81 protein-coding genes, 1 tRNA gene and 4 pseudogenes are annotated in these 115,343 nt (G+C 44.2%); 33 read left to right on the plus strand and 53 right to left on the minus strand.

What is annotated here, in order from left to right; translation table 11 throughout:
• Positions 1–140 (plus strand): annotated as a pseudogene (locus JFC07_RS02655) (IS982 family transposase); the annotation flags it as partial.
• 24 nt (positions 141–164) lie between these two features.
• Here JFC07_RS02655 and JFC07_RS02660 read toward each other — a convergent pair.
• Positions 165–2,990, minus strand: coding sequence for a heavy metal translocating P-type ATPase (locus JFC07_RS02660; RefSeq protein ID WP_068404463.1), 2,826 nt, complete (start codon positions 2,988–2,990; stop codon positions 165–167).
• Positions 2,991–3,433: 443 nt separating this feature from the next.
• Between JFC07_RS02660 and mrcB the strand changes: the two genes are divergently transcribed.
• The 6 genes from mrcB to purH all read left to right on the plus strand — a co-directional run bounded on the left by mrcB (position 3,434) and on the right by purH (position 11,765).
• Positions 3,434–5,941: a penicillin-binding protein 1B gene (mrcB, locus tag JFC07_RS02665; protein WP_102076836.1), complete on the plus strand. Its 2,508-nt coding sequence runs from the start codon at positions 3,434–3,436 to the stop codon at positions 5,939–5,941.
• A gap of 30 nt (positions 5,942–5,971) precedes the next feature.
• Positions 5,972–6,796, plus strand: coding sequence for a tetratricopeptide repeat protein (locus JFC07_RS02670; RefSeq protein ID WP_102076835.1), 825 nt, complete (start codon positions 5,972–5,974; stop codon positions 6,794–6,796).
• A gap of 164 nt (positions 6,797–6,960) precedes the next feature.
• Complete coding sequence (gene prmA / locus JFC07_RS02675) at positions 6,961–7,887, plus strand: 50S ribosomal protein L11 methyltransferase (protein WP_193030475.1); 927 nt, start codon at positions 6,961–6,963, stop codon at positions 7,885–7,887.
• A 193-nt stretch (positions 7,888–8,080) separates the two neighbouring features.
• Positions 8,081–9,394, plus strand: a complete 1,314-nt coding sequence (locus JFC07_RS02680) for a zinc-ribbon and DUF3426 domain-containing protein (protein WP_193030473.1) — start codon at positions 8,081–8,083, stop codon at positions 9,392–9,394.
• Positions 9,395–9,715: 321 nt separating this feature from the next.
• Entirely contained in the window at positions 9,716–9,985 is a 270-nt protein-coding gene (fis, locus tag JFC07_RS02685) for a DNA-binding transcriptional regulator Fis (protein WP_068404623.1), read from the plus strand.
• Between the two features lie 199 nt (positions 9,986–10,184).
• Positions 10,185–11,765: a bifunctional phosphoribosylaminoimidazolecarboxamide formyltransferase/IMP cyclohydrolase gene (gene purH, locus JFC07_RS02690; protein ID WP_068404472.1), complete on the plus strand. Its 1,581-nt coding sequence runs from the start codon at positions 10,185–10,187 to the stop codon at positions 11,763–11,765.
• Between the two features lie 154 nt (positions 11,766–11,919).
• Here the strand turns inward: purH and JFC07_RS02695 are convergent, their stop codons facing one another.
• Positions 11,920–13,794: a SurA N-terminal domain-containing protein gene (locus JFC07_RS02695; protein ID WP_068404473.1), complete on the minus strand. Its 1,875-nt coding sequence runs from the start codon at positions 13,792–13,794 to the stop codon at positions 11,920–11,922.
• A 463-nt stretch (positions 13,795–14,257) separates the two neighbouring features.
• Positions 14,258–14,569 carry a non-specific DNA-binding protein Hbs gene (locus tag JFC07_RS02700; RefSeq protein ID WP_223808465.1) on the minus strand — a complete coding sequence of 104 codons (312 nt, stop codon included), beginning with the start codon at positions 14,567–14,569 and terminating at the stop codon, positions 14,258–14,260.
• A gap of 600 nt (positions 14,570–15,169) precedes the next feature.
• Between JFC07_RS02700 and JFC07_RS02705 the strand changes: the two genes are divergently transcribed.
• The 8 genes from JFC07_RS02705 (at position 15,170) to fdx (ending at position 22,582) form a co-directional block, all read left to right on the plus strand.
• Positions 15,170–15,817, plus strand: a complete 648-nt coding sequence (locus JFC07_RS02705; protein WP_191689652.1) for a hypothetical protein — start codon at positions 15,170–15,172, stop codon at positions 15,815–15,817.
• Positions 15,818–16,314: 497 nt separating this feature from the next.
• On the plus strand, positions 16,315–16,842 hold the full coding sequence (locus JFC07_RS02710; protein WP_198328082.1) for an Rrf2 family transcriptional regulator: 528 nt from the start codon (positions 16,315–16,317) through the stop codon (positions 16,840–16,842).
• Positions 16,839–18,065: an IscS subfamily cysteine desulfurase gene (locus JFC07_RS02715; protein WP_191689656.1), complete on the plus strand. Its 1,227-nt coding sequence runs from the start codon at positions 16,839–16,841 to the stop codon at positions 18,063–18,065. The genes JFC07_RS02710 and JFC07_RS02715 overlap by 4 nt, the downstream gene beginning before the upstream one ends.
• Before the next feature lie 229 nt (positions 18,066–18,294).
• Positions 18,295–18,708, plus strand: coding sequence for a Fe-S cluster assembly scaffold IscU (gene iscU, locus JFC07_RS02720; RefSeq protein WP_068404483.1), 414 nt, complete (start codon positions 18,295–18,297; stop codon positions 18,706–18,708).
• Positions 18,709–18,934: 226 nt separating this feature from the next.
• Positions 18,935–19,255 (plus strand): iron-sulfur cluster assembly protein IscA, encoded by a 321-nt coding sequence (iscA, locus tag JFC07_RS02725; protein WP_068404485.1) that lies wholly within the window; start codon positions 18,935–18,937, stop codon positions 19,253–19,255.
• A gap of 187 nt (positions 19,256–19,442) precedes the next feature.
• The gene (hscB, locus tag JFC07_RS02730) at positions 19,443–20,033 is read left to right on the plus strand and encodes a Fe-S protein assembly co-chaperone HscB (RefSeq protein WP_191689657.1); all 591 of its coding nucleotides are present in this window, start codon (positions 19,443–19,445) and stop codon (positions 20,031–20,033) included.
• A 223-nt stretch (positions 20,034–20,256) separates the two neighbouring features.
• A complete protein-coding gene (gene hscA / locus JFC07_RS02735) occupies positions 20,257–22,134 on the plus strand; it encodes a Fe-S protein assembly chaperone HscA (RefSeq protein ID WP_198328083.1) in 1,878 nt (625 codons plus the stop codon).
• 109 nt (positions 22,135–22,243) lie between these two features.
• The gene (fdx, locus tag JFC07_RS02740) at positions 22,244–22,582 is read left to right on the plus strand and encodes an ISC system 2Fe-2S type ferredoxin (RefSeq protein ID WP_068404490.1); all 339 of its coding nucleotides are present in this window, start codon (positions 22,244–22,246) and stop codon (positions 22,580–22,582) included.
• Between the two features lie 101 nt (positions 22,583–22,683).
• Here the strand turns inward: fdx and JFC07_RS02745 are convergent, their stop codons facing one another.
• From JFC07_RS02745 to JFC07_RS02770, 6 genes are all read right to left on the minus strand, one after another.
• Positions 22,684–24,114, minus strand: a complete 1,431-nt coding sequence (locus JFC07_RS02745; protein ID WP_191689661.1) for an adenylate/guanylate cyclase domain-containing protein — start codon at positions 24,112–24,114, stop codon at positions 22,684–22,686.
• Positions 24,115–24,581: 467 nt separating this feature from the next.
• Entirely contained in the window at positions 24,582–26,825 is a 2,244-nt protein-coding gene (locus JFC07_RS02750) for a neutral/alkaline ceramidase (RefSeq protein ID WP_227678243.1), read from the minus strand.
• A gap of 364 nt (positions 26,826–27,189) precedes the next feature.
• Entirely contained in the window at positions 27,190–27,621 is a 432-nt protein-coding gene (locus JFC07_RS02755; RefSeq protein ID WP_191689663.1) for an HIT domain-containing protein, read from the minus strand.
• A 250-nt stretch (positions 27,622–27,871) separates the two neighbouring features.
• On the minus strand, positions 27,872–31,591 hold the full coding sequence (gene mfd, locus JFC07_RS02760; protein WP_191689665.1) for a transcription-repair coupling factor: 3,720 nt from the start codon (positions 31,589–31,591) through the stop codon (positions 27,872–27,874).
• A gap of 238 nt (positions 31,592–31,829) precedes the next feature.
• Positions 31,830–32,372 carry a ribonuclease E activity regulator RraA gene (rraA, locus tag JFC07_RS02765; RefSeq protein WP_082894266.1) on the minus strand — a complete coding sequence of 181 codons (543 nt, stop codon included), beginning with the start codon at positions 32,370–32,372 and terminating at the stop codon, positions 31,830–31,832.
• 75 nt (positions 32,373–32,447) lie between these two features.
• On the minus strand, positions 32,448–33,149 hold the full coding sequence (locus tag JFC07_RS02770; RefSeq protein WP_068404498.1) for an NAD-dependent epimerase/dehydratase family protein: 702 nt from the start codon (positions 33,147–33,149) through the stop codon (positions 32,448–32,450).
• 524 nt (positions 33,150–33,673) lie between these two features.
• Here JFC07_RS02770 and rpsT point away from each other — a divergent pair.
• On the plus strand, positions 33,674–33,940 hold the full coding sequence (gene rpsT, locus JFC07_RS02775) for a 30S ribosomal protein S20 (protein ID WP_010200097.1): 267 nt from the start codon (positions 33,674–33,676) through the stop codon (positions 33,938–33,940).
• A gap of 160 nt (positions 33,941–34,100) precedes the next feature.
• Here the strand turns inward: rpsT and JFC07_RS02780 are convergent, their stop codons facing one another.
• The 20 genes and pseudogenes from JFC07_RS02780 to JFC07_RS02870 form a co-directional block, all read right to left on the minus strand.
• The gene (locus JFC07_RS02780) at positions 34,101–34,943 is read right to left on the minus strand and encodes a histidine phosphatase family protein (protein WP_068404500.1); all 843 of its coding nucleotides are present in this window, start codon (positions 34,941–34,943) and stop codon (positions 34,101–34,103) included.
• 106 nt (positions 34,944–35,049) lie between these two features.
• Positions 35,050–35,847 carry a metallophosphoesterase gene (locus tag JFC07_RS02785; protein ID WP_068404502.1) on the minus strand — a complete coding sequence of 266 codons (798 nt, stop codon included), beginning with the start codon at positions 35,845–35,847 and terminating at the stop codon, positions 35,050–35,052.
• Between the two features lie 164 nt (positions 35,848–36,011).
• A complete protein-coding gene (gene pyrF / locus JFC07_RS02790; RefSeq protein WP_068404504.1) occupies positions 36,012–36,710 on the minus strand; it encodes an orotidine-5'-phosphate decarboxylase in 699 nt (232 codons plus the stop codon).
• Positions 36,711–36,796: 86 nt separating this feature from the next.
• Positions 36,797–37,207: a lipopolysaccharide assembly protein LapA domain-containing protein gene (locus tag JFC07_RS02795; protein ID WP_068404506.1), complete on the minus strand. Its 411-nt coding sequence runs from the start codon at positions 37,205–37,207 to the stop codon at positions 36,797–36,799.
• Positions 37,208–37,280: 73 nt separating this feature from the next.
• Positions 37,281–37,586, minus strand: coding sequence for an integration host factor subunit beta (locus JFC07_RS02800; RefSeq protein ID WP_068404507.1), 306 nt, complete (start codon positions 37,584–37,586; stop codon positions 37,281–37,283).
• Positions 37,587–37,839: 253 nt separating this feature from the next.
• On the minus strand, positions 37,840–39,528 hold the full coding sequence (gene rpsA, locus JFC07_RS02805; protein WP_068404509.1) for a 30S ribosomal protein S1: 1,689 nt from the start codon (positions 39,526–39,528) through the stop codon (positions 37,840–37,842).
• 235 nt (positions 39,529–39,763) lie between these two features.
• Positions 39,764–40,519 (minus strand): (d)CMP kinase, encoded by a 756-nt coding sequence (gene cmk / locus JFC07_RS02810; RefSeq protein ID WP_191689669.1) that lies wholly within the window; start codon positions 40,517–40,519, stop codon positions 39,764–39,766.
• Between the two features lie 179 nt (positions 40,520–40,698).
• Positions 40,699–41,250 carry a tRNA adenosine(34) deaminase TadA gene (tadA, locus tag JFC07_RS02815; protein WP_082894267.1) on the minus strand — a complete coding sequence of 184 codons (552 nt, stop codon included), beginning with the start codon at positions 41,248–41,250 and terminating at the stop codon, positions 40,699–40,701.
• Entirely contained in the window at positions 41,251–41,988 is a 738-nt protein-coding gene (locus tag JFC07_RS02820; RefSeq protein ID WP_068404512.1) for a uracil-DNA glycosylase, read from the minus strand.
• Positions 41,989–42,123: 135 nt separating this feature from the next.
• Positions 42,124–44,175, minus strand: a pseudogene (locus tag JFC07_RS02825) (AAA family ATPase); the annotation flags it as partial.
• A 396-nt stretch (positions 44,176–44,571) separates the two neighbouring features.
• Positions 44,572–44,697: pseudogene (locus tag JFC07_RS13360) on the minus strand (Clp protease N-terminal domain-containing protein); the annotation flags it as partial.
• A 676-nt stretch (positions 44,698–45,373) separates the two neighbouring features.
• Entirely contained in the window at positions 45,374–45,781 is a 408-nt protein-coding gene (locus JFC07_RS02830) for an ATP-dependent Clp protease adaptor ClpS (RefSeq protein WP_068404516.1), read from the minus strand.
• A 157-nt stretch (positions 45,782–45,938) separates the two neighbouring features.
• Positions 45,939–46,838, minus strand: a complete 900-nt coding sequence (locus JFC07_RS02835; protein WP_068404518.1) for a hypothetical protein — start codon at positions 46,836–46,838, stop codon at positions 45,939–45,941.
• A 103-nt stretch (positions 46,839–46,941) separates the two neighbouring features.
• Positions 46,942–48,009 carry an N-acetyl-gamma-glutamyl-phosphate reductase gene (gene argC, locus JFC07_RS02840; RefSeq protein ID WP_102077197.1) on the minus strand — a complete coding sequence of 356 codons (1,068 nt, stop codon included), beginning with the start codon at positions 48,007–48,009 and terminating at the stop codon, positions 46,942–46,944.
• A 150-nt stretch (positions 48,010–48,159) separates the two neighbouring features.
• Positions 48,160–49,296, minus strand: a complete 1,137-nt coding sequence (gene hemE, locus JFC07_RS02845) for a uroporphyrinogen decarboxylase (RefSeq protein WP_068404521.1) — start codon at positions 49,294–49,296, stop codon at positions 48,160–48,162.
• A 209-nt stretch (positions 49,297–49,505) separates the two neighbouring features.
• Positions 49,506–50,678, minus strand: a complete 1,173-nt coding sequence (gene proB / locus JFC07_RS02850) for a glutamate 5-kinase (RefSeq protein ID WP_068404522.1) — start codon at positions 50,676–50,678, stop codon at positions 49,506–49,508.
• 109 nt (positions 50,679–50,787) lie between these two features.
• A complete protein-coding gene (cgtA, locus tag JFC07_RS02855; RefSeq protein WP_068404524.1) occupies positions 50,788–51,990 on the minus strand; it encodes an Obg family GTPase CgtA in 1,203 nt (400 codons plus the stop codon).
• A 321-nt stretch (positions 51,991–52,311) separates the two neighbouring features.
• Positions 52,312–53,757, minus strand: coding sequence for a glyceraldehyde-3-phosphate dehydrogenase (locus JFC07_RS02860; RefSeq protein ID WP_191689675.1), 1,446 nt, complete (start codon positions 53,755–53,757; stop codon positions 52,312–52,314).
• 378 nt (positions 53,758–54,135) lie between these two features.
• Complete coding sequence (locus JFC07_RS02865) at positions 54,136–55,419, minus strand: lipocalin family protein (protein WP_191689677.1); 1,284 nt, start codon at positions 55,417–55,419, stop codon at positions 54,136–54,138.
• A gap of 561 nt (positions 55,420–55,980) precedes the next feature.
• Complete coding sequence (locus tag JFC07_RS02870) at positions 55,981–57,120, minus strand: NUDIX domain-containing protein (protein WP_198328084.1); 1,140 nt, start codon at positions 57,118–57,120, stop codon at positions 55,981–55,983.
• 206 nt (positions 57,121–57,326) lie between these two features.
• On the opposite strand from JFC07_RS02870, the gene hemP reads away from it, so the two are divergent.
• Entirely contained in the window at positions 57,327–57,485 is a 159-nt protein-coding gene (gene hemP / locus JFC07_RS02875; RefSeq protein WP_227672156.1) for a hemin uptake protein HemP, read from the plus strand.
• A gap of 122 nt (positions 57,486–57,607) precedes the next feature.
• Here the strand turns inward: hemP and JFC07_RS02880 are convergent, their stop codons facing one another.
• Entirely contained in the window at positions 57,608–62,629 is a 5,022-nt protein-coding gene (locus JFC07_RS02880; RefSeq protein WP_191689682.1) for a translocation/assembly module TamB domain-containing protein, read from the minus strand.
• Between the two features lie 120 nt (positions 62,630–62,749).
• Entirely contained in the window at positions 62,750–66,316 is a 3,567-nt protein-coding gene (locus tag JFC07_RS02885; RefSeq protein ID WP_198328085.1) for an autotransporter assembly complex protein TamA, read from the minus strand.
• Between the two features lie 324 nt (positions 66,317–66,640).
• Between JFC07_RS02885 and JFC07_RS02890 the strand changes: the two genes are divergently transcribed.
• The 7 genes from JFC07_RS02890 to JFC07_RS02920 all read left to right on the plus strand — a co-directional run bounded on the left by JFC07_RS02890 (position 66,641) and on the right by JFC07_RS02920 (position 76,526).
• Positions 66,641–67,981 (plus strand): MFS transporter, encoded by a 1,341-nt coding sequence (locus JFC07_RS02890; RefSeq protein ID WP_198328086.1) that lies wholly within the window; start codon positions 66,641–66,643, stop codon positions 67,979–67,981.
• A gap of 171 nt (positions 67,982–68,152) precedes the next feature.
• Positions 68,153–68,797, plus strand: coding sequence for a 2-polyprenyl-3-methyl-6-methoxy-1,4-benzoquinone monooxygenase (coq7, locus tag JFC07_RS02895; RefSeq protein WP_191689688.1), 645 nt, complete (start codon positions 68,153–68,155; stop codon positions 68,795–68,797).
• A 246-nt stretch (positions 68,798–69,043) separates the two neighbouring features.
• Positions 69,044–70,294, plus strand: coding sequence for a tetratricopeptide repeat protein (locus JFC07_RS02900; RefSeq protein ID WP_191689690.1), 1,251 nt, complete (start codon positions 69,044–69,046; stop codon positions 70,292–70,294).
• Positions 70,295–70,631: 337 nt separating this feature from the next.
• A complete protein-coding gene (locus JFC07_RS02905; protein WP_198328087.1) occupies positions 70,632–73,214 on the plus strand; it encodes an esterase/lipase family protein in 2,583 nt (860 codons plus the stop codon).
• Between the two features lie 513 nt (positions 73,215–73,727).
• On the plus strand, positions 73,728–75,233 hold the full coding sequence (locus tag JFC07_RS02910) for a cytochrome ubiquinol oxidase subunit I (protein ID WP_102077205.1): 1,506 nt from the start codon (positions 73,728–73,730) through the stop codon (positions 75,231–75,233).
• The gene (gene cydB, locus JFC07_RS02915; RefSeq protein ID WP_102077206.1) at positions 75,233–76,249 is read left to right on the plus strand and encodes a cytochrome d ubiquinol oxidase subunit II; all 1,017 of its coding nucleotides are present in this window, start codon (positions 75,233–75,235) and stop codon (positions 76,247–76,249) included. Before JFC07_RS02910 ends, cydB begins: the two co-directional genes overlap by 1 nt.
• Positions 76,250–76,409: 160 nt before the next feature.
• Complete coding sequence (locus JFC07_RS02920; RefSeq protein WP_102077207.1) at positions 76,410–76,526, plus strand: DUF2474 domain-containing protein; 117 nt, start codon at positions 76,410–76,412, stop codon at positions 76,524–76,526.
• Between the two features lie 98 nt (positions 76,527–76,624).
• On the opposite strand, the gene murU is transcribed toward JFC07_RS02920, so the two are convergent.
• Together murU and JFC07_RS02930 are read right to left on the minus strand one after the other, a co-directional pair.
• Positions 76,625–77,353: an N-acetylmuramate alpha-1-phosphate uridylyltransferase MurU gene (gene murU, locus JFC07_RS02925; RefSeq protein WP_198328088.1), complete on the minus strand. Its 729-nt coding sequence runs from the start codon at positions 77,351–77,353 to the stop codon at positions 76,625–76,627.
• A 108-nt stretch (positions 77,354–77,461) separates the two neighbouring features.
• Positions 77,462–78,547, minus strand: coding sequence for an aminoglycoside phosphotransferase family protein (locus JFC07_RS02930; RefSeq protein WP_225211535.1), 1,086 nt, complete (start codon positions 78,545–78,547; stop codon positions 77,462–77,464).
• 363 nt (positions 78,548–78,910) lie between these two features.
• On the opposite strand from JFC07_RS02930, the gene JFC07_RS02935 reads away from it, so the two are divergent.
• A complete protein-coding gene (locus JFC07_RS02935) occupies positions 78,911–81,976 on the plus strand; it encodes an LPS-assembly protein LptD (protein WP_068404550.1) in 3,066 nt (1,021 codons plus the stop codon).
• A 187-nt stretch (positions 81,977–82,163) separates the two neighbouring features.
• Positions 82,164–83,573, plus strand: coding sequence for a peptidylprolyl isomerase (locus JFC07_RS02940; protein WP_068404552.1), 1,410 nt, complete (start codon positions 82,164–82,166; stop codon positions 83,571–83,573).
• 637 nt (positions 83,574–84,210) lie between these two features.
• Here JFC07_RS02940 and JFC07_RS02945 read toward each other — a convergent pair.
• The gene (locus JFC07_RS02945; RefSeq protein ID WP_198328089.1) at positions 84,211–85,344 is read right to left on the minus strand and encodes an endonuclease/exonuclease/phosphatase family protein; all 1,134 of its coding nucleotides are present in this window, start codon (positions 85,342–85,344) and stop codon (positions 84,211–84,213) included.
• A 453-nt stretch (positions 85,345–85,797) separates the two neighbouring features.
• Between JFC07_RS02945 and asd the strand changes: the two genes are divergently transcribed.
• Complete coding sequence (gene asd, locus JFC07_RS02950; RefSeq protein WP_068404555.1) at positions 85,798–86,931, plus strand: aspartate-semialdehyde dehydrogenase; 1,134 nt, start codon at positions 85,798–85,800, stop codon at positions 86,929–86,931.
• Between the two features lie 82 nt (positions 86,932–87,013).
• Here the strand turns inward: asd and JFC07_RS02955 are convergent.
• Positions 87,014–87,658: pseudogene (locus JFC07_RS02955) on the minus strand (SOUL family heme-binding protein).
• Between the two features lie 284 nt (positions 87,659–87,942).
• Here JFC07_RS02955 and tgt point away from each other — a divergent pair.
• Entirely contained in the window at positions 87,943–89,094 is a 1,152-nt protein-coding gene (gene tgt, locus JFC07_RS02960) for a tRNA guanosine(34) transglycosylase Tgt (protein WP_068404557.1), read from the plus strand.
• A 150-nt stretch (positions 89,095–89,244) separates the two neighbouring features.
• Here tgt and JFC07_RS02965 read toward each other — a convergent pair whose 3' ends face one another.
• The 12 genes from JFC07_RS02965 to rimO all read right to left on the minus strand — a co-directional run bounded on the left by JFC07_RS02965 (position 89,245) and on the right by rimO (position 104,423).
• The gene (locus tag JFC07_RS02965) at positions 89,245–90,597 is read right to left on the minus strand and encodes a sodium-dependent transporter (protein WP_068404559.1); all 1,353 of its coding nucleotides are present in this window, start codon (positions 90,595–90,597) and stop codon (positions 89,245–89,247) included.
• 307 nt (positions 90,598–90,904) lie between these two features.
• The gene (gene lpxA / locus JFC07_RS02970; RefSeq protein WP_068404561.1) at positions 90,905–91,684 is read right to left on the minus strand and encodes an acyl-ACP--UDP-N-acetylglucosamine O-acyltransferase; all 780 of its coding nucleotides are present in this window, start codon (positions 91,682–91,684) and stop codon (positions 90,905–90,907) included.
• Positions 91,685–91,941: 257 nt separating this feature from the next.
• Positions 91,942–92,451 carry a 3-hydroxyacyl-ACP dehydratase FabZ gene (gene fabZ / locus JFC07_RS02975; protein ID WP_068404562.1) on the minus strand — a complete coding sequence of 170 codons (510 nt, stop codon included), beginning with the start codon at positions 92,449–92,451 and terminating at the stop codon, positions 91,942–91,944.
• 114 nt (positions 92,452–92,565) lie between these two features.
• On the minus strand, positions 92,566–93,582 hold the full coding sequence (gene lpxD, locus JFC07_RS02980; RefSeq protein WP_068404563.1) for a UDP-3-O-(3-hydroxymyristoyl)glucosamine N-acyltransferase: 1,017 nt from the start codon (positions 93,580–93,582) through the stop codon (positions 92,566–92,568).
• 160 nt (positions 93,583–93,742) lie between these two features.
• The gene (gene bamA, locus JFC07_RS02985) at positions 93,743–96,169 is read right to left on the minus strand and encodes an outer membrane protein assembly factor BamA (RefSeq protein ID WP_068404565.1); all 2,427 of its coding nucleotides are present in this window, start codon (positions 96,167–96,169) and stop codon (positions 93,743–93,745) included.
• Between the two features lie 264 nt (positions 96,170–96,433).
• Positions 96,434–97,810: an RIP metalloprotease RseP gene (rseP, locus tag JFC07_RS02990; RefSeq protein WP_068404567.1), complete on the minus strand. Its 1,377-nt coding sequence runs from the start codon at positions 97,808–97,810 to the stop codon at positions 96,434–96,436.
• Between the two features lie 59 nt (positions 97,811–97,869).
• The gene (gene ispC / locus JFC07_RS02995; RefSeq protein ID WP_198328090.1) at positions 97,870–99,078 is read right to left on the minus strand and encodes a 1-deoxy-D-xylulose-5-phosphate reductoisomerase; all 1,209 of its coding nucleotides are present in this window, start codon (positions 99,076–99,078) and stop codon (positions 97,870–97,872) included.
• Between the two features lie 156 nt (positions 99,079–99,234).
• The gene (locus JFC07_RS03000) at positions 99,235–100,044 is read right to left on the minus strand and encodes a phosphatidate cytidylyltransferase (RefSeq protein ID WP_068404570.1); all 810 of its coding nucleotides are present in this window, start codon (positions 100,042–100,044) and stop codon (positions 99,235–99,237) included.
• Between the two features lie 184 nt (positions 100,045–100,228).
• Positions 100,229–100,987 carry a polyprenyl diphosphate synthase gene (gene uppS, locus JFC07_RS03005; RefSeq protein ID WP_068404572.1) on the minus strand — a complete coding sequence of 253 codons (759 nt, stop codon included), beginning with the start codon at positions 100,985–100,987 and terminating at the stop codon, positions 100,229–100,231.
• Positions 100,988–101,250: 263 nt separating this feature from the next.
• On the minus strand, positions 101,251–101,805 hold the full coding sequence (gene frr, locus JFC07_RS03010) for a ribosome recycling factor (protein ID WP_068404574.1): 555 nt from the start codon (positions 101,803–101,805) through the stop codon (positions 101,251–101,253).
• Between the two features lie 150 nt (positions 101,806–101,955).
• Positions 101,956–102,681, minus strand: a complete 726-nt coding sequence (pyrH, locus tag JFC07_RS03015; protein ID WP_198328091.1) for a UMP kinase — start codon at positions 102,679–102,681, stop codon at positions 101,956–101,958.
• A 206-nt stretch (positions 102,682–102,887) separates the two neighbouring features.
• On the minus strand, positions 102,888–104,423 hold the full coding sequence (gene rimO / locus JFC07_RS03020; protein WP_227678637.1) for a 30S ribosomal protein S12 methylthiotransferase RimO: 1,536 nt from the start codon (positions 104,421–104,423) through the stop codon (positions 102,888–102,890).
• Between rimO and JFC07_RS13335 the strand changes: the two genes are divergently transcribed.
• The 4 genes from JFC07_RS13335 to JFC07_RS03035 all read left to right on the plus strand — a co-directional run bounded on the left by JFC07_RS13335 (position 104,404) and on the right by JFC07_RS03035 (position 108,055).
• Complete coding sequence (locus tag JFC07_RS13335; protein ID WP_227678635.1) at positions 104,404–104,607, plus strand: hypothetical protein; 204 nt, start codon at positions 104,404–104,406, stop codon at positions 104,605–104,607. The two genes, rimO and JFC07_RS13335, sit on opposite strands and share 20 nt — an antisense overlap.
• A 38-nt stretch (positions 104,608–104,645) precedes the next feature.
• Positions 104,646–105,998, plus strand: coding sequence for a two-component system sensor histidine kinase NtrB (locus tag JFC07_RS03025; RefSeq protein WP_191689711.1), 1,353 nt, complete (start codon positions 104,646–104,648; stop codon positions 105,996–105,998).
• 104 nt (positions 105,999–106,102) lie between these two features.
• Positions 106,103–107,749: a sigma 54-interacting transcriptional regulator gene (locus tag JFC07_RS03030; RefSeq protein WP_068404582.1), complete on the plus strand. Its 1,647-nt coding sequence runs from the start codon at positions 106,103–106,105 to the stop codon at positions 107,747–107,749.
• A gap of 221 nt (positions 107,750–107,970) precedes the next feature.
• Positions 107,971–108,055: transfer RNA gene (locus JFC07_RS03035), tRNA-Leu, on the plus strand.
• Positions 108,056–108,137: 82 nt separating this feature from the next.
• Here the strand turns inward: JFC07_RS03035 and JFC07_RS03040 are convergent.
• Positions 108,138–109,160 carry a serine/threonine-protein kinase gene (locus tag JFC07_RS03040; protein ID WP_068404586.1) on the minus strand — a complete coding sequence of 341 codons (1,023 nt, stop codon included), beginning with the start codon at positions 109,158–109,160 and terminating at the stop codon, positions 108,138–108,140.
• A gap of 96 nt (positions 109,161–109,256) precedes the next feature.
• Between JFC07_RS03040 and JFC07_RS03045 the strand changes: the two genes are divergently transcribed.
• Entirely contained in the window at positions 109,257–110,222 is a 966-nt protein-coding gene (locus JFC07_RS03045; RefSeq protein ID WP_082894271.1) for an ATP-binding protein, read from the plus strand.
• 13 nt (positions 110,223–110,235) lie between these two features.
• On the opposite strand, the gene JFC07_RS03050 is transcribed toward JFC07_RS03045, so the two are convergent.
• The 5 genes from JFC07_RS03050 to rarD (JFC07_RS03070) all read right to left on the minus strand — a co-directional run bounded on the left by JFC07_RS03050 (position 110,236) and on the right by rarD (JFC07_RS03070) (position 115,221).
• A complete protein-coding gene (locus tag JFC07_RS03050; RefSeq protein ID WP_068404589.1) occupies positions 110,236–111,357 on the minus strand; it encodes an MBL fold metallo-hydrolase in 1,122 nt (373 codons plus the stop codon).
• A gap of 68 nt (positions 111,358–111,425) precedes the next feature.
• A complete protein-coding gene (locus JFC07_RS03055; RefSeq protein ID WP_068404591.1) occupies positions 111,426–111,689 on the minus strand; it encodes a hypothetical protein in 264 nt (87 codons plus the stop codon).
• A gap of 92 nt (positions 111,690–111,781) precedes the next feature.
• Positions 111,782–112,450, minus strand: coding sequence for a glutathione S-transferase (locus JFC07_RS03060; protein WP_198328092.1), 669 nt, complete (start codon positions 112,448–112,450; stop codon positions 111,782–111,784).
• A 255-nt stretch (positions 112,451–112,705) separates the two neighbouring features.
• The gene (gene rarD / locus JFC07_RS03065) at positions 112,706–113,776 is read right to left on the minus strand and encodes an EamA family transporter RarD (RefSeq protein ID WP_198328093.1); all 1,071 of its coding nucleotides are present in this window, start codon (positions 113,774–113,776) and stop codon (positions 112,706–112,708) included.
• A gap of 374 nt (positions 113,777–114,150) precedes the next feature.
• On the minus strand, positions 114,151–115,221 hold the full coding sequence (rarD, locus tag JFC07_RS03070) for an EamA family transporter RarD (RefSeq protein WP_198328094.1): 1,071 nt from the start codon (positions 115,219–115,221) through the stop codon (positions 114,151–114,153).
• Positions 115,222–115,343 lie beyond the last annotated feature (122 nt).

Here is a 115,343-nt window from a genome sequence, read left to right on the forward strand (position 1 = left end):
TACAAAGGGTAAGAGCAAGAGATTTATGGCATTTGTCTCATCGATTGATTCGTAAAATCCTGTCACACAATCTGTGCTTTGTACTCAACAAAAAACTTGGTAATCCGCCTCTTCAGTTTGAATTGCTTATTTCAAGTTGAGAGTGGGGTTTAAGCTGCTTTACATTAAGCACGCTTTAGACGCAGCGCGTTTAATACCACAAATAATGAGCTTAACGACATACCAATCGCCGCAAGCCAAGGCGGCACATAGCCTAAAGCTGCGGGTATCAAGACGCTACTATTATAAATTAGCGCCCAACGTAAGTTTTGCTTAATAATACGTTTGGTCTTATCAGCGATACGCTTCGCCGCCGTGATAGCTTCGATTTGACCATTTAGAATGATACTGTCACTCGAGACTTGCGCCAAATCTGCTGCGCCCGCAATCGAGGTTGAGACATCTGCCGCTGCTAAAACAGGCGCATCATTAATACCGTCACCAACCATGAGTACGACGGCGCCTTTTGCTTGCAGCGCTTGAATATGATTGACTTTATCGGTTGGCGACAGGCCGTTATAAGCGGCTTTCATGCCTAACTCTTCCGCCATTACCAGTGCTTGTGGACTTGGGTCACCGGTTAGCATGACCGGCTCAATACCTGATTTTTTGAGAGCGGCGAGCATAGACGGCGCACTATCACGTACCTTATCGTTAAAGTAAAAACCTGCCAGCGCTTGCCATGCATTTGACGGACTATTTTGACAAGACAATACCACCGCCGAGCTGGCACGATGAGTGGCTAAATCAATGGTTAACGCATTATTTTGTTGAGAATCAGTATTCGCTTTATCCATGGCAAAATCGACATGACCGATGCGATATAGGACGCCATCAATCATTGCCTCTACCCCGCCTGCAGGATAGTATTGCAACGACTGCGTCGCAGGCAGATGTAATTGATAAGCGGCGGTGAGCAAAGCGTGAGCAATCGGATGGCGGCTGCCCACTTCAAGCGCGGCGGCAATCGCTAATAGCTTGTCTTTTTCTTCATTGCTAGCAGCTGTCGTATCATTAGTTGCCAATCGCTCGATATTTAATAAATTGGGCTTACCATAAGTCAGCGTGCCTGTTTTATCAAACGCCACATGGGTAATCTCAGCAAGGGTTTGCAGCGTATGGCCTCGTGTGGTTAAAAAGCCATAACTCGCCAATCGATTGGTCGCTACCGTCAGCGCAATCGGTGTCGCTAAGGAGAGCGCACACGGACAGGTCGCCACCAATACCGCCACCGTTGCCCAAATTGCTTGGCTTGGGTCGACGATATACCAACCAATGAACACCAAAGCTGATAATACTAAAATCCGCGCTACAAACCAACGCGCCAGCTTATCCGCTTGCTGAGCGAGTTTTGGTTTCTCACTCATCGCCCGATTCATCAGCCTATCAATCAACCCTATCTGGCTGTCTTCTGGCAATGCCGTCACTAACATCTCAAACGGCTGACTGTCGTTTTGGGCGCCGCCAACGATATAATCGCCTTGGGTTTTGATGATTAAATCGCCCTCACCAGTTAGCAGGCTTTGCGAGACGGTCGCTGTAGAGCTAAGCAAGATACCATCGCTGATAATCTCAGAGCCTGCTTCCACCATAATAATATCGCCCACTTGCAAGCTATGAGCGGTCACCATCTGCCTTTTTTCTGGCACGGCTTCTGTCTGCGCTATATTTGATGGTTTATGATTTGCTCGCTGCCAGTCTTGAGCGATACGTGACGTCAATTGCTGAATATTGGCATCCATGCTTTGCTTAAAGTTGGGCATCGTTTTTGCGCTAGTGGTTGTGCCCTTTGTCGCTAAATTATTATTTGGATTAAGCACCTGTTCAGCACTATTATCAGAAAGAGCGTCATTATCAAAGATAGTATTATTAAGCGTATTTTGCTCTATGAGCTGCAAGATACGCGCCGCCGCGTCTTTATCTTCAGCAATTTTTTGTACCAAGACGGGCTCGACCACCACCAAGTCATTGGCCATAGTGGCGGCTTTTAAGCGTGCATTATGCTCAATATAACGCCCAGCCAATAAGAAGAAAATGAACATACTGACCGAATCAAAGTACGTTTCCCCTTGCCCGGTAATGGTCGCATAAAGACTGGCAAAGAAGGTCACCACTAAGGCGATACTAACCGGCACATCCATATTGACTTGGCGGGCACGAATCGCTGACCATGCTGAGGTAAAAAACGGCACACCGGCATAAAAGAACACCGGCGTACTCACAAATAGCGACACCCAACGTAGAAAATCACGCTGAAAAATAAGCATGTCGCTATATTCGCCAAAATAAATCGCTACCGCATACATCATTGCTTGCATCGAGCCGAGCGCCGCGATACCAAGCCGTAATAGCATCTGACTGTTATGACGTGCCAGCATGGCCTCATGGGTATCTTGACGATAAGGCTTGGCTTCGTAGCCAATCTCATTGATAACGCCCAAAATACGACTAATCGGCAGCTTATCTTCGTCCCAAATCACCCGCATGCGCTGATTGGTTAAATTAACCTGACATTGGCTGATGCCATCTAACTCATCTAGCCGCGACTCAATCAGCCACGTACAGGCCGCACAGCGCAGATTATTGACCGATAGTTCTGCTACCGACATGCCGTCTTGGGCGTAGACAAATTGAGATTTTATTTCATCGTGATCATAAGCTTCAAGGCGCGTCAGCTGGGTTGGTAAACTTGCCGTACGGTTAATCTCCGAGCGGTCAAGATAGTATTGCTCAAGCCCTGCCTCGACAATACTTTGCGACGCTAACTGACAGCCCATACAGCACATCTCGCGCGACTGACCTAAAATATCGGTATGAAACGGCGGCTCTGGTACCGGATCACCGCAATGAAAACAATGACCGGCAAGCGGCAACACCAGACCCTCAGTAATCGAGTGGTCTTGATAGTGGCGGTTGTTATTTGCTGGCATAGATGAGGGAATACTAGACATAATCGCGCTATTTCCTTTCGACAAGTTTACTTGCAGCCGACCGGCTTTTAATAAACTTGCTCTGATTAACGAGAGTCAATCCCTATGTAAAAAAGCGATTGAATTATCTGCCTTTAACACAGCTACTTTACATAGATATTGGCACAACGTTATTGGCACAATGATATTGGCATAAATGAGACTAAAAAATTGGTAAAAACTATTAATAAAAGGGGTCGATAAAACTGTTGGTATCAACCTAATTATTAATATAAACATTATACTACAAGCGCGCGGCGTAAGCAGCCTAGCCCTTTATCCCAAAACATTAATACCTCCAAAACACCTACTACGAAAGTCTAACGCCTGCTTAATGAATGCAGGCGTTGATGATGATAGATTGAAAAATTTGTCAATTTGCGTCATTATGAGGCAGTTTTTTATCCCAAAATGGTGTGTCATCAGTGCAAAAGTCTAATTCTAAGCGACCACAGTCGTCTAAGCCTGCTATCAATACGCTACCCTCACAGCAGCGCGGCGTGGTGTTTAGTGGTATTTTATTAATCGTCATTATCGCAGCTATGGTGCTATTGGCGCTATATTTGGTCAAACTTGATCGCACCATTACCCACAAGTTTGAGGGCAAGCGCTGGGACATTCCTGCTAAGGTTTACTCGCAGCCCCTAGAGCTGTATCAAGGCGCCAATGTCGATACAGACACCATGAAAACTTGGCTTAAGCTGCTCAATTATCAAAGCAACAAGGCTTATGATCGCACCGGTACCTACCATAAATCTGGCAATACCTACTTTATCCATACGCGCGGCTTTACGTATAGCGCCAACGACGTCGATAAAGAGCAAGTCATCAAAATGACCATTGCTGGCAATAAGATTGAGTCGGTACAAAGCACCCAGCCTGCCAAAACTGGCATTATTCGTCTGGAGCCAGTAAACATCGGCGGTATTTATCCAGACAGTAACGAAGATCGCATGGTGGTGACGCTCGATCAAGTACCGCAGCCGCTGATTGACGCGCTTATCGCTACCGAGGATCGCGGGTTTTATGAGCACAAAGGCGTCTCGATACGCGGTATCGCGCGTGCGGTATTAAACAACTTTACCGGTGGCCCTAGACAGGGCGGCTCGACCATCACTCAGCAGCTGATTAAAAACTTTTATCTGAACTCCGATCGGACGATGAAACGTAAAGCCAATGAGGCATTGATGGCGGTGTTACTTGAGCTGCATTATAGTAAAGATGAGATTCTACAAACCTATCTAAACGAGATTTACTTGGGTCAAAACGGCAATCGCTCTATCAATGGCTTTGGCCTTGCCTCGCAATTTTATTTTGATAAACCCCTCAAAGAGCTGCGTTTAGACCAACAGGCGCTACTTGTTGGTATGGCAAAAGGCCCGAGCGTTTATAACCCGCGCCGTCATCCAAACGATTCGACAGAGCGCCGTAATACCGTACTGAATAATATGCTAGCAGTCGGTAAAATTAGCCAAGAAGAGTACGAAAAAGCGATAGAAAAACCACTCGATGTGGCGGACAAACCCGTCGAAGGCAAAAGCCAGTTCCCTGATTTTTTAGATATCGTCAAGCGTGAATTGAACAAAGTCTATTATTCTGATGATCTGAAAAACGAAGGTCTGATTATCATCAGTACCTTAGATCCTATTGCCCAATTGGCAGCGGACAAAGCGGTCGAGAGAAAACTTGGTGAGCTACGTCGTCGCGGTAGCAAGACCAAAGACTTACAAGGCGCATTGGTCAGTGCCAATCCTGAAACTGGTGAGCTGGTGGCAGTGGTCGGTAGTGGCAGTGAATTTACTGGTTTTAACCGTGCTGTCGATGCCAAGCGTCAAGTTGGCTCGTTATTAAAGCCAATTATCTATATGACGGCGCTTGAAAGCGGGCGCTATAATTTGGCAAGCTCGGTCGATGATTCACCGATTACGGTCAATTTGAGTGACGGTACTGAGTGGAATCCAAAGAACTATGACAATCGTGACCATGGTTACGTGCCGTTTACCACCGCTTTGTCGCAATCGTATAATCACAGCGCGGTACGTTTGGGTATGGAGTTTGGCGTTAATACCTTTGCCAAACAGCTACAGCGCATGGGCGTAAAAGAGAAAATCCCGCCTTATCCTTCGGCTTTATTAGGCTCGGTCAATCTTAGCCCAATGGATATGCTGGGCGTTTACCAAGTATTCGCTACCGGTGGTTTCCGCACGCCTATTCATAGTATTCGTAGTGTTATTGATGATCGCGGACATATTTTGCAGCGTACCGGTTTAAATACCCAGCGTAGTATTCCGCCTGAGACCAACTTTTTGATTAACTATGCCTTGCAAGACGTGGTCAAAAACGGCACGGCCAGACGCATACAATCGCTTGGCAGCAACTTAAACCTTGCTGGTAAAACGGGTACGACCAACGATTACCGTGATGCTTGGTTTGCCGGCTACAGTGGCAACTATGTTAGCGTGGTTTGGGTCGGTCGTGATGACAATAAACCTATCGGTCTAAGCGGTGGTAGTGGCGCTTTGCCAGTTTGGGTCGATTATATGAATCGTCTCAAGCTGACCCCTGTCGCGCTGCCAGAGCCTGAGGGAATTGAGTGGTTGTGGCTTGAGAACAACTCTGGCAAGTTGTCTAATGAACGCTGTGCTGATGCGCGCTATCTGCCAGTGATGTCAGCGTATCTACCCGAAGAAGCCAGCAGTTGTGCTATTAGCTTATATCAACAAGAGCGTGCCCGCGAGCAGATACAATGGCAAAACCAGCAAGGCTCGATTAATCAACAGCGCCGCCGTGAAGGCTTAGATATTCCTAATGGCGAAGCCGTTGATACGGATAACGAAGGTGACGACGCTAACAATGCCGGCAACGCTGAGCAAGAAGGCGGGTCGAGCAATCGTGCCGATACTTGGTATGACCGCGCCGTTGAATGGTTCTAGGGTTTTTAAGACTTAAAAAAGGGTTTTAACATGGCTTTATTGATACAGCAAACTGTCGCCGCTAAGCAGGCTATCACTGCTCCTTCTAAAGGGCAAACTAAGCTGATTAATACGATACTTGCTACTAGCGCCCTTATTAGCGCATTAAGTTTAAGTGCTTGCCAAACGGCGCCGATAGCAATAAAAACGTCTCCTGCGCAAACGTCTGCGCCTCAAAAACAGCAGCCTACAGCAAAACAGCCAGTAACGGTAACCCAAGCACCGATTGTTAAAGGCGATGATAATAAGTACTCTACCGTGCCCAATACAGTGCCTACACAACCGACTTCGACAATGCAGTCATCCGAAGCAGAACAGGTCTATACGCCAGCAACACAAAGTCCAATCATCACACAGCCTGATAGCCAAGATGCCATCATCCTTACGCCTTCTCGTGAAGATTACATCCTATCCGAACCATCAATTCCTTCGCATAATGAGCTATTGGAGCGGGCGCGGCAAAACTCACAGCAGCGCAGTCAGCAAAGCACAGCCAATAACAGCAACTTGCCAGCCTTTCGTAATCTCATGCAAACAGGTACAGAGCAATTAAAATCAGGCAATATAAATGGCGCTGAGAGCAGCTTTACGCGCGCGCAGCGCCTCGCGCCCAAATCATCAGCCGTCTATTTTTATTTGGCGCAAGTCGCTCTTAAAAAGAATCAACCACGTAAGGCTGAAGCGATGGCGCGCCGAGGTTTGACCGTTGCTCAAGACAGCACTCGCCGCCGCAACCTTTGGCAAATCATCTTGCAATCAGGACAAGCACAGGGTAACGCTCGCGTGATAAATGAGGCCAGACAGGCGCTGCGCTAATAGGACACACTCTCGTATTTACCATGACGACTGAATCTATAAGCGCTAAAATAGGCTTATAGATTTAGTCGTTAATTTTTTTATCCCGTTTTTTATTGGGTTTAATGACTGTTTTCTTTTACTCCTTTAATTCTTCACTTTTATTTTAAACTAAGGTTACCTTTATGGCATGGCAACAACTGCATTTACAATGTGAAAAAGACAATGTCGATCTCGCTGAGGCGCTGTTATTAGAAGCTGGCGCGCTATCAATCGCTTTAGATGACGCAGGCGACCAGCCTTTATTTGAACCCCTTCCCGGTGAATCACCGTTATGGGATGAGGTCATAATCACAGGCTTGTTTGACGCCAATACAGATGCTGGCAATCGTCAATTACTTGAGGAATTAAGCCATGAAATCGGCGCACAAGTACAGGCCAGCCGAACGTGGGTCAACGCTGTCGATGATAAGGATTGGGAGCGCGAATGGATGTCCAATTATAAGCCAATCGAGTGCGCCAATAACTTATGGATTGTGCCTAATTGGCTGACACCGCCGAACCCTGACGCTACCAATATTATTATGGATCCAGGTTTGGCTTTTGGTACTGGCTACCATGCCACTACTCGCCTCTGTCTTGATTGGCTGACCGAGCAAGACCTGACCGATAAAGTTGTGATCGATTATGGCTGCGGCTCTGGTATTTTAGGGATTGCGGCGCTGTTATTGGGCGCGCGTCAAGTTTATGCGGTGGATATTGACCCACAAGCGGTGCTTGCGACCAATCAAAATGCAGCACGCAATCACGTTGATGATCGCTTGCAAGCATTTTTGCCAGAAGACTTCAATAATTACTGGCAACAAAACGATATGAAACCCGTAGAAATCATGGTTGCTAATATTTTAGCCAAGCCACTCATTGGTTTAGCGCCTTATTTTGCGACCCTGATGGCACCCAAAAGCCGTATCGTGTTAGCAGGCTTGATTGAATCGCAAACCGAGCAGGTCAGCGAAGCGTATCAGCCTTACTTTTCGCTCGATCCTAAGCATGCTTTTACCGCGCAAGAAGATCAACATTGGCAGCGTTTATCTGGTACATTTACAGGCTAGCAACATTTAATTACATCTGTTACGATAGAGGAGCAGTTAAATAATGTTGTGTATTTAACGCTGCTCTATCGTTGCCTGCAAATTATGATGATTACTCTATAAAAAAAGACATAAAAAACTGGCAGCGGTTGGTAAGTGATTAAGCAGTATTAACATGCGGTATTAATACTGATACCTTTTTGGATTCGACCTTATGACTACGCCAATCAAAACCCAGTGCCCTCATTGTCATGCTATTTTTAATATTAAAAAAACACAGTTAAACCAAAAAACAGCCAATGTTTGCTGTGAACATTGTCAACACAGTTTTTTGGTCAATAACAACCTTATTGTCACGAATGATACAGAGCCGACTGCTGACACTATGGGGCATGAACCTCAATATGATGCATCCACTACCGCCAATACTTCTATTAAGCAAACGTCTACCGTTACGCCAGAAGCAAAAGCCACAACCAAGCTAAACGTCACCTCTGAACCAGAAGATGCAGATATTCTTATCCATGATGATATGGCTGAAGAAGATTTGATAGAGGATCAGTTGATTCACGATGATATGGATATTGCAGATTTTGAAGAGGAAGATTTAGAATACGGTTCGCTCGACAGTATGGACGCTTGGCTAACGCAAGCAGCAGATAGCACCCCTACCTCAACCACGAACAGTAGTGATAAGTCGACGAAAAGCTCAGCGACAAAGCTAGATAAAAGCGCTCACGCCTCTGTTAGTCCCATAGAAAAACCCTCTTTAGCAAACGCTCTTATAAAAGAGCCAGCATCAGCTGCACAAGTAGCCCTTAGCTCAGCGGCAGCTAATGACATCCATGCCAGTATCGATGATAATAGCGATGAGTCTTGGCTTGAAAAATTGCTCAAAGAACAAAATGAAAACGAAGACGGTCATAGTCCAAGAAAAGACACAGATTTATCAGCGCTGCTCGCAAGCATGGGCGTTTCTATCAAAGACGAAGACAACACGCAGGCCGCACGCCTTAAAAGGCAGCAAGCACAAGCCAAGTTTTCACCAACACCTGCTAAGCGCTCGCTTGCTTCATTACTCTGGACATTTGGTTGTTTGGTATTAGCGCTGCTACTTTTTGCGCAGTATGTCATTTTTAATTTGGATAACTTGGTTAAAAATCCTGCCCATGCTGAGCGCTTGCAAAAAGTATGTGCTATCGCCGCTTGTAGCTTACCTAGCGCCAATCTAGCGGCTTTGAGTACAAGCGATATCACTCATCGACCTAGCCGCACCGAAACTGCCAACACTATTAGTGATATCAGCATCACCTTAAACAATCAAAGCACCCAAGCACAACTCCTGCCGCATGTGAAAGTCAGTGTTTATGATAGTGATGCACTTATCGGCGAATTTATTGCAGCACCGCAAGATTATCTACTCAGTACACAGAGCCAATTGGGCGCGACAAGTCGCAAGCAGCTGTTATTTACCATCCCAGTCGCCAATACTCAAATCGACAAAGTAAACGCCGAGCCTATTTATTAACATCAGGCTTGGTAAAATGCCATTTATAAGCAATAAAATTTATTCAAAAGTTTTGCTCTTTTATCAAATTTGTCTTAAATGTTTTAAATCTGTCATCATAAATGATAATAAATAGCGTCAAGCCTAGAGTAATAATAGGGTAATACCCAATCTATTGTTCTGATAGGCTTTGACTTTGTTATAATAGCGCTTAAACGCCTTATGGTTTACGCTTACGCTTAAGGACATTATCTTATGCCACCACATGCACCGTATAATGCCACTCATTTTGACCAGGATATTGAGAGCTCTGCTGATTATAAAGACGGCTATCATCGCTCTATCCATAAGGTAGAAGCTTCCTTAGACAATAGCCTTCATGCGCACCAACCGTTACGTGTGCATGTAGAGCGCGTGGTGCGGCAGTATTTTGCGATGCTCGATGATGAGATGCCAACCGACTTATATGAGCTTATTTTAAAAGAGATAGAGCAGCCACTATTGTCAGTCGTGCTTGAGAAGTGCCGCGGCAATCAGACCAAGTGTGCGCAAATCTTAGGTCTCAATCGCGGTACGCTACGCAAAAAGCTCAAAACTTATGGCTTAATGTAATCTATGGCTGTATGCCAGTCGCTGTTATTTACGACGACCAAATACTACACTCACCGCCCTTATTAGCCCTGCTAACCGACATTCAATTGTATGGCACGTTTATAGTTTATGATCTTATCAAACCCGATATGCTCTGCACTGCTTGCCATTATTACCTTGCCAGACGTTTACGTCAGGCTTTTTTTATGGAAATTTTCTTATGAGTACAACTCCCCTTGCCCTACTATCGGTTTCCGATAAGTCAAATATCGTAGAATTCGCCCAAGGATTGCTTAAAGCTGGCTTTGGTTTATTATCGACTGGCGGTACTTACCGCTTGCTGACAGAAAATAACGTCGCTGTGACCGAAGTTTCAGACTATACCGGTTTTCCTGAAATGATGGACGGCCGCGTTAAAACGCTACATCCAAAGATTCATGGCGGTATTTTAGGACGCCGCGGTACTGATGACAGCGTCATGAATGAGCACGCTATTGAGCGCATTGATTTGGTCGTCGTCAATCTTTATCCGTTTGCAGAGACGATTGCACGTAGCGACGTCACCATGAACGATGCGATCGAAAACATCGATATTGGCGGCCCTACTATGGTTCGTTCAGCAGCAAAAAACCACGCTCACGTCGGTATTGTGACTGACCCTGCTGATTATACGCGCGTGCTTGAAGCATTAGGCAATGGAACGACTTTAACCGCTGCCCTACGTTACGATTTAGCGGTCAAAGCCTTTGAGCATACCGCACAATACGACGGAATGATTGCCAATTTCTTGGGCAGCCGCGTGAATGAAAACCAAGAGGCAGAGAATTTCTCTCGTACCTTTAACGTCCAATTAGAAAAAGTGCAAGACCTACGCTACGGCGAAAACCCGCATCAAAAAGCGGCTTTTTATGTCGAAAACCATGCCCTAAAAAGCCAGCAAGCCTCTATTGCAACCGCGCAGCAGCTACAAGGTAAAGAGCTCTCTTATAACAATATTGCTGATACCGATGCCGCACTTGAATGTGTTAAAGCCTTTAGTGCGCCCGCTTGCGTGATTGTAAAACACGCCAATCCTTGCGGAGTCGCCGTAGATAGCGATCAAGTCACGGCTTACCGCACGGCTTTTAGTACCGACCCTGAGTCATCTTTTGGTGGTATTATTGCCTTTAACCGCGAACTTACGCTTGCTGCAGCCAAAGCGATTATTGACAATCAATTTGTCGAAGTCATCATTGCCCCAAGTATCGAAGATGGCGTTTTGGAGGCGACCGCTGCTAAGAAAAACGTCCGTGTCTTAGTTTGTGGCGAGTTGCCAACGCCTGAGCAGCGCGACAGCCAGCTTGATTATAAACGCGTCAATGGTGGTTTGTTGGTGCAAGAGCAAGATTTGGGCCTTATTACCGCCAACGATTTAAAAATCGTTACCGACGTCCAGCCAACCGAAGCACAGATTGCTGATTTATTATTTAGCTGGAATGTCGCTAAATATGTCAAATCTAACGCCATCGTTTATGCCAAGAATCAACGCACTATCGGTGTTGGCGCCGGTCAAATGAGCCGCGTCAATTCAGCGCGTATCGCCGCTATCAAAGCCGAGCACGCTGGTCTTGCTACCGAAGGCGCGGTAATGGCATCAGATGCTTTCTTCCCATTCCGTGATGGTATTGATAACGCGGCCGAAGTCGGCATTGCTGCTATCATCCAACCAGGCGGCTCTATGCGTGATGACGAAACGATTGCTGCCGCCAATGAGCATGGTATTGCCATGGTCTTCACTGGTATGCGCCACTTCCGCCATTAATCAGCGGTTAAGATAATGCTATTAAGAAAACAGCGTTGAGAGTAAATAAAAATTGTAATGCATAAAAAAAGCCACTATTAATAGTGGCTTTTTCATATTTAAGGCTTAATAAAGCTCGTTAAAAAAAGGGTTTAACAAATGCCTTATAGGTCGCTTAACGTCCTTGCGCATTGGCCATATTGGCTTCATTAATCTCAACTTTATAGACCATACGTAGATAATCTAGATAATCTTGCAGCTGATCTTGACCCAAATTATCACGAATAATGGCGGCAGTTTGTGCTCTTTGGGCATCAGATAGCGGCGATTGCTGCTCTGTTTTGATGCGATCACCGACCAATAACGTCGCACCCGTTTCAGTCTCACTCGCTACCGCCACGACGCCATTGGCTGCCGCTTGCTGACTAAAGGCTAAGCCGCGCTCTTTTTCGCTCAATTGCGTAGTCTGACGGTTTATCTCGCCCAATGCTTGCAGCTTAACAGGCTGCTTTACAATATCAGCAGGCGTTTTAATAGTGGCCGCCAATTTCTTCGCTTCTTGTAATGCCAGTGCCGTTGCTTTTTGTTGACGCAATATCTGCGTGATTCTTGGCGTCGCCGCTGTTAAAGACAACGTCTTAGTTGGACGATAATTACTTGGCTGTACCCATACCGTACCATTACCAACCTCAATACCCGCAGTCACCGCTTGGTCTTGAATAGTAAACTCATCAAACGCTTGCTTAATTACCGCCGGCTGCGCCAAAGCAGATTGGTTGTTTTCTTTACGATAATCTTTGATATGTTTTAATGGCACATTTTCTTGCTGAGCGATATCTTCAATACTAAAGCCATCTGCTGCCAAGTCATTAATCGCTGTGACTTTATCGGCATACATTTCCTGGCGTTTATATTCTTTGGCTTTAGCGGTTAGCTCTGCACGCATACTCTCTAGACTTGGTATCTTGCTACCATTGTCCTCAGTCACGGTAAATATCTGATAGCCAAAGCTGGTCTTTACAGGAGCACTGACATCACCAACGCTCAAGCCTGCCAGCGCTTTTTCGACAGCTGGCGCATCATTACCAAATACCGCTGGATTAAAACGCCCGATATCGCCGCCTGTTTCACCTGATGGATCATCAGACTCGGCTTTGGCAACCTTGGCAAATGACTCACCTGTCGCAAGGCGGGCTTTAATTTTATCCGCGCGTGCTTTGGCATCTTTACCGGTTAGTAGGATTTGGCTAATTTTACGCTCATCAACCACAGCAAGATTTTGCTTATAGGCTTCATATTGCTGCTGCAAATCTTCTTGGGTGACTTCATTAACTTCAATCGCTTGCGGATTTAGCTGCAAGTAAGCCAAGTCGACCATGGCCGCACTTTTGAGTTTGTCTTTATTGGCGTCATAGTAAGCTTGTATATCACCCTTGCTCAACTTTACCTGCTCAGCATAGTCCTGCCATTTAAAACGATGCAGCCAAATATTGCGCGACTCTAGCTGCAAATCAATCAACTGACTGACCGCTTGCATCGGATAAACTGCGGTACCGACGATGCTGGCATTGAGCTGATCTAGGCTCAACTGGTTGCGAAACTCAGCAAACAGCTGGTTTTTTGTCATATTGCGCTGACGTAAAAAGTTTGCAAACTGCTCGTTAGAAAAATTGCCCTCTGCATCTTTAAAGATTTCTTCTTGGCGCAGCAAGCGATTGATGGTGTCATCAGAAACCGTCATGCCCAGCTTGCCAGCCTGCTGCTCTAGCAAGGTACGATCAATCAGCCCTTTTAGGACTTGCTCGTGCAGCACGTCTTCATTCAATAAACTGGCATCATCAACTTGGTCTAAAAGCTCAGTACGGCGGTTATTGACGGCAGTTTGATACTCGGACAGTCCCACGCTTTTGTCACCTACTTGAGCGATTTGGTTGGGATCGACACCGCCGCCAAAGTAGCTTTCGACACCCAATAGAGCGAGCGGCGATAGGCACAAAATCAATAAAATGCGACCCGGCCAGCTTTTTAAGAAATCGCGCAATTTATCCATAGTTATCTCTGCTTTATTAACCTATATTGATGAAAGACCATTGTAATACTATTAATAATATCAACGCTGTATAAGCAGGCAATGGTAAGAAGAAGAACGTGTGCATTTTATCGCTATAAAATAAGGCGGATTGACGAAGTTTATAACAAGATTTAATAAAAATTCTTGTTTATACAACACCGCTATCGCGCGCCCTATGATACGTGATTTTTGATATATACTCAAAATATTCAGGCGACTATTGCTACTTAAAGCTACAAATTTCAGCACTAAAAAAAGCACCTAATCTTTAGGTGCTTTTTTGGTCATTCGCTCATGACTTAATGAATCGTTAAGTCATGAGTTGCTATCTATTGTTTTACTGCCAACCAACGCTGTTTTTATTCGTGTATCACGTCGTCAACGAGCATTTGATTATTTTATTATAGAATAGCTAAAAAGAGTACAGCTTAAACAAAGCGGCTTAGTTTAAACGCTCTTTTAGGTTTTTACCGGCTTTAAAGCTTGGTACTTTGCTTGCTGGAATGCTAAGTTCTTCACCAGTCTTAGGGTTACGGCCAGTACGCGCTTTACGGTCTTTTACGCTAAAAGTACCAAAACCAACCAATGAGATGCTGTCGCCAGCTTCTAGCGCTTCACCAACACTTTCCATTACTGCATTCAAAGCTTCGCCAGCTTGAGTTTTATTTAGACCACTTTTTTCGGCGATGCTATCAATTAATTCTGACTTATTCATAAAATTTCCTTCAAGTTTTAGGGGGTAAAAAACGCTCACGCCAAGTATTGTATCGCTCTCAGAGTACTTAAGCAATAAAAACCACTGGCCTCACGCATAAACAGGTTTCGCTTTGTTAACGCCTTTATATCAAGGCAGCATAAGGAGCGCAAGCGATTTTACATATTTTTGTGCACTCTACTACGTATTTGACACTCAATGTTACTTAAAACTGCTGCAAATTTTCTATTAAATCGCTACTTTAGCTTATAGGATTTAACGAAATAAAGCACCTATCGTCAAAGCACCTATCTTTGTATTGGCTCTCTTATGCATTTTGCCTTGATAACCTAAATACTCAAATATGATGCAGGTGCTTAAACTCAGTTTTTATACTAACAAGCAAAATTAAAAACTAAAGCATAAACTTGGATCGAAAAATAGCTGCCAAGCCCGACTAATGCATTACCAGTCATAAATTTTGGTGTCTTTATAGATGAGCAAATTATAAGGTAGTGACTGACCAACTGACAGAAACGTGCGTTACTTTTTATGCTAAAGGCGTTACTATAAGCGCGATTGCATTGTACATTTTGGGTTGATTTTGACCTTTGTTTGTCCTTTTATCTTTAACTTACACAATAAAAACGGATTATTTACATGAAGCGTTCTACGTTGTCTCACTCTTTTCTTAATATCATATTGGTGTTTATCGAGTCGGCGCTGACCCTGCTGTTACGTTTAGACCCAGAACTCCGTAAAGCTGCTTATCCACTCGCCAAGCAAGAGACGGTCGTCGCGCTTAGGTTATACTTGCCTCATGTAGAGGTTTTCGCCACCTTTACTACCAAAGGGGTGTTATTAGATGATAGATTGCCTATCGGCCGTAGTGAGCCTGACGTCATTATCAACGCTTATAGCATTCAAGTGCTTAATGCCATCATCACCCACGATACTGAGTCGACTGAAAAGCTGCAAATGCGCGGTGAGGCGGTGCAAGTACAGCTGGTCAAGCAGTTTATTATGCAGCTTGGTTTTGGTAGCTTAATTCAAGGGCTGATTAAAAAGATTAAGGGCGGTAAAAGTAAGACCAAACCTACTGAAGCAGAAATGGCAGAAAAAAAGGAGAGTTATAAGCTGCGTATTAAAGAGCAGCAAACTCAAATCAACACGCTGACCATTAAAAACCGTGAACTTGAAACCACGGTTAAAGAACTGCAAAGTAAGCAGAAGACCTTTATTATTACCGCAATTATTTTTGCGGTTATCGCTATCGCTGCCATTATTGCTTTATTTATCATGACCTAATTTGTTATTAATTTTAGTATTGACGTTTTTTAAAGTCCTTTTTGTCATTTTTTATAGCGTTTAATAGGATGTAGACTTATTAAACGCTCTTGCTTCCTTTCTGTAGTTCACATCCTGCGCGTTCGCGTATTTATTCTCTTTTAAGCCTTAATATTACCTATCATTGTTTTTATCAATGATAGGAATAAGTCACACTCACCATTCAACCACACTTTAATCTTGACTAAATTACTCGGGATTGAGTATAATTACCCTATCGTTGCACACATCGGGTAAACCATCTGCTGTTTAATAGCGACAAGACACCACTTAGTCGATAGATGATTTTCCTAAATAGAAGCGCAAGTACGGCTAGCTACTAACTAGCCTTTAGCAATAAGTCGATTATAAATCTATTAAATCTATAAAGAACCTATTGATAACTATGCACTTTTGGAATACGACAAGACTAAGTTCGTTGTTAAATAAACTTTTATAAAAAGGATTGGAGATAACACATGCGTTTGACTACTCGAGGCAGATACGCCGTGACCGCTTTACTTGATTTGGCTTTGCAGACCAGCCAACAAGACAGCGCCGTCTCTTTATCTGACATTGCTAAGCGGCAATCGATATCTATCTCTTATCTTGAACAGTTATTTTCCAAGCTCCGTAAGCGCGGTTTGGTCACCAGTATACGCGGTGCAGCAGGGGGTTATCATTTAGCTAAGCCCCTTGATCAGATTGATGTGATGAGCATCATTTCTGCTGTCGATGAATCTGTCGATGCGATGCAGTGCGGCGGACGCGGTAATTGTCAAAGTGGTACAATGTGCCTAACGCATGATTTATGGTGCGCTTTATCAAATCATGTCGAACAATACTTGAAAAATATAACATTAGCGCAATTATTAGACATGGAACATGTGCAGTCAGTCTCAGACCGTCAGCACCTCACGTTTCCAAACGACATTGCTACAAAAGATATGTCCACAAAAGACATCAACACTATTACTCTATTGACCAGCGAGGCAAACCCAGCATGAGCCAACATAACAACCTTATATACTTAGATTATGCCGCCACGACGCCAGTTGCTAAGTCAGTCGCTGCTAAAATGAGCGAATATCTGACGGTAGACGGCATCTTTGGTAACCCAGCATCACGCTCACATGGCTATGGCTGGCAAGCAGAAGAAGCGGTAGAAACGGCTCGTCAGCAAGTCGCTGAAGTGATTCATGCGGATCCACGCGAAATCGTCTTTACCTCGGGCGCGACAGAATCAGATAACTTAGCTATTAAAGGCGCGGCACATTTTTATCAGTCGCGCGGCAAGCACATCATTACTAGTAAAATTGAGCACAAAGCGGTTTTAGATACTTGCCGTGAGCTTGAGCAAGAAGGTTTTGAGATTACTTACCTTGAGCCACAAGCTGGTACGGGCTTGATTTTGCCAGAGCAAGTACAAGAAGCCCTACGTGACGATACGATTTTAGTATCACTAATGATGGTCAATAATGAGCTTGGTACCATTACCGATGTTGCCGCGATTGGTGAGATCACTCGCAAAGCTGGCGTTGTATTCCATGTCGATGGTGCGCAGTCTGTGGGTAAAATACCTGTCAATCTTGAAGAGATGAAAATTGACTTGATGAGTTTTTCAGGTCATAAAGCCTATGGCCCTAAAGGTATCGGTGCGCTATTTGTTCGCCGTAAACCTCGTATTCGCCTAAAAGCTGAGCAGCATGGTGGTGGTCATGAGCGCGGTATGCGTTCAGGTACCTTGCCGACGCACCAAATTGTTGGGCTAGGTGCTGCATTTGCATTGGCCAATGAGCGTTATGCAGAAGACCATGCTCACGTGGCAAAGCTGCGCCAAAAGCTGTGGGACGGTCTACAAGATATCGAAGAGATTTATCTAAACGGTGATTTAGAAAACAGCGTGCCTAACATCATTAATATCAGCTTTAACTTTGTTGAAGGCGAGTCACTGATGATGTCGTTAAAAGACTTGGCGGTTTCATCAGGTTCAGCCTGTACTTCAGCGACGCTTGAGCCATCGTATGTATTGCGCGCCATCGGTCGCCCAGATGAGTTGGCCCATAGCTCAATCCGCTTTAGCTTTGGTCGTTATACCACCGAAGAAGATATCGATACCGTGGTAAAACAGATGCATGAAGCGGTAGACAAATTACGCGCGCTATCGCCACTTTGGGATATGTATCAAGAAGGCGTTGATTTAGACTCGGTAGAATGGTCTGAGCATTAATATTTATTTATAAAACTTTAATAGTAAAAAGGTTTAATGGTTATCAGGTATAAGCATTAAACCAAATAATTCATCAGACAATTATAAATACCATTTTTATAATATGTGTTTGACCCCAATTATCGATGAGTAGACAGACATTTAAACTTAATAAGTGAGTTATTTGGAAAGTTACTTATATAACTTAACATTTAAGTGGCTACTCATCATCTAACTAGGAGAAAACCCCATGGCCTATAGTGACCAAGTTATTGATCATTACGAAAACCCACGCAACGTCGGCAATCTTGACAAAAATGCCAAAAACGTTGGTACGGGTATGGTTGGCGCCCCAGCCTGTGGCGATGTGATGCGCCTACAAATCCAAGTCGATGATAACGGTATCATCGAAGATGCACGCTTTAAAACCTATGGCTGCGGTTCAGCAATTGCTTCAAGCTCGCTTGTCACCGAGTGGCTAAAAGGCAAAAGCTTAGACCAAGCTGGCGAGATCAAAAATATGGATATCGCTGAAGAATTGGCATTACCACCGGTAAAAGTGCATTGCTCAGTCCTTGCAGAAGACGCCATTAAAGCCGCCATTAGCGACTATAAAGGTAAGCATGGTACAGCTGCGGCAGTAACAGAAGAAGCAACCAGCTAAATTTATATAAAGCCTTGCGCTTATTTATATAATAGGCGCAAGTAGCGAATTTGAAAACAAACATGAGTAATACGACGTTAGAAGCTACTAACGCCCCTAAGGTGACAATAACGCTCATGTAATTGTCACCTTTTATTTATTTTTAACGCTTTATTGGCAGTGGTGTTGATAAAAACGCTTTTGCCGCAATTATTATCTCAATTATTGATAGTCAATGGGAGTTGGCATGATTGAAATGACAGAACGCGCCGCTCAGCATGTTCAAGACTTTTTGGACAATCGCGGTAAAGGTGAAGGCATCCGAGTAGGTATCCGTACAGCAGGCTGCTCAGGCTTGGCTTACGTGCTAGAGTTTGTTGACACGCCTGATGAAAACGACACCCGTTATGAAAGCCGTGGCGTCAATATTTTTATTGATCCTAAAAGCTTGGTTTATTTAGATGGCTTAGTGATGGATTATGAAAAAGAAGGTCTCAATGAAGGCTTTAAATTCACCAATCCCAATCAAAAAGGTGAATGTGGCTGCGGTGAATCGTTTACCGTCTAAAGCTCTAAACCAGAGCGCGCTAAACGATTGATATACGAGCGCTTAGCACCTAAAACCTGAGTTAGCGCTTAGATACTGAGTAAGTACTGAACTTTAAAAGAACAGTATTTAAAACAGACAGTAAACAAAACAGCGCATAAGTAAAAGCAAGTCTTCACAAGAATAAATAAAAACAAAGGCAGACGCTATGACAGACATCACGCCAGACGCACAGTTTGATAACTTCTTTGCCCTATTTGAACAACCTGTACAGTTTGCGGTCAATCAAGAGCGCCTTGATCAACAGCTGCGTCTGCTACAAAAACGCTATCATCCGGACAATCTTGTTGCTGATAGCAAAAATACAGCCGATAGCGCACAAGCTAAGCAGCAATCAGAGCAAGCCTCAGCGCTGATTAACCAAGCTTATCAAACGTTAAGTGCCCCTGACAGTCGTGCCAGCTACTTGTTGGATATCGCTGGGCAGGCGCAGAACTTAGAGCATTCGATTGCCGATCTGGACTTCTTAGAAGATGCGATGCAAATGCGTATGGATTTGGATGATGCGATTGAAGGCAAAGAGCTTGCCGCGCTGAAGCAACTACATCCGCAGATTACCGAGCGTCTAAATAAACAATCTGAGCGTTTTGATAGTGCTTATCAGAGCCAAGATTGGCAAACGGCGATTGATGCCACGCAAAAATTAAAATTTTTGGTGAAATTAGATGCCGATGTTACTACAGGGCTTGATGAAGTTGCGTCTGCTGAGCATTTGGATGACGATGATTTATACGTTTAACGTCATGCTAAGGACGATTGTTTATATTTACGAGTAACGAGCTTATATGCGGATATGGTTAAAATAACCACTCCTCTGCCGTATAATTGTAAACATTAAATGCGCTTTATCATTTTTACTATGATTTGTTAAATCCAAACACTTACTTAAATTTTAAATACTAGTCGCCCATATATTGTATTTGTACCATTTCACTTAATTCATTTTATCTTTGAGTTTTCTTATGTCTTTATTGCAAATTGCCGAACCCAATCAAAGTGCCCAACCTCATCAACATCGTTTTGGCCTAGGAATTGACCTTGGTACGACGCGCTCATTGGTCGCTGTGGTACGCTCAGGCAAGGCGCAAGTTTTGCAAGCCGATACAACGACCGATACCTTATTGCCGTCGGTGGTCTACTATCCAAGTGCTGGCAAGCCCTTAGTCGGCTATGATGCCCTTACCCATTTAGCAGATGATCCAAAAAATACCATCGTCTCGGCTAAGCGCTTTATGGGCCGTAGCCAAGCCGATATTAAATTCTCCCATCCCTATGAGTTAAGTGGCAGCAAAGATGCCATGCCAGCTTTTGTGACGGCGCAGGGTGAAGTCTCTCCTGTCGAAGTGTCAGCGCGTATTTTAGCCGCGCTAGAGCAACGTGCCGCAAGCGCTTTGCCAGATGACAGCATACAAGGTGCGGTGATTACTGTGCCCGCCTATTTTGATGAAGCGCAGCGTCAAGCTACTAAAGATGCGGCGCAAGCTGCTGGTATTAACGTTTTGCGTTTATTAAATGAGCCTACCGCGGCCGCCGTTGCCTACGGTCTTGATCAGCCTACTGATGACAATAGTGAAAACTACTACTTAATCTATGATTTGGGTGGTGGTACTTTTGATGTATCTATTTTAAAGCTCAGCGATGGCGTGTTTGAAGTCTTAGCAACGGGCGGCAATAGTGCGCTTGGCGGTGATGATATCGACCGCTTACTGACCAATTGGCTGATTAAGCAGTTAAATATTGACCCTAAAGACGTGAGCCTGCACGACAAATCCATACTCGCCCAACAAGCAAAAAGCTATAAACAAGCATTGACCGATGCTGAGCAAGTCGATATCGACATTGTTGTTAATGAGCGCTCTTTTCAAGGTGTGTTACGCCGCGACGATTTGATAACAATTGCAGAGCCTGTCAGCCGCCGCACGCTAAGTGTCTGCGAGCAAGTATTGCGTGATGCCAAATTATCTGTCGCTGACTTAGATGAAGTCATTTTGGTCGGTGGTTCTACGCGTATGCCTGCGGTGCAGCAGGTGGTGGCAGATTTCTTTGCTAAAGAACCGCTTTGCCGTCTTAATCCAGATGAAGTTGTGGCTTTAGGTGCTGCCCAAACCGCGTATCAATTGGTCAATGGTGACAGCGATAATAGCTTGTTATTACTCGATGTGACGCCTTTATCGCTCGGTCTTGAGACTATGGGCGGCTTGGTTGAAGTGCTGATTCCGCGCAACACCCCTATTCCCGTCAAAAAACGCCAAGTCTTTACCACTTACCAAGATGGTCAAACCGGCATGGTCATTCATGTGGTGCAAGGCGAGCGTGAAACAGTGGATAACTGCCGCTCACTTGGACGCTTTGAGCTATATGGTATTCCGCCGATGAAAGCGGGCTTTGCGCGTATCGAAGTGACCTTTAGTATTGATGCCAATGGTCAGCTGACCGTCAGTGCGCAAGAAACAACGACCAAGACTGAAAGTAAAATTGATATTGTGCCATCTTATGGTCTGTCTGATGAGCAAAAAGAGCAATTATTAATCGCAGGCTTTAAGTATGCGGAAGAAGACAAAAATGCGCGCTCGCTAATTGAAACCAAAGTAGAAGCGGAACGTGAATTATTGGCGCTACAGTCGGCGCTTAACGAGTTTGCGGCGTTAATCACACCTGAAGAGCAGCGGTCGTTGACCGAGAGCATGCAAGCCTTGCAAACCGCGCTTAGCACCGACGACTTAACCGTTATTGAAAGCGCGCAAGGCAAATTAAAGCCACACAGTGATGCTTTTGCCGCGTGTATTATGAATCAAAGCGTCAAAGCAAGTATGTCGGGTACCAGTGCGCAAGATTGGTAGTAGATAGCATTTATACCAATCATATGATAGGCGCTTAAGACACTCACTTAGCAACTGTACTAGATTGACCTTTTTTATTTTTAATTGATTAGCAGCGGACGAATAACTTATGCCAAAAATTACAATATTACCTCACCATGAAATCTGCCCAGAAGGCACCGAAGTCGAGCTAGAATCGGGCACAAACTTATGTAAAGCGCTACTTGAAAAAGGCATCAAGATTGAACATGCCTGCGAGATGTCAAAAGCCTGTACTACTTGTCATGTCGTGGTGCGTAAGGGCTTTAACACCTTAGATGAGATGGACGATATCGAAGCGGATTTATTAGACCGCGCGTGGGGTCTGGAGCCTGATTCACGCCTATCGTGCCAAGTGATGCTTGAAGATGATGATTTAACGATTGAGATTCCTAAATACACGTTAAACCATGCGAAAGAAAATCATTAAATAATAAAGCTGAAGCATGAAATGAAACTAAAAAATCCAGTTATGATAAATAACTGGATTTTTCTTTTTATAAATACTTTCAAGTCGCAATCAATCTGTACCTAATTATGACTGATATTTTCCTGCTTACTTGCTGTGACTATCTCAAGCAGCGCCGCCTGCTCTTCTTGTTCGATACGGGCAAGCGCTAGATTCAAGCGATTTCTGATATCTTGATAGTCATTATTTTGCATGTCTTTAAAGTTCAAATGCAAATTAAAACCAGGTAGCGTATGATCCACCCATTTTGACAACTGACCTTTATTTTCATCAGGGTCGAGTACTTGCCACGCGCTTACCTTATTATCAAAACCTTTGAGCTGAAAAGCACCGACATATTCACAGTCATAATCATGCGAAATATAATCATGGGTACTTTCGCTAATAAATATCTGGCCTTTACCCGCGACTGCCTCAAGCCTTGACGCAAGGTTGGCCTCTTTCCCAATCAGCGTATAGCTCAAACGGTTGTTATTGCCAAAATTGCCGACGTGACAGTAGCCGGTGGTAATGCCGATACGGATATATAGTCCCTCGAAACCGAGCAGCCGCCATTTTTGCCGCAAGGTGCGCATTTCACGGCGCATATCTATCGCCATTGCCACACAATCAAGCGCATCTTGGCGCGGCCCTCGACTGTTCGGCTCCCCAAAAAAGCACACCATCCCATCGCCGATAAACTTATCCAGCACCGCGCCGTGCTTATTGGCGATTAACGTCATACAATGCATATAGGTATTTAGAATGTCCGCCAAATTGTCAGCGCTCAGACTATCGGACAATTCTGTAAAGCCGACAATATCTGAAAACATCATCGTCAGTTTGGCACGTTTATTTTCGACGCTAACGGGACTGTCAGATTTAACGATTGGTTCCCAAACTTGCGGCGGTACAAAGCGCGTCAATTTATTAATGACAGAAACCATGGTATTTAGACGTCCAGCCGCTTGCCGCGCTCGCGCTTCATAATCTACATAATCACGATAAACATGGCGAAAATGGCACAGTATCACAATCATACTGGCCAATAACACCGCAGGGGTAACAAAGCTGTCGTGACAGTCCATCTCCGTGCTATTTAAAGTCACACTGACGTAATAAAAGACAATGACCGTCACTACTGATGCAGCGAGAAGTTTAAGATGGTTTTCAGGGCTACTAAGAATAATCCGCAGACCGATGAGCGCTGCTAGACTGAGCGAAATCACTGCACAAAACTGTATCGAACCTATGACCGCTGAAGATAAAATAATAACAATGTTAGACGTCCAAAAACTGGCTGGCCGGCGATAGTTATAGATTAAAATCAGCAAACTCGGCAGACAAACCACGACAGCGAGCGCCATCGACGTCGGACTAAAGTTGTAATGTATTGCGAGCAATACGACCGTTAGTATTAAAACAAAAATTTCTGGATAATCAAATCGATAGGCATTGCTATTACTACCACCCTGTACAGGAATCTTTGGGCTTGTGGTTTCAAAAAATGCCATGGTCAAGGTTCGCTTAAAGGAAAACTGTCGAAGGTTTGAATAAAAATTAAAGCGGATCTTCTATTAACATATGTTTTTGTGCAGTCTTTAGATTAATAAGTACTTAGGTTAATAAGTACTTAGGTTAATAAGCATTCAGGTTGCTAAGCCCTTAAGTTAACAAGTAAATGCGTTAATAAGTAAATCGCTTTATCAACATTTGATAATATAAGTAGATAGGAAATCTATCTATTATACGGCTTTAATGCTGACTTACCTAGGACACTGGTAAGTAAAAGCATACCACTTGTCGCTTATTAGCCATAAAAAGCAGTGTGAAGCTCATGGTCAACGAAAACAATCCTAGTTAAAAACGACTTGAGTTAATAACCATGACAAAGACAAAAAAGCCAGATAATATCTATCTGACTTTTGCGAAGTGAAAAATAAATATAAGTCCATACTCAACGACTATTTGAATAAGGCAATTATTGCACGCTAAAACTATTAGAAACGCCTGAATAAGGCTTAATCTTATGCGTCCAACCGTTCTTCCAGTCGCCTTGATGGGTCAAGCGATAAGTGCCTGCTGGGGTGTCCTTAGCTATTCGCCAATCAATGATGGCTTTACTATACGCCGCTCCTTCGCGCTGCCACGTATAAGTGGTATCAAAATCACTGTCACTTAAATAATCGACCCATTTACCATTGTCAAGACGCTGCACTTTTAAGAAGCTGTCTTCGGTACGTAGATTGTTTTTAGGATGAGCGCCGCGGAATACTGCCGTAGCAATGTCACCCTTTTGATAGCTGGCTTTGGGCTGAGTGAGGGTTTGTCCCCAAGTTTGCTTTAAAGGCTTATCATCGAAGACCACGCCTGGACGCTCGTTAAAGGATTTGCCTGAGCGATCAGGCGGTGTGGTTCTGTCATAGACTTCTATACCATCACGTAGCGCTGCCGCTAGTTGAGTATATTCTTGGATATAAGCAGCGGTTTGATATGGACCATACTCAGTAGACGCGCCTTCGTAATGCTGAGTAGCAAATTCTTCGCGCGTGGTCAAATAGCCGCTATAGTTATTCGCCAAACCATTAATAATAACGGTATCAACCCCCGAGTCTTGTAGTTGAGCAAGCACGGCGGCGCGCATCCGGCGTCCGACCATGGTCGTCGGCTCGGCAGGGATAGCAACGAGAGCAATATTACCGATACGCATCAGTTGCACCGGCTGCTGAGTATTAATCCAGCCCCAACTTCCCGTTGGCAATAAGACTTGTTTTTCCGCCTGACAATCATCTTGGCTAACGGTCGACACTATACCAAACGCGCCGCGCGTTAAACTGCCCAAAAACGATTGATCGACTTTATTGATATCGTCATTGATACGGAAATTTTCTCGGGTCATGCCCTCATACATACCAGGTATGTTCGAGGGGCCATTCTCCCCGCCAGCGGCAAACGAGTAACCACGAGCTGGCATACATAAGACTTTATTACCCGCGCCATTGGTGAATTTACCATCGACCTGATAGCCCTTTAAATCAATCCAGCGCGCGCGTACGTCCACGGGTCCAGTAACCGGCACGCCTTGATGCCAAAGCTCAACCGCTTTATCCAGCTGCATCTGCCCATCACGTCTGACGTTTTCCCACTCGTTATTACTACCTTGAAAGCCGGGTTTTGAGTTGGCATTACCACCTATGGCTAACACATCACCCTCGTCAGCATTGGCAAAAGCTGCGACAAACGGTTTGTCTGATTCTCCGCCAAAAATCTTTTCCGCGCCGCGCTGAGCAAAGCCTTTGTTATCAGCACTTAGGTGCATAAATTTATTACTAAAACTGGTTGGATGCAGCGCAAACCAGTTAATCAGACCGACTGGTGTACCATCGGCAGCATCAAGACGCAGCTGAGTCATGGTTTCATTGACATTACTATCAAAATCTTTGGCGTCGTTATTATTGTTGTAGGCAAATTCTGAGCGATTGACTGTTGCACCCTTTAGCTCGCCTTGCGCCAAAGATAGCGTCCCTGGCGTCAAGTTAGCGTGAGCACGTTTAATTGAGGTGACAATACCATTGACGATAGCATTAAAATTTTGGCTGCTATAGCCTGCTAGCGTGTCATCGGTACTGGCAATTTGATACAGCTGCTGATGTGAGTAGCCTGCGTTACCCACATGGGTATGCGTGGCGGTGAGCATGACATTGTCATCGTTATATAAGTCGCTATAATCCGCTTTTAGACGTTTAATGACCTCAAGTTTTACCGCGGTAAACATCGCGCCCATATCTGCTGATACATAGACGACACGTTTGCCCGCATTTTTATCCGCTTCGCCGATAATAAAAGCATGAGAGTACAAACGGTCGTTGATACCTTGTACTACCTGTCCCGCAGCATAACCAAACATGCCAGTTTCGGCAGCAGCACCAGTGATATCTGCCTTACCGCTACCTACCAAATACTGGCTTGTCGGCATCGCTCGCATAGACATGGCAGAAGCACTGTGATTAAACGTGACAGAGCTGTCCGCTGCGTCAGTAGCGTTTTCACTAATCGTTGGCCTCGAATCGGACAAGGCTGCAGCAGATTGCACGGATGCCGACTGTGTTGAAGCAGATTCCGTGGAATCCGTCTCACATGCCGTTAGGCTCAATACAGTGGTACAAATAGAGATGAGTAACATAGAAGGTCGTAATAACGCTGGAGAAGCAGAAGAAGTAGCCATTTGTTATCCTTAACATAGAGTAAAACCTTCAACTGAAGTATCTCAGTATAAGATTAAATATCCCGCAACCTGTGATGCGTGCTCAATCAATGATAACTATTGATAACTACCAATACACATCAATCCACGAAAACGGCTGCGAGTAGATAAGTTGGCTATATCCATTTAACCAACCCCCTCTCTAATATAACGATTAACAAACAAATGTGAAATAGTTTATAGTAACAAAACCTTCCATTACCCTTAAAAGCCACTTCACTATGATTTTACTTTAAGCATGCCTACTTAAATAAAATGACTCAAATAAAACGTCTTAACTAGAAAACACTAAAATCACATTTATCAACCATTATCTAAAGCTTAACTACATTTGCCAATCGAACGGCATTTGGTGATGACCACGCAGCGCCATCATCAGCGTTTGCTGCATTTGCGCCAACACTTCTTTGGTATAAGGGACAGCAGGAATACCCCATACTGGATTTGGCCATTGCATGTCGTTTTGATAGCGAACGATATGATGAAAATGTAGCTGTGGTACTTGATTACCGAGGGCGGCGACATTCATTTTATCTGCTTGAAAAGTCTTGGCAAGTTGGCTTGATAACCAGCTCGACTCACGCAAAAACTGCGCTTGGTCTGCCTCAGATAGCTCATACAACTCTTTGATAGCTGATACCCGCGGTACCAATATTAACCATGGAAACTGACAATCATTGATTAAACGACAGGTTGATAATGGGAAATCACCCACTAAAAAACTGTCGGCTGCAAGTTTATGATGAAGTTGGAACATAATGACGGTTCTCTTGTTATGACGCTCAAATAAATGGAATTAAAATACAGAAAAGCAGAACTGAATTTACTAAACTATAATACGCTTAAAACATTATGCTTAAAGAAACAGCAGGCTAATAAGATGACGCTATTTTATCAGTTATCCAAGCGATAAAATAGCGCCGTGACCGATTGTCTTAGCGTATGGTATTTGCTGTACTTAAACGATTTCGTAAATGTGCTTAGTTTAACGATATAAACAAGCAAAGCTAGGCAGACTCTGTCACTGTATGCTCGCTAAAATAGCGCAATAGGTCTTGAATGATGGTGACACGCTGCTGCGGTGTTGCCAGCTTATTGGCATCCTGATAGCGTATACCAGATGCGCCATTCATACGATAGCGCTGACCGTCTTTTTGAATCAGCTGAATAATTGCTAAGGCGTCGACCGGCGTATCAGGCGCAAATTCTAGTGTTAGGCTGCTGCTATTGGCATCAATCTTATTAATTTTTAATGGTTCAGCTTGTATACGCAGTCCATGAATAGCAAATAATTGCTTAGTCTGGTCGGGCAGCGTCCCAAAACGGTCAATCATTTCGGTACGGATATCGGTCAAGGCTTCTTTATCATCAGCATTACTAATACGTTTATAAAACAATAAGCGCTGATGCACATCGTGCAAATATTCTTCTGGTATTAGCGCTGAGCTGTGCAAATTGATTTCACTAGTCAGCGACAATGGCGTGCTTAAATCTGGCTCTTTACCGGCTTTAATCGCCTTCGTTGCGCGCTCAAGCATGTCCATATATAGACTAAAGCCAATCGCTTGCATGTTACCACTTTGCTGTTTACCAAGGATTTCACCCGCGCCACGAATCTCTAAATCTTCGCTTGCCAGCATAAAGCCTGCACCCAAGGTATTGGCGCGTTCAATCGCATGCAGACGGCGCTTGGCATCGCCTTTAAGCCCTTTGATAGAAGGTACGAGCAAGTAGCAATACGCTTGATGATGACTCCGGCCAACACGACCTCGCAGCTGATGCAATTGCGCCAAACCAAACTTATCGGCGCGCTCAATGATAATAGTATTGGCATTGGGTACATCAATACCGGTTTCGATAATGGTCGAGCATATCAGCACGTTGAACTTTTTATGATAAAATTGCTGCATCACTTGCTCAAGTTGGCGCTCTTGCATTTGCCCATGCGCAACCCCTACTCGTGCTTCAGGCACCAGTTCACGGACGGTCTCGGCCATACGCTCAATACTGGCGACATCATTGTGCAATAGATAAACCTGTCCGCCGCGTAGTAGCTCACGCAAGATGGCTTCTTTTAATAAGGCATCGGTCTTTTGCATGACAAAGGTTTTAATCGCCAGACGACGTGCAGGCGGGGTGGCAATAATCGACATATCACGCATCCCTGAGAGCGCCATATTAAGCGTTCTAGGGATTGGCGTCGCGGTCATCGACATACTGTCTACATCGGTCTGAATCGCCTTGATACGCTCTTTATGGCGTACGCCAAAACGGTGTTCTTCATCGACAATCATTAAGCCCAGATTAGAGAACTTCACATCAGGTTGCAGAAGTTTATGCGTACCAATGACGATATCGACCTTACCTGCTGCGAGGTCTGTTAACACCGTATCTTGATGCTTTTTACCACCAAAGCGCGACAAGGTTTCAATACGTACCGGCCAATCAGCAAAACGGTCGCGGAAATTGTCTTCATGTTGACCTGCCAGCAAGGTTGTCGGCACCAACACCGCCACTTGATAACCGGCACTCACTGCAATGAACGCCGCACGCATAGCCACTTCTGTTTTACCAAAACCAACATCACCGCAAATAAGTCGATCCATCGGCTGGTTCTGCCGCATGTCTTCCATCACCGCATGAATGGCATTGGCTTGATCAGGCGTTTCTTCAAAGGCAAATTGACTGGCAAATAGCTCATATTGCGATGGGTCGATTTTAAAATGAATACCGACTTTCGCTTCGCGCCGTGCTTGCATATTAAGCAGTTCAGCCGCCACGTCATGGATTTGCTCGAGCGCCTTTTGCTTGGCTTTATCCCATTTACCGCTACCAATTTTGTGTAGGGGCGCAAGTGCAGGGTCACCGCCACTATAACGGTTAATCATTTGTAAATTGGCAACCGGTACATAGATACTGGCGTCATCAGCGTACTTTAGGTGGATAAACTCTTGCTCGCCGTCACCAACATCGAGCGTAATCAGGCCATTGTAACGCCCAATACCATGCTCGATATGCACCACTGGACTGCCTTCGGTGATTTCGGTGACGCTTTTAACCAAGAACTCTTCTGACACCCCGCTTTGTCGGCGACGACGCGTTTGCAGCACTTGCCGGCCAAATAATTGCGTCTCACTAATCACCACTAAGCGCTCAGGCACGTAAACACCGCGTTCAATAGGCGCAATGGTCAATCCGACTTGCGGTAACTTATTACTATTATCCTTCGATTTGTCCGCTGCTAAAAACGCCTCAAAGCTATCGTAAGCTTTGACATCTATTTTGCCTTTAAACAGTTCAATCAGAATTTCACGCCGACCCGCCGTTTCTGCCACAATTAATACAGGTGTTGCTGTTTGCGCTTGCAACTCTAAAAACGCTAACAGTTCGCTAAGGGGTTCGGCTTTTTGATGATTGACTGGTAGTTGTGGCGGCTCTTGCGCACTTAGTGTCACTAGCCCTTGTTTTTTTGGCGGCAGGGTTAATGGTTCAGATGCTAAGGTTGCGTCATCGTTATCAATGCTATCAATCGCAGCGACATCAGTCATGGTCGCAAGCTCATTACGCGCACTCAATATCACTCGCGGATAATGATTAAGATGTTCGTTTAGACTATTTGATAATAAATATAACAATTCAGGCGCAACGATGGGCTTGTCAATATCGTGACGGCGCTCTTCATAACGGCGCTGAATTTGTGACCAATAATCTGCCTGTTTTTCGTTAATCAGCTCATCGGTAATAAACAAGGCATCGCTTGGCAAATAGGAAAACAAACTACTTTCTGCCATCCAATCCTTTAAATCAAAAAACAGTGGCTGATAATACTCAAGTCCGCTACTGGCAATACCTGCCATGACATCTTTATGCAGCTCAGATTTGCGGCTACTGGCATTGGGGAACATGGCGGCAAAGTTGGTGCGGAACGTCTCCCGCCCTTCATCGAGCGGAAACTCTTTAGCGGGTAGTATTTGAAATTGCTTAATGGGCTTTGAGATATCTGGCAGTTTATGCAGCAGCGATAGCGATTCTTTGCCCATGCTGCTATCGTTGCCGCTTATCATGGTTTTGAGGTCATCAACGGTCAATGTGCGCTGGGTCTGCGGATTAAAAAAGCGAATGGTCTCAATTTCATCATCGAATAAATCTAGGCGTAGCGGAAATGGCTGACCCATGGCAAAGATATCAATGATACTACCACGTACGGCAAATTCGCCCGGCTCAAAGACGTTCTCAACCGCGCGATAACCCGCCTTTGCCAATAGTTCGCGCTGAGTATTGATATCAAATCGATCACCGACACTCAAATCAAAATGCTGCCCTATCAACCAGCTTGGCGGTGCGACACGGTGCATCAATGCCTGTACCGATATTAACAATACCCCTGACGTTGGCATATCCGTTAACAGGTTAATACGCTCGCTGACGATATCTTGATGCGGAGACAGCTCATCATAGGTCAGCGTTTCCCAATCAGGGAACACATAAGCATCGACGCCGCAAAATGCCAACTCCGTCTCTATCTGGTTAAGCTGATTTTGGTCACGCGTCACCACAACCTTTAGACGGTCAGCCACATCCCATAGCGGCGTTTGTACCAGACTTGCGAGCCACAAGCTACTGACTGCTCCATGCACAGGCGCCAGCCAACGCCGCTCGGCATTCTGGATAGGAAATAACTGCTGGTTAATAGGGTCAAAGGCGTCGGTCAAAGCAGTGATAGACATAAAGGATAGGGTCAACGTTAAGAGTCAGAAAGCTATTATACGAATATTTGCGCAATTACCAAAATTTATGCCGTAACGGTTTGTCACTTAGCCTTGTTATGAAAAAACCAAAAACTAAACAATTGATAAAACGCATATTCATCTATAACGACAAGCTACTTAAATACAAAAACCTCAACGATTAAGCTGAGGTCTCGGAGTTATAACCATTAAGCTACTGTTAAAGTATAAGCTATTTTTAAATTAATGGTTTTTCGCTTGCGATAATGCCGTTATTGTCGGCATAAACAAACATACCTGAGTTTAACGTTAAATCACCAAAGCGGATTTCAATATCGGTTTGACCTTCATCGCGGCGATTTGATTTGCGCGGGATGCAACCAAGCGCCATGACACCGATATCCATTTGCGCCATATCATCTACATCACGCACGCAGCCATATACCACCACCCCTGCCCAGCCATTATCAATCGCTGATTGCGCAATCATATCGCCGAGCAACGCGCAGCGCATTGAACCGCCACCGTCAACGACCAAGACTTTGCCATTGCCGTCTTTATCTTTGCCATCGCTGTTTAATAAGGATTTTACACGGCTATTATCTTCAAAGCATTTTACCGTCACGATTTCACCGCAAAATCTGTCTTTACCGCCAAAGCTATAAAATGATTTGCCTTCAATATTGGGCAAACATACCTGCGACTCAGGATTGGCATCTAATAAATCACAAGTGACAAAGTTGTCTTTATTCATCGTGGTTGTTTCTGCTGTGTCTGACATCGTGACGCTCCTTGTTAAGTTAAATAGTTGAATTATCTATCATGAAATCTGAGTTTTTATTAATTTATGTTTAGGCTATTTTTTGACTTTGGTCATTGCTAGTAGCTGTTTATTTTCGATAATTTCCGTGTCTGTAATGGTAGGCTCACTACGATATTTATTACGCTGATACACCTCATGCGCACTCATCGCCATCGCACTGGCAACGCGCTTGGCAGAAATAGGATGCAAGGATAATGACTCGGGGACGATTGGCGAGATCAGTTTAAAGGCTTTTTGACCAAAGCTTTCAAGCGGACGGCCTTTATGCTTGCCAAGTAATAGTGATGGTCGAAAAATCACCAACTGGGTAAAACCTAGCGCCATAATAGACTGCTCTGTTTCCGCTTTGACCCGATTGTATAAAAAACGGCTGTCGATATCGGCATTCATTGAGGACAATAAAAAGAAGTTTTCCACGCCTTTCGCACGGCACAATGTGGCAAAATTGACATTATAGTCGTGGTCAACTTTTCGAAACGCTTCATCACTACCTGCTTGTTTTTTGGTGGTACCAAGGCAGCTAAAGGCATCGGTCTTACTATCTGCGCCGACACTGGCAAATATTTCAGCCAAGTTATCAAAATCATTGACCTGATAAAAGCGCATGCTGGCATTGATGTAGCGAGGCGGCCGCCGTGCAATCACAATCAACGTGTCATAAAGCTCACTAAGCTGCTTAACAAGATGCTGTCCGACCAGTCCTGTTGCGCCAATTACAATTGCTTTTCGCTGCATAGCCTATCCATTTATATCATGTTGGGGTGTTTATAATGCTAAAAATGATGTCTTATAGAAATTGTTTGCTTTGGTATCATACCTAAATTAACAACTCGCTAGCGCTATTCTACACAATTTATTGTAAGAGATTTTATCAACGGTTAGGTTTATGGGAATCATTCAGAATTTTAAGTCTAACTTTTGTTATATAATTCACTTGTTAGCGCGATAAACCCTTTAATTAAACCTTTAAGATCGGCTAATATAACTTCTTTTAGCATTAATCATCAAATATATTGTTCTAAGCGCAATAATTTGCTAAGATAACCGGCTTTACACGTCAACGCTGTTTAATTATTCCAAACAGTTCTGGCACGAGCGATGCTCTATTACTATTAGGTGCTTTAATAACAGATAAGTGCCCTCATAATAGACATCGACATCATGTTTGGCGAGAGGCTGCTCGTCACCGATGATTGTTAAACCCATTATTATTGCAATCAACATTCATATTTTTATCTGTCTTTATCAAGGAGATACGCGTGGCTAATACTGCACAAGCTCGTAAACGCGCCCGTCAAAACACCAAACGTCGTCAGAACTCTGCGTCACAACGCTCTATGGTTCGTACTTATCTAAAACGTGTTGATGCGGCTATCGCTGCTAAAGATTATGACGCGGCTACCGAAGCTTACAAAAAAGCGGTACCGGTTCTTGATCGTATGGCTGACAAAGGTATTATTCATAAGAATAAAGCTGCTCGTCGTAAGAGCCGCCTAAACAAAACTATCAAAGGCCTACAAGCTTAAGATTGATTGCGTTTAGACCGCATCGCACTTGATGGTGTGATGACCAAAACCTTGCTACTGGTTTTCATACTGGGGCAAGGTTTTTTTATGCCTATTTAAAAGGTAACCGTTACTATTTAAAAAACATTATAAGGCTAATTAAATACTCCAAAAATAAAGCCTATGTCCATTTTACTTCTGGTGGCAATAGTAATTTGCTTGGATGAAAACCAGCGGCACGGTAGCCCTGTAATAAATCGCTGATTGGACGAATATATACTTGCCCGCGCCAAACGAAATAGGCATTGGCTTGCTCAAAAGGCTTATCATCAAACCACAAAAACACCCCTTCCATCATCTTTGGCCAATCATTCCAATCAATCTCAACCACGTCTAGCATCACTGCCAAAAACGCTGATAGTAACGTATCATGACTGACGGCGAGCATTAAATGCCCATGTTGCGGCTGGTTTTGATAAAAAAGCGATAAAAGATCAAGTCCGCCTTGATAAGCATTTTTCGTGCCTTCAAGATTGCCTTGTAAGAAGCGATTGATAAAGTTTAGCACACCAATTTCTTTAAAAATCGGGTTGGCAATCTCAGGTTCGGTCACCAGACTGCCAGGTTCAACCAGTAGCGATTGATGGGCAATATCACGTCGTAGTCCCGCACCCTCTTGCATCAGCTGCGCGGTATCAATACAGCGACCAATCGGACTTGAGATACTATCAACATCGAGCGAATACGGCAAATGTTCTGCTAGCCAGCGCCCCCAAGACTTTGCCAACACGCGACCTTTTGGCGTTAGCGGCAATTGATAACTGGCAAAACCATTACCATCAGAGCGCTCGCGCAGAGAATGTCTGGTAAATAAAATCAGTCTTTTATCTACCGGCAACAAACCGACCGAAGACATCATACTGTCAGGTAAGTGAGAAGGTGCAGGTGCGTTCGGCCTGAGGTTCGTAGGCTTTTCAGCCGGTGTCGATCGTCCCGATGGGGTATTATTAGGCAATTTACTCATGATAGTAAGCGTAGCAGATTTATTGATGAGAATGAACAAAATATAAGGTCAGTTGCACTATAGCTTATTCCGCTACATATCGATATAAGCGCTTGGTTAACAGGATTTAGCCAATATCCACCACTTTGTTCCAGATGAACGCCAATTCGGTACTGCTCACCTCATTAGGATAAGCACGCGGATTGACTATCACCCGCGTTTTATTAATTTGATAATCAAAGGCTTCATGGGTATGGCCATGTACCCATAGCACAGGTGCCCAGTCCTCATGCATCCAGCTCGATAAATCACTAACAAAGGCGGCATTACTCGGCAAGTTGGCAAATTTCTCAGACACAGATAATGGGCTAATACTATGATGACTCATGACCACCGTTTTTTTACCCAATGCTTGCGCCGTTATCAGCGCTTGCTGTAGCCATTGACGATGTGCAGTATGGATTTGTATCGATACTTCAGGAGAGAACAGCTCGCCACCCGCATAAATTTGCTTATAATCGCGCATAAAACGCCTAGCCGCTGCCATCGTATCGGCATCGGCTTGATATTGATAGTCCGTCCATAACGTACAACCTAGAATCCTTACCTTACCGATGTCAATATACTGACACTGTAAAAAGCGCACGCCCTGCTCTAATTCACTATCATAATTATCCCAAGTGGCAAGCTTTTTATCGAAATGCAGCACATCTTCGCCGAAGTATTCATGATTGCCCGCGATGGTAATCAAAGGTACTTGCAAATGCGCTGCCTGCTCTTGTAGCCATGGCATACCATCATCGCTATTGGCAGTATCTCCCGCTACCAATACCACGTCTGCGTCCGTTTTAGGGATGCGCCCTAGTGGATACGACTGCCGCGCATAACTATCAATATGTAAGTCACTTAAAATCTGTAATTTCATAGGTTTTACTATTATCCAATCAAACTATTTGCAAAAGTCAGCTTTTTCCTCAGCTTACGATTAGCGTGAATTTAACCAGTGTAGCAGCTTTTCGTTAACGAGCAAAAAGTAAAAAAGACAGCGGATTAGGCTGTCTTTTTTTATTATACGGTCGATCTATAGCGCTAAAGACTGTTCAATATCAATTGTAATTTAGCCAAAGGATCAACAGCTTGGGTGATTGAGCGACCAATCACCAAGTAATCAGAACCATCTGCTAACGCTTGCTTCGGTGTACAGATACGTTTTTGATCATCAGCATTGTCGTCTGGCAAGCGAATGCCAGGAGTAATCAATTTAAAATCTTCACCACATAATGCTTTAAGTGTTTTTGCTTCTTGTGCTGAGCATACTACCCCATCAAGACCTGCTTGCTTGGTCAATTGTGCCAAACGGCTCACTTGGGCATCTAGGCCGTCGGTGATACCTGTTTGCGTCAGTGCCTGATTGTCCATAGAAGTCAGCACGGTTACGGCGATTAGCAGGGTTTCAAAATTACCGTTCAACAAGCGCTGCTTGGCTAATGACATGGCCTCAAGGCCCGCACTTGCATGCACGTTGACCATCCATACGCCAAGCTCGGCTGCTGCAAGTACCGCTTGTGCCGTGGTATTAGGAATATCGTGAAATTTCAAGTCCAAAAACACGTCAAAATCACGCTGATGTAGCGCTTTAACAATTTCAGGACCACAGCGGGTAAACAGCTCTTTGCCTACTTTTAAGCGACATAACGCTGGGTCTAATTGGTCAGCTAGTGCTAAAGAGGCATCTTTAGTCATATTATCCAGTGCAACGACGACTGGAGAATGGATGGTGTTATTCATAGTTGTGCCACGTTCTATCAGTTTATTAAATGATTATTATTAAATTATTATATAAACGTCTCAATATAAGAATGCTTAGTTAGCACTCAATGCTCACGCTTTTGCTTGGTTAAAGTAGCACCATCGTCTACATCGATAACGCTGCCGTCTTGTACATTGGTCGCTGTCGCGCCGTAAACCGCTTCTTGTACTGATGGTGCGTTTGCCTGACGGTCAATGACGATATTGGCCTGCGTCACCTGCTCTTGCAGATTGGCATTTAGCTTTTGTAGCCGTGAGATTTCCCACTTATTTTGTAGCACACGGAAGATAAGCAGCGCGAGTAGCATGCCAATCACAATGCCTAGTATCAAGCACAGAATCAGTAATAAGCCCAAATTCATCGTTGGTGCTTGGGAGAAAAGTAGATTCACCCCAACTTCGGTATTATTGGCCAATACCAAACCGAGCGAATAAGCGAAGCTTAAAAACAGTAATACCAGCAGTAAAATACGCATCAGAGATATCCTTTTATGTTGAATCGTATGAACCGTTTAACAAAGAACGCGACATTCTGACGGCTCTGCTTACCTAACCGTTTGCTACCTTGGCATTGACAGCTTCACGTAGCGCTTTGCCCGGCTTAAAGTGTGGAATGGCTTTTGCAGGTACGGGTACGCTTTCGCCTGTTTTAGGATTGCGCCCCATACGGGCACGGCGATGATGAAGACAAAAACTACCAAAGCCACGCACCTCTACTCGGCCGTCATTGGCTAAGGTATCGGTCATCAAATTTAATATTTCGCGTACTGCATCATCGACGACAGTGTCTGTCATGTTGTCACAATTCGCACTCAGATTACTAATAAATTCGGACTTGTTAATTGCTTGCTGCATTATCACATGGACCTTATTGATTAATGGATAAGATGATATGAAGTAAATGAACCGTTTAGGTCTGTTTAATTTAACTTTCACATCTCGTTACTCAATGTTGCAAATGATAGCGGATATTGGCATAAATAGGAATAAGAGTTTCCTTTTTTACCATAAAACCTTACTAACTTGCCCCATACTCAAATTTAATCACAAAAAAAAGCGACCGGAGTCGCTTTCTTTTTATAGTATAACTATATCAACAAACTACCGCTTACTGCATTTGTTCTTTGATCAAGTCACCAATGGTTTTTGGCTGTGCATCAGAACCGGCAGCAGCAGTCGTACCAGTGCTTCCCAATTCTTTAATCGCTTGACGCTCTTCAGCTTCGTCTTTGGCTTTGATTGACAAGTTGATGTTACGAGTTTTGCGATCAACACTGATGATTTTCGCTTCAACATCATCACCAACAGATAGATGCTTGGTTGCATCTTCAACGCGATCACGTTGAATCTCAGAAGCACGTAAATAAGCTTCTACTTCGTCAGCAAGTTCGATAGTTGCACCTTTCGCGTCTACTTCTTTTACTTTACCATTAACGATAGCACCGCGGTCATTGTTGACTAGGTATTCGTTGAATGGATCAGAGCTTAATTGTTTGATGCCTAAGCTGATACGGTTGGCTTCTGAATCTACAGACAATACCATTGCTTCAACGGTGTCGCCTTTGTTGTAGTTACGGATAGCTTCTTCGCCAGTTTCGTTCCAAGAGATATCAGATAGATGAACAAGACCATCGATACCACCGTCTAGACCAATAAAGATACCGAAATCAGTGATAGATTTAATCGTACCAGTGATTTTATCACCGCGCTCATGTTTCTTATCAAACTCATCCCATGGGTTAGCAAGAGTTTGTTTGATACCTAAGCTGATACGACGACGTTCTTCATCGATATCAAGGATCATCACTTCAACTTCGTCACCCACTTGCACAACTTTTGATGGGTGGATGTTTTTATTGGTGTGATCCATCTCTGATACGTGGACTAGACCTTCAATGCCTTCAGAGATTTCAGCAAAACAACCATAGTCAGTCAAGTTAGTTACGCGAGCTTTAACAACGCTACCCACTGGGTATGTGCCGCCAACGTTATCCCAAGGATCTGTACCAAGTTGTTTTAGACCTAAGCTTACGCGATTGCGCTCACGATCAAACTTCAATACTTTAACTTTTAGATCTTGACCAACTTCAACCACCTCAGATGGATGCTTGATACGGCGCCACGCCATGTCAGTGATGTGTAGTAGACCATCAATACCACCAAGATCAACGAATGCACCGTAATCAGTTAGGTTCTTAACGATACCTTCGATCTCGATACCTTCTTCAAGCTTGTTCAATAGCTCTTCACGCTCAGCTGAGTTTTCAGCTTCCATAACAGCGCGGCGACTTACCACGACGTTGTTACGTTTTTGATCAAGTTTGATAACTTTAAATTCTAGCTCTTTGCCTTCTAGATGCGTGGTATCACGAATCGGACGGACGTCTACCAATGAACCTGGTAGGAACGCGCGAACTGAACCGATATCAACGGTAAAGCCGCCTTTTACTTTGCTAGAAATAATACCTTTAACGATCTCATCGTTATCAGAGATTTTCTCAAGGAAATTCCAAGTCTCAACGCGTTTGGCTTTTTCGCGTGACAGTAAGGTTTGACCCATACCGTTATCAACCGCTTCAACCACGACGTCGACTGTGTCGCCAACTTCAACTTCAAGTTCGCCTTCTTCGCTTAAAAACTCTTCACGAGCGACGATACCTTCAGATTTAAGACCAGTATCTACTGTGATCCAATCGCTATCGATGGCTACAACAGTACCAGTAATAACCGAGCCACGCTCGATATCAAGACCTGTTTCTTCGATGCTCGCTTCAAATAGTTCAGCAAATGATTCCATTATGTCTACCTTTGTATAGCCGTATCCTGTCCAGCACAGTACGGATCAAATGTATGACTGTATAAAACGAGAATACTGGTTTTATATCTTATGCAGTCATATAAAAAAACGGTTGTTGCTAATAAGCGATTTTTTAGCGAACTCACTAGCAACGACTGTCTTACTTATATTTATACAATTTTATACTAAAACGGAAGCCATAGGAAACCTTTTAGTACTTAAAATGTTGTTTTTATTAACGATTAAAACAAACACCCTTATCTTGACAATGTTTTTTTACCAACTCATAAACCGCGTCAGCGTCTAGGTTTGAGCTATCTAAAACCAGTGCATCTTCAGCCGGTTTTGACGGTGCCGTTGCTCGGTTTTCATCACGCTCATCTCGCGCTTTAATCGTTGCCAGAATCGCGTCAAAGTCGGCCGCCTGCCCAGCTTTTAATAGCTGTACCACGCGGCGCTCTGCACGAGCGGTAGCGCTTGCGGTCAGATAGACCTTTACATCGGCATCGGGGAAAACTACCGTGCCCATGTCGCGACCATCCGCAACCAATCCTGATTGGGTTGCCATATCTTGCTGCAATTTAAGCAATGCTTGGCGCACCTTTGGATAAACTGCAACTTGTGAAGCATAACCGCCAACGGTTTCATTGCGTACTTGCTCACCAATCTTAGCGCCATTGACAATAATATCCACGCGCCCTGAATCGCTATTAGGCTCAAAAACGATCTGTAAGCTTTGGGTCAATTCTAATAACGCAGTCTCATCAATCGCTTGGTTGGCATCTGCTGTAATCAGACCTGCTTCAAACGCTTTTAAACCAACGATGCGATATAACGCCCCTGAATCAAGCAGCTGATAGCCCAAAGTTTGCGCTAAGCGCCACGTAACCGTGCCTTTACCTGCCCCACTTGGACCATCAATACAGATAACCGGATAGCGCAATGACGGCGTCTCACTATTGTCATTAGTATTAGGTATAAAAGCAGACATAACACTCACTTAATCGTCGGCAGAGCTGACATCGTGGTAAACAAAGAATTTCCCTGCGCTATCAAACGCTTGCACGGTAATAGACAGATTCGTAAGCAAATAGGGCGATAGTATAGCAAACATAACTCCCTATCACTAGCAGTGAGACTAATATCTTGTTAATCATTTGAACGGTTTTTTTATCTTTTTTTTCGTTTGGACGCTTGCCGACGTTCACGAAAAAAAGCCTTTAGCATTTGACTGCTATGCTCACGGCACAGACCTTTATACACTTGAATACGATGATTATAAAAAGACTCGGCAGCCAAGTTCATTTGACTACCAACCATACCAGCCCTCGGCTCGCTTGCTGCATAGATAAGTCTATCGACGCGAGCATGAATCAGCGCGCCAATACACATAGTACACGGCTCTAAAGTCACATATAACGTTGTCTGAAGCGGCAAGCGATAGTTGTTTAAACGCGTGCAGGCATCCCTTAACGCGATAATCTCTGCATGCGCGGTTGCGTCATGGCGTCCAATCGGCTCATTAAAACCTTGACCTATAATCTGCTGATTGTGTACCAGTATTGCTCCTACGGGCACTTCTTCACGTGCAGCGCCTTGCTTAGCAAGATTAAGCGCTTGTTGCATCCAGTTGATATCTTCGACTGCCCAAAGTTCATCTGTAGCAAGTTGGTAGTTAATTGCCTGAAATGGCTGCAAGCTTATATTCTGTATATTTTTCATTTACTGTGGCAATTGCCAGTCAATCGGTTTTTGGCCATGTTGTATTAGATAATCATTGGTCTTAGAAAACGGCTTAGAACCAAAAAACCCGCCGCGGTTGGCAGCCAACGGCGATGGATGTACAGCGGTCAGAATCAAATGTTTATCGGTATTGATATATTTGCCTTTTTTCTGCGCTTTACTGCCCCACAATATAAATACCGTATGCTCTGTTTGTTCATTGACCACGTCAATCACGGCGTCGGTAAACTGCTCCCAACCTTTATTTTGATGGCTGTTTGGCGTGCCTTCTTGTACCGTAAGCGAGCTGTTTAATAACAACACGCCTTGCTGCGCCCAATAAGTCAGATCGCCATGTTTTGAAGGAGCGATTCCGATGTCACTCGCCATCTCTTTTAGCACATTATTTAAAGACGGCGGTTTTGGTATGGCTTTTGGTACTGAAAACGATAAACCCATCGCTTGCCCTGGACCATGATAAGGGTCTTGACCCAGTATCACCACCTTCACCTGTGATAATGGCGTTAGATTTAACGCATTAAACATTAAGGGCGCTGGCGGATAAATACTATCATCTGATTGATAAGCTTCTTTTAAAAAAGCGCGCAAGTTATCCATATTATCAGAGGTCAATTCTTCTGCTAAGGCTTGTTTCCAGTCGTCCGGTAAGCGCACATTGTCCAAAATCGCTTGTTTTTGGGCCTCGGTTTTCGTAGATTTTTCATCAAACAATTCCATGATAGGTCCTTTTTTATTTTTTATAGGAGGATAAGAAATACGATTATTCAATAAATTATAGCAATAAAAAAACGGCTACCATTGTAACCGTTTTTATAACACCGTAACCGTTGTTATTATATCAATAGCAAAAACTTAGCTAGCTAGTGACTCAGAATCTGGATGCGGCTCATGGGTTTCAACGACCGTTAAGATAATACGACTGTCGGCTGAACCTTTATCCGAAGATTTACCGCTAGTTTTATCAAGCTTAACCGTATCACCGTCTTGCTCATTGGCTTCTTTTGGTTCTAAGCTTAGATGGACTACCCCACCGTTTACCAAGTCGCCAAACAAAATCATACTCGCGAGTGGCTTTTTGATCTCGTCTTGAATAAGGCGCTGCATAGGACGCGCACCCATGAGGCGATCATAGCCTTTCTCCGCCAAGTAATCACGGACTTCATCGTCAATCTCGAGCGTCACTTGCTTGTCATCGAGCTGTACTTGTAGCTCAACCAAGAACTTATCGACCACAGAGACGACGACCGACGTATCTAACGCGTTGAACTGAATAATCGCATCCAAACGGTTACGGAATTCAGGGGTAAAGACGCGTTTGAGTGCTTCGGTATTGTCGCGGCTGTGATCTTGCTGAGTAAAGCCCATCGAAGAGCGGCTGATACTTTCAGCGCCGACGTTAGTGGTCATAATGACGATCACTTGCTTAAAGATAGCCACGCGGCCGTTGTTATCAGTCAACGTACCGTGGTCCATCACTTGTAATAACAAGTTAAAGACATCAGGGTGTGCTTTTTCGATTTCATCAAGTAACAACACGCAATGTGGATGCTGATTGATTTTTTCAGTCAGCAAACCGCCTTGGTCATAACCAACATAACCGGGAGGCGCACCAATCAAACGTGACGCCGTATGCGCTTCCATGTACTCTGACATATCAAAGCGGACCAGCTCTACACCTAACAAATTAGCCAGTTGACGTGATACTTCTGTTTTACCAACCCCGGTTGGACCTGCAAACATAAATGAGCCAATTGGTTTGTCTGGTGCTTTTAGACCGGCACGCGACAGTTTAATGGCATCTGCCAAGGTTTCAATCGCTTCATCTTGACCAAATACTAAGTGTTTAAGATCACGATCTAAATGCTCAAGAATGCTCTTATCATCACTTGATACGGATTTGGGCGGAATACGCGCAAGCTTAGCAATGATGGCTTCGATATCAGCAACATCGATTTTTATCGGTGCGCGTTTGCCTTTAGATTTTTTAGACCCGCTCGCACGATCATTGGCTTTTGCCGTATCTGCTTCCTCTTGCATTTCATTGGAAGTGCTTGTTGTATCAAAGCTGTCATCGTCAGCATCACCCCCAAGACCTTCTTCATCGGCATCGATTTGCGCATCAAAGTCTTGTTCTAAATTGGCAATAAAGCTTTCTTCAGCGTCAATATCGTCTAGATCCGCGACGATACCTAAACGCTTATAAGCACCGGCTTCATCAATAACATCGATGGCTTTATCGGGTAAAAAGCGCTCGTGAATGTGTTTCGCCGATAATTGCACAGCAGTTACCAAGGCTTCGTCGGTATATTCGACGTTATGAAACTCTTCATAACGCGGTTTCAACCCACGTAAAATATCGATACTGTCATCGACACTTGGCTCTTTAACATCAATTTTTTGAAAACGACGTGACAAGGCATGGTCTTTTTCAAACACCTGACGATATTCAGTAAAGGTTGTTGAACCAATACAGCGCAGCTCACCATTGGCAAGCGCTGGTTTGATTAAGTTTGAGACGTCCATATTGCTACTCATTGACGAGCCTGCGCCAATAATCATATGAATCTCATCGATAAACAAAATCGCATTGGGTTTTTTCTTTAACGCATCAAGTAGTGATTTCATCCGTTTTTCAAAATCGCCGCGGTACTTAGTACCAGCGATTAATGAGCCAATATCTAGACTATAAATCACGCAGCCATTTAAAGGTTTTGGTGCTTTATCATTGATAATCAGCCACGCCAACCCTTCAGCAATAGAGGTTTTACCAACGCCTGGCTCACCGACCAATAGTGGGTTATTTTTACGGCGACGGCATAATACTTGAGCGGCGCGCTCAATCTCAGGACCACGACCGATTAGTGGGTCAGTTTTACCTTCAGCAGCGCGCTGGTTTAAGTTGGTTGCAAATTCAACCAAAGGATCTTTACTGGTTTTTTCTGACGCACTACGGCGCTCACCAGTCATTGAAGCACGTGGCTCAGATGGCTCGTCTTTGTCTTGACCATGTGATAAATACTGGGTCAGCTCAAGGCGGCTGATGCCCTGCTTTTTAAGCAAATAAACGGCATAAGTATCATGCTCTGAAAACATCGATACCAAAATATCAGAACCTTCAACTAAACGCCCGCCACCAATAGACTGCACGTGGAAAATAGCACGCTGCAAAATGCGGTCAAAGCTCTGGGTGGGTTGTGGTGATTGTTCAGAATCTGCGTCCACGGTTGGCGTATGCTTATTGATATAAGCTTCTAGCTCACTACGCAACGTTGAGACATTGGCATTGCAAGCAGTCAACGTATTGGCAGCATTGGTATTTTCCAATAACGCCAATAGGAGATGTTCAACAGTGAGATACTCATGCGATTTTTGGCGCGCAAGTGTCATTGCTAAACGCAAAGAAACTTCAAGATGACGACTTAACATAAGGACTTCCTACGGTTGTACCTATCTTATTATTGATAGCTTTATGAATGAGTTAGTAACTAAATCAGGGCGATAGATGGATTGTTCAAGGGCAATGTTGAGTTTATTAACAGACATTACTGAATGATGTCTTCCATGGCTTGAATACTATTTGCGTCTTACCTTTATCTCAACATGATACTTAACCATAGTCAATCTTTTAACGCTGACTAAAATGTATCGAAGTGTCCACTAGACCTTTATTGCGCAGTATTTATTGTGCAGTATTAAAGCGACAAATAGGCAAAAAACACTTCGAGCGTAAGTTTTCGAAAGTAACGGTTGAATTTAACAGAGATAAAAGGTGCTAAAACGATATGAAAAAATGTGGGGTTTAATACGATTAAGTGTACAAGGGTATACTTTAATATATGGGTGATATGAAAAAAAAATCAAGCAGAAAATGCAAAGCTAGGAAGATTAATAAAAGAGAATTAAAGGAGTGACAATAAATTTAAAAAGGCAGGAGTCAAGTAGACAAATAGATTAGAGCAAACCATTGGCTAATACATCAGGTTTGCTCTACGGCAGAGTTCTTATAATAAATAAAAAGGTAAGAAATAAAAAGGTAAGAAATAGAGAAGTGAGTAAAATCAACCGAAATTAGAGAAAACTTAAGACAAAATAGGCTAAAAAATTATTCACCCTGATGCGGCTCGATTTGAGTCAATAAAGGATAACCTTCACGGTGCGCCAAGCTATTGACTTTTTTGGCTTTGGTTTCAGCGATGTCTTTTGGATAAATGCCTGCAATACCCTTGCTGCTATTGTGAATGGTCAGCATAATTTCAACTGCTGTATCCATACTATGACGAAACTCTGATTGCAGCACATAGACGACAAACTCCATCGGCGTGTAGTTATCGTTATACATGACCACTGCATACATCGGCGGTTTTGCTACTTCTGGCTCAGCGACCAATACATCGGCTTGCGGTGAAGTTTCGCCCTCGGTATCACCATCTTGCGCTAGACGCAGCGGCGTATTTGGGAAATGCCAATCGGCAACGGTTGGCGTTGAATGTAATATCGGTTGTTTTATCATAATTAGCGTACAAATTAATAGCGATGCTGTAACAGCATAAAGAGGATTAAAAAGAGTAGCAGACCTGTCTAGCTATCACTTAGCATATGACAAGAAAGTATTAATACATTAAAAATCTAAAATTCAATAAAATAAAGTTCAATAAAATATCAAAAACTTAAGGTTCAATGGGGCTTTCATCAACTTCTGGCAAATCTAAAAGTGACAACGGCATGCTATCAACCTTATCACCAAGCTTCCAGTCGTATAATTGCTCCAATTCTTGTCCGCCTGCGCTTAAGCTTAATTTCACTTGCAAAGGTTTAAAGCCTGTTGGCATCATAAAGCGGCCGCGGATTCGCGTTATGCCATCGATAGTATAACTTGCCGGCTCAAGCGGCACTTCTACAAAGTTATTATCATTCAACAAGGTTAAAGTAGGTTTTAAGCGCTTAGCTTTGCCGTCGCTGGCAAGCATTGCCACATCAAAGCCGTACTCAAAAGCGTTTTCAGGCAAAGGTTTGATTTTCGCCCCAAGTATTTGTAAAGGCATACCGCCATTTTCACTAACAAGCTCAGCATATATCTCATTAAGTTGGGCTAATTGTTTATTTTCAACCGTCAATTCCTGTTGATTTTCACGTAGCTCTTTTAAATTTGCCAAACTTATTTCTAACTCTTGCTTAGCGGTTGCCGCTTCATTAGTGGCAATTTTGCTGCTAAGGCGTAAATCTTTCAGCTCTTGCGTGGCTTCTTTACTGGTAATCACCGCTTGCTGAGTTTCTGCCTGCATCGAATAATAGCCGCGCTGATAGCCAAGTTTATGACCAAATGCGAGTCCAACTCCAGCGGTCACCAATACCGTCACTACGAATAATGCCAATACTAAGGTAGAAGCGCCTCGTTGCTTATTACTAATAAGCGAGTTGCTAATAATAGGGCTATTTATCAGCGCATGACTCTGTTGGTAATGAGAATAAGAGAGATGCGCATCGTGCCCCATATCATAGGAAACAGAGTCTTGGCACGATACTCGTGCAGGCTGTTGGCAAAGGCGTGGTGCACTCTTCAAACGCATTTAGACGATATCTCTTAACAGTAAAGGCAGGTTATTATAGCGGAATTTATAATCAATACCTAGCACCATAAATATGAGGGATTTGTTAATAGCTAGACATCTGTTAAGGAACGATAGGGGCAAAGTCTAAGCCCATCGATTCATCGAAACCAAACATCACATTCATATTTTGTACGGCCTGCCCAGCAGCACCTTTCACCAAATTGTCTTGCACGACAATCACCGTCAGCTCAGCACGCGCATTGTCTTGGTGAATACCAATACGCAAACGATTACTGGCTCGCACGCTGCGTGTATCAGGATAAAGCCCCTTTGGCATCACATCGACAAACGGCTCTGCCGCATAGCTTGTCTCAAATACTTGCTGCCAATCGATAGCAGTGCCTGCTTCGGTAAGCTCTAAATGAATAGAGCTCAGCATGCCGCGTATCATTGGTACCAGATGCGGTAAAAAACGGATACGATGGTCAAACTGGCTCTCTAACAATTGAGCAACGCCCTGCTCAATCTCTGGTAAATGCCGATGACCTTCAACGCTATAAGCTTTGAAATTATCGGTGGTTTCCGCATAGTTAAGCGCAAGCTTCGCTTGCCGACCCGCGCCCGAAACGCCAGATTTTGCATCGATAACGATACGTGACTCAACCAGCCTTTCGGCTTGCTGATTTTGCGCATCGATAATAGGTTTTAAGCCCAAAATAGCGGTGGTTGGATAGCAGCCAGGGTTACCGACAACTAACGCATTGGCCAATTTTTCTCGATTGATTTCAGGTAAGCCATAAACGGCGGTCTTTAACAATTCAGGACAGGCATGCGCTTGCTGATACCAATGCTCAAAATCTGCTAATGACTGCAAGCGAAAATCGGCGGCCAAATCAATGACCTTTACACCCGCTGCCGTTAATGCCTCTGCTTGCTTCATTGCCACGCCATGTGGGGTCGCAAAGAATACCACATCGCATTTTTGCAAGGTCGCTAGCGTCTCATCACCTAAATCGCTAAAAACTATATCGGAGATACCGCGTAAGCTTGGGAATATCTCATCAGCGCGGGTGCCAGCTTCGCTACGTGAGGTTAGCAAATCAATAGACACTTCAGGATGGGCAGATAATAAGCGAATCAGCTCAATACCTGTATAGCCTGTGCCGCCGACAATCGCTGCTGAAATCATAAGATATTCCTTTTTCTTTTAATGCGTAAATATTTAGATAGAGATAAGCTCTACATCAAAGTTAAACCTTGTTGCTTCTAAATATAAGCGCTATTACTAGCGCTTTTAAACGTTCATTTTTTAATAATTAACGATATTAAATTTTATAACTTAAATTTTATAATCATGTACCGCATCGATAAAGACTTTGGCATTATCAGGATTGACCCACTGGGTAATACCGTGACCTAAGTTTGCCACATAGCCGGTTTTTTCGCCACTGGCGTAAGCGCTATCGAGCATCGCGTTGACTTCAGCACGGATAGTTGCAGGCGAGCCGTACAAGGTTGCGGGGTCTAAATTACCCTGAATGGCTTTGCTACTTTGTAGTTTTTTATGTTGCTTGGTCAATTGGCGCTGACTTTCTGTCAATACTTGACGGGCGCGATCAATAGGCATTGTCCAGTCTAAACCTAGCGCATCGGCCTCACTATCCGCTTGCACATCGAGCCACAATCCACCGCCTTTGGTAAATAGTACGACTGGGATTTCTGGATGACGTACCTTTAGCTCAGCGACAATACGCTTATTATAGGCATGCGAGAAATTCACAAACTGACGATGACCAAGCGCCCCGCCCCAGCTATCAAATATCTGCAAAATTTGTGCGCCAGCAACCACTTGCGCATCCAAATAATCAATCACTGACGTTGCCAATTTATCTAATAATTGATGTAAAAACTCCGGATTGCTATATAAGAAACCCTTGGTATAGCGATAATCTTTTGAGCTGCCGCCTTCAATCATATAAGTCGCTAGCGTCCAAGGGCTACCCGAAAAGCCGAATAACGGCACTTGTCCGTTTAGTGCTTTACGAATGCTCGTCACCGCGCGCATGACATAATCAAGCGAGTCATTCATATCGAGTACCGGCAATCTGTCTAAATCCGCTTGCGTACGAATCGGATGCTTAAACTTCGGACCCTCGCCCGTTTCAAAATACAGTCCTAGCCCCATGGCATCAGGAATGGTCAAAATATCACTAAATAAAATTGCGGCGTCCAAGTCATAACGGCGCAGCGGCTGCAAAGTGACTTCGGTCGCACGCGCCGTATCTTTACATAGGCTCATAAAATCACCGGCTTCGGCACGGGTGGCTTTATATTCTGGTAAATAACGGCCGGCTTGGCGCATCATCCATACGGGCGTGGTATCTATGGGCTCAAAGCGGAGTGCTCGTAGCAATCTATCGTTTTTTAAAGGCGCAAAGTTCTGCTCAAGCGCATGGTTACTGTCTGAAGCACTCATGTACAACTCTCCAAAACAGCCCTATATTCAATAAAATAAATAACAGGGCAAGATAAAATAAGTGAAAGAAAAGATTAATAAACGCTTATAACGCATAGATAGCGGCATTTAATCCTAAAAAGCTTCATAATGATTTGATATTAGCTTCTTTATATTAAATACCATTTACTATTAAGCTTTGAGAACACCTACCGATTAAAGGGGTATAACTACACGGTTAACGCTAAATTGTCGCGATGTACCATGACCACACGCTCTTCCTTGTTACCAAGGATTCTATCAAACTGCTCTGTACGCTCGCGAGCCACGCGGCAAGCGTCACGCGATGAGAAGTTCACTTGACCAACAGCGATACGCTCGCCCGTGTCTTGATTGACAATCTCTACCACATCACCTTCATCAAAATCACCGCGAACCTCGACGACGCCAACTGGCAATAAGCTCTTGTGATGTTCGACAACCGCTTTTGCAGCCCCAGCGTCTACAATGAGCGTGCCTGACATGCGCAAATGCGCCGCTAGCCACTGTTTACGAGCAATGATTTTATCGGCATCATTAGTAGTCAATAACGTACCGACCGCTTCGCCAGAAACCACACGCGTAATCACATCGTCGATAGCGCCACTGACAATAACCGTTGGACAGCCGCCCATGGCAGCTAAGCGTCCAGCACGGATTTTAGTCAGCATACCACCGCGACCAAGTTTACCGCCATCGCCAGCGATATCAAATAAGTAATCGGCCATCGCGCGCTCTTGACGAATCATTTTGGCATTCGGATTGTTACGCGGATTATCAGTAAAAACGCCTTCTTGATCGGTCAAAATAATGTATAAATCGGCATTGACCATCGCCGCCGCCATCGCGCCTAAGGTGTCATTATCGCCGAATTTAATCTCATCAATGGTAATGGTATCGTTTTCATTGATTACGGGCAGCACACGCCATTCTAATAACTGCGTCAATGCTCCCGTGGTATTTAAATAGCGACTACGATTAGACAAATCATCATGAGTTAATAATAGCTGCGAGCTTTGAATACCATGCTGAATCAATGCTGACCACCAGGTTTCAATCAAGCCCATCTGTCCGATGGACGCACAAGCTTGTAGCGCCGCCAGTTTCCTTGGGCGCTCGTCCAGATTCATCCGCACCACGCCTTCAGCAACCGCACCTGACGACACTAGCAATACTTCCACACCTTGCTTATGCAGTTTGGCAATCTGCTTTGCCCATTCGTAAATGGCAGTTCGATCAAGCCCTCGTCCATTATTGGTTAATAGCGATGAGCCAATCTTGACAATAACGCGCCGAATATCAAAGTTGCGAGCTTGCTTAACAAACCTTGCTTCTTCTGTCGTGTTCTCTATGTCAACTGCCATATAAACTCCTGTTGCTAGGGTAAATGAATTACGTGAATAATATTAGAACTGTACGCACACCTATTTAAAAAACGAAACATTAACTTTTGCCAATTTAACCTTAGATATATTAAGGAACGTATACCACTTCGACGCCATCGTCGAAATCGTCATCGTCGTCTAAATTGGTACCTTCACGCGCTGCTTTACGAGCCGCACGATAGGCTTCACGCTGCGCTTCGGTATTCAAACGAACTTCTGCTTCTAAGCGCTCAAAACGCTCTTTTTGGGCTTCAGCAAAAATCGGATCTTCGAGTTCACGCTCACGCTCGCGCTCGATCTCATTCATCAAATGGTACTTAATCGCATCAACGCCTTCACCGGTCAAGGTTGCGGTACGAAATACCATACCTGTCCAACCAAGCTCAGCCACAATATGGGTACAAAGCTCGTTTAAGTCTTCTTCGGCAACCTGATCAATTTTATTTAGCACCAAAATCTGTGGCAAATTGGCCAATTCAGGTGAAAAACGCTCAAGCTCATTTAAAATCACGCGCGCGTTTTCTACTGGGTCGCTGCCATCGATCGGTTTTACATCAACCAAGTGTAACAGACGGCGTGTACGAGCGACATGCTTTAAAAAACGAATGCCAAGTCCTGCGCCTTCTGACGCGCCTTCGATTAAACCCGGAATATCTGCCATCACAAATGAGCGGTGACGACCGATATCAACCACGCCTAAGTTTGGCACTAAGGTGGTAAAGGGATAATCGGCAACCTTAGGTTTGGCGGCAGATACCTGACGGATAAAGGTTGATTTACCCGCGTTAGGTAAACCAATCAGACCAACGTCAGCGACTACTTTTAGCTCAAACTTCAGCACCTTTAATTCGCCTTCAAAACCTGAAGTGGCTTTGCGCGGTGCTTGGTTGGTCGAGCTTTTAAAATGGGTATTACCCAGACCGCCGTCGCCGCCTTTGGCAATCAGTAGCGTTTGACCAATTTCAATCAAATCGCCTAATACTTCGTCGGTTTCGGTATCAACCACGGTCGTACCAATTGGAACTGGCAAATAAATATCGTCAGAGCCTTTACCTGAACAGTTCTTACTATGACCGTTTTCACCGCGCATGGCGTCATAACGACGGGTATAACGGTAGTCAACTAAGGTGTTGGTATTGTCATCGGCAATGACATAGACATCGCCGCCCTTACCGCCATCACCACCGTCAGGGCCACCACGTGGGACATACTTTTCTCGGCGAAAACTGGCGATTCCGTTACCACCGTCACCTGCTTTTACCGTTACGACGGCTTCATCAATAAATCGCATCTTTCGTTCCTTTATTTACCATCTCGTTTATCAACTTACAGTCAGCGACTGTATTTTAGATGGTAGCTATATGTTTGGTAGTTATGAATAACTTAAAAAAATATAAAATCTTCTTTAAAACGGCATTTACTAAAATGTCATACCACGCTTAGCATTTAGCATGACAACAACACCCGATAACCATTCGGACTATCGGGTGTTTGAATACTGCCGTTAATAATTTACACCGATTTATCTAGGATAAAACTTACTTTCGTCCCGCTATTTTGCCTTAGCATTTTATCTAAATACAAACGGCTAAGATAGCAGCTGTGCAAATTTTTACGCTGGAATTTGCGCATAGCTGATGCCAGCCATTTGCGTGGCCAAACGTAACACCTGCGTGCTATAGCCAACTTCGTTATCGTACCAAATATAAACTATAGCATGATTGTCTGTCAAAATCGTCGCTTGCGCATCGACGATACCGACATGCGTATCACCAACAAAATCAGTTGATACCGCTTCGGTAGAATCTGTATAAGCAATCTGAGTTTGCCACTGACTGCTATTAGACACTTTACGCATGAACTCATTTAACGCCTCGGCACTGGCTGGCGCCGTTTTAAGGTTTAAGTTCAAAATCGCTAAGCTGACGTTTGGCGTTGGTACACGAATCGCATTACCCGTCAATTTACCGCTAAGCTCTGGTAGGGCTTTACCGACCGCTTTTGCCGCGCCAGTACTGGTGATAACCATATTCAATACCGCGCTGCGGCCACGGCGATCAGCTTTATGATAATTATCAATTAAGTTTTGATCGTTGGTGAACGAGTGAATAGTTTCTACGTGACCGTTTTCGATACCGTATTCATCATTTAAGACTTTGAGCGTTGGGGTAATCGCGTTGGTGGTACAGCTCGCTGCACTGACGATAGTGTCATCGCCGACCGTATCGTTATTGACGCCATAAACGACGTTTTTAATATCACCACCAGCTGGTGCTGTTAATAATACTTTTTTCACACCAGTCGATTGTAAATGCTTGCCAAGACCGTCTTCATCTTTCCAAATACCAGTATTATCGATGACCAATGCATCGTTGATACCATAAGCCGTATAGTCAATCTCGCTTGGGTCTTTGGCATAAATAACTTGTACAAAGCGGCCATTGATGATCAAACCATTGTTTTCATCATCGACAACGACGCCACCAGCGAAGCTACCATGGATTGAATCGCGCTCAAGCAATGAAGCGCGCTTAGCCAGATCGCCCGCTGCTGCTGGACGCACCACAATGGCTTTTAGCTGTAAGCCTTTAGCGCTTGACGCTTGTGACAATAAAAGACGCGTTAAGATACGACCAATACGGCCAAAACCATATAGCACCACGTCCGTTGCGCCATTGCTAGCTGCATTGTCATTGTTAATAGACTCTAATACCGCTTGTAAATCACTGTCATTAGCAATCAATTGACCAACATCGATACGCGCCGCTTGGATGTCTTTATTCTCTGCAAGCGTTTTAACCATCGTTAAAGTATCCGCGACAGCGATAGGTTTAGCACCTTTATCACGTAGCGCGACTTTTTGATGCAATGCCAGTATTTGACCCACAGAGGTTGTATCTAGCGTATCACCAAACAATGTCACTTGCACATCTTGCTCATTATAAAGCTTATTTAATAAGCCCATAAGCTCGATGGCTTGTTGCTCTTGTTGGTTATAATTGCTCAAATGGTCTTGATGTAATTGGCGTAAGGTATCAGCGTTGCTCACGAGAAACATCCTTATGGTCAGTAATTAGGTAGCAGAAAAGTAGGAAGAAATATAAATAGATAGGTCATCATTGTTTAAATAACGATATTAAAACGGTCATGCTCGACTTTGGCGGTAGTGATTGGCAATAGTAACTATCACTAACTAGCGTCACAGTCTTTATCGTCACCGTCTTTAGATAAGGTAGATTTTAGCCTAAAACGCCCTATTTTGCTAGTGATAACCGAATTTGACGTACTTATCGCGTTTTTTAGCGCTTTATAAGTTACTGCATAAAACTAAAGGCAGCTTGCATTGCTGCTCTATTGTCAATTATCGATAAATCAAACAAAAATATGATAATTATAAAATACTTATATGGTTATGCCATGTATGGTTATGAAAAACTTAAGGAACCAACTTTACCGTCTGATTGGTCTGCGGGGTAAGTTTAAATTCTTTTAAATCGTAGCCCTGCTTTTGGGCAATTTGGCGATATTTTGCATAGGTCTCTTGGCTAACATTCGGCGAACGAGCCAGTAACCATAAATATTCTTTATCTGGCGTGCCAACCAATGCCGTTTTGTAATCTGCGTCACGCGCCAGTACCCAATAATCGGCGCGGCCAACAGGCACCCAGCGAATCCATGACGGCAAAAAAGTAACCTTTAATTTACTACCCGAAGCATCAGCGGGTTTAGCTAGACCTTCTGCGGTAATGGCTGAACCATCTTGCGCTTTGCATTGATTAATCACCTTAATGCCTGAACCGTCAGTTTTTTCAACATACGTCGCAGTCACATCACTGGCACAGTTGCGCTGAAAATACATCGGCAAGCGCCCTATCTCGTACCAAGTACCAGCGTATTTTTTGAGATCAACGCTATCAACTGTAGTTGGAACGCTAGCAGATTTATGGATAATTGCATTTGGCTTAATGGATAAGGTTTCTGTGCTGGTTTTATCCGTCGTTACATTAGCGGTCACAGTAGCTTTAGCCGCGGTATTGACGGGCGGCGTCGCTGCATAGGCTGAGAACGCAGCCAATGGGATAATAATTGCTAGAGCAATACCTGTATGCTTGATAAGTCCATTCATAAATATACGCTCTGGTATTGTTGGTAAACCCATATCTTCATTGCCGTCATCTGCATCGACAGCTTCAGCAGTAATAGACTTATTGGATTTAGTATTGCCATTTAAGCTTTTCGCTGAGATGTCTACAGCAGCATCAATATTGATATCGGTAGTATTGATATCAGTAGTTTTTTGCACTTTCTTATAAGCAGGCGCTTTTTTGTATCCACCGCCATCTTGAAAACTGCGGCTTTGCAAATCTTGAGTGCTTTTAAAACTTGTATTATAGTTATTTTGATCGTGATCGCTGCTATCAATCAATACAGACTTTGCGGCTTTAGGCGCGTTTTGTCCAATCTTTTTATAGACGAATTCATTATCTGTTGCTGGTGCCTTTAGGGCGACATCGTCTACTGGCATATCGTTCGCGCTATCATTGTGATAGTTAGCGTCATTGCTGGCATCACTCGATTGTGACGTATTATCTGTCTTGCGATAACCTTTTTTTAAATAGTTTTTATCAAGATAATGCTGACTTGATTTAGTCTGCTGTGATTGAGAACCAGCTGCCTGCGAATCAGGCCATGCTGACTTAGGTAACTTATTGGTTTTCATAGGAGTACCATTTATTAATAGTGTTAGTTAAAATTTTTCATTTATCAAATTTTATAGCGATTAACTCAGTATAAATAATGCTCAACAATCACTTCAAATACAAAAGACAGATGAGTGAAAATTAAATACTGGATTACTTATGTTTACTATACCTTTCAGTGGCGCTGTGATGAATAAAATCACGATAGATAAGAAGTGGTTGGATAGCAATTGGTTAAATAGCAAGTGATTGGATAAAAAGTTGCTAGATGAATCGCCCTTAACAAACTGATTTTGCGCCCTTTAGTAATTTGCAGGTTTATAGTAATGGCAAAGGGCTAAGCAAAACAGTGTAGCAATGTAGGAAAACGCAACGGTTTGTAAGTAATTCTGTATTTATGCCATACAAGCAATACATGGTTACCTTGTGTAAAAATAGATTTAAAATCAGTGGTTTGCCCCCATTAAACCTCACTCTTATATGGCCTTACATTTGCTTTCAGTTTTTGATTTACCTTTCATATTTTGGTTAATTATTGGCTGCGAATATACGCAAAAATAATATAAATACCATGTTAAAAATTACCGCAAAAATCGTCGGATACCAGCAACAGCAATGCCGCCATACTGCTCTGCTTGAGCCCTCATTGCTGGCGATAAACCACCTAAGCCAATCACTGGTATATCGGCTAATTCTGCTAATATCGACCACGCTTGCCAGCCAAGTGGCTCGACATCAGGATGGGTTTGGGTTGCTAAAACTGGTGATATAAAAATACCGATAACGGGTGGTAATTGTTGCTCTAAACGTCTATGCGCCAACTTATTAGCGGCAGCGACACTTTCGGCGTCGTGGCAGCTAATGATTAATGGATAGTTTAATAAATGGTTTGTAGATAGAACGTCGTACGGTATATGGTTATTCTGATAAACAGCGTTATCAATATCGCTTAAGCCGCGTATAAGTTGTGTTTGGGTTAACTGCTTTGCGACGATTTGGTGGTTTATAGCTTGCTTATGTGCTTGGTCGCTTTCAAATTCAGCTGGTACAATCGCCTGTATATCTGCACGCAAGCGTAATAGCTGCGCTATATTATTATCTGCATCCATGGCTTTTGGACGGACATAAACCCAAGCATCATGCGCCAAATGCGCTGCATGAAATTGTAGCCAAGCTGCTGCTGGATCAGCCGCGTCGTTAAAGTGTGCCAATGGATAAGTAATTGCTATCTGTTGTGGTAAGCGCAACCATGCAAGAACGGTTTTATTAGCGGCTGGCAGTTGATAATCTCCTGCCATTAACTTCGATTTATCTACCCAAGTTAATGCTTGACCCTCCAATCCCTGCTGGCAATGTTTATGCTGTTCATACTGCTGCGCACTTAGTGCTACCTTGTAAACCTGCAAACATACCTGCTTATCGCCATAATCATGATGCAGCCGACCGAGTTTCACTGCAGTATTATTTGCGATATCAATACCTATTTCTTCAGCGACTTCGCGTATCAGCGCTTGTTGAATGGTTTCATTAGTATCTATCTTGCCGCCTACAAACTCATAACGATTACCTTGATGCTGCGATGCATTTCTAAAACCGAGCAAATACTGATGCTGATAATAAATGACCGCCACCGCAACATTGACGATTTTTAGCGGTTTATGGGCACTTGCCTCATTTTTAGCGAACAAATTTTCGCTTGAATCCTCTACATGACTGCGCATTCTATTGCCCTTTATAATGGTACGATTGTTTTGACTTATAGCGTTTGTAAATGCTGCTTTATATAAGTTTACATAATAACTGTGATTTATTTTATCAAATAGCTTGCAAAAGCTTTCAATGTAAATGATAATTATTATCGTTAATAACTTACTTTACCCCACTGCCTTATCTTTAATTATTTTATCAAAAGGAATTTACTATGAGCATGGTCATCTCTCGTTATTTAAACTGCCGCGAAAACCGCTTGCCTACGCTGCAATCACAGCACCTATTTGCGCTAACCAAAGAAGTGCGTATCGAGCACGAAGGCGAAGAATATCGCTTACGCTTAACGCGCAATAACCGCTTAATTTTGACCAAATAAATCAACTGCTCACCGCATAAAAAAACGCCTTTTGATAAAGGCGTTTTTTATTGCATTAAATGAACCACTAACAAGCGACTTAAAAATCGACAGTATAGTAAAGCTATTAAAAGCTTAAGTGCTTAGAACTGCCAACTATAAACCACATCGACCGCGTTTTCCGCCGCTGAAGTTGCTTCGACATAAATGCGGCGCGTTAGCTGATAACGGATAGATAGGCTATTTTGTGCATTAAACACCCCGACTCCGTAGCGAATATACAAATCAGGGGTCACATAACCAGTAACGTTGACGTTGGTGTCATCACTACTGCCTGATGCATCAACGGTTAGGCTTTGGAAGCCAAACGCTTGACCTATCTGATTGGTCAGATTGCGCGTGCCACTCAGCCCAAAGCTTAGTCCCGCCGCCGCAAGGTTATTAGTCACCTGCGATTTAAAGCCTTGCTCACTGATTTGCGTCGCGCTCTTATTATTAATACGGCCCGTTATCAAGGCATTCATCGCTTGCTGCTGGGTTAAGCCAGCATTGTTAAAGACGATAATATTTGGATTTTCTGTATTGCCTTTAACGCGTACGCCGACGGTCTTACCGCTGATGGTTTTAACCGCCTCAATGCTCAGATTTGGTTTCATCACGTCGCCATTAAAACGCACCTGACCGTAATTCAGCTCTAAGCTCTGACCAAAAATATTGACATTGGTACGGCGAGAAACCTGCACGACGCCTTTGGCGCGCATAACGCCTGTGCCATTTTGGGTGACATTAATCGCCCCTGCTAACGGAATCACTGCACCAAAACCGCGGAAATTGATGTCATCGCCCAAGTCAATACCGATGTCGGCATTGATTGACCAAGGTTTTGAAATCGCTAAAACCTCATCAATATTACCAATCAAACGGCGATCAAGCACTACCGCATCTTCGGTTTGGGTAATGATATCTTCACTGGCTTCTGGTGGACGAATGGTCGCTGACGGCACACTGACCGCGCCAGTAATATTGACATAACGGTCACCCGGACGCACGATAATGTCGATATCAGGGTTAATCTCAGCCAACAATAATGGCGGCTGAGTCAATACCAAACGCTCGCCAATGATGCTGAGCTTAGCTTGCAGTTTTTGTTGCCAATTTACCGTACCAGTCAGCTTGCCCGTACCGGTACCACTATTAAAAGTGCCGTCGATATTCGCCTGCGTACCACGAATTTTGGCATCGACATTGACTTTTCTTAAGTTGATAGGTAAATCTAGCATCGCAATACGGCCATCTGCCAATTTCACATCGCCATAAAACTGCGGTTTATCGAGCGTCCCACCCAAACCACCTGCCATAGTAATATTGCCTTCGAGCACGCGCATACCGGGGAAGAAAGGCTTAAATACTGCTAAATTCAACTCATTGAGCACCAGCGCACCCGAGATAGGTTTCGGTGTTTTATAAGGGTCAACGATGACCTCAGCATAGCCACGCGCACCGCGACCAGTATTGATATCCGTGCGCAGTTTGATGCCTTCAGGGACCGACAAAGCAATGACCGACACACGCTTATAAGGCAAGGTAACCGGCTGACTATCGCCATCTTGCATTAAGCCGATTTTGCCGTTGTCAGAATACAGCGTGGTATTGATCGTCGGCGGACGACCACGTTGCCAACCGACGATGGCTTTACCATTAATTTTCGCTTGCCAATCGATATCTTTGGGTAAAAAGACCGAGAATAGTGAAGTATCCAAGTTTTGTACCGCTAAATTGACTTGACCTGCCGCTGGTGAAGCAATGAGATTCTCACGCAAACACAGCTTGCCCGTTTGGTCGGTCGCCTGCCAACAGTGGGCGGCAAGCTGCACTTTTAAGTCGGTAGAGTTATTGCCCTGCTTTTTGGGTAAATTGACAATCAACTGCGCAGGTTGTAGTTGGTTTAACGTCGCATATTTTGATTTGATACGTCCTTTACCAATCACCCCTGACCAACTGAGCTTATCGCGATTAAAACCACCCTTGAGCCGAGCGGCGATAGCAAGTTCATCATTTGCCACTTCAAGATTGACCACATGCGCCTGCTCAGTGCCATTAAAAGTCGCATTGACCTTTTTAAAGCTCTGACCTGCCGCATCCAAACCTTCGGCGCTAATAATAAGCTGGCTTGGGCTATTGGCCAAATTGACGAGCTTACCGCGGATACGTCCTTGACGCAAAATAAAGCCCGGTAGCGCTAGTCGCTCACCAACCAAGTCAATATAAATCGTGGGCAGCGCCTGTCCTGCCGGCTGCGACAAGGTTGCGCCGCCCGTCACTTTACCAGCAAGCTTATCTGATAGCTGGTCAAGACTGGTGATATTAATCTTAGCTTGTAGCTGCTTTGCGTTACCATTGGCAGTAAGATAATTATCGCCCCAACGTAGCACCAAATTATTGGCATTTAAGCTATCGATTAGCGCATTAACTTGCTGATACTGTGCCTGTGCATCCTGTGCTTGTAAGCGTTTAAAATAACTGCCCAAGTCTTTTGGTAGGCGCAGCTTCGCCACCAGACTACCTTTGGCACTGAGCGGCTGGCCTTTTAGCACGCCACTTAGGTTAACTTGTTTGATATTAACGATTTGCTGATTGTCACCCCAGCGCCCATCGGTATCAATAGTGCCAGTGATGGTACTTGGGATATCTTTAAAGAAATAACCCAAGTTAAAGCGATTCATCACCGCCTTAACATTCCAAGCGATACCTTTACGCACATCGACCGTACCATTAGCATCGATACTACCTGCGGCGCCGACATGGCGGAAACGCTTGATACGAATCAGCTGTGCGTCACCACTGGCGTCAATGCTAAGTTTACCGGCTGGCAGTTGCTCAGCATCTAATACACCATCAAATTTCACCGCAAAGTTTTTCAGCTTACCCTTTGCGTTAGAATTAGTATTGGCTTGGTTCTTTGGCGGCGTTTGCCACACGCCGCTGGTTTTTAAATCACCAGTGATAATGGCGGCATTATTGGGTAAAAAATAGCCAAGGTTAAATTTGTCAAAGCGGCCATCGACCGTCCAGCCAATGTTTTGACGTAAGTCAATGACACCGTTCGCTTTTACTGCGCCGGCTTCACCGTTATAGTTGAGTTTACGAATACGAATCAGCTTTGGCGTACCAGCAGCATCAATCGATAAGCTGCCCTTTGGTACGTCAGCGGAATCAATATGACCATCAAAACGAGCATCAAAAACAGACAGCTCGCCGCCGATAATATCAACGCTAGCATCACCGCTGCCCGTGATACCAATAGCGCGGCTATCTTGACTGGCATCAAGGTTTGCTTTTAAATCGGTATTAGTAAAACTAATAATATGGCGCTGACCTTTGACACGGTTTTTACTGATATTGAGCATACGCCCGCGCGCATTGATATGCCCTGTTAAGCGCTCAAGCGGTAAGTCACTACGATATTTTTTGGGTAATAAGCCATTGGTACGCGCATCAATTTGCCACGTTAGCGGGTGTTTTTTACTGGCCAGTTGAATCTGCCCTGTACCAGATAGGTCGCCTACTATACCTTTGTAATTAAGACGGTTGATATTAATCACGTCGCCGGCTTTACGCACGCGCACATCATAGTTGCCTTTAGGGGCGGCATTTAACTCATTAATCACCGCTTTGCCATCGACCGATAAATTCGAGCCGCGGATAATAACATTGGCTTGTCCGCTTGGACTGTCGACATTACCGATATTTGGCAGATTGCGGCGTACCAGATTTTGCCACTTGGCATCGATATACCAAGGCGTGACTTGCTTAGAATTGGCGCTGCGACCACGAGCAGGCGTTTTGCCACGCACGATATTGGCATTGAGATGCTCACCATCGCGCTGACGCAAATCTGCATCCATCTCTAGATTGCCATTTTTATTTTTATGCTGATAACGTACCGATAAACGACCATTGAGCTTTTGCGGCGCATAGGGTTTAAAGTCGGCATATTCAGCTGGAATCGCCTGTCGAATATCAAAATTACTGCCTGTGGCGCGGACTACCGCATCAAAACTCTCTTTCCAGTCCAAAATACCTTGCAATGTCAAATTGCCTGCTGGTACTTGCGCATCCAAACGATCAACGCGCAGCTGACTGTTGGCGATAATACCGCGACCTTGATAGTGACCCGATGGGATATCTTTAGCGGTCAGCTCGGTATTGATACGCAGACGTATCTCCGAGATGACGCCCGACGCGGTCGCCATGCCGCTTTTTAGGTGGATATTTTGGCTATCGGCATAAGGAATTAAAATATCGTCCCATTTAAGTTTCGCTTGAAACGGCGAACCTTCATCTAGGCCCTGCACCACGAAATCACCGCTGACATCGCTGTCGTTATAACGGCTACGGACTTTACCAACGGTACGTTTTAGCGTACCGGTTGCGGTGATATTTAAAGGGTCGATATAGGCTTTTTCTAACGCACTTACCTCGACAATTCCGCTCAAATCTAAAGGATAGTCGCCTTGTAAATCTGCCTGACCTTTTAAAGCGCTGACTTTTACAATATCCGCATACTGCAATTTGCCGCGCCCGACGTTCACCACGCTACCAACCCAAGTCAAATCTCGCGCTTCGATATCATGCACAACGATAGGGTCTTTGGTGACTTGTTTATAAATAATGGTTTTTATTTTTGCTTGATCAAAGCGCAAATTGACTGGCAAGCTAAGCGTTCGATAATCAAACGGCTCGCCCGTAGGTGGCTTATTATTGATAATCTCAATGGTTTGAATGTCGGCATCGCGTAGATGCACTTCTTTGGCAAATACCGCGCGCCAGCCTATTTTGACATAAGCTTTATCGACCAATATCTCAAGGTCTTCGGTAGCGTTGATATCGATATCGCTGACCCAAATACCATCGCGCAGATTACCCCGACCGTATTTAAACTTAACCCCCGTCTCGGCACTGATTTTTTCTAAAATGAACTTTGTGCCTGACTCAGTACCGACCGCATATAAAAATATGGCGAACATAATCGCCAGTACAATCAAAATAAGAACCGTTAATTTGAGCAAAAAAGACAGGGGAAACCAACGTCTAACAGCGCGGGCATCGCGCTGTGCTGGATCTTCATCCGAGGGCTTATTTGGCGGGGTATTTTTGGTCAACATGACACTCAGCTATGTTAAAGAAGGATTACCAGCAAGCGCTAGAATGAAAAATAAGGCGGTTTTTGGGTTTTTATCAAGACTGCTATAAGCACTCGTGTTAGGCGTACTTATAGCAGCCATTTATAAAGGCGACCCGATAAACAGATGCAGTCTAACAGGGATGCTATCTTCCGTCACGCCAGCAGCAACATCGACACGTACCACACCAACCGGCGACGCCCAGCGGATACCGACGCCGACGCCAACTTTGGTGTCAGTTTCAAAATCTTTGTCATAGGCATTACCGACATCGGTAAAGACTGCGCCGCGGAAACCTGGTTTAAACTCATAGTTATATTCCGCGCTGCCGACTGCCAGGATTTGTCCGCCGGTAAGATAGCCTTTCTCAATCGGTGATAGGCTTTCGTAATCATAACCGCGAATACTTTGATCGCCGCCAGCAAAGAAGCGCAGTTTATAAGGCACTTCGTAAAAATCATCTGCCCAGATATAACCGGTATTTAAACTGCCCAGCACTTGGTGTTTATCGTCAGCCCCGAAGCTATAAAGACCGCTCACACCCGCGCGTAAAATTGCCATATCGGTATCACTTAGCAGACTTTCTGAACCTGCTTCAAGCGCATAATACTGACGGAACCCGCGGGTAGGATTGGCAGCATTATCGACGTCTGTTTTGCTCATGCCATAACCAAATAATAGGGCGTGCTGCGTCGGTTTCGAGGAAGTAAAACGTACTGGCAGATTGTCTAATTCTTCCTCATCGACGCCAGTTTCTAACTCATCTAAACGGTAGCGCAGAGAGTAGCTACGATCCCAGCCGTTTTCACGGCGGATATTACGCGCCAATGCTGCTTTTAAGGTTCGGGTAGATAAGTCAAAATTACCTTCGCCTTGATCGATAACCTCTTCTTCGTAGGTCAAACGGGCATCCAACTTATCGTTTAGCGGATGCTTCCATGGTCGACTGCCATACACGGCGACATTTTTGGTAATGCGCGAAACTTCGGTTTCCGCCCCTGCTTGATAGCCTTTACGATTGATCAAATTATAATCTATCTTGGCAGTGGCGCGCACCCCAGTATCAGTACCATAACCGAGACCGACTTGGGCATCACGTGGTTTGTTTGCCGAAACAAAGACGTACAGCGGTACTTTTTTGTTTTCTAACACGTCCTGCGGGGTTTTGCGTCCAGCAAGCGTTGGCGGGACGAAGTTTTCATCGGCAAGGATATTTTCTTCATCAGGGAAGATTTTTTGTGCGACATTACTGATAGAGTCGCTGATTTTACCCAAAATACTAGTGGCTTTTTGGTCTTTTTCATCCAAGACGCGATCATCCGGCAAACGGCTTAAACGTTCAGCTTTTTGTCTAATGGCTTGCAGTTTACTCAAGGTTTCTTCATCGGCTTCAAACTCGATGGCAGCGATATCGGCTGGATTGACCGTCTCACCGCTGATAGCGTAACGCTCAGCGTCATTTTCGGCTTTGACTGCCTCATCTTGCTCGATATTATTGCTATCGAAGTCGCCATCGGTAGTCTCAGTACTACTGCTATTAGGCGTATTATCAAAGGCTAAAGTACTGCTTTCTGTACGCTCGTCTGGCGGCAAAATCGTCTCGACGTTGACAGTATTAAAATAGCGGGTCGCCGATAAATCGTTACTAAACTTGGTCACGGCCGGACGATAAAATGGCTCGCCTTCTTCAAAGCCGACCAGCTGCTTTAATAACGACAATTCAACCGGTAGCTTTTCAGGATCGCGGGTTAGCGTACCCGACTCTTGATCATAAGTAAAAAACACCACTTCATCAAACTTGTAACGATCACCCGTATTGTAAACCAGCGACACATCGGCGGTATTGTCAGGCAAGATAATATCGACCGATTTGTTGAGCCAATATTGATCAAAATAACCGTAGGTATCACTGAGGGTCTCAAGCGCCGCCTTACTGTCTTTATAAACGCGGTGATTAAAAATATCGCCCTCTTGTGGCGGTAGGTCTTTTTCTAACTTGGCAAATTCTTCTTGCTCGCTGCCCTCGCCGCGAATGTCAACAATGCGGCTATCAACGCGTACCGGCTCACCCAACTTTTCAATAATGACATCAATGGTATCGGTAGTTGGCTGACGCAAACGTAGGGTTACATCATAGTAGCCAACGGCTTTGGCAGCATCTAAGGCGCTCTGGCGTAGACGCGGCAGCGCAGCAGTGAAATCAACCACAGACTGCACGGTAGTGTCATCAATAGCGGCTTTGATATTCTTAAAGGGCTGAATATCATCGTCAGCTTTGGTTAATGTTGGCCTCGTGTTTCTCGTGCTGTTTTGAGCGTTGTTTTTGCTATTATCGTTTAAATTATCTGCTGCGGCTTGTTGCAAATAAATCGTCGTCTCAACATGCGGTAGGGTGACGACGCCACCTTTAAAAAAGCGATTATAAAGGCGCTTAACAATATTGCCTTTTTTATTACGTGCTATCGGTTTGGGTTTTGCCGCTTGTTCGATACTTTCTTTTACCGCATTGACATCGTTTTCATAGTTAGGCAAATAATCATCAGGATTGATGCTGTCCGACTGGGCATTTGCTATACCATTATCTATGTCCACACTGGTTGTGCTATCGCCAGTGCCACTAGCAACCGAGTCGCTGACGTCCATAGGACGTGACATCACGTTATCTGTCTCTGCCTGCTTAGCAGCGGCCTCATTTCTGCCTAAGGTTTCAAGATTGCTCGGTGCTGGTAAATTGGTAGCCTCTAAACTCACATCGAGCCCAATTGGCGGCGTGCTATCGTCTAACCTTGCAACAGGCGCATCAAATGCGCCATCTAAAGCTTGAAAGTCATTGTCGTCATAACGCATGCCATCGATATTATTAACGGCATTACTTTGAGTGATATTGCCGATATCTTGAGCGTTTTGCTTATCCATCGCCGCCAGCTCGCGATCAATCTCGTCAGGCGTCATCATCTGATAGCCTTGTTGCTGCACGCTATTAACTTGCTGCTCTAAGTTTTCATTGCTGTCAAATGCTTGGTTGTTGCCTAGACTATCTATGCCATTACCGATAGCACTAGCAAAGTCATTAATACTATCGATATCATTATTTGATAACTGGGACTTATCCGTGGTATTTGCTTGCGTGGTGGCGTTTTTGTTAGGATTTTTAATACCTAAGTTCTGCTCGCTATAATCATCCAATACCGATTGATCGATAATACCTTCTTCAACGGCTTTTTTTAGACGTAAGGCGTCCAAAGCAATATCAAGCTGGCTGTCTTCATAAGCATCTTTAGAAAGTGCTCGTTTAGACGAGGACTGAGCCGAAGAATTGGAAGGCGGTTTTGGCGTTGGTAGCTGCGATTGTCGTTGCGGCTGTGCAGTGGTCGCATCATTGCCACTATTTTTGATAAGTTGGCTGCTGCTTGCATTATTGGCCGTATTATTATTTGAATCAGTGGCGGCAAAAGCACTAGGCGCGATAGCAACACTGACCCCAAAACCAACCAAACTGGTGGTCAATGCCCGAAATAGTGCCGTACGCGTAAAATAAACACGAGGGTTATCCATAGGATTTATATGAGTAGGATGAGCAAATTTAGCCGAACACAGCGGCGCATTTGACGCAGCAGCATGCGGTATCCCCGATGAGTGGCGCGCTAGAGTTGAAGGCTGGTGTTTCATATTGATTTCCTATCACCTCACGCGGCACAAGTGACGGTCGATGGCAATCGCCTCGTCTTACCGGTGAATAAACGTAGAACAGTTCGCTGACATTAAAGGTTTGGACGGCTAAAATTTACAAATCATAACTTAGTTAATTCTCAAATCATAGCACTGTGCGCATGTATTTTTACCAAAGCCTTGCTATTATACGGCGTAACATAGATAAAACCTATGCTATATTTCGATAAGTTTTTGATAGTATTGATAATTGTTTATCTGCCAATCACTGCGTAAAAGTTTGTTTTCTCCTTTATTAGCCGCGCCCCACCTGTAGGAATTTTCATGGCCAATCAGTTTCAACTCTTTAAGCATCGCCGGTTTAATGCCATGTTTTTTACCCAATTTTTGGGTGCTTTTAATGACAATATTTTTAAGCAAGCGCTGATACTGGTGCTAACCTATACTGCTGCCAGCCAATTGGGTATGGAAGTCAGTATTTTAAATAACTTGGCGGCGATGTTGTTTATTTTGCCGTACTTTTTATTTTCGGCATTGGCAGGGCAAATTGCTGATAAGTTTGAAAAATCAAAACTGACGCGCTTAATCAAATTGCTTGAGATAGGCATTATGATTATCGCTGCTGTTGGCTTTGTCTTTGAATGGTACGCGCTGTTATTTGTGGCGCTGTTTTTGATGGGGACGCAGTCGACGTTTTTTGGGCCGATTAAGTATGCGTACTTGCCGCAAGCGATGAGGAAAAATGAGCTGGTCGGTGCCAATGGTCTGTTTCAAATGGGCACCTCGCTTGCCATTTTGCTTGGTATGATTATCGCTGGGGTATTGACCCAAATTACCCAGCCGCTATTTTGGATAAGTGTGACGGTGCTTTTTGTTGCGGCGATAGGCTATTTTGCCGCCCGTTTTATTCCCACCATGTCAGCGATGCAGCCTGACTTGAAGATTAATTGGAATATCTTTACCACCAGTATGGCGACGGTGCGTTATTTATACTCGTTGCCTTTTTTATTCTTTGTCATTCTTGGTAATAGCTGGTTTTGGTTTTATGGCGCGACGTTTTTGACCCAAACGCCAGAATTTAGCAAAGTCATTTTGCATGGCGATGAGTCCGTGGTTATTTTTCTATTGACGCTATTTTCAGTTGGGGTGTCGATTGGCTCGCTACTGTGCAAATCCTTGACCAAAAACCAAGTCAGTCTGCGCTTACTGCCTTTTGGTATTGCAGGTTTGAGCATTTTTGCTATTGATTTATATTTTTCTTTGTCAGGGCTCAAACTCAATGTCAGCTCGGCTACCCTATTTGGTATCAGTGATTTATGGGATATGAGCGGTAGCTGGCGCGTGTTTGCCGACTTGTTCTTTTTGGGCTTTAGCGGCGGTTTATATATCGTGCCTTTATACGCCTCTATGCAGGCTTATGCGCCAAAAAGCCATCGCGCGCGTATCGTCGGTGCCAATAATATCTTTAATGCCATTTTTATGGTGTGTTCGGCGATTTTCTCGATTGTGGTATTAAATGCGCTGGGTCTAAATTTGCCGCAACTGTTTTTAGTCACCGGTATATTAAATATTATTTTTGGTATATTTTTATATCTTAAGCTTAATAAACATGTCAAACAGGCCGTTATCCAAACCCATGATGACGAGCAGAATCGATACGACTAGCGCCAAACGCAATATGAATCAGCAAGCCAATAATTTCGCTGCCGAGATTGTCTATTGTTTGTTATAGTGGTTCGATAAGTGTTGTCTGATAGGTTTAGTGGCCTATTAAATAGCTTAAACCTATTCATCATAAGTTCTATTTATAATTCATACAGCCATCAGGAGTGAATCATGGCGCAGCGTTCCTTATCAAAAATTGACCAGCTATTACTTGGCGTAGATAAAGCATTGCGAGCGGTTGTACCGCATTCAAATCCTAGCACTCGCCCGCTGCCTGTTAGCAGTGATGAGATTCCTGAGCTAAGTATCAACGAAGCCCGTCATGTCGCAGGCTTGATGCGTATCAATCATACGGGCGAAGTCTGCGCCCAAGGGCTGTATCACGGGCAAGCGTTTGCCGCAAAAAACGATGACGTCAAGCAAGCCATGCAACAGTCGGCTGAAGAAGAAGTCGATCACTTGGTGTGGTGCGAGGTACGATTAGATGAGCTTGGTAGCCATCCTAGTATTTTTACGCCTTTATGGTACAGCATGTCATTTGGGCTTGGCGCGGTAGCAGGGGCGATTTCTAACGAGTTTAGCTTGGGCTTTGTCGCCGAAACCGAAGCGCAAGTTAGTGAGCATTTGCAAGACCATATCGGTCAATTGCCACCGCAAGATCAACGCTCAAGAGAAATACTGGCGCAAATGGATATTGAAGAATTACATCACCGCGAGTTGGCGCTGGCAAATGGCGGCGCGGCATTGTCGCCACTGGTGCGCCACACGATGCGCTGGATGGCCAATCGCATGAAAGCCACTGCTTATCATTTATAAGCGTTTATCATCTATAATACGCAGGCGCTACTAATCTGCATCCTTTTTTAGTGGCTACAGACGGCATTATTCTGTGCTTTTAACAATCCTACTACTGTTAGCAGTCAGATTAATTTGCTAGGGTATGAAAAATTTGTACGATTTTACGGAATGCCAAAACCTAACGATCAATCAATGGATGAAGAGATAACAAGTCAGTAACTACAATAACTGGTCAACGACAACGATTAAAAGGTAATTATTTTTATGAAAGCCATCAGCCAAACGCCTATTTCTAATAAAGCATCGCACTCTAGTAAAGCGCCCCACTCTAGTAAAGCGCCTAGGCTTGCGACCCTAACAGCACTCGCTGCCGCTTGTGCCATGCTGCTATCAGCGCCGGCAAATGCAGCTGAAGAAGCGAATACCGCCGCAGCGCCCGCTACGAGCAGCACAGCAGTACCTAGCGCTATCGATTCTAGTAAACGTATCATTCGCCTAGCCAAGCCAAATGCAACGATTAGCACGGCGCCAACTGATGCTCAAGCCAATGTTGGAGTTAAGACTGGCGCTCAAAACAATGTTGAGCAGAATGCCGTCCAACCAACTAACATAGCGCAATCAGCTAATAATCAAGCCCCTAATACGCAACAAGGCAATACGCAGCAAAGCAATGTCCAGCAGGCTATTGTCCAACCAAACCGTGCGCCTTTAAATACGGCGCAAAATGCTGCCCAGCCACCAGCCGTACCAACACCAGACACGTCCGAGTTGACCGGTACGACGCGCGTTTATGAGCGCGGTCCTATCACTGCGACGGGGATTGATTTACGCAGTGGTCAGCTGCCAAACATCCCAGCCCCGCAAGTGAGTATTTCAGATATCAGCTTTGTCCCTACCGTGCTCATACCGCAGCAGCAAGGACTTGGCACCGATAAACTGGACGTCAGCTTACTCGATGACTTTATCAAAGAAGTCTCACCAAATGCGCGCCATTATCCACCAAACTTCCCGAACCGCACCCAGCGCCACAACGCCCGCGAAAAAATCAAAGTCTTGACTGAATGGATTGAGCCGTACGCTAAAGCGCCAAATGCCTCGTACGATGTCTTAGTTCGCGCCGCTAAACTCAATGGCATGGGACGTAACTTAGATTTAGGCTCAGAATACACGGTACGTGGCGGACAATATATCGATCGCGCCATCAAACTTAAACCGAATAGCGGCGAGGCCAACTTTATCTATGGCATGATGCTCTCAGAAGGTGGCGGTTTTAAAGAAGGTCAAAAATACCTTGATCAAGCAGTCGATCTTGGTTATACCGAAGCTGAGCAGAGTCTTGCGCAATCTGACTTGTTAAGTGATCGCCGTGATAAGGCACTAGAGCGTTTACGCCGCTTGGCGCAACAAAACCCTGACAACGCTATTATTCGTCAACAAATCAAGCTCATCGAGGATGGTAAATTCTATATTTGGGATATCCCTGCCCCAGATATTAATATCAAACCAAGCACTTAATTCTTTGTGATGGAAACGTAAAGTGTTAGCTATTTGGTAAAATGATAGCTCACACTGTTTTCTAAAGAGCTGTAAAAAAGCGCGCTACAATTATGATTAATAATGTGAGCGCGCTTTTTTGTGCTTAATTTAGAAATATCTAAGTGGGCTTTGGTAAGCATTGCCTATCCATATTTTCGATAGTATTTCATGCTATATGAATATAAGATAGCTGACTATAAGATAACAAATACAATAGTCGAATAGCTCGACTTACGTTACACTCATGCTGCTATATAAATGTGACATTTATCACTTATTTATGATGCGTTGCTGATACTTATTATTGGAATGACCTATGATATTTGCTGACCCTGCCAACGATATGCCGTCGCTAGAGCATAAGTATAAGTATAAGTATAAGCATAAAAACAAGACGCCTTTTGCTCTACTCGCAGTGGTCGCCGCCATGGCAATATTGCCTGCCTGTAGCACCGTCTCCGTCAATAAACAGCCCTCAGCAAAGACCATCGCCGCCCAGCGCGGCAATATTGTCACCGATAACAAACTGAGTAGCGATACCGCCTCAGTCCTATTGTCAGCCGGGCTTAATGAGCAAGCGTGTATGCAGCAGTTTAACCTCTGCCTAACGCAGCTTACCGACAGCATGCTAAATGAACATTACCGCCCAGCTTTGGCAGTATTTGCTGAATTACACTACGCTAAAGCGCGCCAGCTTGGCGAATCTAAAGACTGCCGCAATGCCCTCGCCCGCCCGCCAATTGACCCTTATTATGCCAACGCGCCTTTAAGCGACACTGATGCCAAGGCGCAGCAAAAAAGAACCGATAGCTGCTTGATTGGCTATCAAGAACGTTTATTTGATGCCATTAAAACCAGTTATACGTACTTATTTTATGACAGCTTAGAGCATGATTTTGAAGGTGCGGATAAAGAAACCAGACACTCACACACGCAAAGTCGTATTCCAAGTGAGATGGATATCCAAACCCAAGACATCTATAACGCCGCTAGTAACGATGTGATTACCCAGCTCTATCAAACGGCTGATGGTGGCGGTAAAATGATGGGTAATACCAAGGTAGAATACCTACCGACGTCCGCAAGTACTCCCACTAGCAGCGAGCAAGCAGTAATTGCCAATCTTACGGCCGTCAAGGGACAACCAACTGACCAAATTAAAGTCATGAAAATGCACATAGACGACTACAATCTCAATGTCTATTTGCCCAACGAAAATAACTACCTCAAAAATGCCAATCAACAAACCGCTGCCCTAACCGATTTGGTCTCGACCTATGAGCTACGCCTCTCTGGACTAAACTCTATTAGTAAGCGCCCAGGTCTGGGTATCAGCTTGGTAGCTTCATTGGACGACCGCTATACCACTACCATTCGTCAATTATTAATCTCGTCGTTAGCAGATAGGACGGGCAGACTGCATCAAGAAAGCCCACGTCGAACAGCCAGCGATATAAACGAAAGCTCGAAAGAGCGCTCAAAGGATAGCTTGGACAGTGATGATGCCAGTACGCGTATTTATCCGACCGGACATTTACTGATGACCGGGCTGATTAAGCCGACGGGCAATAGCGTGCTTGATACCCTGAGCAGCAAACAGCTTGATATTCATTTATACAACCCTTACCGCAGCGAGAGCGCCAATATCTTAGGTGACGATTATCCACTGGCGGCAAACTTTTCAGCAGGTTACGGCTTATGGTTGGCAGAAAACCAGCTTGATGGCGTCGGTTATCTAAACCTGATTACCCGTAAAAAAGAAACCAGTTTACCCAAGCTCTTTATGCTCGAACCTTATGATGCTGATAAGCGCGTCATCATTATGCTGCACGGTTTGGCCTCAAGCCCAGCGACATGGGTCAATTTAACCAACGATATTTTTAATGACGACAAACTGCGCAATAACTATCAAGTTTGGCAGATTTTTTATCCAACCAACTTGCCTATTTTGGAAAATCGTTATCAAATCCAAAAGCTCATCAATACCACTTATGAGAAAACCGACCCTACGGGGCAAAATATCGCCAGCAAAAACAGCGTCATTATCAGTCATAGTATGGGCGGTATCATTGCGCGTATGATGTTGTCTGACGAAAATTTGCTCGATGATTTGGACCGACTTGACGACCAAAATGCGCTGTCGATGAATGAGAAACGTCAAATACGTGAGGCGATCAAGCAGTCTGCGGGCAAAGAGCAGCTAAAAGAGCGTTTTGAGCTTAAAACTTTACCACAAGTAGATACGGCGGTATTTTTATCGTCGCCGTTTCGCGGTACCGATTATGCCGACCGCTGGTTCACGCGCGCGCTACGCCGCATCGTGTATCTGCCCGTTGGTTTGGTAAAAACGGTGACCGATAACTTAGCAGCCTTGGCCATCCAAGGCGATTTGGCCCAGAACCCGCTCGGCGCGCTATATTTACAAAACGGCGCCAGTCAATTGAGTGACAAATCGTCTTTTATTCAATTAACCAAAGATATCCGTATCAACGACCGTATCACCTATCATTCAATCATCGCCAATAACGATGCCGATATCACCCGAGGTTTGGCAGAAATGCAGCCTGCTGGAGCAAAGCTCGACTTGTCCGAAGAGATAACAGAAAATGACCATGCAGAGGACGTTATCGACGTTGATGACAGCAATGCGCTGTTAACGGATAGTGATGAGTTACCAGGTCAACCCCTGGTCGCCGCCGTGACAGTCGATGGCGAGATTGGGCAAGCACTCACCGAGCAGCTGTCAGATGGTATCGTGCCCTACACCAGCGCTCACCTCGATGGTGCAGCGTCAGAGACGGTTATTAACGGCGGTCATAGCATCCAAGAAAACCCGCAAACCATTTTGACCTTACGCCGTATTTTGCATCAACAATTACAGCAGCAAGATACAAACTAAATTTCACCTATATAAAAAGCTTTGAATTCTTATTATTAAAATTTGTTTTTTTATATTGCTGTTTGGTATCTATTGATAACAATAGTTAAACAATGACTATTATTTCAAAGATTATTGGCTAATATTGTAAGTGGTTTATGAACGCATAGGTGTGTGATAGCACACTTGTGCAACTTGCGTGTGCGCAAGGTGAAGCGCATAATACTAAAATGTTTAATATGAATAAAACGATCGTTTGATGAATATTTAATAGTTTATAAGGATATAAATTATTTACTTTGGCTAAATAGTCAGCCCTAAAATTTTTTAGTCTTACCATACGGTAATGAATAAAACATAAGGGTAATGAACGCTATTTTAGTTAAATTTTTATCTTAATTACATTTGCCGCTAACTAATACTTAGCGATTGCCCGTAATAATAAGCGCCCTGAATGATGGACGGTTACGGACAGTTACTTGCGCGTATCATGGAAGCCAACGCTATTCAGCTAACAGATAAGGGTAACCGTTTATGTTCGCTACATTTATGATTGATCAAATGGATGCGTTGATGCTCGCGCGCATTCAGTTTGCCTTCGTTATTTCCTGGCATATTATCTTCCCCGCTTTTTCTATCGGTCTTGCCAGCTGGTTGACCGTGCTTGAATTTCGCTGGCTAAGAACTGGCGAGCCTATTTATGTTGAAGTATACAAACATTGGGTTAAGATTTTCGCTGTGGTATTTGGACTGGGTGTGGTATCGGGTGTGGTCATGTCCTATCAGTTCGGAACCAACTGGGCCGTGTTCTCCGACAGAGCTGGTAATATCTTAGGCCCATTATTGGCGTTTGAAGTCTTAACGGCGTTTTTCTTAGAAGCGTCCTTCTTAGGGATTATGCTCTTTGGTTGGGGACGGGTGAGCAAACGCATGCATTTTGCCTCTACCGCCATTGTTGCCATCGGTACGATGATTTCAGGATTTTGGATTTTGGCCGCCAACAGCTTTATGCAAACGCCGCAAGGTTTTATGCTGGGCGCTGATGGTCTGTTATACCCCACCAACTGGATTGAAATTATCTTTAATCCTTCGTTTCCTTATCGCTATGCCCATATGATGACGGCAGCCTTTTTAACCACCGCCTTTGTGGTTGGCGGTATTGGCGCTTATTATTTACAGTCCAAAAAGCACGTTGAGCATCGGCAGCATGGTCGAGTCATGCTCGGCATGGCGATGATTATGGCGATATTTGTGGCGCCAGCGCAGGTTCTCATCGGTGATGAGCATGGCTTAAACACTCTTGAGCATCAGCCAGCTAAAGTCGCGGCGATGGAAGGGATTTGGGAAGATGAGCGCGGTGCGGCATTGCGGCTATTTGCCATACCGGACCAAAAGAACCAAACCAATAACTATGAGCTTAGCATTCCTTATGTCTCCGGTTTGATTCTCACCCATTCACTAGATGGTGAGGTCAAAGGTCTTAAAAATTGGGCACCAGAAGATCAGCCGCCCGTTATGATTGTATTTTGGGCATTTCGTATCATGGTTGGTATTGGTATGTTAATGGTGCTCATCGGTTTATTTAGTCTTTATAAGTACTTTAAAAAGCAGCAGTTCGATCCTGAGAGTAAGCTCTTCCACCGTGCGTGGATGATGATGACGCCGCTTGGCTTTATAGCGTTACTTGCCGGCTGGTTTGTGACCGAAACAGGTCGTCAACCTTATACGATATATGGGGTTATTCGTACTGCTGAGAGTATGTCACCTATCGCAGCGCAGCAAGTGGCGACAACCTTGATTGGCTTTATTGTGCTATATGCCTTTGTGTTTGGCGCGGGCAGCTTTTATATTTTGCGCCTCATCGCACAAGGACCCAAACCGTACGAGGACCCTTCGGATGATCATTTCTATGATCACTCTGTCACCGAAGCCCAAGGTCGCACGCTAAGCGGTGATAAACGCGCTGCTGATAAAACCAAAGGGCCTGAAGAAGGTTTGGATAAACCTGCTGACGACGTCGATGATGGAGGGTTACGCTAATGTTTAACTATGGTGATGTATTAGATTTACCCTTAATCTGGGGTGGCTTGATTGCGCTATCAGTCTTTATCTACGTCTTACTAGATGGTTTTGATTTGGGCTGCGGCATCTTATTTCCGTTTGCAGGCTCTGATAAAAACCGTAGCCGCATGATGAACTCTATCGCGCCTTTTTGGGATGGTAACGAGACTTGGCTGGTACTGGGCGGCGGTGGTTTATTCGCAGCTTTCCCTGTCGCTTACGGCATCATTATGAGCGGTCTTTATCTGCCGGTTATCTTTATGCTGTTTGGCTTAATTATGCGCGGCGTGGCGTTTGAGTTCCGTTTTAAAGCCACCGCCCATCGCTACGTTTGGGACGGTTTCTTTTTTATCGGTTCTGTCGTTGCGACGTTTGCCCAAGGTATTATGCTTGGGGCGCTAGTCCAAGGCTTAGAGGCCAGCAATCGCCTGTATACAGGCGGCCCTTTTGATTGGTTCTCGCCTTTCTCTATCATGTGCGGTTTTGCGCTATTGATTGGTTATGCGCTACTGGGTTCTACATGGCTGATTATCAAAACCGAACATACGCTGCAAGTCTGGGCACGCAAAGTATCAGGTTGGCTGCTCACCGCCTTAATCATCGCAATGATTGCGGTGACGATATTTATGTATTTTTCAGATATCGAAGCGCTTGAAGGCTGGTTTAGTTTACCAGGGCTGTTGTATCTAGCGCCGATGCCAATTATCGTCTTGCTCTTATTCTTCTTTATGCGTAAAGATTTAACTACTGAGCGCGAGTATCGTCCATTTTTATTGACCGTTGCATTATTTTTGATGGGTTATATCGGCGTTTGTATGGCAATATTCCCGTATATCGTACCTTATCAAATGACCATTTATGAGGCGGCAGCGGCTGATACTTCGCTCTCCTTTATGCTCATCGGTGCCGGTATTATGTTACCTATTATCTTAAGCTACACGGCTTTCGCGTATTATACTTTTAAAGGTAAAACCGACCACGAGCACATGTATTAAATAAGCAGCGGCTATTATCTATCTAGTAGGGATAGTAGCCGCGCTTAGCTTAATCCGCTCATGAATATGTGATGACTGATTATTAGAAAATGGCTTAGATTAGAAAGGTAGTTTGAAGTTAGAAAATAGCTTGGAGTTAAAAGGCAGTTTGGAGATAGTGATGAAAAAACTCAGTAAAAAACAATCGCAATGGGCTTGGTTTATAGGCTTATACTTGGCGGGTTTTTTGGTTGTTTTTACCATTGCCCAATTAATAAAATTGGCAATGGGTGTATAAAATCTCTTTATCAAAACCTAGCGCCATAAAAAAGCAGCGCTGAATAGTAAATATTCAGCGCTGCTTTTTTGTTTTAACTTTAACTGTCGTAAAACCGATTATGCACCGCGATGATTATCGACACTGTGATTTTCTATATAGTCATTAATTTGTGTTAAGCGCTCGGGCGTACCGACGTCTATCCAATTGTCTTTAATCACCTCAGCGGTAATTTGGAACTTTAGCATTGCTTGTTTTAACAAGGGAGCAAGGGCTGCCGGTTGTCCTGTTACCAGCCCATCTACCAGTCTTGGTGAGATGACACTGATACCTGAAAAGGTATATTTGTCTGCATCAGCAATCGGCTGCTCGCTTGCCAGTCCATTATTGATAGCAAAGTCGCCGCCATTATTATGCTCAGGATTATCAATCAATAATAAGTGCGCTCGTTGGTCAGCGCCTAACGGGTAATCTCGCAACGGCGCAAAATCATAGGTCGTCCAAATATCAGAGTTGACTAAGATAAAAGGCTCATCGCGCAGCTTATGGTTTTGCAGCGCGTTAAAAATCCCACCAGCAGTCTCAAGCGGCTCATCGCCCTCAATCGACCAATGCAGCGTCACGCCATACTCTGCGCCATCACCCAACGTCTGCATCAGCTTGTCTGCAAGCCATGAAGCATTGATAGTGATATCAGTAATGCCAGCGGCTTGTAGCGCCTTGATATGCCAGACAATAAGCGGCTGCCCGCCTACTTCCACCAAAGGCTTTGGCGTCTCGAGTGTGAGCGGACGCAGGCGCGTACCTTTGCCAGCCGCCAAAATCATCGCTTGCGTTATTACCGACATACACGCTCCTTGTTGTTGGCTGTATGATTGCCTATTATTCATTATCGACTGTTTTAAACAAAGTAAAAGCGATGAATACTGTCATCGCTTTTATTTTGCTCATGCTGTTTAAATATACTGTTGTACAAATTTATGTTGATAAGCAGGCAAGATAGACTCTCGCAGCCATTCATTAAAAGGAGTAACCGCTTGCTGCATATCGGAATTACCGTGTTCTGCCAGCCATTCTAGCTCAAAAATCAGGTCACGCATGACTTTTGGAATATCGGCCAAATAGCGGCTTTTGCCATCACGCTCAAACAGGCGGATAAAAATACCCAGCACTTTTAAATGCCGTTGTACGCCCATGACATTGACATCATTTTCAAACTGCGCTGCATTATCAGCCGTTACCAGCCCTGCCTGTTTTTGCAATTGCCAGCAGTCCTGTATCCAGCTTGATACCTGAGTCTCTGGCCATTCTACATAAGCATCGCGTACCAATGATACCAAATCATAGCTATACGCGCCTATCACCGCATCTTGAAAATCAATCACGCCCAAGCGCGTATGATCTGCTTGGTCTTGCATAAGGTTGCGACTGTGATAATCACGATGGACGATGACCTGCGGCTGCACCAAAATCTCAGCGATTAAAGCCGATTTAAGATTTTCCCAAAGCGTTTGCTCAAGCTCTATACCAATATAAGGAATAAACCACTCGCTAAACAAATTCATCTCACGGTTTAGTAGGGCAGTATCATAATCTGGTAATTGATGATCCGTCTTTGCGGTCGCCACTGGCACCACTTGTAAGGCAACCAAAGTGCGCAGCGCTAATTGATAGTAATCATTCACCTGAGCGGCTGGCGCATCGACCAGCAGATGAGCAAATTCTACCGTACCAAAATCTTGCAATATCAAAAAGCCTTTTGCCACGTCTTGAGCGACGAGCGTCGGAACATTGATTGCTGGCGCCATCAGTTTTGCGACATTAATAAACTGCTGCAACGCGTCTTGTTCGTCAGCCGAATCCATGACAATATAGCGCTCAGTTTCGACAGCATCATTATCAAGTAACTGGATACGGTGATATTGGCGCGCGCTGGCATCACCCGGCAGACTATCAAGAATAAATTTTTGGTTGGCAAACACGTCTTGCAACCATTGCTCTAACTGCTGCTGGCGCGTAGCGGTTACGTTAGGTACTGTCATGGTTTTATCCGTCATAAAAAGTATCGCAAATTAAATATCAGTCATAAATAAGTGATATGTAGGGCAAATAGTTGTTAAAATAATGAGCGTGCGCCTAAACAGTGCAGCCGCTTTAAGCAGACAAAATCTACTGGCTATGTAGCCGTAAAAAGGTCTGTATCATCCGCTATCGTATAAATTTTGGTAAATAGTGTAGCTGATTTGGTTTTTTTTGACTATGATTAGTCGTCATTATATGTAAAACGTTCCGATTTTCGAGATTATCGTCTTAATGATAGGTTTATTCGCCTTTAAATAACGTTAAAATATAGCCTGTCATTTAACGATCGCAATCCAATAGGCTCTACAATCATAGGTGTGCCCTTGTTATATTCTCCGCTTTACCAAAGCATCCGTTTGATTTTATTTGGCGCCTTGGGCTTAACCAGCTTGACGGTCAGTGCGGCTCTTAATCCTGTCGATAACAATGTTGATGCACAGACGACTGAGCCACTAATCACTGAAAATAGTAGTGACGCCACCTTGTATACCCTCTCTACTGAAAAGGGCAATCAAACCCAAAGTGGCACTGCTGATGCTAATAATAAAGCGTTAAACAGTCAATTAACAACTGCGCCTGTTTTCAACAATGATGACGTATTTACCAGTGACAACGTAAATATCACGGCAATTAATGACAGCAGTGACAGGATTGATGTTAATAATAATGCCGTCAACAACGCTACTAAAACAAACAATACCACTGCGCCCGTTAATAACAGCAGCACAGCCAAATCCAATAAGCGCAGCATTGATGTCAATGACGAAAGTATTCAAGACAGCCTGATACGTTTAGCAGAATTTTATGAATTAACGCCTGATACAGATCCCGCTACGTTACATAATAATAGCAATGATGACGTAGCAGATAGCAATAACAGCGATATTCAAAACTCTTTTGCCGCGCAAACCATTGAACCTGTAGGCAACGACTTAAAACTGCTACCAAATAGCGTCGATAGCGCCCAGCGCTGTGAAGGTCAATGGGTTTATCCTAAAAAAAATCCTAATTACCAACGTGCGATCAATGAAACGGGCGCACCTAACGGCCAGCCAGCGCCCAACTTAAACGGCATTCCTAATAATCAAGCGCCACTGTTTGCAGAGTCGGATTATGGCTATTACGACAATGTCGACTACGCCGAGCTTTCTGGTAATGTCATCGTTGACCAAGGAACGCAGCATATCGAAGCGGAAAAAATCGTACTCGATTTGAACAACAATGTCGCAGCCGCACAGGGTAAAGTGATGTTTACCGACCAAGCGACTGGACAAAACAAAAACGCTGCTGGCTTGGCCGAAGCTAACCGTTTTCAAAACAGCAACGGACAAAATATCAATGGTCAAAACGCTAAGTCTAGCCTCACTGAAAAAGCCTCCACTGGCGGTCTTATCGGTGTCGCCGACAGCTTAAACTACAATACCGAAACTGGACAATCAACAGCTAAGGACGTGGCTTTTGCTAGCGTAGAGCTGCAAGCACACGGCTATGCCAAGCGCTTAAACCGCCCTAACGAGACGCAGTATGAGCTTGATGAGGTGATGTTTAGCACCTGCCCGCCGACCAACCGTAAATGGCAGTTTGATGCTAAAAGCATCGATTTAGATACCGAAACAGGCCGCGGCGAAGCTTACAACACAACGTTTAAAATTGCTGATGTACCGGTATTTTATTTACCCTATTTTAATTTCCCTATAGACAATAGACGCAGCAGCGGCTTTTTATTACCGAGCGCGAGTGTCGGTAGTGAAAGCGGACTTGAAGTTGACGTACCTTATTATTTTAATTTAGCGCCATACTACGACGCCACCCTTAATACTCGCGTTTATACCAACCGTAACCCCATGCTCTCCGGTGAGTTTCGTTATCTAACTGAGGAGTACGGCGAAGGGATTTTTAACGGCTCTTATTTGCCCAACGATAAAAAATATGACGGCGAAGATCGCAGCAGCTTTTTTTACGATCATTACTGGTCATCTACCAGTATTCCACGCTTAAGTGGCGACGCAAAATATAGCTATGTGTCAGATGCCGATTATCTCAATGACTTCGATACCTTGGGTTTGTCAGACAATACCTTAAACCTACCACGCCGTGCGCGGGTGAATTATTATAACGATTATGTCAATGGTGAATTAAAAGTCGAGACTTTCCAAACGCTCGATGCATTTAACAATAATGGACAGCCATTACAAGATAAAGACAAGCCGTACTCGCGCTTGCCACAGCTTAAACTTGACTATCGTCTACCATGGGCAAAAAGCTTTGATATCACAGGCGTAAGTGACTCGGCTTATTTTAAAAAATCCATCGATGATGGCTCTGAAAATGAAAAAAGTGGCACGCGTTTTTATAATAAATTAAGCGCCGTTTATCCGATGGAAAAATCTTGGGGCTATATCAAACCTAAACTTAGCTTACAGCATTTATATACTTCTTATGATGAAGACAGCTTGGCGGACAATGATTTGAGCAAAGATGACGGCAACCAATCGGTATTTGTGCCTCAAGTCAGTGTCGATGCTGGCCTGCACTTTTCTCAAGCGGGCTCACCCTTTGGCGCCTTTGACGATACTTTAGGCGGTTATCGCTTGCTCAGTCCGCGCTTAAAATATACCTACTCGCCCTATAAAGACCAAAACGATATTCCTAACTTTAATACCCGTATTGCCTCTATCAACTACGAGCAACTGTTTTCGGACAGCTGGTTTTTAGGTCATGACCGCTTGCAAGATTTGCATGCCTTTACACCCGGTATTAATTATCGTTACATCGATGCAACGGGTGTGACACGTTTTGATGGTAGTATCGCAGAGCAGTTTTATATCGATGATGGGCGCGTGACCCTTGAAGACCAAAAACCCGTGCTGACGAATTCTTCCTCAGGATTGGTTTGGGATACCAGTACCCAGCCTTATAATAACGTCTGGGTCGATGTAAGCGGCGCGCTTACTCATAGCTATGATTTAAACTATATCACCACTGAGCTGCGTTATCAGCCATCTGACAACAGTTTATTTAACGTCGGCTTTGTGAAGCGTATGCGCGATGAAAACACCGACCAGTTACCTTTATCGGCGTTTACCGCATCAGCGGTTTTCCCAATTAATAATAACTGGCGCGTATTGGCGCAAGGTCAATACGATTATAATCGTGATAAAATGCTCGACTCGTTAATCGGTGTTGATTATGAGGATTGCTGTTTTGGTTTTGCAGTTTATGGTCGTCGTTACTATAATGATTTGAATATCAAAGACAAACCAACACAAGCGATTATGGCAGAAATCAGACTCAACGGTCTTGGTAGCGGTAGCAGCCGCTTAACACGCTTACTTTCTGATAAAGTATTGGGCTTTGAGCCGGTTCAAAGCGCATGGAAAGATGAATAAAACGTCGTCTATATCCTTAGACTCACGTATGATTGATGGTTTATGTATCAAGTAACTTTTGTGCTATAACAGCATATAGCAGTGTTTACACCCTATTATAAACAGCCTTAGCCGCTACTTAAATGAAGAGTAACGGCTATGGCTTAACCGATTACCATCCGATGCAATGACATTGATGAGGAGCATCATGAGATTTTTTTCTTTACGTCAGACAAGCCGAGTTGTATTGCTTTCTATGGGTATGACGGGCGCTATTGCTCTGAGCCTAAGTGCGCAAGCAGCCACCGTTAAGCCTGCAAAAACTTCAGCTGCAAACGTTGATGCTGGCACTCAGAAAAATAGCGCCGCACGTTTGACGCCTGCCAATAGTACGGACGGTATCATTGCCTTGGTCAATGAAAACGCTATCTTAAAAAGTGATCTCATCGCTGCCATGGCGCAAACCCAAGCAAGGGCGCAGGCGGCTGGTGAACCGATTGCCAATTCAGCCCAGCTGCAGTCTGAAGTGTTAAACGCCCTCATCATGCGTGAATTACAACTCTCAATGGTCAAACGAGTTGGTCTCAATCCTGATGAAGCTGCCATCAATCAGCGGCTGGCTCAAATCGCCCAAGCAGAAGGACTCAGCAGCCTTGGCGAGTTGCAACAACGTTTGGACGCCGCAAAACCAGGCAGTTATGCTACCCTACGCGCGCAATTGATTGAAGATGCCGCGATTCAAGCCTTGCAGCAGCGCCAAATCGCAAGCCGCGTGCGCATCAGCGAACAAGATATCGATGCCTTTTTGGCCTCTCCTGAAGCCAAGCGTTTGAGTCAAAGCGAATATCAAACCATTCACGTACGTATCCCCTATATGGACGATTACAGCCGTCTGTCGGACGCCCAGCGTGAAGAAGCATTAAAAGTCGCGCAGCGTCTACGCACACGACTGCAAGCGCCAAATGTCGATGTCACAGAAGCCATTGCCGCAAGTCAAGGCAGCTACCCTATTCAGTTGCAAGGCGGCGATATGGGCTTTCATAAAGCGGCTGCACTACCAACCGAGCTTGCTAGCGAAATCACCAAACTTGAAGTTGGCGCCGTCAGTGCGCCGTTAGTGACCCCAGAAGGTATTGATATCATCAAACTGGCTGATAAAAAATCCAGTGATACCATGCTAGTGCCGCAGTGGCATACGCGTCACATTTTAGTCAAAGTCGATGAGCTACAAACCGATGCTTTGGCTGAGCAAAAAATCAATGACCTCTACGAGCAATTACGTAAAGGAGCCGACTTTGCGAGCCTAGCTTCAACTTATTCAGATGATCCCGGTTCAGCAGGACGCGGTGGCGATTTGGATTGGGTTGGTGAAGAGCAAATGATTGGTCCGTTTGAAACAATGATGAAGAATACCGCCGTCGGTGATTACTCTGCACCATTCAAAACGCAATTTGGCTGGCACATTCTAAAAGTTGAAGGCAAACGCGAGCAAGATGTCAGCGATGAATACCGTCGCAATATGGCACGTCAAGCGCTATATCAGCGCCTTGCTCCGCAAGCCAAAGAAGACTGGCTACAAGAACTACAAGCCGGCGCTTATATTCAGATACTCGGCTAATTAGTATTTAATAATATCGAAAAAATTTTATAAAAGAAGGGTAGTATATGCTAATGCATGTACCCTTTTTTAATTTAGGTCATTTATTAAAAACTCCATAAATGATGGGATAAGCTTTAGCTCAGAGCTCTATAGTGAGTGAAAAGTAATAACAATACATCACGCACTGCTGATATCAATTTTTCTTGCTAGCTGTGCCTGCGCAGACAGAGGCTACAAAAAATTGATATCAGCAATACCGTCGCGTTTTTAGGATATTTTAACTATACATTCATTAACGCTTTTATTAACGCTTTTATTAACGGTCGAAAATATTTTTCAAATAAAAATAATGCACAAAGAAAAGCCCCGAACCTAGGGCGTTGGGTTCAGGGCTATGGCGTTTCATATTGTTGTTATTATCTCTTCCGTGTTGACTCGTCCTAAGTCATAAACAGTAACCTATAAGACAGCGGGCTGACCTGTGCTTTTATTGTTACTGCCTCAACACTGCATCCTTACGTATCCTTGTGTTGATGGTTGTATTCTAGGTGAATTGACGCGGAACGACTAGAGGCTAAAGACCTTATTTAGCGTAAGCATTTGCTTACGTCGCCATTGTTTGTGGCGAGGGTTTTATACAGATGATAAAACCTTTTTAGCAATCACTTTCCTTTTCAGCCTCTGCATGTTCTTTTGATACTTTACAGCCCTCTTCCTTACCCGCTTCAATGGTATTTTTTGCCTCTTTGACATCTTCTGCCTTCTCAATTGGCGCATTAGTTTCTTGGGTGCTGACTTTTTCGGGCTCGTATTGTAGCGTTGTCAGCACCGGAAAATGGTCGGAGCCGATAGCCGGCATGCGCTGAATATCGACTAAGGTGAAGCAGGCACTATGGAAAATATGATCTAACGCCCAACGTAAAAACGGATATTTAACATGAAAGGTATTGATAAAATGGCGCCCGATACGAGGATCTAGCAAGCCTGAGATACGTTGAAAGCGGCGGGTAGTCTTTGACCAAGCGACATCGTTTAAATCTCCTGCCAATATCGCCGTTTGCTTATTTTCTTTGATATGTTTTCCAACCATCAGCAGCTCAGCATCGCGGGTCGTAGACTTATCTGCCTCTGTCGGACTGGGCGGCATCGGGTGCAAACAATAGAGCCAAATCACTTGTCCACCCTGCAAACGTAGCTGCGTATGGATAGATGGAATATCATCAATCATCAAATACTTAACTTCAGGGTCTATGAGCTCAAGCTTAGAATACAGATGCATACCGTATAGATTATCCAAAGGCACTTTGACAGTATAAGGATAATTTGCTTCTATTTGATTAAGGGCTTTCTCCCATTTTTTATCAGTCTCTAAAGTAATTAAAATATCGGGGCGCTTATCTTTTACCAGTTCAACCAGTTTTTGGGTCTCATCATTGGGTGTCAATACGTTTGAAACCATGATTTTAAGCTGGTGCGCATGTCCATTTGGCATATCCTTGGCAGTGAGCACTTCTTTTTTCCAAAGTATGGTATAGGGCAACACCATACGCAATTGAAAGGCGAGCGCGCTACTTAAAACGATAAATAACAGCCACTGACCAAGCTGCCAGTCCGACCAAAATATAACCATGCCAAGCCAAGCGGCGAACCCGAGGAACATGATTTGAATACGGGGAAACTCAACACCTCGCACCCACCAATTATCAAGAGGCAACAAGCCCCAAATAGTGACAAAGGCGATGAATCCTGCCAACCACTGAGCGCCATAATATAAGAGGGAGAGATCCATAATGTGTGTCGACCGTTTATTAAATGAATGGCAAAGCCAATAATAGTGAATATTCTTTATATAATAATTGTTTGGGCTAAAATTATTTAAGCTAAAAATGATTGAGCGGCTAAACTCTAAACCTTTGTCACAAGATAAATAGCCTGCTTACTTTAGCACCTCATCACGCCTGCGCCTACTATTGAACATTCATTAGACGTTAGCGGCTATAAAAAATTACAATTTAAGCCTTATTTAGAGGGGCTTGAATTTAAGAGAAGTTGACACGATAAACAATCAGCAAGCTTAATAAATAGCAGGCTTTATGGGTAGTAGCATTGATAAGTAGAAAAGTGAATAAGTCATATCTGAAAAATGCGGTATATTCTCTAAAAAACCTTGCTTTTTGCTGCTATTCACGGCATTGTTATCGGTTGGCAGTGCAACAACTTATGGTGAAAAGGATTGAGTTTTATGAGTAATTTAACAGTAGGCTTGGTAGGCTGGCGCGGTATGGTCGGGTCAGTATTGATAGAGCGTATGCGTCAAGAAAAAGACTTCGATGGTATCACACCAGTGTTTTTTTCGACCAGTAACGCTGGCGGCGACGCCCCAAGCTTTGACGGTATCAAGACCAGCAAACTAAAAGATGCTCATGATATTGAAGCACTTGCTGCCTGTGACGTAATTATCACCTGCCAAGGCGGCGATTATACCTCAAAGGTACATCAGCCCCTACGTGATAGCGGTTGGACTGGCTACTGGATTGACGCGGCAAGTACTTTACGTATGGAAGATGACAGCATCATCATTCTTGATCCTGTTAACCGCAATGTGATTGATAAGGCACTGGCAAATGGCAAAAAAGACTTCATCGGTGGTAACTGTACCGTGTCACTGATGCTGATGGCAATCGGGGAGCTGTTTAATAAAGGCTGGGTTGAATGGGTCAGCGCCATGACTTATCAAGCAGCGAGTGGCTCTGGCGCCAACAACATGCGCGAGCTAATCGAAGGTATGGGCGTACTCCATGAAGCAGTCAAAGACGAGCTTGCCGACCCTGCCAGCGCCATCCTTGAGATCGATAAAAAAATCGCTCAGACACAGCGCTCAGACGACTTTCCAAAGCAATACTTTGGCGTACCACTAGCAGGCAGTTTGATTCCTTATATCGATTCGCAGTTAGAAAACAAACAATCGCGCGAAGAATGGAAAGGTGGCGTTGAAACCAATAAAATCCTTGGCAATTCTGAAGCCGATAAAATTGCCATTGACGGTATGTGTGTCCGCGTTGGCGCCATGCGTTGTCACGCTCAAGGCTTAACGATTAAACTTAAAAAAGACATCCCGCTAGAAGAAATCGAAGCGGCATTGAAAAATAGCGATAATCAGTGGTTAGATGTGGTTGAAGATACCAAAGAAGCTGCTATAAATCGCTTAACACCGGTAGCAGTAACTGGCACTTTAACAGTGGCGCTAGGACGCCTACGCAAGCTCAATATGGGCCCTGAATATTTGGGTGCGTTCACTGTCGGCGACCAGCTATTATGGGGCGCAGCAGAGCCATTACGCCGTATGCTGAATATCATCCGTGAGCAAAACAGCTAATCTTATTTAATCGCCAATAAAAAAGACAGCGCTTGCTGTCTTTTTTTAGCATCATTTTTGGCGTTATTTTTTTAATAATGAATCATTTAGGCTGATAAGCAATCATTATTTCATTGCGGCGCATAAATGGCAGCGTCCAAGGTGGATTATAACGCGCCAGCTCAGGCTTACCTGTGATGGTTAAATTTTGCCCTTGCATCCAAGATTGTAGCTCTTTAGTTTTTGCCGCGACCTTTTCAGTACCCGCCAATCCTGAAAATTTAATAACGCCATAAGTTTGCGCTGGAACTTCTACAATTTCGATATTCGGATTATTGGGTTTTGGCAGCGTTTGCAGCGTATATCGGCTTGGCATGGTAAATTGCACGCGCCATTTGTCTTTAGTTTGTTAAATGCTGACTGGCGCAGTCATACTAATTTTACGACTCTTGCCATTTGCGGCGCTATTATTGCCAAAGATATAATCTGCTAGAATCTTAAATCCTGCACGGCTGGCGGCATCTTGGTCGCCCGTTACCCAAGTCTGTGCCATTAACTGCTCATCGTAACGACGCAGCTCAAAGTCTTCAGTCTGTTTTAGTACAGTATATTTTGGCTCTTCGGTTGCCATAGCTGCTCCTGATAGTAATAATGCGCTCGTTAATAACAGACCATTTAATAGGGCTTTATTTGATAAGTCATTATTCAATAGCAAGCGAATCGATGACAAATAAATTGCTTTATCCATATCCTCTCTCCGCTATATACATTTAGCACTTAACATTTATTTGATTTATAGTAGCTACTCTTCTAATTTAGCAATGACTTGGCAAGAATGTCTGTATTTTTTGGTTATAGCATGCCAATTAATAAGCGATTAATGTCCCGTTTAATTGTTAGCATGCTTAGGCTATTTTATAAACGCTCTCCTTATCTAAACCAATTGTCAGCCGCTTAAATATCCATGTCCAAAAAAATGCTTAACAATGTTATAATTAGCGCCATTTTCATAGCTTAAATAGCGGTTATCTTATGCAATTTGTCTTACACAAAACGGCCAGCGGTATCACGCGCGCACGCCGTGGTACGGTTCATCTCAATCATGGCGATGTGCAAACGCCTGCTTTTATGCCAGTGGGTACTTATGGTACCGTAAAAGGCATGCTGCCACGTGATATCGAAGCGATTGGCGCTGATATTATCTTGGGCAATACTTTCCATTTATGGCTGCGTCCGGGCACTGATATCATTGATAAATTTGGTGGTCTGCATAAATTTATGCATTGGGATAAGCCTATTCTCACCGATTCGGGTGGTTTCCAAGTATTCAGTCTTGGGGCCATGCGTAAAATCACCGAAGAAGGCGTGACTTTTAAATCGCCTATCGATGGCGCAAAAGTATTTTTATCGCCAGAAAAATCGATGCAAATTCAATATAGCTTAAACTCAGACATCGTGATGCAGTTCGATGAGTGCACGCCCTATCCTGCCACTCATGAAGAAGCCAAAAAATCTTTAGAGTTGTCACTACGCTGGGGCCAGCGCTGTGTCAATGAACATAAGAAGCTTGGCAGTACCAATGCTTTATTTGGCATTATCCAAGGCAGTATGTATGCCGATTTGCGTCAGCAATCGCTCGAAGGTCTGCTTGAGATTGGCTTTGATGGTTATGCCATCGGCGGTTTGTCGGTTGGCGAACCAAAAGAAGAGATGATAGAGGTTTTAGATTATATCGCTGATGATATGCCGGCTGATAAGCCGCGCTATTTGATGGGCGTTGGTAAGCCTGAAGACCTTGTTGAAGGGGTACGCCGCGGCGTCGATATGTTCGATTGCGTGATGCCAACTCGCAACGCCCGTAATGGTCATTACTTTGTCACCGGTGACGCTGAGAACGCCGGCATTATACGCATACGTAATAGCCAGTATCGTACTGATGAAGGGCCATTAGACCCTGAATGCGACTGCTATACCTGCCAAAACTTTAGTCGTGCTTATTTATCACATCTGAATAAATGTAAAGAGATGCTAGGGGCGCAACTGGCGACCATTCATAACTTGCGTTACTATCAGCGTTTGATGCAAGGTATCAGAGACGCGATTGAACAAGATAAATTTGATGAGTTTGTGCATGAGTTTTATAGTAAACGCGGTCAAAGCGTTCCTGAACTCAATTTACGTTAACCATTTTTAGAGTTATTTTATCTGCGTAAGCTGCTTTAAGCTAAAGGCATTAAAATGGAAAAGGGCTTAAGATTAATCTTAAGCCCTTTTTATTAGCTAATAATCAATACCGCCTAGAATTATAAGTACGTATTAATCATAGTTAATCTATTAGCTCATCAAAGTGGTCACGAAGACAATCAGTACAGCAATAGGCGCGACAAATTTAGCAATGATTTGCCATAATTGCCAGGTGCCATTAGACAATCCAAGCTCTTGCTGAATGCTACGCTGATCCATTTTCCAACCGACAAAGATAATCGCGGCAAGACCGGTTAAAGGTAACATGAATTTACTGGTTAATTTGTCCAAAGCATCAAAAATACCATTACCCATGATGGTAAAGTCGCTCCATAGATTAAATGACAACAAAGCTGCGATACCTAATAACCAAACCGCGATACTGGCGACGATGGTCGATACCGTACGGCTCATTGGCGTACGCTCTTCTAACAGCTCAACCGTTGGCTCAAGCAGTGAGATTGATGACGTCACAGCGGCAAAGGTAATCAATAAGAAGAATAAAGTACCAATGATGGCACCGGCGCCCATACTACCAAAAGCAATAGGCAAACTGACAAAGATAAGACCAGGACCAGAAGCAGGATCAAGACCGTTGTTAAAGATAATTGGGAAAATAGCCAAACCAGCGGCTAAAGCAATGACAGTGTCTAGAATAACAACGGTACGCGCCGTGCTTAATAGATTGACATCACGACCCAAATAAGAGCCATAAGCAACCATGATGCCCATACCGATAGATAAGGTAAAGAAAGCATGACCAAGCGCCGCTAGCATCACATCGCCATTTAACTTACTAAGGTCTGGCGCAAACAGGTAGTTCACCGCTTCGCCAAAACCGCCGTTCATGACGTTGTAACCAACAATCACGAATAAAATCACACCCAGTAAAGGCATAAGCACTTTGGCCGTGTTCTCAATACCTTTGGTGACACCAACACCGACGATTAAAGCGGTGATTGCCATGAAAACCGTATGCCAAATTGTCAAGGTGCCAGCTGACGCCAACATCGCATCAAAGGTTGCCGCTACAGAGTCACCGTCTTGTCCGGCAAAGCTGCCTGAGCCAACTTTGGTGATGTAATTAAGCGCCCAACCACCGATGACACTATAAAACGATAAGATTAAAAAGCCACCTAAAATACCAGTCGCACCGACAATACCCCAACTGCGTGATTTACCTTCGCTTGCGGCGACATCAGAAAACGTATTGATAGGGTTTTTTTGCCCACGGCGACCAATCAGCCATTCTGCAACCAAAATTGGAAAACCAATCAGAGCAAGACAAAATAAATAGGCGATAACAAAAGCGGAACCACCACTCTCCCCAACCATATAAGGGAACTTCCAAATATTTCCTAAACCAACTGCCGATCCTACTGCTGCTAGTACGAAGCCAAAACTTGAGCTCCACTGAGCATGTTCTTGTTTATTAATAGCCATTTTGCCTTCCTCGTGCTTCAATTACTGTTGCTTATAATCTTCCTTGATTATCATAAATCGCTCTTAATGACTGAGACTCATTTAACCAGCTTGTCAATGTGACGCACTTAGCAACATTATGAAAGAATTGTTTACAATATCGTAAACGCCCAGTTTCTGCTAAGCGACCAAAAAAGTCAAGTAGCGATAAATATAAAAAGCCATAACTAATAGTTATGGCTTTTTATATTTATCGAGATAATTTGTCAAAGTATATTATTTTGAAAATCGAGCTATCACAGTATTTTTATAATTAGTAAAACTATGTTTAGCGAACCACACCGCGGCGGCTTTTTTGTAGCGAATCTATTAGCAGGGCGATTTTTGGCTCTGTTGGTAATAGCTCTGTTTTTAAAATCTCAAGCGCTTGAGCCGTTGTTAGACCTGATCGGTAGATAACACGATACGCTTGGCGCAATACATCAATCGTCTCTTTAGACCAGTCTTTACGGCGCATACCTTCGACATTTAGCCCGTGGGCTTTAGCAGGATTACCTGAAACCATGGTAAAAGCAGCGACGTCTTTTAAAATTAGGCTGGCGCCGCCAACCAAACTGTAATCATCAATGGTACAAAACTGATGAATACCTGAGTTGCCGCCAATAATCGTATGATTACCGATAGTCACATGCCCTGCCACCCCAACATTATTAGCCAATACATTGTGGTCACCGATTAAGCAATCATGGGCCACATGGGTATTGACCATCAAAAGATTGTGACTGCCAATCTTCGTTAAGCCGCCGTCTTGCTCAGTGCCACGGTGCAAGCTACAAGCCTCGCGAATGGTATTATGATCGCCAATCTCAAGCCACGTGCGCTCACCAGCGTATTTCAAATCCTGCGGGTCTTCCCCAATACTGGCGAATTGATAAAACTGGTTGTACTGCCCAATACGCGTCAGTCTTGCTACGACCACGTGCCGATGCAAAACCGTATGGGCACCAATAGAAACCTCATCACCGACAATACAATAAGGACCAATGATGGCAGTCTCATCAATGTTAGCGGACGGTGAGATGAGTGCTGTTGGATGAATCTGACTCATAATATGGACCTTTGTATCATCTGATGCGAATAAATGGTAAAACAAGTAAAGCAAGCTTAGGGTAAATAATCAACCTGATACTGGTTCTGGTTAAAACTGGTTAAAAAGACAACGACGCCCAAAAGCACAGTGGTGTTTAAAAATGGCAATCTAGGTAAAATACCGAGATAAATTTCTAGATTTCTACTAACAATTATCTAAAGGCGAAAGATTTAGCCAATCTTATAAACTTGCCATACGTTAGCGTTCATCGTATTTTATTGTCCCTGACGGGCAATCATAATTTGAGCACTAGCAGCAAGCTCATCTTCGACATGGACGGTACAATCAAACTTATAAATACCCTGCTTTTGCATCACGGTTTTTGCACGGATAATCAGCTGGTCACCAGGGATAACACGGCGTTTAAAGCGCACTTTATCCACCCCTGCAAACAAATACAAATAACCATCTTCTGCCGTCAATCCAGCGCTGATAAACCCAAGGACGCCCGATACTTGCGCCATCGACTCCACCATCAATACACCCGGCATGATGGGCTGATCGGGAAAGTGTCCATTAAAAAACTCTTCATTAATGGTCACGTTTTTGATCGCTGTAATGCATTCGCCAGGGCTGCACGATATGACTTTATCTACCAGCAAAAACGGATAACGATGCGGCAGATAGTGCTTCAATGTATGATAGGTTAATGGCAGTGTTAAGCCTTGTTCTGCTAAGCTTTTGATGTCTTCATCGCTCGGGCTATCAATATCAGTTGTGCTCATAATGGCGCTTCCTTGCTATATACTAAGCAGTGCTTTATGTTTAAGCATTGCTGTGTTTTTAAATTTTATGAATAAATTGGATATGTTGTTAAGTTATGTATTAACCGCGCTAGACTAATCGCGACCAAGCTGGCGAAAGCGTACCGCCGCACGGCGCCAATTGGCGGTTGGCATGGCCGCTGTACCAGAGGAGTATGAACCAGCCTTGGTAATGGATTTGGTCACCATGGTCATGCCAGATAAGGTGACGTCATCAGCAATCTCAATATGGCCAGTAATGCCAACAGCGCCGCCGATAATACAGCGCTTGCCAATAGTGGTACTACCGGCAATGCCAGTTTGCGCTGCGATGGCAGTACCATCACCGATACGGACGTTATGGGCAACTTGTACAAGATTGTCAATAATAACATGATTGCCAATCACCGTATCGTCAATTGCTCCGCGATCGATACAGGTTTGGCTACCTATACGTACATCATCGCCAATCACTACGCGTCCTAATTGAGCAATACGCTCCCAGCCAGTAACACTAGGATTACTCGTAGGCGCAAAGCCGAAGCCTTCTGACCCTATGCTAACGCCAGCATGCAATCTTACACGATTACCAAGCACACAATCATGCCCGATGACCACTTGTGACTTGAGCACACAATCGGTACCAATATTGCTGTTCTCTTCAATGACCACGTGCGCATCGAGCACACTGCGATCACCAATTTGTACCCCTTCGCCAATCATACAAAAAGGCCCAACAGTCACCTCATTGCCAATAACAGCGCTTTCCGCTATCACGGCACTCGGATGAATACCCTCAAATAAAGATGTACGGGAAAAAAGCTGACTGGCACTGGCATAAGCCAAATAAGGTGCCGCAACGATTAAGGCAACCGTATTCTGTGCAACTTTGCTTTGATGGTCTGAGGTGGTCAGCACAGCTCCAGCCTGACTGTTTGCCAGACTAGGCAGATAATGTGGGTTGGCCAAAAAGCTTAACTGCTGCGGATTGGCGGTGGTTAAATTACCGATACCCTCTAATTTTAGACACAACTGTTCAGCGCTAAGGTCATCCTTGTTAAGAACCGGCTGACGCTGCTCAATGCGAGTGATAAGTTGCTCAATCGTTATCATAGTTGCTATTGGTATAATTAAAATTAGTATGGGTATCAATAAGTGAGTCGCCAAGTTGAGATATCAGCTTGGCGACCTATTAAATTTTAACTGCGGACTAGTTTACTTAGCTGCATAAATAAACAAAAGCAATTAAACCGCTGCATTTAACTTTATCGGACTAAAAAGTATTACCAATTTGGAACTGAACTTTTTCAGTCTCATCGCCTTCTTTATCACCGATAGGCACAGCATAACTGAGCGAAATCGGACCAATTGGTGTATACCAGGTTACCCCTAAACCCGCACTAAAGCGGAAATTATTGTCTTGGGTTAATAATGGAACACCCGTGTCGTCACCACTAACAGGATCAATAAAAGTGCGGTCCTCTTTATCTGTGGTATCAAATACTTGACCACCTTCGGCAAATAGTACTGGACGTACTTGATCCGCCCAATCGCCTTTAAATGGCATCGGTAGAATTAGTTCAGTACCAAAGCTAACCAACGCATTACCACCGATCTCTTCTGGTTTCAACGAGCCTGGTTTATCACTGACCGCATCATAGTAGCTTTGCGATTTAGGTCCTAGCGTTGAAGCTTCGTAACCACGTACTGAGCCATAGCCACCGGCGTAGAAGTTTTCATAAAATGGCAAGTCATTACCGTAGCCAAGCTTGGTATAACCGCGGGCAACCCAATCTTTATAAATCGGATAGTAGATATTGCCACGATAAACAAGTTTTTGATAACTTTCATCGCCAAAGCCAATGGTTGCATCGACAGTATGGCTCATGCCTTTGTTTGGGAATACGGGGCGATCTAGCGTACTGTAATCCCAGCCTAATAATAAGTTATAGGTCTGATAATCGTTTTTAAAGCCGGTGCGACCCGAGAATTCATTATCATCATTGATAAATTTTTCGAATGAACCACCACCATCAATAATCTGCTGCACGTTGGACACACCAAGACGGCTACCAGCACGTACGGTGGTCTTATCAACGTTTAAACCTGCACTCACACGTTTGGTTTCATCAACAGGATAGCTGTAGTTCAGCGTGGCACCGTAAGCGTCGGTGACATAGTTACTAACGTTTCTGTCGTCGTATTTGGTTTCGCGATAATATGCGCTGACACCTTGCGACACACCGTTTTCGGTAAAGTACGGATCGGTATAACCTAAGCTGTAAGAATCGCGCGTTTCTGAACGTGATAGCGCAGCTTTCACGCGGTTACCCGTACCCATAAAGTTATTTTGGGTTAAGTCTAACTGGAAAGTCACGCCGCCACTTTGCGAGTAACCAGCAGCAATCGTTGAGCTGCCAGAAGGCTGCTCTTCGACCGTATAGTTGACATCAACTTGATCTGGCTGGTTTGGCACAGGCTTTACATCAACGTTGACCGCCTTAAAGAAACCGGTACGCATCAAACGAGTACGCGACAGCTGAATTTTATCATTAGAGGCCAGTGTACCTTCTAACTGACGCATTTCACGGCGCAATACTTCATCTTGAGTTTTTAAGTTACCCGTAAAGTTGATACGGCGCACATAAATAGGACGCGCAGGATCAATATAATAGTCGATATCGACCACTTTGGTCTCATCATTGATACGCGGTACTGGTCTGATTTGCGCTAAATAATAACCTTCATTACCATAACGGCTCTTCAGTGCAGCAGTGGTCGCATCAAGTTTGGCTTGTGAATATTTTTCATCGGGCGCAAACGTGACCAGCTCTTTTAGCTCAGCGTTATCAAAGGTTGGTTTACCTAAGAAGTTCACCTCGCCAAACTGATACTGCTCGCCTTCGCTAAGACTGACTTCGATAAACACATTGCTCTTATCTTCGCTAATATTAAGAACCGCATTGTCGACAGAAAAACGTACATAGCCATCGTTTTGATAAAGTGCTTTTAGATTTTCTAAACTTGCTGCCAGCTTTTCTTTGGCATAGCGATCAGACTTAGATAACAGGCGCGTCCACGACGACTCTTTTACCGCAAAGACGTCTTTAATCTGCTCATCACTAAAGTGCTTATTACCAATGATATTGATATCGACGACTTTAGCGGGCTTGCCTTCGATAAAGCGCACGTCAAGCTTGACGCGATTACCATCTAATAGTGTCTGATCGACTTCAATATTGCTATTGTAATAACCTTGACTGATATATTGCTGTTGTAGCTCGTTGGCGACACCTTGCAGCGTCGCTTGCTTCAACACATCACCGACAGACAAACCGGCGTTACCAAGCCCTTGCTCAAGCCCTTCTTTTGGGATAAGTTTATTGCCTTCAAAGTTGACTTCAGCAATGATAGGACGTTCGACGACATCAAAGCGCAGCTTGCCGCCTTCGACACGACTTTGAATATCAGCGAAGTTTTCAGTCGCATATAGTGCCTTAATACTGGCGGCCAAACGACTATCATTAACCGTATCACCCACCGAAATCGGCAAAACTGGATAGAGACTATCAGGAGTTAGGCGTTGTAGACCATTAAAGCCGATATCAGTGACCACAAATTCTGCAGCCTGCACCGGCATACTCATCATTGCTACAACTAACGGCAACCCAGCCGCGCTCATAAATAAAGGCGTACGCATAAACACTATCCGTCAATAAAAAACTTGCTTAAGTTAAGGTAAAAAGCACGTGTTGTCTAGCCCATTTCGCATAAAGTCGAAAAACTTCAGCACGGCAGACTCAGGACACTTTATATAAAACGCATCATAAAATAAACTAAAAAATAAAATTAGTACAGTAGCGGTAATAGAAAATGATCGCCGTATTACATGAACTGCCTGCGCTGTAGCAGCATGCAAGCATTAAACCATCATGCTTTAGTGAATAAACCGCCGCATCATTTATCAAAATAGCCGACTGATATCATTACCAATTGCTAACACCATGAAACCTGCCAGCAAGAGTAAACCGATATTTAGACCGACCATTTGCACGCCCTCAGACAGCGGTTTACCGCGTATCAGCTCAATAAGGTAGTAGACAATATGTCCACCATCTAATACTGGAATGGGCAAAAGATTCAAGACCGCAAGGCTCAAACTGATCAACGCTGCTGTCGATAATACCATCTGCCAGCTAATATCAAAGCTTTGTTTGGCGACTTTCGCAATGGTAATCGGACCTGATAAATTCTCCAAACCTATCATACCTGACAGCATCTTACCCATTGAGCTGACTGTCATAACGGCTAACTGTTCCGTCTTTTCAAATGACTTGATTAAAGATTCCCCAGGACCATAAACGACCGTGGTTTTGTAGGCGTCAGGAATGACAATTTCAGACTCTGCCACCATAGCACCAATTTGCCCGTAATCGTTACCTAAATTGTCTTTTTTACCTTGCGGCATGATGGATAACTGAACTTGTTTACCATCACGCAATACAGTGAAATTAAGCAAAGTTTCAGGATTGTCGCGAATGATACGTGTGGCGCTAATCCAGTCGGTAATCTCTTTACCGTTAATAGCCGTAATGCGGTCACCAACCTGCAAGCCTTGACGGCTGGCAGCGCCATCGGGCGTTAAATTGCCAACGATTGGTGCGATGTTTGGTTGCCACGGTATCATACCAAAGCTTGATAACGCATCTTTGCCTTGCGCGTCGCCTTGCATAAATTCTTTAATCGGTGCTTGATAGGTTTTGGTGGCGTTACTACCTTTCGCCTCAGATTGTAAGGTGACACTGACATGATCGGTTTCACCCATACGTCCCGCAAGGCGATAGTTAATACCTTCCCACGTTTGGACGTCATGACCGTCAATAGCGACAATTTTATCACCCACAGGCAACTGTGCCATCGCTGCTGGGGTATCTGGCAGCACTTGCCCTATCTTTGTTGCCAATTGCTCAGACGGGGTCATAAATAACACCCAAAATAGCGCAATAGCGATGACAAAGTTCATAATAGGACCGGCGGCAACCACTGCAATCTTTTTGAGCGGATGTTGGCGATTAAACGCTAGATGTAGCTCGTCTGCTGCTACCTCACCTTCACGCTCATCAAGCATTTTGACGTAACCACCAAGCGGCAGTGCCGAGATACGATAATCAATGCCGCTTTTTTTACTGGTCCAACCAAAGAGTTTGGGACCAAAGCCGATAGAATAAGTCAGTACTTTAACGCCGCAAAGCCGCGCCACGATGTAATGACCCCACTCATGTAAGGCGATGAGTGGACCTAAGACAAATATTGCCGCAAGTAGCGTTAATAAAAACGTCATGATCTTTTCTCAATATGCTCTTTTAACATCGTTTATCAAATGACTGAACTTCTATAGATTCATGCCAACTTTGCTACTAACGTATCAGTATGCTGACGCGCTATTTGATCAATCGCTAAAATATCTTCGATATCGGCAGTCTCATTTAATACCGCTACTTGTATCTCATCTAGTGCTTGCGCATTAATATCGGCAATATCAGTCAGACGAATCTGCCCATTTAAAAATGCGGCAACTGCAATCTCATTGGCCGCATTTAGTACAATCGTGGCCTGCGTACCCGCTTGCATCGCTTGCCTTGCCAAGCGCAAACAGGCAAATTTTTGCAAATCAGGTTCAATAAACTCTAAACCGCTTAACGCAAATAAATCTAATGGCTGCGAGCCGCTATCGATACGGTCAGGGTAACTAAGTGCATGGGCAATAGGCGTTTTCATATCAGGGCTGCCAAGCTGCGCCAAAAAGCTACCATCACTATATTCTACCATTGAGTGAATGATACTTTGTGGATGAATCACCACATTTATCTTATCCTCACTCAAATCAAATAAATGACAAGCTTCGATGAGCTCAAGCCCTTTATTCATCATCGTTGCTGAGTCAACCGATATCTTTTGTCCCATTGACCAATTGGGATGTTTAACCGCTTCAGCAATGCTTGCTTGCTGCATTTGCGCCAACGATTTCTGTAAAAAAGGCCCGCCAGACGCGGTCAACCATAGCTTACGAACGCCATGGTTTGGCTGATGAATTTGGCTACTGTCTTGTTGAATCGCAAAGGGTAAACACTGGAAAATCGCATTGTGTTCTGAATCTAAAGGCAACAAAGTCGCGTGATGCGTTTTAACCGCATTAATCATCACCTTCCCTGCCATGACCAATGCTTCTTTATTCGCCAATAAAATACGCTTGCCTGCACGCGCTGCTGCCAAAGTAGAAGGCAGACCGGCTGCGCCTACGATAGCAGCGACGACGGTATCGGTTTGCGGATCAGTCGCAATATCGACCAACCCTGAAGCACCGCCGACCACGTCGATATTTAAACCAGCGGCACTAAGACGCTGAGCGAAATCATCGACCGCTGCTGTCGGCACACTGACGCGTTTTGGCAAAAACTGTTGGCAAAGCGCGAATAATTTATCTAAACGGTGGTAGCCTGATAAGGCATAAACGTCGTAGTTCTGTGGTTGTGCCGCCAAAATTGCTAACGTGCTATCGCCTATCGAGCCTGTCGCGCCTAGTACGGCGATGCGTTGGGTCATAACCATCTATGCCTATAATACGGTGAAATTAAATGAGAAATAAAGACAATAAATATAAGGTATAAAACCTAATAAGAGGCAGCCTAGTCGCTACCAAATACGTAAGCCCTACCTATTTTATATCTTTAGCCTGATAGCTTTTTATTTTTGGACTACTTATTGTTATACGACAATTAGACCAAGCTGCTGTAGCGCCCAAAAGCCAAGCGCAAATATCGGAGTAGCAGATAATAACGAATCAATGCGGTCAAGTACCCCGCCATGCCCTGGCAAAATGGTGCCAGAGTCTTTGACGTCAGCGCGGCGCTTGAGCATCGACTCAAATAAATCGCCGAGTACAGAACCCAAAATCGTCAGTGCTGACAATGCTACAAAGGCGACTAACGGTAGACCAGTCAACTGTAGTTTAAAGACACTAATGACGATGACCACAAGCAAACCTGTGACCAAGCCGCCTGCTAGGCCTTCCATGCTTTTATTGGGGGAGACGTTTGGCGCCATCTTACGGCGACCGAGCTTACGCCCAACAAAGTAAGCGCCACTATCGGCACACCAAACCAATAAAAATACATACAGCAGCCACCATGCAGACAGTTGCCATAAATAGAACATAGCGGTAATGGCAGCGGTTAATATAATAGCGCCCATCCAAGCCAGTTTTTTACCGTACCAGTTGGTATGACTAGGAAAGACTCGAACCCAAGACAGGGCCATCAGCCAGATAACTAGTGATGCCACCCACCAAAACAGCCAGGTGACTTTAAACATCAGCGAGACGATGGTCAGCGCCAAAACCAACAACACAAACAACGCAGGCTGCTGCCATTTTGGCATCAGTTTGGTCCACTCGTGGGCAGCGATAATGACACCAATCGCTAGCAGCGGTGCAAATAAAATAGGCGTTTGGCTCGCAAACATTGCAATACCAACGATAATAACGAGAACAATTGCCGTCTTAATTCGTTGCCACATACTTATCGAGCCTTATATAACGAAAAATGTTTGGTCAAAATCTAGCATAACAGCACTCTATAATAGCCCATTAAACAGGATTAACGCCAATTAAAGCAGCTTATCATAGACCAAACAAGTGTAATTCAAACCTCGCGGACGACTTAAGCAATTATTTCTACAGCGCTTATTTGCTAAAATTATTTTAAGAAGTCTGCTGCTCTATTACTACTTGTTCGCTGGTTTTGCCAAAGCGGCGTTGGCGCTGAGCAAACTCTGTTATCATCGCAGCAAGTTCGGCTACTTTAAAATCGGGCCACAGGGTTTGAGTAAAAAACAGCTCCGCATAAGCAGATTGCCATAATAGGAAGTTTGACAAACGGTATTCGCCGCCCGTGCGTATCAACATATCAACCGCAGGCGCATCTGCTAATTGCACATATCCGCCAAGCATCTCTTTATCGATGTCTTCTGCGCGCAACTTGCCCGCTTCGACTTGCTGCGCCAACTGCTTAGCAGCATGGGCAATATCCCACTGACCACCGTAGCTAATAGCGATTACCAAGGTCATCGCTTCAAAGTCAGCAGTTTTTGCCTCGGCATCTAACATCAATGCTTGCAACTCTTCACTAAGCTGACTGCGATCACCAATAAAACGCAAGCGAATGCGATATTTTTGCATGCGCGGTAATTGCTCATTGATGGTTAAGCTCAACAAATGCATCAGCAAAGCCACCTCGCTCGGTGGACGTTGCCAATTCTCACTAGAGAAGGCAAAGACGGTTAAGACTTCAATGCCCGTGCTAACGCAATATTCGACAATGGGATCTAGCGCATCTTTGCCAGCGATATGCCCCTGACCTTTGCCTAACTGATGGATTTTACCGTAGCGGTTATTGCCATCCATGATGACGGCGATATGCCGCGGGAGAAGCGCGGGAGATGAAGTATCTGAAATAGACATAGGCTGACTTGCTTGTGGTTTGGGTAAAGTAAGGTGACGCGAATTATCGCCTGTTAAGAAAAATATTGCATATTTAGTAAATGACTTATTAAAAAACCTAAACTTAGCAAAAAACGCTTTCATAAAGGGTTTTTAACAAAACAATTACTTAACAATGGCTTAATTTCTTATACGGCAATAAACAGTCAACATGCATATAATATTGACTGTTTTTAGAGAAAAGATACTGCTGCTGTCTTTAATTAACAAGAAAAGACAGCCGCTTATACTTCCATCAAATCGCTTTCTTTTTTGCTCAAGCGGCTATCAATGGTTTCAATATATTTGTCAGTGATTTTTTGGATATCATCACTGGCGCGGCGCTCGTCATCTTCTGAAATCTCTTTCTCTTTTGCCAATTCTTTAATATCATTCATCATATCGCGGCGGATATTACGGATAGAAACGCGGCTGTTTTCCGCTTCACTGCGCGCAAGTTTTTGCATATCGCGGCGTGTGTCTTCGGTCAACGCTGGCATCGGTACACGAATAACGTCAGCAGTCATCGGGTTTAAGCCCAAATCTGCTTCGCGAATGGCTTTATCAATCGCTTGCACCATGCTACGCTCAAATGGCTGTACCAGTAAGGTGCGTGAGTCTTCGACGTTGACGCTGGCAACTTGATTCAATGGCGTATCGGCGCCGTAGTAGCTAACCATCACGCCAGATAGCATACCTGGGTGCGCGCGGCCAGTACGTACTTTGCTAAAAGTCGTCTCAAGCGCTTCTAAGGTTTTTTGCATGCGTGCTTCGCCGTCTTGCTTAATCTCTTTAATCATCATGTATCCTTATTTATCGCTATCGATAAATCACTCATTATTGTTAGGTATAAAGTTGTTAGGTATAAATCTTATGCAACGATTGATGCTTACAACATCAATGATCTTTATTCATATAATCATTTAGTCATCTATAAAATAAGCGAGCGCTTAATGATAAACGCGCGTGCCTTCATTTTCGCCCATAATGACGTTTAATAGCGCATTAGGCTTGGTCATATCAAATACTTGTAGTGGGACGTTATGCTCGCGGCATAAAGCAATCGCTGTTAAATCCATGACGCCAAGTTTTTGCTCGAGCACTTCATCAAAGGTTAAACCGTCATATTTTTTGGCATCCGCATGGAGGCTTGGGTCTTTATCGTAAACGCCATCTACTTTGGTGGCTTTTAAAATTAAGCCCGCCTCGATTTCGATACCACGTAGGCAAGCGGCGGTATCAGTGGTAAAGAACGGATTGCCCGTGCCCGCGACAAAAATACACACTTCGCCATTTTTAAGATAACGAATGGCATTACGGCTACTATAGCTTTCAGTGACTTCGCCAATTGGCAATGCTGACATCAAACGCGTTTTAATATTACGGCGCTCGAGGGCATCACGCATGGCCAGACCATTCATCACAGTGGCTAGCATACCCATTTGGTCACCAGTGACACGGCCGACCAAGCCATCTTGTTGCAACTGGGCACCGCGATACAAGTTACCACCGCCGACGACGATACCGACTTGTACTCCAAGTCCGCGTAAGTGGGCGATAGACAAGCTCATCTTATCGAGCACTTCGGTATCAATCCCCATCTCTTTGCCACCAGCTAAGGCTTCACCAGAAAGTTTTAGCAAGATACGAGAGTAACGCGGGTTTTTGTCAGACATGAGGTCACCTTGTTAGCATGAAATTATAATGAAAATAAGCGGTAAAACACAAATTGCATTGGACTTTAGCTTACCCTTTCAAATTATCCTAAATGGCATAATAAGCGCCAAAAACGATGTCAAATAGGTAAAAAGCCAAATTGCGCTAATTGTAGCAAAAACTGCCCACGATTGGGCAACTTTCACTCGGTTATCGTTGTGGCTCTCTAACCTTTATAACTGGCAAACAAATCATATTCGCTAGCGTCATCGATCGTGACGGTTAGGAACTGTCCAACTTTGACTTGCGCGGTGATATCATCGACATAGACGTGACCGTCAATCTCAGGTGCATCAGCATAACTACGACAAATCGCGATGCCTTCTTCATCATCAATCTCATCGACCAATACCATCAAGGTTTTACCGACTTTTTCTTGCAGCTTTTGTGCCGAAATCTCTTGCTGTAGTGTCATCAAACGCTCATAGCGTTCTTGCTTAACGTCTTCAGGTACATGATTTGGCAAATCATTGGCGACCGCACCTTCGACTTCTGAATACGTAAAAGCACCGACGCGATCAAGGCGCGCCTCGACCAGCCAATCAAGCAAGCACTGAAAATCTTCTTCGGTCTCGCCTGGGAAACCAACGACGAAGGTTGAACGAATAACAATATCAGGGCAAATCTCACGCCACGCTTTGATACGCGCCAAAGTATTTTCGCTATGCGCCGGACGTTTCATCGCTTTTAAAATACTGTGGCTAGCATGTTGGAATGGAATATCAAGATAAGGCAGTAGTTTTTTCTCGCCCATCAGCTCAACCACTTTATCGACATGCGGATAAGGATAAACATAGTGCAGGCGTACCCAAATACCCAAATCATTTAACGCTTGGCATAAGTCATAAAATTTCGACTTTAGCGGCATGCCATTCCAAAAGCTGGTTTTATATTTTAAATCCAGCCCATAAGCAGACGTATCTTGTGAGATAATCAGCAGCTCTTTCACGCCAGCGTTTTTCAGCGCCATTGCTTCATTCATCACGCTATCAATCGGCCGCGAAACCAAATCGCCACGCAAACTTGGAATGATGCAAAAAGTACAGCGATGGTTGCAGCCTTCTGATATTTTAAGGTACGCATAATGACTGGGGGTCAATTTAATCCCCGCCTCATTAATCAAATCTATCTTTGGATCATAGTTGCTATCTATATCGCGCTTGGGTTTGGGCACATGCTGCGAGACGGCAGTAATTACCTCATCATAAGCATGCGCACCGGTAACCGATAGCACAGCTGGGTGCATGGCACGGATTTTATCGGCCTCTTTACCCAAGCAGCCGGTGACAATCACTTTACCGTTTTTGCTAATCGCTTCACCGATGGCGTCCAAGGATTCTTGCACGGCTGACTCAATAAAACCGCAAGTATTAACCACAACCAAGTCTGCGCCTTCATAGTCGCTGGCAACTTGATAACCGTCACGACTAAGCTCGGTGATAATGCGCTCACTATCGACCAGCGCCTTTGGACAACCAAGCGATACAAAGCCAATCTTTGGCGCAGCGTTCACGGGCGCATCAATCGTCGCTGAATTGGCTAACGTCACATCGCTACTTTGCTCAATACTACGGTTTTGATTGTGATTGGCTTTATGGTGGTAAGGCTGGTTAGTGTTTGCTTGACTGACATCTGCCTGACTGCTTTCTTGCGCTATATTTGGCTTTGCAGGATTAAAAATAGTGGCAGTGTTTTTTGGCATAGAAGCTGATGAGGCAGAAGCTGACGATGTAGAAATTGATGAGGTGGTAACAGTCGTATTAAGCGACTCGGTAGAAGTGTTGGGCATGGCTGACCTTGCTAGAGATAAATTGGCTGTGCGCATTGTACGTTTTTTTTGTGATAATCGCCAGTTTTGCCGCGCTAGTGTGTTGATTTATGGTTAAATATTATCCCCAGTATCGCTTAATTTTAGGCATTATCCATGACGGCTGATTTGTCCATTGCCAAACCGAACCCAGATTCGACGTTTATATTACAGCATTTATTTACCGCTATTTTATGCGTTGATGAAGCGCTGACCATTAGGTGGCTAAATGCGCAAGCCGAGCAGCTGCTTGCCATTAGCAGCGGACGTTTGCGAGGTCAATCAATCTTGACCCTGCTTGCGCCCGATGAGTTGACGTTGAAAGACAGTCTTATTAGGAATAATAATCGAGAAGACAAAACTTACTCTTTGACGGAGCGTTTTAGTCAAGCAAAACACTATCAACAGCCGTTTATTGATCATGATCACCTTATACACACCCAGCTAAACGGCGGACTGACGTTATCTGTGGATTATAGCGTGACGCCCGTTAGCGATGAGCAGCAGTCTTATTTTATTATAGAGATATGGGGCAAAGACCGGCAAAGTCGTATTTCAGAAGAACAGCGCCAGCAGCAGCAATATAGCGTCGCCCGTCATATGTTACGCTCGGTCGCCCATGAAATTAAAAATCCATTGGCAGGTATTCGAGGGGCGGCGCAATTATTACAGCGGCAATTTATTAAGTTTAATGAATTTTCTGCTATTGTGAATGAAAATTTGAATGTAGCGGATGAAAATAACCTGACAAAGAATGCGACAAAGCTGCGGAGTTATACCGATATTATCATCTCAGAAACCGATCGTCTGACCCAGTTGATTGGGCAGCTTCTTGGCTCTCATCAATTGCCAAATTGGCAAATGCTCAATATCCATGAACCGCTAGAGCACGTTTTGGCTTTAATCATTCATCAATATCCAGACGTGATGCTACAACGTGATTATGATTTATCGTTACCCGAGTTATGCGCGGATAAAGATCAATTAATCCAAGTGTTTTTAAACCTGATGAATAATGCATGTGAATCGATGACTGAGTTTGAGCAAACGCTGCAACAAAATACGCCAGCCACGTTTGGCAACTTTCCATCAGCTATTGCGCAGAAACACTCTGATATTAATGATAACTATCAACCTAAGCTGCATATCCAAACGCGGGTTGTTTTTCAGCATACCATCGGTAGCTTGCAGCACAAACAAGTCTTGCAAATCACCATTACCGACAACGGCTCAGGGATAGACGACGCATTAATCGGTCAGATATTTTTCCCGATGGTGACCAACCGCGCAGCTGGTACAGGTCTAGGTTTATCCATCGTCCAAGATATCATCAGCCGCCATCATGGTATGATTGACGTTAGCTCAAAGCAAGCGCAAGATTTTAGCGGCAGTTTTAAAAGTCATTATCAGCACAATCAAACCCGCTTTACCCTCTACCTGCCTTTTTCTCAGCCAAGCGCTGACCGTTAAGGCTAAGATTTTATATTCATTTTCCATTTCTCACTGCTTATCAGGCGAAACCCATGACTCAGTATAATGACACAAAATACCTTACGAGCAATGAGCAAATCCCTATGGTCACCGTGGGCAATAATCCTGCTGCTACTCCCGCGACATTGTGGCTTATCGATGATGATGCGGCGCTGCGCTTGGTATTGGCAGATACCTTTGAAGAGGCAGGCTTAACGGTTATTGGCTTTACCCAAGCGCAAGCAGCGTGGACGCGCCTGAACGATATCTTGCAACAGCGCGTATCAGTTGACCAACTGCCAGATGTGATATTGACTGATATTCGTATGCCAATGATGGACGGTCTGTCATTTAGTGATTGGGTACATCAGCATTTTCCTACGCTACCGATTGTCATTATGACCGCGCATTCCGACCTAAGCTCTGCTATTAATAGCTATCAAACTGGCGCGTTTGAATATCTGCCTAAACCCTTTGATTTAGATGAAGCGGTTGCCACAATTTATAAAGCCATTAATTATCAGCCGAATTTAGTAATAGCAAGTCATGCAGATGATCCTGCTCAAAAGACTGTCAAGAAAGCTAAAAAGGAAACCAAAACGACCACCGAACTTAAATCTAAACCTAAACCTAAAAACCCAACAGGTAGCGGTATTAATAACAATCCGAGCGGTATCATCGGTCAATCACAAGCGATGCAAACGGTATTTCGCGCGATTGGACGCTTAGCGCATTCTCCTATTACCGTTTTAATTACTGGTGAATCAGGCACAGGTAAAGAGCTGGTGGCAGGCGCGCTTCATGCGCATTCTCCAAGAGCGCAGCAACCTTTTATCGCGCTGAATATGGCAGCGATACCGCATGACTTGATTGAGTCGGAATTGTTTGGTCACGAAAAAGGCGCTTTTACGGGCGCAACGACGACGCGGCAAGGTCGTTTTGAGCAAGCGGACGGCGGCACGCTATTTTTAGACGAAATCGGCGATATGCCATACAGTACCCAGACGCGACTGCTGCGCGTATTGGCCAACGGTGAGTTTTTTCGCGTCGGCGGACAGCAGCCGGTCAAAGTCAATGTACGCATCATTGCCGCTACCCACCAAAACTTAGAAGAATTGGTCAAACAAGGCAAATTTCGTGAAGATTTATTTTATCGCCTTAATGTGATTCGTATGCCCTTGCCGCCCTTACGGACGCGCCCTGAAGACATTCCTGCATTAGCAAACTACTTTATGCAGCGCGCCGCCAACCAATTAAATAGCGCCGAAAAGCAGCTGCATCCTACCACGCTTCAGATGATGCAATCTTTTGCGTGGCGCGGTAATGTCCGTCAACTTGAAAACGTTTGCCTTTGGCTGACGGTAATGACCACGGGCGACATCGTTATGATTGAGGATTTGCCGCCAGAGCTGCTAGACAATATTACCCCTAATGTAGAGCAACAAAGCAATGCGGCATATCACGTGCATCAAAACATGCAAAACAGCCAGAACAGTCAACTGACCCAAACGAATGATAAGCAAAGCTGGCAGCAAGCGTTGGCTATATGGGCTGAGCAGTCTTTACAAACTGGTGAAACCGATATTTTACAAACCGCAACGCCAGAGTTTGAACGTGTATTGCTTAAAGCTGCTCTCAATCATAGCGGCGGTAAAAAGATAGCCGCCGCCAACTTACTGGGTTGGGGGCGCAATACTTTGACCCGCAAATTACAGCAATTAGAGATTACCGCATCAGAGCAAAATAATTGAAATTAAAACCAGAAATCATTATAAAAAATTCCTATAAATATCAGTATTTTATGAAATACATCGAAAATAATTGCTAAATAATTAAAAAAAAATCGCAAATAGGGGTTGCCAAACGATTCAAACTCTATATAATAGCCAACCACTGAGACGCACTACCGAATCAGTTAACTATCTCGATGGCATTTGAATTTAACTGCCTTTGATGATAGAGTAACGAAAATGGGGCTGTGGCGGAATTGGTAGACGCACCAGATTTAGGTTCTGGCGCCGCAAGGTGTGAGAGTTCGAGTCTCTCCAGCCCCACCATTTTCGGATAGTACATCTTAGACCAAATATTAAAGCCTGCTTTTTAGCAGGTTTTTTTGTGTCTAGCATTTAGCGTTCATGATTATAACCTTTCTAAATCCATCACGATTTCTTCCATACTTTGATAACGTTTTTCAATTCTCTTCGCCAACGCTTTATTGATGATACGTTGATAGCGCCTATACTCTAACGGCAATGTTGCAATTGGCTGTTGGCAATGCTGAGTCGCCCATTCTCTTAACGGCGCACCACTCGGATTATCAATCTTAAACGGTCGCTCGCCTGCCAATATTTCATATAGCATTATCCCAAACGCATAAATATCGCTTTGCAGCGTTGCGCCTTGCCCTTGCCAGCGTTCAGGGGCAAGGTAAGCGGGCGTGCCAGCATTATTTTCCGTACTATTTTTCTTATTTATTTGAGTAATACCATTATTAATGGGTTCTGCCAAAGCAAAATCAGTTAATAATAAATTAGGTACGATACCGCCAATAGCCCTATGATTTGGCACGAAAGCATCTAGCAAAATATTACTCGGCTTAATATCATTATGCAGCCAACCTATGTGATGCAAATTGGCAATAAGTTTTGCTGCTTGAATGATTAATTGCTGCTTTTGCTCGGCAGTCAGGCTTTGCCTTAAATAGCGCGCGACACTGCCGTTGGCATAATTTGGCATAACAACAATGGTGAGTGTTTGACTGTTATTTAATACTTGTAGCTGTAAATGATGACTGGCTAATAGCGGCGGCGCGATAGAAGAAAATCTACCCTGATGGTTCGAGAACTGATTGATAGATTTTAGAACGTCGGCCTCATAAGATAAATCAGATCCGTATCGATGAGCATCGGTACTTAATTGCCATTTCATCATGGCCTCACCAAACTGGGGATGCTTGGCGCGTGTTAAACCTTGATATTCAAGCACATTAGTGACACTCTGCTGACTGATACGCTGATGTGTTATCTTATTATACTTCAAGTCCAAGAATGCTATGGTCAATACAGGCAGAATTTGCTGCGCATCCGTTTGCAACGTTTGTTTTGCCAAGTCTTGCTTTGGCTTTGCTTGAATTGCAGCTTGATTACTGGCACTATTTTTCATGATAAGTGCTGCCTCGATGCATGTACTTGATAGATGTAATAGGCAATCTGCCATTTTTATGATTATAAGTAACTAAATTATAAGCGACTATGTATTATGCCCCAATCTACTACGCCTGTTATGAATTACGCCCTACCCGACCATGTATTAAATTTACTTGAGCAGTATTTGCAAGAGCAGGTCACGCCAACTATCGAGATTGATCCTGCCCAGCTTGCTTATCGTTGGGTTGGCGGTCAACAAGGGCACCTGGAGCCGTTGGCAGTGAATTTGTTTTTAAGTTTAGATGACTTGCATGGTATCGATACGCAAAAGGCAAAACTGGTACAAAACACGCGCCAGTTTTTAAAGGGCTATCCTGCCAATCACGTCCTGATGACAGGCACACGCGGCGCTGGCAAGTCATCGCTGATTCGGGCACTGCTACAAGCCTATCATAGCGAAGGGCTACGTATTATCGAAATCGCTCGCGATGACCTGCGGATGCTTGATAAGATACGCGCTGCGATTAATGCGCTACCAGCGGACTGTGATTGCCGTTATGTGGTGTACTGTGATGACTTGGCGTTTAACGGTCAAGATGAAAGTTATCGGACGCTAAAAAGTGTGTTAGACGGCGCACTGGATTCCGAGCAAGACAAGCTACTCGTCTATGCCACCAGTAATCGTCGCCATCTTTTGCCGCAGTTGATGAAAGACAATGTCAATATTTATAACGGTCAGACTGACGAGGTCAACCCTTATGAAACCATTGACGAAACGGTCTCCTTGTCTGATCGCTTTGGCTTATGGTTGTCCTTTCACCCGATGGATCAAAACACGTATTTACATATTGTGCGCCATTATTTATCACTTTCGCCAAACCGCAAGCTAGATAATGCGAATGACGTTAAAGAAAGTAATCATCATGCAGAGGAAAATAATACGCTGCCTGACGTCATTAGAGCAGCGGCGTTACGCTGGGCATCAGAGCGCGGTGGCCGCTCGGGGCGCGTGGCCTATCAATTTAGCCGTTACTGGATAGGACAAATGCAATTAGCAGCTGAGGACAATCAATCTTAAATATGACTATAAGTCATGAATGATTGTCGCGTGCAGAGCCTAGATACTGTACGCGGCTCCCCTCTTCTGCGCTTACTAAGTCAGCTGCGCCATTCACCATATATTGATCAAAGTCAGCGGCTAACCATAGATTGCCTTGATAAGCACTTTGGGCATCCAAGCGGATATGCGCCATATTGGGCGTATCACTATGAGGATTATCAAATCTTTGATAACGGGCGCTAAAATGGGTCAAAATTAAATTTTTAACGCTGTTTTCTTGGGCAAATTGACCGACCGATTGCGCGCTACTGTGCATCGGATCAAAGTCTGGATTTTTTGCCTGAATCTTATTTAACACCTCATGAGTATACGTGGCTTCATGTACCAACAAATCGGCATCGACTACCGCAGCACTTAGGCACTCTGGCGTATCGTTATCGCCCGCCACCATAACCTTTGTGCGCTGACTGTTATTATCGACGTAATCGGCTGAATAAAGCGTGCGTCCGTCTTCGGTCACAACATCTTCGCCTTGCTGCAGCTTGCCCCACAGCGCGCTTGCTGGAATACCATCGGCTGTCAATTTATCAGTATTCAGCGCACGGCGGCTGATAGTTTGGGTGATGGCAAAGCCATAAGAGGCCACGCGATGCGATAAAGGATAAATACCTATCGTCAGCTGATGCTGATTGTCTAGTGTAATCGTTACTTGAGTTTTATTTCCCTCATCTGATTCAGAGAGCAAATCTTCTATCGCCATAAAGTTAATAACAAATGGAAAATATAGCTCTGTCGTCAAAGTTACCGCTTCAAGCAACGTGGCGATTGCTTTTGGCGCAACGATGATTAACGGCTCACGGCGACCTGACATTGCTGTACTCGCTAGTAGCCCTGGCAGACCATAACAATGGTCGCCATGCACATGAGTGATGCAAATTGCTTGGAGCTGATGTAAAGATAACTTAGTATGTAAGAGCTGCTGCTGTGTGCCTTCGCCGCAGTCAACCAACACCCAAGGCCGTGATTTTTTAGATTGAGTCGTGTTTTGGGTGTTTGAGGCATAGGGATTAAGAGACTCAACAGCTAATGCGGTAACATTACGCTGCTTGGTTGGCACGCCCGCTGAGGTGCCCAAAAAGGTAAGCTTTAACATAGGCAAACTCTTTATCTAAATACTTTTTATAGCGACGTTCTTATAGTGATGTTTTTATAAAGACGACTTTATAAAGACTGGCATAGCATGGTTCTTTGACCCTCAATCATTTTACCGCCATTGGCCGTACATTCATTGACCATATTAGATTCATAGGATTTCCAGCCACCATAAAAGCTCGCAAGACATAGGAGTACTACCAGCAGCTTTTGTGACCACGCTTTGATAGAGACTTGCTGGTTATTGCTATGACCTTCAGCCATATTAATGGGTTGTTCGGTAACCGCACCAGCATCCGTCTTCTGGTTGTTTGTTTTATTTAAGTCTGTCATTTTTTATCCTAAAAAAGGTTTTGTCTATAAATAAACAAAACCTTTATTTTAATATGAATTCAGTCATTTATTAATGATGAAGTGTGCTGCATCTAAAATTTTAAACGCCCACCTTTTTCTTCTGCACGTTTAAAGGCGTCGCGCTCTTCACAGCGTTTTAGCCAGTTTAAGATATTGGCATATTTACTGCTATCTAAACCTGCTCCCGCATTGGCACCGACGACCGCAAGATGCATCTGAATATCCGCGGCACTGAACTCTGCGCCTGCAAACCAATGATTATCTTGCAGATGTTGCTCCATCATGGCCAGCATTGTATCCAAACTTTTGCTAATCATGCTTTTTTCCACCTGATTGCGAATGCTTTTGCTCACAGGTTTGATCAGCATCGGCGATTGCTCAACCACTTTGGTAAAGACCAGACGCATGACCAATGGCGGCATGAGTGACGCTTCTGCAAAATGTAGCCAAAACGTATAAGCATCCCATGCCGCTTCATTGTCATCAGCAGGCTTGAATTGGCGTTCTTTATCGTAATGCTTAATCAAGTACTCAATGATAAATCCCGACTCGACGAGCGCACGATCGTTTACCTCTAATATGGGCGCATGACCGAGCGGATGTACTTGTTTTAAACTGTCTGGGGCGCGATAAGCCTTGTTGCGCTCGTAGCAGGTCAATTTATAATCGAGTCCAAGCTCTTCTAATAGCCATAAAATACGAAACGAGCGTGAGTTTGCTAAATGATGAAGATGTAACATAAACCATCCTAGTTATAATGTGAATAAGCGATAATCTTAAATAAGACATATATTAATAGGCTACGCCCGCCCTTCACTATTGACTTTTATTGAGCACAATTGAACGTTACGAAACATGATTGAGCAAGGCGCCCTTATTGTCGATAATAGCGCAATTAATCGCCCTTTAATACAGAAACTATGTAGAGCAATAACGAAAAATATAATGAAAAACAACATCTGCTAAGTTTAATTTAGCTTCTTGGCAGGACAGTTTTATTTGGCATGTAGCTCTTCAATTTTACGCGTTATCTTATCTATTTTTTGCTGATATTTTCTAATTTTACGAAAGCGATGCGCAATCAAAACCCCTTTAATACGGCGATTTTTTAGGCGGCGGCGCGGCGGGAAACTGCCGACTTGTGGCTCATTGTACGCTTGCAGGCGGTCGTGACGCTTACGTGCCAAATAGCCAAGCGCACTATCAGCAATCATAATCAGCAGCGCGATGACAATCATGCCATACATAAACAGCGAGCCGCCGTCATTGATACTTTGGTGCAAAATGGTGATGGAAAATATAAATAAAAATATCGGCTCAAGGTAGCATAACGTGCCAAATAGCGACACGGGTAGCTTTTGGCTGCCAACCATGGTCAGCGCCATCGCCGCCGTACTAATAATACCGAGTAGCGGCAATAGATACCAAAACTTATCGGTCGCGAACGCCAGCTCAAAACCGCCGCTTAAGTATAATATCACCAACACCACCGGCGTTAATAATACCAAATCCGAGATAAGTCCGGTGATGGGCGGTACGGCAAGCTTACGCCGCAGCAGATAATAAGGCGGATAACCCAAACAGACAAATAAAGTCGCCCAAGAAATGCTGCCATATTGCCACACATCATAGCCAATACCGAGCGCCGCACAAAGGGTCGCAAGCCATTGCAGCAAGCTCATGTCTTCATTATAAAAAAAGCGCCCCACGACAATCATAATCATCGGGTATAAAAAGTAACCTAATGTCACCTCCAACCCCAAATCATTGACCGGCGCCCACATAAATATCCAGATTTGCGCACCCAAAATCGGCGTGGGAATGATAAATAAAAACCACTCTTTTGCCGTCTTTAAGGTTTTTAAATAATCAAAAATATGCTGCCACTGTTTCAGCACACTGACCAGTAACACCAAACTGAGTAGCATCATCAGCACGCGCCAAGCAGCAACTTGTGTCCCTGATAACGGCTGCATCAACAGACCAAATAAAAACAACCCTGCATATAAAAAGTTTGCGGCGACTGCAACGATGGTGCCTTGCGACGTCTGATTGGTGAGGAGCATAACAATTGCCTTTAAAAATAAGCGCACGTCCTTGGCAATTTTGAAAAAAAACAAAAGCCTCAGACGCGAACGTCGGAGGCCTTTTGTCTATCAGCTCTATTGTTGATAGAAATTTTTATCTATAGTCAAGGAATTTTAGAATCGCTACAAGGTGACCGACCGCAGATAGTACATTGAGTACATCTAGGGTGGGCAACACCGTAGCGGTTTAAAAGTGCTGTGACTATATCCTTTAACTAAATAAAATTAAGATAAACGCTTCTGTATCTCATGCTCAGCATTATGTCAAAGTCGGCATAGATACGCAATACATTGGCCTAACCCGTCTGTTCATTTAAAAATCAGGTTTATTCATTTGCCATACATGTAAAGATTTATTTGCTATCAAGCTGCTCGATTTTACGCTGTATGCTATCGAGTTTCCTTTGATAACGACGCATCTTACGGAAACGATGTGCGGCTAACACCCCATCGATACGGTAATTTATCAAGCGGCGACGCGGCGGAAAACCGCCCACTTGTGGCTCGCGGTAGCCATGCAAATGGTTGTCGCGGCGGCGACGAAGATAACCCATCACACTATCAGCAATCATAATAAATAGCGCCAGCGTAATCATGCCGTACATAAATAACGAGCCGCCTTCCTCAATGCTCTGGTTTAACACGGTGATAGATAACACAAACAATAGCATTGGTTCTACATAACTTAGGGCACCAAATAACGAGACGGGTAATTTACTACTCGCAATCATGGTCAATGACATCGCAAGCGCACTAAACGCGCCAAGCAGCGGTAATAAATACCAAAACTTCATGTTTTGTGCCGCCACGCTAAAGCCGCCACTGCTGTATAACATAATAAGTACCACTGGCGTCAGCAAGGTCAAATCTGACAACAAACCAGTAATCGGCGGTACGGCAAGCTTACGCCGCAGCAGATAGTAAGGCGGATAACCCAAGCAGACAAACAACGTAACCCAAGAGATGGTGCCATATTGCCAAATATCATGACCGATACCTAAAGCGGCCAACAGTGCCGCTAACCACTGTAGCGCGCTCATATGCTCATAGTAAAAAAAGCGCCCCAATATGATCATCACCAGCGGCAATAAAAAATAGCCCAAAGTGACGTCAAGCCCAAAGCCATTGACCGGCGCCCACATAAATAGCCAAATTTGCCCACCCAAAATCGGCGTCGGCAAGATAAATATCAGCCATTCTTTTGGCGTTTTTAAGGTTTTTAAATAGTCAAAGACATGTTGCCACTGCTTAGTAAAGCTGACCAATATAAGCAAACTCAACAGCATCATCAATATGCGCCATGATGCTACCTGTGTTCCTGTCAAGGGCAGCATAAATAACCCAAACAAAAACATCATCGAGAATAAAAAACTCGATGATATTGCGGCTAACGTTCCTTGAAAAGTTTGATTGGTCGTAAGCATAACAACGGCCTTAAAAAATAGCGCTTAATAGATATTATTTATCATAATTTTATAGAAGCTAAGCATACAAAGTTAAAAGCTAAAAAACACGCTGTAAGAATAAACAGCGCTCAGAAAAAAGC

The organism is Psychrobacter faecalis, from assembly GCF_016107575.1.
Classification (GTDB): domain Bacteria; phylum Pseudomonadota; class Gammaproteobacteria; order Pseudomonadales; family Moraxellaceae; genus Psychrobacter; species Psychrobacter faecalis.

Coding starts and splice junctions, on each gene's coding strand:
- pyrH (WP_198328091.1), bottom strand. CDS start 102,681: ATGTCTGACAAAAACCCGCGTTACTCTCGTATCTTGCTAAAACTTTCT.
- murU (WP_198328088.1), bottom strand. CDS start 77,353: ATGTCGGTAATAACGCAAGCGATGATTTTGGCGGCTGGCAAAGGTACG.
- JFC07_RS02835 (WP_068404518.1), bottom strand. CDS start 46,838: ATGCGTTTGAAGAGTGCACCACGCCTTTGCCAACAGCCTGCACGAGTA.
- JFC07_RS02830 (WP_068404516.1), bottom strand. CDS start 45,781: ATGATAAAACAACCGATATTACATTCAACGCCAACCGTTGCCGATTGG.
- JFC07_RS02680 (WP_193030473.1), top strand. CDS start 8,081: ATGACTACGCCAATCAAAACCCAGTGCCCTCATTGTCATGCTATTTTT.
- JFC07_RS02820 (WP_068404512.1), bottom strand. CDS start 41,988: ATGGAATTGTTTGATGAAAAATCTACGAAAACCGAGGCCCAAAAACAA.
- JFC07_RS02670 (WP_102076835.1), top strand. CDS start 5,972: ATGGCTTTATTGATACAGCAAACTGTCGCCGCTAAGCAGGCTATCACT.
- JFC07_RS02870 (WP_198328084.1), bottom strand. CDS start 57,120: ATGCGCAGTCATGTAGAGGATTCAAGCGAAAATTTGTTCGCTAAAAAT.
- tadA (WP_082894267.1), bottom strand. CDS start 41,250: ATGAAAAATATACAGAATATAAGCTTGCAGCCATTTCAGGCAATTAAC.
- ispC (WP_198328090.1), bottom strand. CDS start 99,078: ATGGTTATGACCCAACGCATCGCCGTACTAGGCGCGACAGGCTCGATA.
- rraA (WP_082894266.1), bottom strand. CDS start 32,372: ATGTCAGACACAGCAGAAACAACCACGATGAATAAAGACAACTTTGTC.
- argC (WP_102077197.1), bottom strand. CDS start 48,009: ATGATTTCAGCAGCGATTGTCGGCGGCACAGGCTATACAGGTATTGAG.
- JFC07_RS02780 (WP_068404500.1), bottom strand. CDS start 34,943: ATGAGTAAATTGCCTAATAATACCCCATCGGGACGATCGACACCGGCT.
- JFC07_RS02860 (WP_191689675.1), bottom strand. CDS start 53,757: ATGTTTCTCGTGAGCAACGCTGATACCTTACGCCAATTACATCAAGAC.
- JFC07_RS02905 (WP_198328087.1), top strand. CDS start 70,632: ATGATATTTGCTGACCCTGCCAACGATATGCCGTCGCTAGAGCATAAG.
- JFC07_RS03045 (WP_082894271.1), top strand. CDS start 109,257: ATGCCCCAATCTACTACGCCTGTTATGAATTACGCCCTACCCGACCAT.
- JFC07_RS02940 (WP_068404552.1), top strand. CDS start 82,164: ATGAGATTTTTTTCTTTACGTCAGACAAGCCGAGTTGTATTGCTTTCT.
- bamA (WP_068404565.1), bottom strand. CDS start 96,169: ATGCGTACGCCTTTATTTATGAGCGCGGCTGGGTTGCCGTTAGTTGTA.
- JFC07_RS02945 (WP_198328089.1), bottom strand. CDS start 85,344: ATGGATCTCTCCCTCTTATATTATGGCGCTCAGTGGTTGGCAGGATTC.
- JFC07_RS02910 (WP_102077205.1), top strand. CDS start 73,728: ATGTTCGCTACATTTATGATTGATCAAATGGATGCGTTGATGCTCGCG.
- iscA (WP_068404485.1), top strand. CDS start 18,935: ATGATTGAAATGACAGAACGCGCCGCTCAGCATGTTCAAGACTTTTTG.
- prmA (WP_193030475.1), top strand. CDS start 6,961: ATGGCATGGCAACAACTGCATTTACAATGTGAAAAAGACAATGTCGAT.
- JFC07_RS02965 (WP_068404559.1), bottom strand. CDS start 90,597: ATGGCTATTAATAAACAAGAACATGCTCAGTGGAGCTCAAGTTTTGGC.
- rseP (WP_068404567.1), bottom strand. CDS start 97,810: ATGACGTTTTTATTAACGCTACTTGCGGCAATATTTGTCTTAGGTCCA.
- JFC07_RS02750 (WP_227678243.1), bottom strand. CDS start 26,825: ATGGCTACTTCTTCTGCTTCTCCAGCGTTATTACGACCTTCTATGTTA.
- iscU (WP_068404483.1), top strand. CDS start 18,295: ATGGCCTATAGTGACCAAGTTATTGATCATTACGAAAACCCACGCAAC.
- rpsA (WP_068404509.1), bottom strand. CDS start 39,528: ATGGAATCATTTGCTGAACTATTTGAAGCGAGCATCGAAGAAACAGGT.
- rimO (WP_227678637.1), bottom strand. CDS start 104,423: ATGCCAAAAAACACTGCCACTATTTTTAATCCTGCAAAGCCAAATATA.
- JFC07_RS02695 (WP_068404473.1), bottom strand. CDS start 13,794: ATGGATAAATTGCGCGATTTCTTAAAAAGCTGGCCGGGTCGCATTTTA.
- JFC07_RS02865 (WP_191689677.1), bottom strand. CDS start 55,419: ATGAAAACCAATAAGTTACCTAAGTCAGCATGGCCTGATTCGCAGGCA.
- JFC07_RS03000 (WP_068404570.1), bottom strand. CDS start 100,044: ATGTGGCAACGAATTAAGACGGCAATTGTTCTCGTTATTATCGTTGGT.
- frr (WP_068404574.1), bottom strand. CDS start 101,805: ATGATTAAAGAGATTAAGCAAGACGGCGAAGCACGCATGCAAAAAACC.
- JFC07_RS02800 (WP_068404507.1), bottom strand. CDS start 37,586: ATGCAGCAAGCAATTAACAAGTCCGAATTTATTAGTAATCTGAGTGCG.
- JFC07_RS02710 (WP_198328082.1), top strand. CDS start 16,315: ATGCGTTTGACTACTCGAGGCAGATACGCCGTGACCGCTTTACTTGAT.
- lpxA (WP_068404561.1), bottom strand. CDS start 91,684: ATGAGTCAGATTCATCCAACAGCACTCATCTCACCGTCCGCTAACATT.
- JFC07_RS02770 (WP_068404498.1), bottom strand. CDS start 33,149: ATGCAGCGAAAAGCAATTGTAATTGGCGCAACAGGACTGGTCGGACAG.
- pyrF (WP_068404504.1), bottom strand. CDS start 36,710: ATGAATAACACCATCCATTCTCCAGTCGTCGTTGCACTGGATAATATG.
- hemE (WP_068404521.1), bottom strand. CDS start 49,296: ATGAGTGCTTCAGACAGTAACCATGCGCTTGAGCAGAACTTTGCGCCT.
- rarD (WP_198328094.1), bottom strand. CDS start 115,221: ATGCTTACGACCAATCAAACTTTTCAAGGAACGTTAGCCGCAATATCA.
- JFC07_RS02920 (WP_102077207.1), top strand. CDS start 76,410: ATGAAAAAACTCAGTAAAAAACAATCGCAATGGGCTTGGTTTATAGGC.
- cydB (WP_102077206.1), top strand. CDS start 75,233: ATGTTTAACTATGGTGATGTATTAGATTTACCCTTAATCTGGGGTGGC.
- fdx (WP_068404490.1), top strand. CDS start 22,244: ATGCCAAAAATTACAATATTACCTCACCATGAAATCTGCCCAGAAGGC.
- JFC07_RS02890 (WP_198328086.1), top strand. CDS start 66,641: ATGGCCAATCAGTTTCAACTCTTTAAGCATCGCCGGTTTAATGCCATG.
- tgt (WP_068404557.1), top strand. CDS start 87,943: ATGCAATTTGTCTTACACAAAACGGCCAGCGGTATCACGCGCGCACGC.
- purH (WP_068404472.1), top strand. CDS start 10,185: ATGAGTACAACTCCCCTTGCCCTACTATCGGTTTCCGATAAGTCAAAT.
- JFC07_RS02900 (WP_191689690.1), top strand. CDS start 69,044: ATGAAAGCCATCAGCCAAACGCCTATTTCTAATAAAGCATCGCACTCT.
- JFC07_RS02745 (WP_191689661.1), bottom strand. CDS start 24,114: ATGGCATTTTTTGAAACCACAAGCCCAAAGATTCCTGTACAGGGTGGT.
- JFC07_RS03050 (WP_068404589.1), bottom strand. CDS start 111,357: ATGTTAAAGCTTACCTTTTTGGGCACCTCAGCGGGCGTGCCAACCAAG.
- JFC07_RS03030 (WP_068404582.1), top strand. CDS start 106,103: ATGGTCACCGTGGGCAATAATCCTGCTGCTACTCCCGCGACATTGTGG.
- JFC07_RS02785 (WP_068404502.1), bottom strand. CDS start 35,847: ATGAAATTACAGATTTTAAGTGACTTACATATTGATAGTTATGCGCGG.
- JFC07_RS02795 (WP_068404506.1), bottom strand. CDS start 37,207: ATGCGTATTTTACTGCTGGTATTACTGTTTTTAAGCTTCGCTTATTCG.
- asd (WP_068404555.1), top strand. CDS start 85,798: ATGAGTAATTTAACAGTAGGCTTGGTAGGCTGGCGCGGTATGGTCGGG.
- mfd (WP_191689665.1), bottom strand. CDS start 31,591: ATGTCTATCACTGCTTTGACCGACGCCTTTGACCCTATTAACCAGCAG.
- JFC07_RS02715 (WP_191689656.1), top strand. CDS start 16,839: ATGAGCCAACATAACAACCTTATATACTTAGATTATGCCGCCACGACG.
- JFC07_RS03055 (WP_068404591.1), bottom strand. CDS start 111,689: ATGACAGACTTAAATAAAACAAACAACCAGAAGACGGATGCTGGTGCG.
- fabZ (WP_068404562.1), bottom strand. CDS start 92,451: ATGAGCACAACTGATATTGATAGCCCGAGCGATGAAGACATCAAAAGC.
- JFC07_RS02880 (WP_191689682.1), bottom strand. CDS start 62,629: ATGTTGACCAAAAATACCCCGCCAAATAAGCCCTCGGATGAAGATCCA.
- JFC07_RS02755 (WP_191689663.1), bottom strand. CDS start 27,621: ATGTTCCAACTTCATCATAAACTTGCAGCCGACAGTTTTTTAGTGGGT.
- proB (WP_068404522.1), bottom strand. CDS start 50,678: ATGGCAGTTGACATAGAGAACACGACAGAAGAAGCAAGGTTTGTTAAG.
- JFC07_RS03040 (WP_068404586.1), bottom strand. CDS start 109,160: ATGAAAAATAGTGCCAGTAATCAAGCTGCAATTCAAGCAAAGCCAAAG.
- cgtA (WP_068404524.1), bottom strand. CDS start 51,990: ATGCGATTTATTGATGAAGCCGTCGTAACGGTAAAAGCAGGTGACGGT.
- hemP (WP_227672156.1), top strand. CDS start 57,327: ATGGTCATCTCTCGTTATTTAAACTGCCGCGAAAACCGCTTGCCTACG.
- JFC07_RS02660 (WP_068404463.1), bottom strand. CDS start 2,990: ATGTCTAGTATTCCCTCATCTATGCCAGCAAATAACAACCGCCACTAT.
- JFC07_RS03060 (WP_198328092.1), bottom strand. CDS start 112,450: ATGTTACATCTTCATCATTTAGCAAACTCACGCTCGTTTCGTATTTTA.
- JFC07_RS03025 (WP_191689711.1), top strand. CDS start 104,646: ATGACGGCTGATTTGTCCATTGCCAAACCGAACCCAGATTCGACGTTT.
- cmk (WP_191689669.1), bottom strand. CDS start 40,519: ATGTCTGCTTTTATACCTAATACTAATGACAATAGTGAGACGCCGTCA.
- uppS (WP_068404572.1), bottom strand. CDS start 100,987: ATGTCTATTTCAGATACTTCATCTCCCGCGCTTCTCCCGCGGCATATC.
- lpxD (WP_068404563.1), bottom strand. CDS start 93,582: ATGATAACGATTGAGCAACTTATCACTCGCATTGAGCAGCGTCAGCCG.
- rarD (WP_198328093.1), bottom strand. CDS start 113,776: ATGCTCCTCACCAATCAGACGTCGCAAGGCACCATCGTTGCAGTCGCC.
- coq7 (WP_191689688.1), top strand. CDS start 68,153: ATGGCGCAGCGTTCCTTATCAAAAATTGACCAGCTATTACTTGGCGTA.
- hscA (WP_198328083.1), top strand. CDS start 20,257: ATGTCTTTATTGCAAATTGCCGAACCCAATCAAAGTGCCCAACCTCAT.
- JFC07_RS02885 (WP_198328085.1), bottom strand. CDS start 66,316: ATGAAACACCAGCCTTCAACTCTAGCGCGCCACTCATCGGGGATACCG.
- JFC07_RS02705 (WP_191689652.1), top strand. CDS start 15,170: ATGAAGCGTTCTACGTTGTCTCACTCTTTTCTTAATATCATATTGGTG.
- JFC07_RS02930 (WP_225211535.1), bottom strand. CDS start 78,547: ATGACAGTACCTAACGTAACCGCTACGCGCCAGCAGCAGTTAGAGCAA.
- hscB (WP_191689657.1), top strand. CDS start 19,443: ATGACAGACATCACGCCAGACGCACAGTTTGATAACTTCTTTGCCCTA.